Origin of the sequence: Nocardiopsis alborubida (genome assembly GCF_012396365.1) — a bacterium.
Taxonomy (GTDB): Bacteria; Actinomycetota; Actinomycetes; order Streptosporangiales; family Streptosporangiaceae; genus Nocardiopsis; species Nocardiopsis alborubida.
Genome location: NZ_JAAXPG010000013.1, coordinates 1 through 113,861, shown reverse-complemented (window position 1 = coordinate 113,861; position 113,861 = coordinate 1). Strand labels below are relative to the sequence as shown.

Annotated in this window: 102 protein-coding genes (1 of these 102 running past the window's edge); 49 read left to right on the top strand and 53 right to left on the bottom strand. The window is 73.4% G+C overall.

Annotation, left to right across the window (positions count from 1 at the left end; genetic code table 11):
• From HGB44_RS15330 to HGB44_RS15310, 5 genes are all read right to left on the bottom strand, one after another.
• Nucleotides 1-344: the beginning of a glycoside hydrolase family 2 TIM barrel-domain containing protein gene (locus HGB44_RS15330; RefSeq protein WP_061079337.1), read on the bottom strand. 2,647 nt of this gene lie to the left of the window's left edge; 344 of the gene's 2,991 nt are visible here — the first part of the coding sequence; the start codon lies at nt 342-344; its stop codon lies beyond the left edge, outside the window.
• 1 nt (nt 345) lies between these two features.
• The gene (locus HGB44_RS15325; protein WP_061079336.1) at nt 346-2,493 is read right to left on the bottom strand and encodes an alpha-galactosidase; all 2,148 of its coding nucleotides are present in this window, start codon (nt 2,491-2,493) and stop codon (nt 346-348) included.
• A complete protein-coding gene (locus HGB44_RS15320) occupies nt 2,490-3,389 on the bottom strand; it encodes a carbohydrate ABC transporter permease (protein ID WP_061079335.1) in 900 nt (299 codons plus the stop codon). Before HGB44_RS15320 ends, HGB44_RS15325 begins: the two co-directional genes overlap by 4 nt.
• Nucleotides 3,386-4,270, bottom strand: a complete 885-nt coding sequence (locus tag HGB44_RS15315) for a carbohydrate ABC transporter permease (protein ID WP_061079334.1) — start codon at nt 4,268-4,270, stop codon at nt 3,386-3,388. The genes HGB44_RS15320 and HGB44_RS15315 overlap by 4 nt, the downstream gene beginning before the upstream one ends.
• Nucleotides 4,271-4,379: 109 nt before the next feature.
• The gene (locus HGB44_RS15310) at nt 4,380-5,693 is read right to left on the bottom strand and encodes an ABC transporter substrate-binding protein (protein ID WP_061079333.1); all 1,314 of its coding nucleotides are present in this window, start codon (nt 5,691-5,693) and stop codon (nt 4,380-4,382) included.
• 214 nt (nt 5,694-5,907) lie between these two features.
• On the opposite strand from HGB44_RS15310, the gene HGB44_RS15305 reads away from it, so the two are divergent.
• The 5 genes from HGB44_RS15305 (at nt 5,908) to HGB44_RS15285 (ending at nt 10,942) form a co-directional block, all read left to right on the top strand.
• A complete protein-coding gene (locus HGB44_RS15305; RefSeq protein WP_017563230.1) occupies nt 5,908-6,705 on the top strand; it encodes a DeoR/GlpR family DNA-binding transcription regulator in 798 nt (265 codons plus the stop codon).
• Entirely contained in the window at nt 6,702-7,784 is a 1,083-nt protein-coding gene (gene galT / locus HGB44_RS15300) for a galactose-1-phosphate uridylyltransferase (protein ID WP_061079332.1), read from the top strand. Before HGB44_RS15305 ends, galT begins: the two co-directional genes overlap by 4 nt.
• On the top strand, nt 7,781-8,743 hold the full coding sequence (gene galE, locus HGB44_RS15295; RefSeq protein ID WP_061079331.1) for a UDP-glucose 4-epimerase GalE: 963 nt from the start codon (nt 7,781-7,783) through the stop codon (nt 8,741-8,743). Before galT ends, galE begins: the two co-directional genes overlap by 4 nt.
• Before the next feature lie 31 nt (nt 8,744-8,774).
• Nucleotides 8,775-9,914: a galactokinase gene (gene galK / locus HGB44_RS15290; RefSeq protein ID WP_061079330.1), complete on the top strand. Its 1,140-nt coding sequence runs from the start codon at nt 8,775-8,777 to the stop codon at nt 9,912-9,914.
• A 113-nt stretch (nt 9,915-10,027) separates the two neighbouring features.
• Nucleotides 10,028-10,942, top strand: a complete 915-nt coding sequence (locus tag HGB44_RS15285) for a Gfo/Idh/MocA family protein (RefSeq protein WP_061079329.1) — start codon at nt 10,028-10,030, stop codon at nt 10,940-10,942.
• 271 nt (nt 10,943-11,213) lie between these two features.
• Here the strand turns inward: HGB44_RS15285 and HGB44_RS15280 are convergent, their stop codons facing one another.
• Both HGB44_RS15280 and HGB44_RS15275 read right to left on the bottom strand, forming a co-directional pair.
• Nucleotides 11,214-11,483: a GlsB/YeaQ/YmgE family stress response membrane protein gene (locus tag HGB44_RS15280; RefSeq protein ID WP_061079328.1), complete on the bottom strand. Its 270-nt coding sequence runs from the start codon at nt 11,481-11,483 to the stop codon at nt 11,214-11,216.
• Nucleotides 11,484-11,617: 134 nt separating this feature from the next.
• The gene (locus tag HGB44_RS15275) at nt 11,618-12,190 is read right to left on the bottom strand and encodes a hypothetical protein (RefSeq protein WP_061079327.1); all 573 of its coding nucleotides are present in this window, start codon (nt 12,188-12,190) and stop codon (nt 11,618-11,620) included.
• A gap of 232 nt (nt 12,191-12,422) precedes the next feature.
• Between HGB44_RS15275 and HGB44_RS15270 the strand changes: the two genes are divergently transcribed.
• Entirely contained in the window at nt 12,423-12,806 is a 384-nt protein-coding gene (locus HGB44_RS15270; RefSeq protein ID WP_061079326.1) for a helix-turn-helix domain-containing protein, read from the top strand.
• Between the two features lie 183 nt (nt 12,807-12,989).
• On the opposite strand, the gene HGB44_RS15265 is transcribed toward HGB44_RS15270, so the two are convergent.
• From HGB44_RS15265 to HGB44_RS15255, 3 genes are all read right to left on the bottom strand, one after another.
• Entirely contained in the window at nt 12,990-13,613 is a 624-nt protein-coding gene (locus HGB44_RS15265) for an ATP-dependent Clp protease proteolytic subunit (RefSeq protein ID WP_061079325.1), read from the bottom strand.
• Entirely contained in the window at nt 13,610-14,269 is a 660-nt protein-coding gene (locus HGB44_RS15260) for a ClpP family protease (RefSeq protein WP_061079324.1), read from the bottom strand. The genes HGB44_RS15265 and HGB44_RS15260 overlap by 4 nt, the downstream gene beginning before the upstream one ends.
• A 161-nt stretch (nt 14,270-14,430) precedes the next feature.
• A complete protein-coding gene (locus tag HGB44_RS15255) occupies nt 14,431-14,907 on the bottom strand; it encodes a MarR family winged helix-turn-helix transcriptional regulator (protein ID WP_061079323.1) in 477 nt (158 codons plus the stop codon).
• Between the two features lie 254 nt (nt 14,908-15,161).
• Here HGB44_RS15255 and HGB44_RS15250 point away from each other — a divergent pair, with 254 nt between their 5' ends.
• The 6 genes from HGB44_RS15250 to mnhG are packed head-to-tail and all read left to right on the top strand — an operon-like array spanning nt 15,162 to nt 21,975.
• Nucleotides 15,162-18,113: a Na+/H+ antiporter subunit A gene (locus HGB44_RS15250; protein ID WP_061079322.1), complete on the top strand. Its 2,952-nt coding sequence runs from the start codon at nt 15,162-15,164 to the stop codon at nt 18,111-18,113.
• Nucleotides 18,110-18,940, top strand: a complete 831-nt coding sequence (locus HGB44_RS15245) for a Na(+)/H(+) antiporter subunit C (protein WP_061079321.1) — start codon at nt 18,110-18,112, stop codon at nt 18,938-18,940. The genes HGB44_RS15250 and HGB44_RS15245 overlap by 4 nt, the downstream gene beginning before the upstream one ends.
• 2 nt (nt 18,941-18,942) lie before the next feature.
• Nucleotides 18,943-20,601, top strand: coding sequence for a Na+/H+ antiporter subunit D (locus HGB44_RS15240; protein ID WP_210751709.1), 1,659 nt, complete (start codon nt 18,943-18,945; stop codon nt 20,599-20,601).
• A complete protein-coding gene (locus HGB44_RS15235) occupies nt 20,598-21,215 on the top strand; it encodes a Na+/H+ antiporter subunit E (RefSeq protein WP_061079319.1) in 618 nt (205 codons plus the stop codon). The genes HGB44_RS15240 and HGB44_RS15235 overlap by 4 nt, the downstream gene beginning before the upstream one ends.
• Nucleotides 21,212-21,583, top strand: a complete 372-nt coding sequence (locus tag HGB44_RS15230; RefSeq protein WP_061079318.1) for a monovalent cation/H+ antiporter complex subunit F — start codon at nt 21,212-21,214, stop codon at nt 21,581-21,583. Before HGB44_RS15235 ends, HGB44_RS15230 begins: the two co-directional genes overlap by 4 nt.
• Complete coding sequence (gene mnhG, locus HGB44_RS15225; protein WP_061079317.1) at nt 21,580-21,975, top strand: monovalent cation/H(+) antiporter subunit G; 396 nt, start codon at nt 21,580-21,582, stop codon at nt 21,973-21,975. The genes HGB44_RS15230 and mnhG overlap by 4 nt, the downstream gene beginning before the upstream one ends.
• 113 nt (nt 21,976-22,088) lie before the next feature.
• On the opposite strand, the gene HGB44_RS15220 is transcribed toward mnhG, so the two are convergent.
• Nucleotides 22,089-22,376 (bottom strand): MerR family transcriptional regulator, encoded by a 288-nt coding sequence (locus HGB44_RS15220; RefSeq protein WP_061079316.1) that lies wholly within the window; start codon nt 22,374-22,376, stop codon nt 22,089-22,091.
• Between the two features lie 158 nt (nt 22,377-22,534).
• Here HGB44_RS15220 and HGB44_RS15215 point away from each other — a divergent pair, with 158 nt between their 5' ends.
• The 3 genes from HGB44_RS15215 to HGB44_RS15205 all read left to right on the top strand — a co-directional run bounded on the left by HGB44_RS15215 (nt 22,535) and on the right by HGB44_RS15205 (nt 24,452).
• Nucleotides 22,535-22,963, top strand: a complete 429-nt coding sequence (locus HGB44_RS15215; RefSeq protein ID WP_061079315.1) for an Hsp20/alpha crystallin family protein — start codon at nt 22,535-22,537, stop codon at nt 22,961-22,963.
• Nucleotides 22,964-23,042: 79 nt separating this feature from the next.
• Nucleotides 23,043-23,366, top strand: a complete 324-nt coding sequence (locus HGB44_RS15210; protein WP_061079314.1) for a hypothetical protein — start codon at nt 23,043-23,045, stop codon at nt 23,364-23,366.
• A 705-nt stretch (nt 23,367-24,071) separates the two neighbouring features.
• Entirely contained in the window at nt 24,072-24,452 is a 381-nt protein-coding gene (locus HGB44_RS15205) for a MerR family transcriptional regulator (protein WP_061079313.1), read from the top strand.
• A 76-nt stretch (nt 24,453-24,528) separates the two neighbouring features.
• Here HGB44_RS15205 and HGB44_RS15200 read toward each other — a convergent pair whose 3' ends face one another.
• Nucleotides 24,529-24,858, bottom strand: a complete 330-nt coding sequence (locus tag HGB44_RS15200) for a hypothetical protein (protein ID WP_061079312.1) — start codon at nt 24,856-24,858, stop codon at nt 24,529-24,531.
• A gap of 85 nt (nt 24,859-24,943) precedes the next feature.
• Nucleotides 24,944-26,512: a PucR family transcriptional regulator gene (locus HGB44_RS15195; RefSeq protein WP_061079311.1), complete on the bottom strand. Its 1,569-nt coding sequence runs from the start codon at nt 26,510-26,512 to the stop codon at nt 24,944-24,946.
• Nucleotides 26,513-26,710: 198 nt separating this feature from the next.
• Between HGB44_RS15195 and HGB44_RS15190 the strand changes: the two genes are divergently transcribed.
• Both HGB44_RS15190 and HGB44_RS15185 read left to right on the top strand, forming a co-directional pair.
• A complete protein-coding gene (locus HGB44_RS15190) occupies nt 26,711-27,199 on the top strand; it encodes a GreA/GreB family elongation factor (RefSeq protein ID WP_017563257.1) in 489 nt (162 codons plus the stop codon).
• 318 nt (nt 27,200-27,517) lie between these two features.
• Nucleotides 27,518-27,910: a nuclear transport factor 2 family protein gene (locus tag HGB44_RS15185; RefSeq protein WP_061079310.1), complete on the top strand. Its 393-nt coding sequence runs from the start codon at nt 27,518-27,520 to the stop codon at nt 27,908-27,910.
• A 110-nt stretch (nt 27,911-28,020) separates the two neighbouring features.
• Here the strand turns inward: HGB44_RS15185 and HGB44_RS15180 are convergent, their stop codons facing one another.
• Nucleotides 28,021-28,626, bottom strand: a complete 606-nt coding sequence (locus HGB44_RS15180; RefSeq protein WP_061079309.1) for a TetR/AcrR family transcriptional regulator — start codon at nt 28,624-28,626, stop codon at nt 28,021-28,023.
• 446 nt (nt 28,627-29,072) lie between these two features.
• Here HGB44_RS15180 and HGB44_RS15175 point away from each other — a divergent pair, with 446 nt between their 5' ends.
• The 3 genes from HGB44_RS15175 to HGB44_RS15165 all read left to right on the top strand — a co-directional run bounded on the left by HGB44_RS15175 (nt 29,073) and on the right by HGB44_RS15165 (nt 31,415).
• Nucleotides 29,073-30,176 (top strand): WD40/YVTN/BNR-like repeat-containing protein, encoded by a 1,104-nt coding sequence (locus HGB44_RS15175; RefSeq protein ID WP_061079308.1) that lies wholly within the window; start codon nt 29,073-29,075, stop codon nt 30,174-30,176.
• A gap of 1 nt (nt 30,177) precedes the next feature.
• The gene (locus HGB44_RS15170; RefSeq protein ID WP_017563261.1) at nt 30,178-30,462 is read left to right on the top strand and encodes a MoaD/ThiS family protein; all 285 of its coding nucleotides are present in this window, start codon (nt 30,178-30,180) and stop codon (nt 30,460-30,462) included.
• 293 nt (nt 30,463-30,755) lie between these two features.
• On the top strand, nt 30,756-31,415 hold the full coding sequence (locus HGB44_RS15165) for an alpha/beta fold hydrolase (protein ID WP_231972334.1): 660 nt from the start codon (nt 30,756-30,758) through the stop codon (nt 31,413-31,415).
• 18 nt (nt 31,416-31,433) lie between these two features.
• Here the strand turns inward: HGB44_RS15165 and HGB44_RS15160 are convergent, their stop codons facing one another.
• Complete coding sequence (locus HGB44_RS15160; RefSeq protein WP_231972333.1) at nt 31,434-32,645, bottom strand: DUF418 domain-containing protein; 1,212 nt, start codon at nt 32,643-32,645, stop codon at nt 31,434-31,436.
• Nucleotides 32,646-32,796: 151 nt separating this feature from the next.
• On the opposite strand from HGB44_RS15160, the gene HGB44_RS15155 reads away from it, so the two are divergent.
• Nucleotides 32,797-34,071, top strand: a complete 1,275-nt coding sequence (locus HGB44_RS15155; RefSeq protein ID WP_061079306.1) for a sensor histidine kinase — start codon at nt 32,797-32,799, stop codon at nt 34,069-34,071.
• A 98-nt stretch (nt 34,072-34,169) separates the two neighbouring features.
• Complete coding sequence (locus HGB44_RS15150) at nt 34,170-34,832, top strand: response regulator (protein ID WP_082768244.1); 663 nt, start codon at nt 34,170-34,172, stop codon at nt 34,830-34,832.
• 127 nt (nt 34,833-34,959) lie between these two features.
• Here HGB44_RS15150 and HGB44_RS15145 read toward each other — a convergent pair whose 3' ends face one another.
• Nucleotides 34,960-36,447 carry an SDR family oxidoreductase gene (locus tag HGB44_RS15145; RefSeq protein ID WP_061079305.1) on the bottom strand — a complete coding sequence of 496 codons (1,488 nt, stop codon included), beginning with the start codon at nt 36,445-36,447 and terminating at the stop codon, nt 34,960-34,962.
• A 279-nt stretch (nt 36,448-36,726) separates the two neighbouring features.
• Here HGB44_RS15145 and idi point away from each other — a divergent pair, with 279 nt between their 5' ends.
• Together idi and HGB44_RS15135 are read left to right on the top strand one after the other, a co-directional pair.
• Nucleotides 36,727-37,284, top strand: coding sequence for an isopentenyl-diphosphate Delta-isomerase (idi, locus tag HGB44_RS15140; protein WP_061079304.1), 558 nt, complete (start codon nt 36,727-36,729; stop codon nt 37,282-37,284).
• Nucleotides 37,285-37,399: 115 nt separating this feature from the next.
• Nucleotides 37,400-38,119, top strand: coding sequence for an HAD family hydrolase (locus HGB44_RS15135; protein WP_061079303.1), 720 nt, complete (start codon nt 37,400-37,402; stop codon nt 38,117-38,119).
• Here the strand turns inward: HGB44_RS15135 and HGB44_RS15130 are convergent.
• A complete protein-coding gene (locus tag HGB44_RS15130) occupies nt 38,112-38,582 on the bottom strand; it encodes an NUDIX hydrolase (RefSeq protein ID WP_061079302.1) in 471 nt (156 codons plus the stop codon). The two genes, HGB44_RS15135 and HGB44_RS15130, sit on opposite strands and share 8 nt — an antisense overlap.
• A gap of 78 nt (nt 38,583-38,660) precedes the next feature.
• Nucleotides 38,661-39,248, bottom strand: coding sequence for a GNAT family N-acetyltransferase (locus tag HGB44_RS15125; RefSeq protein WP_061079301.1), 588 nt, complete (start codon nt 39,246-39,248; stop codon nt 38,661-38,663).
• 183 nt (nt 39,249-39,431) lie between these two features.
• On the opposite strand from HGB44_RS15125, the gene HGB44_RS15120 reads away from it, so the two are divergent.
• The 3 genes from HGB44_RS15120 to HGB44_RS15110 all read left to right on the top strand — a co-directional run bounded on the left by HGB44_RS15120 (nt 39,432) and on the right by HGB44_RS15110 (nt 42,644).
• Entirely contained in the window at nt 39,432-40,868 is a 1,437-nt protein-coding gene (locus tag HGB44_RS15120; RefSeq protein WP_061079378.1) for an ROK family protein, read from the top strand.
• Nucleotides 40,869-41,061: 193 nt separating this feature from the next.
• Entirely contained in the window at nt 41,062-41,592 is a 531-nt protein-coding gene (locus tag HGB44_RS15115) for a PadR family transcriptional regulator (protein WP_061079300.1), read from the top strand.
• On the top strand, nt 41,589-42,644 hold the full coding sequence (locus tag HGB44_RS15110) for a serine hydrolase domain-containing protein (protein WP_061079299.1): 1,056 nt from the start codon (nt 41,589-41,591) through the stop codon (nt 42,642-42,644). The genes HGB44_RS15115 and HGB44_RS15110 overlap by 4 nt, the downstream gene beginning before the upstream one ends.
• A gap of 247 nt (nt 42,645-42,891) precedes the next feature.
• On the opposite strand, the gene HGB44_RS15105 is transcribed toward HGB44_RS15110, so the two are convergent.
• Nucleotides 42,892-45,840, bottom strand: coding sequence for a glycoside hydrolase family 3 protein (locus HGB44_RS15105; protein WP_061079298.1), 2,949 nt, complete (start codon nt 45,838-45,840; stop codon nt 42,892-42,894).
• A 199-nt stretch (nt 45,841-46,039) separates the two neighbouring features.
• Between HGB44_RS15105 and HGB44_RS15100 the strand changes: the two genes are divergently transcribed.
• From HGB44_RS15100 to HGB44_RS15090, 3 genes are read left to right on the top strand one after another with little or no spacing between them, the layout of a single operon-like run.
• The gene (locus HGB44_RS15100) at nt 46,040-47,698 is read left to right on the top strand and encodes an extracellular solute-binding protein (RefSeq protein WP_061079297.1); all 1,659 of its coding nucleotides are present in this window, start codon (nt 46,040-46,042) and stop codon (nt 47,696-47,698) included.
• A complete protein-coding gene (locus tag HGB44_RS15095) occupies nt 47,691-48,731 on the top strand; it encodes an ABC transporter permease (protein WP_061079296.1) in 1,041 nt (346 codons plus the stop codon). The genes HGB44_RS15100 and HGB44_RS15095 overlap by 8 nt, the downstream gene beginning before the upstream one ends.
• Complete coding sequence (locus HGB44_RS15090) at nt 48,728-49,642, top strand: carbohydrate ABC transporter permease (RefSeq protein ID WP_061079295.1); 915 nt, start codon at nt 48,728-48,730, stop codon at nt 49,640-49,642. The genes HGB44_RS15095 and HGB44_RS15090 overlap by 4 nt, the downstream gene beginning before the upstream one ends.
• Before the next feature lie 188 nt (nt 49,643-49,830).
• On the opposite strand, the gene HGB44_RS15085 is transcribed toward HGB44_RS15090, so the two are convergent.
• Both HGB44_RS15085 and HGB44_RS15080 read right to left on the bottom strand, forming a co-directional pair.
• The gene (locus HGB44_RS15085; RefSeq protein ID WP_061079294.1) at nt 49,831-52,557 is read right to left on the bottom strand and encodes a cellulose binding domain-containing protein; all 2,727 of its coding nucleotides are present in this window, start codon (nt 52,555-52,557) and stop codon (nt 49,831-49,833) included.
• 92 nt (nt 52,558-52,649) lie between these two features.
• Nucleotides 52,650-54,926, bottom strand: a complete 2,277-nt coding sequence (locus HGB44_RS15080) for a glycosyl hydrolase family 95 catalytic domain-containing protein (protein ID WP_061079293.1) — start codon at nt 54,924-54,926, stop codon at nt 52,650-52,652.
• 84 nt (nt 54,927-55,010) lie between these two features.
• On the opposite strand from HGB44_RS15080, the gene HGB44_RS15075 reads away from it, so the two are divergent.
• From HGB44_RS15075 to HGB44_RS15065, 3 genes are all read left to right on the top strand, one after another.
• Nucleotides 55,011-57,014 carry a beta-galactosidase gene (locus HGB44_RS15075; protein ID WP_061079292.1) on the top strand — a complete coding sequence of 668 codons (2,004 nt, stop codon included), beginning with the start codon at nt 55,011-55,013 and terminating at the stop codon, nt 57,012-57,014.
• A 55-nt stretch (nt 57,015-57,069) separates the two neighbouring features.
• A complete protein-coding gene (gene xylA / locus HGB44_RS15070) occupies nt 57,070-58,227 on the top strand; it encodes a xylose isomerase (protein WP_061079291.1) in 1,158 nt (385 codons plus the stop codon).
• 165 nt (nt 58,228-58,392) lie between these two features.
• Nucleotides 58,393-58,959, top strand: coding sequence for a hemerythrin domain-containing protein (locus tag HGB44_RS15065; protein WP_210751685.1), 567 nt, complete (start codon nt 58,393-58,395; stop codon nt 58,957-58,959).
• A 326-nt stretch (nt 58,960-59,285) separates the two neighbouring features.
• Here the strand turns inward: HGB44_RS15065 and HGB44_RS15060 are convergent, their stop codons facing one another.
• Complete coding sequence (locus tag HGB44_RS15060; RefSeq protein WP_026338347.1) at nt 59,286-60,269, bottom strand: LacI family DNA-binding transcriptional regulator; 984 nt, start codon at nt 60,267-60,269, stop codon at nt 59,286-59,288.
• Between the two features lie 135 nt (nt 60,270-60,404).
• A complete protein-coding gene (locus HGB44_RS15055) occupies nt 60,405-61,076 on the bottom strand; it encodes a hypothetical protein (RefSeq protein ID WP_061079289.1) in 672 nt (223 codons plus the stop codon).
• A 336-nt stretch (nt 61,077-61,412) separates the two neighbouring features.
• Here HGB44_RS15055 and HGB44_RS32715 point away from each other — a divergent pair, with 336 nt between their 5' ends.
• Nucleotides 61,413-61,787, top strand: coding sequence for a pentapeptide repeat-containing protein (locus HGB44_RS32715; RefSeq protein WP_325096965.1), 375 nt, complete (start codon nt 61,413-61,415; stop codon nt 61,785-61,787).
• On the opposite strand, the gene HGB44_RS15050 is transcribed toward HGB44_RS32715, so the two are convergent.
• Genes HGB44_RS15050 through HGB44_RS15035 form a run of 4 tightly spaced genes read right to left on the bottom strand, consistent with a single transcriptional unit; the run spans nt 61,696 to nt 65,419 of the window.
• Entirely contained in the window at nt 61,696-62,454 is a 759-nt protein-coding gene (locus HGB44_RS15050; protein ID WP_061079288.1) for an iron ABC transporter ATP-binding protein, read from the bottom strand. The genes HGB44_RS32715 and HGB44_RS15050 overlap by 92 nt on opposite strands.
• Nucleotides 62,451-63,455, bottom strand: coding sequence for an iron chelate uptake ABC transporter family permease subunit (locus tag HGB44_RS15045; protein WP_061079287.1), 1,005 nt, complete (start codon nt 63,453-63,455; stop codon nt 62,451-62,453). The genes HGB44_RS15050 and HGB44_RS15045 overlap by 4 nt, the downstream gene beginning before the upstream one ends.
• On the bottom strand, nt 63,442-64,467 hold the full coding sequence (locus HGB44_RS15040) for an ABC transporter permease (protein WP_082768239.1): 1,026 nt from the start codon (nt 64,465-64,467) through the stop codon (nt 63,442-63,444). The genes HGB44_RS15045 and HGB44_RS15040 overlap by 14 nt, the downstream gene beginning before the upstream one ends.
• A gap of 4 nt (nt 64,468-64,471) precedes the next feature.
• Entirely contained in the window at nt 64,472-65,419 is a 948-nt protein-coding gene (locus tag HGB44_RS15035; RefSeq protein WP_061079286.1) for a siderophore ABC transporter substrate-binding protein, read from the bottom strand.
• A 378-nt stretch (nt 65,420-65,797) separates the two neighbouring features.
• On the opposite strand from HGB44_RS15035, the gene HGB44_RS15030 reads away from it, so the two are divergent.
• Both HGB44_RS15030 and HGB44_RS31590 read left to right on the top strand, forming a co-directional pair.
• Complete coding sequence (locus tag HGB44_RS15030; protein ID WP_061079285.1) at nt 65,798-66,166, top strand: hypothetical protein; 369 nt, start codon at nt 65,798-65,800, stop codon at nt 66,164-66,166.
• Complete coding sequence (locus tag HGB44_RS31590; RefSeq protein WP_061079284.1) at nt 66,163-66,738, top strand: hypothetical protein; 576 nt, start codon at nt 66,163-66,165, stop codon at nt 66,736-66,738. Before HGB44_RS15030 ends, HGB44_RS31590 begins: the two co-directional genes overlap by 4 nt.
• An 11-nt stretch (nt 66,739-66,749) precedes the next feature.
• Here the strand turns inward: HGB44_RS31590 and HGB44_RS15020 are convergent, their stop codons facing one another.
• Nucleotides 66,750-69,215, bottom strand: a complete 2,466-nt coding sequence (locus HGB44_RS15020) for a PEP/pyruvate-binding domain-containing protein (protein ID WP_061079283.1) — start codon at nt 69,213-69,215, stop codon at nt 66,750-66,752.
• 219 nt (nt 69,216-69,434) lie between these two features.
• Nucleotides 69,435-70,433 carry a hypothetical protein gene (locus HGB44_RS15015; protein ID WP_061079282.1) on the bottom strand — a complete coding sequence of 333 codons (999 nt, stop codon included), beginning with the start codon at nt 70,431-70,433 and terminating at the stop codon, nt 69,435-69,437.
• A 385-nt stretch (nt 70,434-70,818) separates the two neighbouring features.
• Here HGB44_RS15015 and HGB44_RS15010 point away from each other — a divergent pair, with 385 nt between their 5' ends.
• Nucleotides 70,819-71,202, top strand: a complete 384-nt coding sequence (locus HGB44_RS15010; protein ID WP_061079281.1) for a hypothetical protein — start codon at nt 70,819-70,821, stop codon at nt 71,200-71,202.
• A gap of 16 nt (nt 71,203-71,218) precedes the next feature.
• Nucleotides 71,219-71,875: a hypothetical protein gene (locus HGB44_RS15005; protein WP_061079280.1), complete on the top strand. Its 657-nt coding sequence runs from the start codon at nt 71,219-71,221 to the stop codon at nt 71,873-71,875.
• A 154-nt stretch (nt 71,876-72,029) separates the two neighbouring features.
• On the opposite strand, the gene HGB44_RS15000 is transcribed toward HGB44_RS15005, so the two are convergent.
• From HGB44_RS15000 to HGB44_RS14980, 5 genes are all read right to left on the bottom strand, one after another.
• Nucleotides 72,030-72,665, bottom strand: a complete 636-nt coding sequence (locus tag HGB44_RS15000) for a class I SAM-dependent methyltransferase (RefSeq protein ID WP_061079279.1) — start codon at nt 72,663-72,665, stop codon at nt 72,030-72,032.
• Nucleotides 72,666-72,703: 38 nt separating this feature from the next.
• On the bottom strand, nt 72,704-73,075 hold the full coding sequence (locus tag HGB44_RS14995; RefSeq protein WP_061079278.1) for an STAS domain-containing protein: 372 nt from the start codon (nt 73,073-73,075) through the stop codon (nt 72,704-72,706).
• Between the two features lie 420 nt (nt 73,076-73,495).
• Nucleotides 73,496-74,584, bottom strand: coding sequence for a methylmalonyl Co-A mutase-associated GTPase MeaB (meaB, locus tag HGB44_RS14990; RefSeq protein WP_061079277.1), 1,089 nt, complete (start codon nt 74,582-74,584; stop codon nt 73,496-73,498).
• A 127-nt stretch (nt 74,585-74,711) separates the two neighbouring features.
• Nucleotides 74,712-76,928 carry a methylmalonyl-CoA mutase gene (gene scpA / locus HGB44_RS14985; RefSeq protein WP_168444025.1) on the bottom strand — a complete coding sequence of 739 codons (2,217 nt, stop codon included), beginning with the start codon at nt 76,926-76,928 and terminating at the stop codon, nt 74,712-74,714.
• Complete coding sequence (locus tag HGB44_RS14980; protein ID WP_061082706.1) at nt 76,925-78,859, bottom strand: methylmalonyl-CoA mutase family protein; 1,935 nt, start codon at nt 78,857-78,859, stop codon at nt 76,925-76,927. Before HGB44_RS14980 ends, scpA begins: the two co-directional genes overlap by 4 nt.
• Before the next feature lie 288 nt (nt 78,860-79,147).
• Between HGB44_RS14980 and HGB44_RS14975 the strand changes: the two genes are divergently transcribed.
• The 3 genes from HGB44_RS14975 to HGB44_RS14965 all read left to right on the top strand — a co-directional run bounded on the left by HGB44_RS14975 (nt 79,148) and on the right by HGB44_RS14965 (nt 81,785).
• Nucleotides 79,148-79,801, top strand: coding sequence for a hypothetical protein (locus tag HGB44_RS14975; RefSeq protein ID WP_061082705.1), 654 nt, complete (start codon nt 79,148-79,150; stop codon nt 79,799-79,801).
• A gap of 353 nt (nt 79,802-80,154) precedes the next feature.
• Entirely contained in the window at nt 80,155-80,889 is a 735-nt protein-coding gene (locus HGB44_RS14970; RefSeq protein ID WP_061082704.1) for a hypothetical protein, read from the top strand.
• A gap of 41 nt (nt 80,890-80,930) precedes the next feature.
• Nucleotides 80,931-81,785 (top strand): DUF4184 family protein, encoded by an 855-nt coding sequence (locus HGB44_RS14965; protein ID WP_061082703.1) that lies wholly within the window; start codon nt 80,931-80,933, stop codon nt 81,783-81,785.
• A 76-nt stretch (nt 81,786-81,861) separates the two neighbouring features.
• On the opposite strand, the gene HGB44_RS14960 is transcribed toward HGB44_RS14965, so the two are convergent.
• The 8 genes from HGB44_RS14960 to HGB44_RS14925 all read right to left on the bottom strand — a co-directional run bounded on the left by HGB44_RS14960 (nt 81,862) and on the right by HGB44_RS14925 (nt 96,186).
• Entirely contained in the window at nt 81,862-83,100 is a 1,239-nt protein-coding gene (locus tag HGB44_RS14960; RefSeq protein WP_061082702.1) for a sulfotransferase family protein, read from the bottom strand.
• A 20-nt stretch (nt 83,101-83,120) separates the two neighbouring features.
• Nucleotides 83,121-83,522, bottom strand: a complete 402-nt coding sequence (locus HGB44_RS14955) for a hypothetical protein (RefSeq protein ID WP_061082701.1) — start codon at nt 83,520-83,522, stop codon at nt 83,121-83,123.
• Between the two features lie 28 nt (nt 83,523-83,550).
• Nucleotides 83,551-85,185: a serine/threonine-protein kinase gene (locus HGB44_RS14950; RefSeq protein WP_061082700.1), complete on the bottom strand. Its 1,635-nt coding sequence runs from the start codon at nt 85,183-85,185 to the stop codon at nt 83,551-83,553.
• 145 nt (nt 85,186-85,330) lie between these two features.
• Entirely contained in the window at nt 85,331-89,731 is a 4,401-nt protein-coding gene (locus HGB44_RS14945) for an FtsK/SpoIIIE domain-containing protein (protein WP_061082699.1), read from the bottom strand.
• Between the two features lie 98 nt (nt 89,732-89,829).
• The gene (locus HGB44_RS14940) at nt 89,830-90,126 is read right to left on the bottom strand and encodes a WXG100 family type VII secretion target (protein WP_017563317.1); all 297 of its coding nucleotides are present in this window, start codon (nt 90,124-90,126) and stop codon (nt 89,830-89,832) included.
• A gap of 160 nt (nt 90,127-90,286) precedes the next feature.
• Entirely contained in the window at nt 90,287-90,934 is a 648-nt protein-coding gene (locus tag HGB44_RS14935) for a hypothetical protein (RefSeq protein ID WP_017563318.1), read from the bottom strand.
• Between the two features lie 37 nt (nt 90,935-90,971).
• Nucleotides 90,972-91,298: a hypothetical protein gene (locus HGB44_RS14930; RefSeq protein WP_061082698.1), complete on the bottom strand. Its 327-nt coding sequence runs from the start codon at nt 91,296-91,298 to the stop codon at nt 90,972-90,974.
• Between the two features lie 34 nt (nt 91,299-91,332).
• On the bottom strand, nt 91,333-96,186 hold the full coding sequence (locus HGB44_RS14925) for a hypothetical protein (RefSeq protein WP_061082697.1): 4,854 nt from the start codon (nt 96,184-96,186) through the stop codon (nt 91,333-91,335).
• Between the two features lie 386 nt (nt 96,187-96,572).
• Here HGB44_RS14925 and HGB44_RS14920 point away from each other — a divergent pair, with 386 nt between their 5' ends.
• Nucleotides 96,573-97,964 (top strand): hypothetical protein, encoded by a 1,392-nt coding sequence (locus HGB44_RS14920; protein WP_231972597.1) that lies wholly within the window; start codon nt 96,573-96,575, stop codon nt 97,962-97,964.
• Nucleotides 97,965-98,224: 260 nt separating this feature from the next.
• On the opposite strand, the gene HGB44_RS14915 is transcribed toward HGB44_RS14920, so the two are convergent.
• On the bottom strand, nt 98,225-99,796 hold the full coding sequence (locus tag HGB44_RS14915; protein ID WP_061082695.1) for a hypothetical protein: 1,572 nt from the start codon (nt 99,794-99,796) through the stop codon (nt 98,225-98,227).
• A gap of 109 nt (nt 99,797-99,905) precedes the next feature.
• Complete coding sequence (locus HGB44_RS14910) at nt 99,906-100,526, bottom strand: YigZ family protein (protein ID WP_061082709.1); 621 nt, start codon at nt 100,524-100,526, stop codon at nt 99,906-99,908.
• 79 nt (nt 100,527-100,605) lie between these two features.
• On the opposite strand from HGB44_RS14910, the gene HGB44_RS14905 reads away from it, so the two are divergent.
• The 3 genes from HGB44_RS14905 (at nt 100,606) to HGB44_RS14895 (ending at nt 102,500) form a co-directional block, all read left to right on the top strand.
• A complete protein-coding gene (locus tag HGB44_RS14905) occupies nt 100,606-101,304 on the top strand; it encodes a helix-turn-helix transcriptional regulator (protein ID WP_061082694.1) in 699 nt (232 codons plus the stop codon).
• Nucleotides 101,305-101,324: 20 nt separating this feature from the next.
• Nucleotides 101,325-101,819, top strand: a complete 495-nt coding sequence (locus tag HGB44_RS14900) for a DUF3291 domain-containing protein (protein WP_061082693.1) — start codon at nt 101,325-101,327, stop codon at nt 101,817-101,819.
• A gap of 63 nt (nt 101,820-101,882) precedes the next feature.
• The gene (locus HGB44_RS14895; RefSeq protein WP_061082692.1) at nt 101,883-102,500 is read left to right on the top strand and encodes a superoxide dismutase family protein; all 618 of its coding nucleotides are present in this window, start codon (nt 101,883-101,885) and stop codon (nt 102,498-102,500) included.
• A gap of 51 nt (nt 102,501-102,551) precedes the next feature.
• On the opposite strand, the gene HGB44_RS14890 is transcribed toward HGB44_RS14895, so the two are convergent.
• Together HGB44_RS14890 and HGB44_RS14885 are read right to left on the bottom strand one after the other, a co-directional pair.
• Nucleotides 102,552-103,271 (bottom strand): YidC/Oxa1 family membrane protein insertase, encoded by a 720-nt coding sequence (locus tag HGB44_RS14890; RefSeq protein ID WP_061082691.1) that lies wholly within the window; start codon nt 103,269-103,271, stop codon nt 102,552-102,554.
• A gap of 136 nt (nt 103,272-103,407) precedes the next feature.
• Nucleotides 103,408-103,698 (bottom strand): DUF6412 domain-containing protein, encoded by a 291-nt coding sequence (locus tag HGB44_RS14885; protein ID WP_061082690.1) that lies wholly within the window; start codon nt 103,696-103,698, stop codon nt 103,408-103,410.
• Between the two features lie 258 nt (nt 103,699-103,956).
• On the opposite strand from HGB44_RS14885, the gene HGB44_RS14880 reads away from it, so the two are divergent.
• A complete protein-coding gene (locus HGB44_RS14880; RefSeq protein WP_013156478.1) occupies nt 103,957-104,274 on the top strand; it encodes a hypothetical protein in 318 nt (105 codons plus the stop codon).
• Between the two features lie 10 nt (nt 104,275-104,284).
• Here HGB44_RS14880 and HGB44_RS14875 read toward each other — a convergent pair whose 3' ends face one another.
• Nucleotides 104,285-105,247 carry a sugar kinase gene (locus HGB44_RS14875; RefSeq protein WP_061082689.1) on the bottom strand — a complete coding sequence of 321 codons (963 nt, stop codon included), beginning with the start codon at nt 105,245-105,247 and terminating at the stop codon, nt 104,285-104,287.
• Nucleotides 105,244-106,842, bottom strand: a complete 1,599-nt coding sequence (locus HGB44_RS14870; RefSeq protein WP_061082688.1) for an N-acyl-D-amino-acid deacylase family protein — start codon at nt 106,840-106,842, stop codon at nt 105,244-105,246. The genes HGB44_RS14875 and HGB44_RS14870 overlap by 4 nt, the downstream gene beginning before the upstream one ends.
• Nucleotides 106,843-107,025: 183 nt before the next feature.
• Between HGB44_RS14870 and HGB44_RS14865 the strand changes: the two genes are divergently transcribed.
• On the top strand, nt 107,026-107,406 hold the full coding sequence (locus tag HGB44_RS14865) for a RidA family protein (protein WP_061082687.1): 381 nt from the start codon (nt 107,026-107,028) through the stop codon (nt 107,404-107,406).
• Nucleotides 107,407-107,447: 41 nt separating this feature from the next.
• Here the strand turns inward: HGB44_RS14865 and HGB44_RS14860 are convergent, their stop codons facing one another.
• Nucleotides 107,448-108,104, bottom strand: coding sequence for an SAM-dependent methyltransferase (locus HGB44_RS14860; protein WP_061082708.1), 657 nt, complete (start codon nt 108,102-108,104; stop codon nt 107,448-107,450).
• A 201-nt stretch (nt 108,105-108,305) separates the two neighbouring features.
• Entirely contained in the window at nt 108,306-108,923 is a 618-nt protein-coding gene (locus HGB44_RS14855) for a TetR/AcrR family transcriptional regulator (RefSeq protein ID WP_061082686.1), read from the bottom strand.
• Nucleotides 108,924-109,130: 207 nt separating this feature from the next.
• Here HGB44_RS14855 and HGB44_RS14850 point away from each other — a divergent pair, with 207 nt between their 5' ends.
• The gene (locus HGB44_RS14850; RefSeq protein WP_061082685.1) at nt 109,131-110,858 is read left to right on the top strand and encodes an MDR family MFS transporter; all 1,728 of its coding nucleotides are present in this window, start codon (nt 109,131-109,133) and stop codon (nt 110,856-110,858) included.
• A gap of 10 nt (nt 110,859-110,868) precedes the next feature.
• Here HGB44_RS14850 and HGB44_RS14845 read toward each other — a convergent pair whose 3' ends face one another.
• Nucleotides 110,869-111,318 (bottom strand): GNAT family N-acetyltransferase, encoded by a 450-nt coding sequence (locus HGB44_RS14845; RefSeq protein ID WP_061082684.1) that lies wholly within the window; start codon nt 111,316-111,318, stop codon nt 110,869-110,871.
• 200 nt (nt 111,319-111,518) lie between these two features.
• Complete coding sequence (locus HGB44_RS14840) at nt 111,519-112,730, bottom strand: ATP synthase F0 subunit B (protein WP_061082683.1); 1,212 nt, start codon at nt 112,728-112,730, stop codon at nt 111,519-111,521.
• A 398-nt stretch (nt 112,731-113,128) separates the two neighbouring features.
• Between HGB44_RS14840 and HGB44_RS14835 the strand changes: the two genes are divergently transcribed.
• The gene (locus HGB44_RS14835) at nt 113,129-113,683 is read left to right on the top strand and encodes a gamma carbonic anhydrase family protein (RefSeq protein ID WP_150248818.1); all 555 of its coding nucleotides are present in this window, start codon (nt 113,129-113,131) and stop codon (nt 113,681-113,683) included.
• Here HGB44_RS14835 and HGB44_RS14830 read toward each other — a convergent pair.
• Nucleotides 113,680-113,861 (bottom strand): integrase core domain-containing protein (locus HGB44_RS14830; RefSeq protein ID WP_168444024.1); only part of this gene is annotated, 182 nt, incomplete at its 5' end. The genes HGB44_RS14835 and HGB44_RS14830 overlap by 4 nt on opposite strands.

Below are 113,861 nucleotides of genomic sequence, written 5' to 3'. Positions count from 1 at the left end.
TCCTCCGGCAGGTCGAAGACGCGCCGGTGGTCGCCGGTCGGGTTGTCGTCGGGCACGTACGGGGGGTCGATCGGGAAGGGGTAGGAGATGTTGGTGTAGGCGGGGGCGCCGTGGCCGTGCATCTGCCAGTGGGCGGGCACCGGCAGTTCGGCCCAGCCGGAGTCGTCGTGTCCGGGCTCCTCGAACCCGTCGGTGTCGGCCCGCGCGCGGTCGAGCAGCCGGAACCGCCACACGCCGTTGAGGTCCAGGGACGGGGCGTCGGAGGAGAAGCGGGCGCGGGGCGCGAGGGTCCCCTTGGAGGGCGCGAAGTCCTCCAGGTAGGCGGGCTTGCGGATGGCGGGCACGTCAGGCCTCCCTCAGGTGCAGGATCAGGGCTTGGGACGGGTTGAGGTTGGGCAGCTGCACGCCCGAGCGGGTGAGCACCGCCCCCGACACGGTGGCCCCGCCGTTGGCGAACCACTCCGGGAGCACGCGCTGCATGGTCGAGGGCGGGCCCGCCTCCGGCCGCCACGTCAGGCGGTAGACGCGGTCCTCGCGCAGGCCGGGCAGCCGGACCCGTCCCGGCAGGGCGCGGACGGAGGTGGTCAGCCGGGCGTAGCGGAACACCGCCTCGCTCCCGTCCGGAGCGACCACGCCGTCGAGCTGTTCGGCGGGGTCGGGCGCGTCGGCGTGCACGGCCTTGCCCGAGTGCAGCAGCGGGCGCAGCTCCTTGTACAGCGAGATCCACGAGCTCAGCGCGGTCAGCTCGGCGTCGGTGCAGCGGGTGACGTCCCACTCGATCCCGGCGTGGGCCAGCAGGCTGGTCAGGCAGCGGAAGGACAGGTCGGCGTCGCGGCCGGTGGTGTGCGCGGTGCGCCCGCCGACGTGGCTTCCGACCAGCTCGGGCGGCAGCAGCAGTGAGGTCCAGCGCTGGATGGCCAGCCGCTCCAGGGGGTCGTTGGTGTCGGAGGCCCACACGCGGTCGGTGCGCTCCAGGATCCCCAGGTCCACGCGGCCCCCGCCGGAGGAGCACGACTCGATCTCCAGGCCGGGGTGCCTGGCGCGCAGCCGGTCGAGCAGCGCGTAGACGGCCAGGGTCTGGCGATGGGTTCCGGCGGCGCCGGTGGGGGCGTGCACGGGTTCGAGGAGGTCGCGGTTGTGGTCCCACTTGAGGTAGTCGGGCCGGTACTCGGCGACCAGCGCGTCCAGGTGCTCGAACACGTGCTGGAAGGCCTCGGGACGGGACAGGTCCAGGAGCTGCTGGTGGCGGCTGGGCGGGGCCGGGCGCCCCTCGGCGGTCAGGACCCACTCGGGGCGGGCGCGGGCCAGGTCGGAGTCGGGGTTGACCATCTCCGGCTCCACCCACAGCCCGACCTGCATGCCCAGGGAGCGCACGTGGTCGAAGAGCGGGTGCAGGCCCTCGGGCCACACTCCGGTGTCCACGGTCCAGTCACCGAGTCCCGCGGTGTCGTCGCGGCGGCCCCGGAACCATCCGTCGTCCAGCACGAACCGCTCCACGCCGATCCGCGCGGCGGTGTCGGCGAGCCGTGTGAGGGTGGCGAGGTCGTGGTCGAAGTAGACGGCCTCCCAGGTGTTGAGCACCACCGGGCGCGGGGTGCGGGGGTGGCCGGGCCGGGCGCGCAGCCAGCGGTGGATCCGCGCGGACATCCCGTCCAGCCCCCGGTCGGACCAGGAGAGGAACACCCACGGGGTGGAGTAGGAGTCGCCCCGGTCCAGGCGCACCTCGCCGGGGTGGAGCAGCTCCCCGCCCGCGAGCACGGCGTCGGCCTGCCCGGCGCCCTCGGGGAGGCGTTCGGCCAGGTGGACGTGGTCACCGCTCCAGGCGGTGTGCACGCCCCACACCTCGCCGTGGCGGAACCCGAACCCGGGGGTCCCGGCGGCGAGGACCAGCGCGGAGTCGTGGCCGGTCCGGCCGCGGCGCGAGGCGCGCAACCGCGTGCCAGTCGCCAGTTCCTGGCGCTGGGGGGAGCGCTCACGGCACCAGCGACCGGTCAGGTCCAGGACCTCGCCCGCCTCGCGGGGCAGGGGCAGGGTGACCCGCAGGGCGTCCAGGGTCCACGGCGCGGCGTCGGTGTTGGTGACCGTGTTGCGGGCGCGGACCAGCCCGGAGGGCTCCATGCGCAGCTCGCAGCGCAGTGCGATCCCGTCGGCCTCGGCCAGGACCGTGAGGACCCCGCCCACGCCGGGGGCGGCCTCCTCCAGCGGTTCCGCGGAGACCTCGCGCACGGTCCAGTCCGGGAAGGTGGCCCGGCCCTCGTGGTGCCCGGAGATCCCGGGGTGGCCGCGCCAGCCCTCCCCCTGGACGGGGACCAGCGACAGCCGTTGGGGCGTGTCCACGTCGTTGTGCGCGGCGGAGGGCGCCGCGACGGCGGCCAGCCCCTCGCCGTCGGGCAGGTCGGCGCCCCAGTGCAGGACGTGCGGGAGTCCGGCCTCGGGCACGGCGAGGATCAGGGCGGTCCCCGCCGCGCGCAGGCTGATGGTGCGGTACGTCATCCTTTGCTGGCTCCCAGGGTGAGTCCGGCGACGAAGTGGCGTTGCAGCGCGAAGAACACGACGAGCGTGGGCAGGGCGACGATGATCGACCCGGCCGAGAGCAGGTTGTAGTCGACGAAGAAGGCGCTCTGGAGGTTCTGCAGGGCGGTCGTGATGGGCAGCTTGTCCCCGCTGGACAGCAGCGCCAGCGCCCAGAAGAAGTCGTTGTAGATCCAGGTGACCAGGAGGGTGGCCAGCGCCGCCAGGCTCGGGCGGCACAGCGGGAGCACCACCCTCCAGTACTGCTCGAAGACCGACGCCCCGTCCACCCGGGCCGCCTCCAGCAGGGAGGCGGGCATGGCCTTCATGAAGTTGCTCAGCACGAACGTGCAGAACCCGATCTGGAAGGCCGTGTGGATGAGGACGACGCCGATGTGGCTGTCGTAGAGGGAGCCGGACTCGCTGATCCAGTACGGCAGGGGGATGGAGGTGTAGAGCCGGAACAGCGGGACGAGCAGCGCCTGGGCCGGGAGCAGGTTCGCGGCCAGGAACACCGCGAGCATCGTCAGGTTGAACCTGCGCGAGTAGTTGGAGAGCACGAAGGCCGCGCAGGAGGACAGGAACAGCGTCAGCAGCACGGCCGGGACCGTGATGACCAGCGAGTTCCAGAAGTAGCCGGGCAGCTGGCCCTCGTTCCAGGCCCGCGCGTAGTTGTCCAGGGTGAACCCGCCCAGGGACAGGTAGCCGTGCAGGGCGGTGTACTCGTAGTCGCGGAACGAGTTGACCAGCGCCCACAGGATGGGGAAGAACCAGGCCAGCGCCGTGACGCCGAGGAAGGCGTGCAGCACCGCCCGGGCCGGGCGGATCCTGGGGCGGCGGTACCGCCGGGGGGCGTCGGGGAGGGTCGTGGCGGTCACCGGTAGGCCCCTCTCAGCATGGTGGAGACGTAGACGACGATGAACACCAGCGAGATCACCAGCATGACCACGGCCAGCGCCGAGCCGAAGCCCACCCGGCTGGCCTCGCCGATGACGTTGGAGGTCACCAGCGCCGAGATAAGCTCCAGGCCGTTGCGCCCGCGGTTGATGATCCACACGATGTCGAAGGCGCGCAGCGCGTCGATGACGGTCACGACGAGCACGACCAGGTTGATGGGCAGCAGGGCCGGGAAGACGACCTTGGTGAACGTGCGCACCGGCCCGGCGCCGTCGATGGCCGCGGCCTCGCGCAGGGACGGGTCGACCGCCTTCAGCCCGGCCAGGTAGAGCAGCATGATGTAGCCGGTGTGCCGCCACCCGGCCGCGACCAGGACCGCGTACAGGTTGATGTCGGAGTCGCCGAACCAGTCCACGGGCGGGACGTCGGCGACCACCGCGAGGAGGGCGTTGAGCAGACCCTGGTCGCGGGAGTAGACGAGCTGCCAGATGAACCCGACCAGGGCCAGCGACAGCACGACCGGCATGTAGAAGACGCCCTGGTAGAACGACCCGCCGCGCAGCTCGCGGTCGAGCAGCACCGCCAGGAGCATCCCGAGGACGGTGGGGACCGCGAACAGCGCCACCAGCCAGACCAGGTTGTTGCGCAGAGCCGGGGCGAAGGGCGGGTAGATCGTGAACGCGTCCGTGTAGTTCTGCGTGCCGATCCACTCGATGGTGTCCAGGCCGCCGATGCCGTCCCAGCGGGTGAAGGACAGGATGATCGTGGCCATCGCGGGCAGCCACACCAGGCCCACCACGAGCAGGGCGGGCACGCCCAGCATCAGGCCGAGGGCGATCCGGTCCCCTCGGCTGTGGCGCATGCTCCCGCGTGCGCGCGGGGGGCGGCCGGGCGGGGCCTGTGCGGACCCCTGGGTCGGGTTTCGAGGCGGTGAGGGGGCGTTCGACACCACACCTGCTCTCCCTTCTGGTTCAGCCGCCGAAGATGGAGACCTTCTGGCGCTGGATGCTGGCGGTCAGGTCGGCGATGTCGTCCGGCTGTCGGAGGAAGCGCTGGAGCGCGGGGATCATGACGACGGACGCGAAGTCGGGACGGGTGTCCCGGTCCATGTACTGGGTGAGCGCTCCCGCGTTGGCGACCATGTCGTTGACCTTGGCGTCGAGGGAGCTGAACCCGCTGGTGCCGGCGTCCAGGTGGGTGGGGAGCGCCTGCGGGTCGATCGCGGTGTAGATCTCCTGGGCCCGGAGGGTGCCCATGTGCCCCGCGAGCTCGCGGGCCCCGTCGGGGTTGCGCGGGTCCCCGGAGAGCATGAACCCGTCGATGGGCGCCTCGACGGCGTCGGCGCCGATCGCGGGGTCGAACTCGGGGAAGGGGAAGCAGTCCAGGTCGTCCAGGTCCTCCTCGGGGAAGGAGTGGGTGATGAACATGCCGCAGAGCATCATCCCGGCCTCGCGCCGGACCAGGGCGGTCTGCGCCTCGTTGATGCCCCGGCCCAGGGGGTCGGGCTGGTGGTGTGGGAGCAGCTCGGCCCAGGCGCCGAAGACGCTCCTGACCTCGGCGGAGTCCCAGGAGTGGTCGCCGTTGAGCAGCTCCAGGTGGAAGTCGGGGCCGTTCAGCCGCAGGTTGAGGTGGTCGAACATGCCCATCGCGGGCCAGCCCTCGCGGATGCCGGAGGCGAGCGGTTCGAGCCCGTCCGCGCGCATGCGCCCGCACAGCTCCTCGAACTCCGCGCGGGTGGCGGGGACCTCGTAGCCGTGCTCCTCGAACACGCTCCTGCGGTGGAAGACCGCCCAGGGCGCGGTGGAGTCGGGGACCATGTACTGCCTGCCGTCGTCGGCCGTGCACAGCCTGCGCACCTGGTCGGTGAACGCGTCCCCGAAGTGGCGGTCCCAGACCCCGGAGACGTCGCTGATCAGGCCGCGTTCGGCGAAGAAGCGCATCCGGTAGCCCGCGAACCAGCCGATGACGTCGTCCGGGGTGCCCTGGAGGTAGTTGTTGATGCTCTCCTGGAAGGCGGTGGACTGGAAGGTGTTGACCTCCACGGTCAGCCCGGAGTCCGCCTCGAAGAGCCCGACGCTCTCGGCGACGGCCTCCTGCTGGGCCGGGTTGGCCCGGTTGGAGGCCAGGGTGACCAGGTTCGGGTCCCCGCGTCGGCCCGCGCCGCACCCCGCCAGGGCGGGCAGGGCCAGCAGTGTTCCGGCCCCGGCCAGGCCGCGCAGCAGGGTGCGGCGCCTCAGGCCCGGTGGTCCCGGCGGGCCTGGTGCTCCCGGTGGTCCGTGGTACATGGGGGCCTCCTTCGGACGGGGGGTTGCCACACAGGTGTGAAGGCGGTCACACGAACGTTTTAATATGTTCGACACTCATCCCCGGTCCTGTCAACAGGTACCAACGTTTTCCAACAGTTTTCCGGCGAGAGGGTGGGTACCATTGACACGAGAGGGGAACCTGGGACACTAGAACCAACAGATTTCCACATTTTCGATCATCCCTGGGGGGCGGATGCTGGCTGCGCAACGGCAGGAGCTGATCCTCGAACAGGTGCGGCGCGTCGGAGCGGTGCGGGTGTCCGACCTCGTCGAGAGCCTCTCGGTGTCGGACATGACCGTGCGCCGCGACCTCGACGCCCTGGAGGGCCGGGGGGAGCTGCGCAAGGTGCACGGCGGGGCCGTCGCCCCGGACGGCGCGCGCACCGAGGAGCCCGGCTTCGAGGCCAAGTCCACCCGCCAGGAGGACGAGAAGCACGCCATCGCCCGGGCCGTGGCCGACCTGGTCGAGCCGCACAGCGCCGTCGGCCTGTCCGCGGGCACCACGACCGCCACCGTCGCCGAGTACCTCGCCGACACACCGGGGCTGACGGTCGTCACCAACTCGCTGCGCGTGGCCGAGGTGTTCCACCGGGCCGCGCGGCCCGACCAGACCGTGGCGCTCACCGGCGGCTTCCGCACGCCCTCCGACGCGCTCGTGGGTCCGCTCGCGCTCGCCTCCGTGCGCGGCCTCAACCTGGACGTCCTCGTTCTGGGCGTGCACGGCATGCAGGAGCGCGCCGGGTTCACCACGCCCAACCTCATGGAGTCCGAGACCAACCGCGCCCTGGTGGAGGCCGCCGCCTCCCTCGTGGTCGCCGCCGACCACAGCAAGTGGGGCACGGTCGGGATCAGCACCATCGCGCCGCTGGACCGCTGCGACGTGCTGGTCACCGACTCCGGAACCGACCCGGCCGTCCGGGCGGCCCTGACCGAGCACGTGGGCCGCCTGGTGGTCGCCGACGTGCGACCGAGGAAGAAGGAGGACGGATGAGGAGGACCTCGGCCCGGCTGGCCGACGGCCGCGAGATCGTCTACTTCGACGAGGGCGACACCGCCCGCGACCCAGCACCCGACCTGCGCGAGCTGCCCCCGTCCGCGACGGGCGCGGAGATGCGCTTCGACCCCCTGCTGCGCGAGTGGGTGGTGGTGGCCTCCCACCGGCAGGGCCGCACCCACCTGCCCTCCAGCCACGACTGCCCGCTGTGCCCCTCCGGCGGGGGGCGCCTGACCGAGGTCCCGGCCGCCTCCTACGACGTGGTCGCCTTCGAGAACCGCTTCCCCTCGCTGGTGCGCGACGACGGCCGCGCGCTGGAGGGGGTCGGGGAGCTGGAGCCGTCCCGGCGCGTGGCCGCGGGCCGCTGCGAGGTCCTCGTCTTCGGCTCCGACCACGACGCGTCCTTCGCCGACCTGGGCCCCGAGCGGGCGCGCACGGTCATGGCCGCCTGGATCGACCGGACCGAGGCGCTGTCGGCGCTGCCGGGCGTGGAGCAGGTGTACTGCTTCGAGAACCGGGGGCCCGAGATCGGGGTGACCCTGCACCACCCGCACGGGCAGATCTACGCGTTCCCCTTCGTCACCCCGCGCACCCGGCGGATGCTCGACTCCGCCGAGGAGTACCGCGAGCGCACCGGCGGCTCGTTGTTCGCCGACGTGCTGCGCGCCGAACAGGAGGCCGGGGTCCGCGTGGTGGCCAGGACCGAGCACTGGACGGCCTTCGTCCCGGCCGCGGCCCGCTGGCCCGTGGAGGTGCACCTGTACCCGCACCGGCCGGTGCCCGACCTGCCCGCGCTGTCGGAGGAGGAGCGCGAGGACTTCGGCCGCCTCTACCTGGACGTGCTGCGCCGCTTCGACGCGCTCTACGACGCGCCCCTGCCCTACATCTCCGCCTGGCACCAGGCGCCCGTGCGCGACCGGCGCGACCTGGCCCACCTGCACCTGGAGCTGTTCTCGGTGCGGCGCGCGCCGGGCAAGCTCAAGTACCTGGCCGGGACCGAGTCCGGCATGGGCGCGTTCATCAGCGACGTCGCGCCCGAGACCGTCGCCGAGCGGCTGCGGGAGGTCGCACCGTGAGACTGCTCGTCACCGGAGGCGCCGGGTACATCGGGAGCGTGGTGACCGCCCTGCTGCTGCGGGCGGGCCACGAGGTGACCGTCCTGGACGACCTGTCCACCGGGCACGCGGACGCCGTCCCCGAGGGGGCCCGGCTGGTGGTCGCCGACGTGCGCGAGGCCGCCGACGTGCTGGACCCGTCCGTGGACGCCGTGCTGCACTTCGCCGCCAGGTCCCTGGTGGGCGAGTCGGTGGCGGATCCGGGCGGGTACTGGCATACCAACGTGTCGGGGACGCTGGCGCTGCTGGAGGCCGTGCGGCACCACGGCGTGGAGCGTGTGGTGTTCTCCTCCAGCGCCGCCACCTACGGCGACCCCGCCGGCGACGCGCCGATCCGCGAGACCGACCCGGCGGCGCCCACCAGCCCCTACGGCGCGAGCAAGCTCGCCGTCGACCACATGCTGGAGTCGTGGGCGGTGGCGCACGGGACCGGCGCGGTGAGCCTGCGCTACTTCAACGTGGCCGGGGCGCACCTGGGCTTCGGCGAGCGGCACGAGACCGAGACGCACCTGGTGCCGAACCTGCTGCGGGTGGCCGCCGAGGGGAACGGGCACGCCAGCGTGTTCGGCACCGACTACCCGACCCGGGACGGGACGGCGGTGCGCGACTACCTGCACGTCGCCGACCTGGCCGACGCGCACCTGCGCGCCCTGGAGAGCGTGCGCCCGGGCGTCTTCCGCGTCCACAACCTGGGCACCGGCGGCGGGCACAGCGTGCGCGAGGTGATCGAGGCGGTCCGACGGGTGACCGGCCGCCCGGTGCCCGTGGTGGACGGCCCGCGCCGCGCGGGCGACCCGGCCGTCCTGGTCGCGGCCAACGACCGGGCCCGCGAGGAACTGGGGTGGACGCCGGTGCGCACGCTGGACGAGACCGTCGCCGACGCCTGGGAGTTCGTCCTGGCGCGGCGCGGCACGGCCTGACCCCCATCGCACAGCAGGAAGGCAGGACCTCGTGGACGACGTGACGACCGCGTTCCACTCGGCGTTCGGGTACGGGCCCGAGGGCGTGTGGACCGCGCCGGGGCGGATCAACCTCATCGGCGAGCACACCGACTACAACGACGGGTTCGTGCTCCCCTTCGCCCTGCCCCACGCGCTGACGGCCTCCGCCGCCCGTCGGACGGACGGGCGGGTGCGGCTGCTCTCCCGGCAGTCGCCGGAGGAGTACGCGGCCCCGCTGGGCGACCCGGTCCCCGGCGCGGTGCGGGGGTGGGCCGCCTACCCCGCCGGGGCGCTGTGGGTCCTGCGCGACGAGGGCCACGAGGTGGACGGGCTGGACCTGCTGGTGGACAGCACGATCCCGAGCGGCGCGGGCCTGTCCTCGTCGGCCGCGCTGTCGTGCGCGACCGTCATGGCCGCGGCCTCCCTGTACGGCGCCGACCTCGCACCGGGCGAGGTGGCCCGGCTGGCCCAGCGGGTGGAGAACGACTTCGTGGGCATGCCCTGCGGGATCCTGGACCAGTCCGCGTCCATGCTCTCCACCGAGGGGCACGCCCTGTTCATGGACACGCGCACCCTGGAGACCGAGCAGGTGCCCTTCGACCCCTCCGCGCAGGGGCTGACCGTGCTGGTGGTCGACACCCGCGCCCCGCACCGGCACGTGGACGGCGCCTACGCCGAGCGCCGCCGCTCGTGCGAGGAGGCCGCGCGCGTCCTGGGGGTGGCGGCCCTGCGCGACGTCACCGACCTGCCGAGCGCCCTGGCCGCGCTGCCCGACGACGTGTCCCGCCGCCGGGTGCGCCACGTGGTGACCGAGAACGAGCGGGTGCTGCGGTCCGTGGACCTGCTCCGGTCCGGGCGCACGCGGGAGGTGGGGCCGCTGCTCACCGCCTCCCACGCCTCGCTGCGCGACGACTACGAGGTGAGCGTCCCCGAGGTGGACACCGCGGTGGACTCCCTCCTGGCCGCTGGCGCGCTGGGGGCCAGGATCACCGGCGGCGGCTTCGGCGGGTGCGTGGTCGCCCTGGTGGAGAGCGGGCGCGTGGAGGACTGCGGCAAGGCGGTCCTGGAGGCCTACCGGGAACGGGGCTTCGAGGAACCGGCCGTGTTCGGGGCCCTGCCGTCCGAGGGAGCGCGCCGCCTGCACCCCTGAGGCGCCGGGCGGGAACGGCCGGGAAACCGCACGCGGGCGGCCCCGCCCGAGGTTGTGGGAGCGCTTCCATGGACAATGGTGAGACGGTGGACACAAGGGACGAGGGAGTACGCATGGGACTCAGGTTCGGTCTGCTGGGCACGGGTTACTGGGCCGCGGAGACGCACGCCGCGGCGCTGGACGCCCATCCCGGCGCCACCCTGGCGGGAGTGTGGGGACGCGACGCGGCCAAGGCGGCGACGCTCGCCGAGCGCTACGGCACCCGGGCCTACGAGGACTTCGAGGCACTGCTGACCGACGTGGACGCCGTGGCGATCGCGCTGCCGCCCCACGTCCAGGGCGACCTGGCCCTGCGCGCCGCGCAGGCCGGAAAGCACCTGCTGCTGGACAAGCCGCTGGCGCTGTCGACCCTGGCCGCCGACGCGGTGGTCGCCGAGACCGAGGCGCGCGGGTTGGCGTCGGTGGTCTTCTTCACCAGCCGCTTCTCCGACAACGTGGTGGAGTTCGTGGACTCGGCCGCTGCGGAGGGCGGCTGGAACGGTGTTCGGGCGACGCTGTTCGCCTCGATCTTCGAGCCCGGCAACCCCTACGGCGGCTCGCGCTGGCGCCGGCAGAAGGGCGGCCTGTGGGACGTGGGCCCGCACGTGCTGTCGCTGGTGCTGCCGGTCCTCGGCCCGGTCACGCAGGTGACGGCGCTGGCGGGACCGCGGGACACCGTCCACATGCTCACCCGGCACGAGAGCGGCGCGGTCGGCTCGTTCGCGGTGACCGTGGACGCCGCCCCCGAGGCGAAGACCTTCGAGGTCGTGCTGCACGGCGAGCGGGGCTGGGTGCCGGTGCCCGGCGGTGACCGGAGCCCGGTGGAGGCGTTCGGCGCGGCGGTCGACCGGCTGCTGGCGCAGGTGGAGGGGACGGTGGGCGACCCCTGCGACGTGCGCTTCGGCCGGGACGTGGTGGCCGTGCTGGAGGCCGCCGAGTCCTCGGTGCGCCTGGGCCGGGCCGTGGGCGTGGACGAGGCCGCCGGATAGCGGTCCGGCGGCCTGGGACGGCGCCGCACCGGAGGCCGGCCTCGGAGGCCGGCCTCCGGTGCGGCGGCAGCGTCCTCGGGGACCCCCGCTTCGCACTGGTCCGTGTTCGGGCGGCCGAGGCGCGGGAACCCCCGGTGTCTTCGCCGGGGCCGCCCCCTCCGCCGTGATCTTGTACTTATAGCTCGTATCGACCGTCCAGCCTCGCTATAAGTACAAGATCATCGCAGTTCAGAACCCTCGTGGCACACCAGCGACGGTTCCGGCCAGACCACTAGGCGGTGCGGCCCTTGGCTCCCCTGGAGTAGAAGCCGTCGGCCAGGTAGACGATCGCTGCGGCCACCAGCACCTGGATGATCAGCGTGATGATCCATCCCGCGCCGAAGAGCCCCGCGGCGATCCAGCCGCCGATGAAGGCGGCCACGATGCCCAGGATCAGGGTGAGCCAGATCGGCAGGTGCTGTTTGCCGGGGACGATGAGGCGTCCCAGTGCGCCGACGATCAGGCCGACGACGATCGCACTGATGATTCCGGTGATCTCCATCTGTTCCTCCCGGATGTTGACGCCCTCACCCCCTGCCCGCTCGGTGACGGCGAAAACACGCGGGACACGCGCCCGGAACCAAGGCTTTGCACGTTCCGTGCCCGGCCATGGCCTGGTCGGCGGCGGCCGACCGCCTACCAGTTCCCGACCGCCTGGAGGGCCAGGAGGACGAGGCCGCGCGTGATGGACCCGGGCATCGGCCGGTCCACGCGCAGGGCGGCGTAGAGGACGGTCATCGGCAGTGCCACCAGGGCCGCGACGGCGAGGAGGCCCACGCCCTCGGTCAGCGGCGTGACGAGGGCTCCCACGGCGATCACGCCGAGCGCGGGGTCGGCCGTGAGCGCGGTCAGGACGGCGACCGCCAGGGCGAGGGCCGCCACGACCAGCAGTGTCGTCCAGAGCACCCGGTGACCGCCGAGCCAGCGGGTCAGCGCGCGGCCGAGCACGTGCAGCGGCTTGACCACGAGCCACAGCAGCACCGGTGCGAGCAGGAGGCTCGCGAGCAGCACGGAGGCCATGCCGTCCCGGGAGGTCGCGAGCGCACCCATGGAGTGCGCGGTCGACAGCACCACGAACACCAGGGCCCAGGCCAGCGCGTAGGCGCCGAGCGCGATGAGGCTGCGCGTCCGCAGCACGCGCCTGCGTCCGGTCGAGAACTCCTCCCGGGGCGGGCCCCCGGTTCCGGCGGTCCTGGCGGTCGCGTCCATGGCTGGCCTTTCCCTCCTCAGGGGCACCGGCTCTCCGCGGGGGCACCGGTTCTTCCCGACCGCACCGGTGGCCCCGCTGCGCGGGGACGGGGTGCCGACAGCGGATGCGACGCACGCGCCGCCCGGTCGGTTCTGCCCTTCGCAGAACGCCTGTGGACGGACTCCCCCGCAAGACGGCGTCGGCGTAGGCTCGTCGGGTGAGAACGTCGCGCACGACAACCGTGGAGGCCTGATGACCGACGTCCTGGGTTCGCTGGACGAGGCCCGCGCGGGCAGGCGCGCCGAGGAGCCGCAGGATCCCCTCATGCGCGACCTCATCGGCGACCTGCTGCGGCGCACCCGGACCGGACAGGGCCGCACGCTGCGCGACGTGGCCGAGGACGCCCAGGTCTCGCTGCCCTACCTGTCCGAGATCGAGCGCGGGCGCAAGGAGGCCTCCTCCGAGGTGCTCGCCGCCGTCTACCGCTCCCTGGGGCTGAGCCTGTCCGACGTGCTGGGCGAGCTGTACGAGCGGACCGTGACGGCCGGGCTGACCCGGACCGGCACCGGTCTGGGCGACTACCGGCCCGCCGCCGCGCCCGCCCACCAGGCCCGGGTCCTGTCGCTGGCCGCCTGAGGGCGGCGGGCCGCGGCGAAGCGCAGGCCCCAAGGAGGTACCGTTCGGGCGCCCGCGGGGTTCTGGAGGTACCGGACGTGCGATCGCGAGGAACGAGCCATCGCACGGGAGGTACCGAAGGTTCCCGCTCCTCGGGCGCCCGAACACGGGCCGAAGCGAAGCGCAGGCCCCGAGGAACACCGCCTACCCGGCGGCCCTCCCGGCCGCCGGGTGCGCCTGGCGGGTGGTGATGATCCCGTCCACCAGCCCGTAGTCCTTGGCCTGCTGGGCGGTGAAGATCTTGTCCCGGTCGGTGTCGGCGCGCAGCCGCTCCTGCGTCTGCCCGGTGTGCCGGGCCAGGATCTCCTCCACCTGCGAGCGGACCCGCAGGATCTCCTCGGCCTGGATCTCCAGGTCGGCGGCCACGCCCTGGCCCTCCCCGGAGGGCTGGTGCAGCAGCACCCGCGCGTGCTCCAGGGCCGTGCGCTTGCCCGCCGTGCCCGCCGCCAGCAGCACCGCCGCGGCGGAGGCCGCCTGGCCCATGCACACCGTGGCCACGTCCGCGCGCACGAACCGCATGGTGTCGTAGATGGCGGTCAGCGCGGTGTTCGAGCCGCCCGGAGAGTTGATGTAGAGCTGGATGTCGGTCTCGCTCGACTCGTAGTCGAGGTGGAGCATCTGCGCCATCACCACGTTGGCGACGTCGTCGTCGATCGGCGTGCCCAGGAAGACGATCCGCTCCGACAGCAGCCGGCTGAACACGTCGAAGGACCTCTCGCCGTGGGGCGTGCGCTCCACCACCATCGGCACCGTGTAGCGACCGCTCACCGGTTCTCCCCCTTCACGTACGTGGCGAACCCGGGCGCCCCGGTGCCCAGGCGGATACCGCCGCCGTTCATCTCCGACACCGACGCGACCACGTGGTCGACGAACCCGTACTCCCTGGCCTCCTGCGCGGTGAACCAGGCGTCGCGGTGCTGGTCCCGGGAGATGGTCTCCTCGGTCTGGCCGGTGTGCCTGGCGATCAGCCGCACCATGGTCTGTTTGGTGTGCGCGAGGTTCTCGGCCTGGATGGCGATGTCGGCGGCCGTCCCGCCGAGGCCGCCGGAGGGCTGGTGCATCATGATCCGCGCGTGCGGCAGGCTGTAGCGCTTGCCCGGAGCGCCGACGCAGGCCAGGAACTGGCCCATGCTGGCCGCGAACCCCATGACCAGGGTGGACACGTCGTTGGGCACGAAGTTCATCACGTCGTAGATGGCCAGCCCGGCCGACACCGAGCCGCCGGGGCTGTTGACGGCGAGCGTGATGTCCTTGCGCGGGTCCTCGTCGGCGAGCAGCAGGATCTGTGCGCACACCCGGTTGGCGCTGGTCTCGTCGACCTGCGTGCCCAGCAGCACGATGCGGCTGCGCAGCAGGCGCGCGGCCAGCTGGTCGTCGAAGGCACCGCCGGAGGCCTCCTCCGAGGCGGCGGTATGGGTCGGCATGGCGTTCTCCCTTCACCGGCCCCTCGCGGGCCGGTGGTTCCAGCCTGCGGCGGCGGGGAGGGAGACTTCCAGCGTTTCGGCCCGGGGCAGATCTGCCCATGGCAGAGGCCCTGTGGACACGGGCTCCGCACCCGCCCCGGAGGGCTGGCCGGACCCGGGGCTCAGGTCTCGTCGAGGGCCTCGCGCAGGTCGCGCAGCAGGGTGAGCACCATCGGGCGCAGTGACGGCCTTATGGCGTCGAACACCTGGCGCTGCTTGCGCTCCATGTCCCTGCGGCGGATCGCGAGCACCCGCTCGCCCTCCTCGGTGATGGTCACCACGGTGCTGCGCTCGTCGCGCTCGGAGCGGCGGCGCGCCATCATGCCCTTGCGCTCCAGCTGTTGGATCATGCGGGTGGCGGAGGGGGACGAGACGCCGACGATGTGCGCGACGGCGCCGACACTGGGGCTGTCCATACCGCGGACCGCCTCCATCAGGAGCGCCTGCGTGAGAGTGAGATCTTCGGCACCCCGGTGGCCGTGACCGCTGCGCGAGCGGGCGTGGAGCGCCGCGTTGATGAGTTCGGTCCAGGCGCGCTGGAACTCCTCAAGCTCGGAACCGTGCTGCTCGGCACGGGGTTCGTGGGTCTCGTCGGGCACGAAACGGTCCTCGCATGCTGGGCGGGCACCGCGGGTCCACGACCCGCGCGGTGGTTTGACGTTTGTGTAGTGTAGCTATTAAATAGCTAAGGCACGCAAGTTCACATACATCCTTGCCCCCACAAACCGTAGCGACACCTCTCATCCACTGACCGGTCGTCCACTGACCGGTTGTGGACGCGGCACGGGGCAATGGACGTCCGTCCGACACCAGGGCGGGCCCGGACAGGTCCGGGAGGGGCGCATTGACAACAGTGCTGATCGCGCATTTCATCGCAGCTGCGATCGCGCCGTTACTGGTGCGCCAGTGGGGCCGTAACGCCTTCCTCGCGCTCGCCGTCGTCCCGGGTGTGTCCACCCTCTGGGCCCTCTTCCAGATCCCCGCGATCATGCGCGGCGAGACCCTCGCCGTCTCCATCCCCTGGGCACCGGAGTTCTCCCTCCGGCTCGGCCTGTACATGGACGCCCTGGGCCTGGTGATGACGCTCATCGCCGCGGGCGTGGGCGCGCTGATCCTGATCTACTGCGCCCGCTACTTCGACGACTCCGAACCCGGTCTGGCCCGCTTCGCCGGGGTGTTCGTCGCCTTCGCCGGGGCCATGCTGGGCCTGGTGCTGGCCGACGACCTCATCCAGCTCTTCGTCTACTGGGAGCTGACCACGGTCTTCTCCTACCTGCTCATCGGGCACAGCACGGAGCTGAAGGAGAGCCGCCGGGCGGCGATGACGGCCCTGACCGTCACCACCTTCGGCGGACTGGCGATGCTCGTGGGCATGATCATGCTCGGCGAGACCGCCGGGACCTACGTGATCTCCGAGATCGTCGCCTCGCCGCCGGCCGGCGCCCTGGTCAACGTCGCGCTCGTGCTCATCATGGTCGGCGCGATGTCCAAGTCGGCCCTGCTGCCGTTCAGCCTGTGGCTCCCCGCCGCCATGCGCGCCCCCACGCCGGTCTCCGGCTACCTGCACGCCGCGGCGATGGTCAAGGCGGGCGTCTACCTGGTGGCCCGGCTCACCCCCGCCTTCCACGACGTCGCCGTGTGGAAGTACACGGCCCTGTTCTTCGGCACGCTCACCATGGTCCTCGCGGGCTGGAAGGCGCTGCGCCAGTACGACCTCAAGCTGGTCCTGGCCTACGGCACCATCAGCCAGCTGGGCTTCCTCATCACCCTGCTGGGCGCCGGAACCCAGGCCGGCGCCCTGGCCGGGATCTCGATGCTCATCGCGCACTCGCTGTTCAAGGCGCCGCTGTTCCTCGTGGTCGGCGTCATCGACCACAGCACCGGGACCCGCGACCTGCGCGAGCTGTCCGGCCTGCGCTCCTCCATGCCCGTGACCTTCTGGACCTCGGTCGTGGCTCTGGCCTCCATGGCGGGTCTGCCGCCCACCCTCGGGTTCGCCGCCAAGGAGCTGGCCTTCGGCGCCTTCGAGCACGGCGGAGGCGCCGACATCGCCGTCCTGGCGGGCATCGTGATCGGCTCCACCTTCACCGTCGCCTACAGCCTGCGCTTCCTGTGGGGCGCCTTCTGGGACAAGGAGAACGTCCCGGCCACCCCGCTGCACGCCCCCGGCCCGCTCCTCCAGGCGCCCGCCGCGGTCCTGGCCGGGCTCGGCCTGCTCGGCGGCCTGCTCTCCACCCTCGTGGACCCCTTCCTGGCCGTGTACGCCGACACCGTCCCCGTCGCCGAGGGCGACTACGCCAAGCACCTGGCCCTGTGGCACGGCCTGGGACTGCCCCTGCTGCTGTCGGCGGTGTGCGTCGCGGGCGGCCTGGCGCTGTTCCGGTTCCGCCACGAGATCGTGTGGGCGGGAACGCGGACCGCGCTGCCCGACGCCGACCGGGTCTACCGCCGGATGCTGGCCGCGCTGGAGAACCTGGCCCTCCAGGTCACCGGCGGCACCCAGCGCGGTTCGCTGCCGGTCTACCTCGGCACCATCCTGGTCACGCTGGTCGTCGCCGCCGGGTGGTGGATGGTCAGCGGCCGGATCTGGGAGGGGGACCACCCCGCGGTGCGCCTGTGGGACAGCCCGGTCCAGATCATCCCGGTCCTGATCATCGGCGCGTCCGCCCTGCTGACGCTGTTCGTGCGCCGCCGCCTGTTCGCGGTGATCCTCGTGGGCACCGGCGGCTACGGCGTCGCCGCCCTGTTCTACCTGATGGGCGCCCCCGACATCGCGCTCACCCAGTTCCTCGTGGAGACCGTCAGCCTGGTGGTCTTCGTGCTGGTGCTGCGCCGCTTCCCGGCCCGCTTCTCGGCGCCCGCGCTGCGCGGGCGCCGGGTGTGGAACCTGGCCCTGGGCGCGGCCACCGGAGTCCTGGTGGCCGCGATGACCTGGTTCGCCCTCGCGGGCCGCCAGGAGCCCTCCATCTCGGCGGGCTACCCGGCCGCGGCCGAGGAGGCGGGCGGCTACAACATCATCTCGGTCCTGCTGGTCGACGTCCGGGCCTGGGACACCATGGGCGAGATCTCGGTGCTCGCCGCCGCGGCCGCCGGCGTGGCCAGCCTGATGTTCGTGCGCCGCCGCGCCCAGCCGCGCAAGACGCCGGGCGGGGTGATGGCCCTGTCGGTCACCGAACCGCCGCCGCCCGCCGACGGCCAGCGCGGACTCGACCTCGGCGGCCTGCGGTTCGCCCCCCGCAGGATGCACGTCGAGCCCCGGTGGGCGCGCACCTGGCTGCCGGGCGCCGACGCCCTGCCCACCGAGCGCCGGTCGGTCATCTTCGAGGTCGTCTCGCGCTTCCTGTTCCCCGTGATCATGGTGATCTCGGTGTACCTGCTGCTCACCGGCCACACCGCCATCGGCGGGGGCTTCGCGGGCGGCATCGTCGCGGGCCTGGCGTTCATCGTCCGCTACCTGGCCGGAGGCCGGTTCGAGCTGTACGCCACCGCGTGGGTGCAGCCGGGCGCGCTGATCGGCGCGGGCCTGGCCGTGGCCACCGGCACCGCGCTGGGCGGGGCCGTCTTCGGCACCGACGTCCTGGCGGGGGGCGACGCCTACATCGACTTCTGGATCCTGGGCGAGGCCCACGTCACGGTGTCCCTGCTCTTCGACATCGGCGTGTACCTGCTGGTGATCGGGCTCATCCTGGACATCCTGCGCAGCCTCGGCGCCCGCATCGACGAGCAGATCGAGCGGGACGCCGCGCACTCGGAGGCCCAGGCCAGGACCGGGGGACCCGAACGCCCCGAGGAGGTCATCTCGTGAACGAGTCCCCCAGCCTGCTCCTCGTCGCCATCGTCGGCGTCCTGGTCGCGGTGGGCGTCGTGCTCCTGCTGGAGCGCAGCCTCACCCGCGTGCTGCTCGGCTTCATCGTCATGAGCAACGGGGTCAACCTGATGATCCTGTCCATGGCGGGCGAGCCCGGCGGGCCGCCGGTCCTGTGGTTCACCGAACCGGAGGAGATGACCGACCCGCTGCCGCAGGCGATGATCCTGACGGCGATCGTCATCACCCTCGGCATCACCGCCTTCCTGCTGGCCATGGCCTACCGGAACTGGCAGCTGGAGGGCAACGACGAGGTCCAGGACGACGCGGAGGACCTGCGCATCGTCCAGGGCGAGGGCCGCCGCGCGGTGCGCCAGCGCTTCCTCAAGGAGCGCCGCAGGCTCCAGGCCGACATCCGCCGCCAGCGGGCCGAACTCCAGGCGACCATCGCCACCGCCGACGCCCGCGAGCTGGCCGAGCAGGCCCGCATCAAGGCCGAGATCGCGCGGGCGCAGGCCGAACTGGCCCGCTACGAGCTGGAGGCGGAGGAGAACGATCCGGACGAGCAGTCCCGCGAGACCATGCGCCGCCTGAGCGACCGCGCGGAGTCGATGACCGCCCAGGTCCAGGAGCTGCGCGGGCGCATCCGCCAGGGGCGCAGGCGCCTGCGCGAGCACAGGCGGGCGGACCGCGCCGCCGAGCGCGAGCTGTGGCGCGAGCTGCGCCGCCGCATCCGCTCGCAGCGCAGGCAGGCGCGCCAGACCATGCGGGCCGAACGCGAGCGCTTGGCCCGCGCCGAGGACAGCGACCTGCAAGGGAGCGAGTGACCATGGGGACGGACTACTTCGTCGGTCTGCTGCACTACTTCATCCCGCTGCCGGTGGTGCTCCCGCTGTTCGCGGCCGGGGTGAAGCTGGCGCTCGGCATCCGCTGGCCCCGGCTCCAGCAGGCGCTCAGCGTCATCTCGCTGGCCCTGGTGCTGGTCATCGGCCTCGTGCTGATGCTCGGCTCCCACGCCTACGGCCCGCAGGTCGTGCAGGTGGGCGGCTGGGAGGCGCCGATCGGCATCACCCTGGTCGCCGACCGGCTCTCCTCGCTGATGGTCACGGTGTCGGCGGCGATCACGCTGGCCGTGCTGGTGTACTCCATCGGCCAGGGCATGGCGGGCAAGGCCGAGGTGGCGCCGCTGTCGGTGTACCAGCCGACCTACCTGATCCTGGTGGCGGGCGTCTCCAACGCCTTCCTGGCCGGGGACCTGTTCAACCTGTACGTCGGGTTCGAGATCCTGCTGACCGCCAGCTACGTGCTGCTGACCCTGGGCGGCACGCAGTCCCGGATGCGGGCGGGCGCCATCTACGTCGTGGTGTCCCTGGTGTCGTCGGTGCTGTTCCTCATCGCCATCGCGCTGGTCTTCGGCGCGACCGGCACGGTGAACATGGCCCAGCTCGGCGAGCGGCTGCCCGAGCTGTCCTCGGACCTGAGGGCGGTCCTCCAGGTCGTGCTGCTGTTCGCCTTCGGCATCAAGGCGGCGGTCTTCCCGCTGGCCGCGTGGCTGCCCGACTCCTATCCGACCGCGCCCGCGCCGGTCACGGCGGTGTTCGCGGGCCTGCTCACCAAGGTGGGCGTGTACGCGATCATCCGCACCCAGACCCTGCTGTTCCCGGGCGACCAGCTCAACGACCTGCTGATGGTCGTGGCCCTGGCGACGATGATCATGGGCATCCTGGGCGCGGTCGCGCAGACCGACATCAAACGTCTGCTGTCGTTCACGCTGATCAGCCACATCGGGTACATGGTGTTCGGCGTGGCCCTGGGCAGCGAACAGGGCATGGCGGGCGCGGTGTTCTACGTCGCGCACCACATCACGGTGCAGACCACGCTGTTCCTCATCACGGGTCTGATCGAACGCCGGGGCGGCTCCACCTCGCTGGACCACCTGGGCGGGCTGGTGCGGATCGCGCCGATACTCGCCGTCCTGTTCTTCGTCCCGGCGATGAACCTGGGCGGCATCCCGCCGCTGTCGGGCTTCCTCGGCAAGCTCGGCCTGATCCAGGCCGGGGTGGAGGCGGGCACGCCGCTGGCCTACACCCTGGTGGGCGCGTCGGTGCTGACGAGCCTGCTGACCCTGTACGTCATCTCCCGGGTGTGGAACTACGCGTTCTGGCGGACGCCCTCCGAGGGCATGGTGGCCGAGCCCGGCACCGTCCTGGAGGACACCGAGACCGACGACCCCTCCACCGCGGCCCTGGGCCCCGGCGAGGCGGTCGGCCCGTCCTCCCGCCTGGGCGACACCTCGACCGCGGCCACCCCCGTGGTCACGTCCGTCGTCCTGCCCAGGAGTATGGTCGGCGCCACGGTGGCGCTGGTGGCGTTCAGCATCGCCCTGACCGTGCTGGCCGGACCGCTGATCGAGTACTCCTCGGACGCGGCGGTCGAGCTCCAGGCGCGCGGCCCCTACATCGAGGCGGTTCTGGGAGGCGACCGGTGAACGGCCTGCAGGAGAAGAAGAGGATCGGCCTGACCGCGCTGCGCAGGCGCCTGGGCAAGGTGCAGCTCCCGGTGGCGCTCGGCATGACCCTGGTGTGGATGCTGCTCTTCGACGCCTTCCAGCTGCGCCGGGAGTCGCTGGGCCTGCTGGTCCTGGGCTTCCTGGTGTCGGTGATGATCATGCTGCTGTTCCCGCTGCCGCCGATCACCCCGGGGTTCCGGTTCCGGCCGCTGTACCTGCTCCGGCTCCTGGTGTACATCCTCGCCCGGATGGTCTCCGCCAGTTTCCGGGTGACGGTGCAGACCTTCACGCCCGGACGGGTGCACAGCTCGGTGGTCGAGGTGCGGCTGCGCACCGACTCCGACCTGATGCAGGTGTGCGTGGCGATCGCCAGCTCGATCATCCCGGGCTCGGTGGTCGTCGAGGTCGGCCAGCCCGACCGGGCCCTGTACGTGCACGTGCTGGGGGCGGACGACGACAGCTCGATCGAGCAGGGGCGCGAGGACGTCCTGCACCTGGAGGAGCGGATCGTGATGGCCCTGGGCACCCGTGAGGACGTCGCCGCGCTGCGGACCGGGGAGTCCGTACTGGGTGAGGGAAGGGGGAGACCGTGACCGTCCTGTGGATCGTCATCGGCGTCATGCTCGGCCTGGCCGCCCTGCTGAGCGTGACCCGGATGCTCATCGGCCCGGGCATCCTGGACCGGGCCATCTCCGTGGACGTGCTGCTCGCCTCGGCGCTGGTCGGCGTGGGCGCCTACGCGGCCTTCACGCGCGACCCCACGGTGCTGCCGACGCTGCTGGTCCTGTCCCTGCTCGGCTTCGTCGGCTCGGTCAGCATCGCCAAGTTCGTCGCACGGCGGGCGCACGAGGACCAGGAGCACATCGCCACGCCGACCGGGGCCCACCCGACCTCCGCGACGCCCACCGACGCGGTTCCCGAATCGGAACGGCGGGAGCAGGAGAAGGGGGAGACCTCGTGAGCGACCAGCTCATCACCGTCCTGGACTGGGTGGCGGTCCTGTGCATCCTGGCCGGGGCCATGCTCTCGCTCGTCGCGAGCGTGGGCCTGCTCCGCTTCCCCGACCTGCTCTCGCGCATGCACACCACCGCCAAGCCGCAGATCCTGGGGCTGCTGCTGGTGCTGGTGGGGATCGGCATCCGGCTGATCCCCGTGGAGACCAACGTCTTCAGCGCCGGAACGCTGTTGCTGGTGGCGCTGTTCCAGATCGTGACCGTCCCGGTGGCGGGCCACATCGCCGCCCGCGTGGGCTACCGGACCGGACGCATCGACAAGGAGCTCATCACCCGTGACGAGCTGGACGAGCGTCTGGAGGCCAAGCGCAGGAACGGCGCGGACGACGCGCCCCTGTAGGCGGCGGACGGAAGACCCTGCGAGGGCCCCGGGGGGCGGTTGAGCCCCCCGGGGCCCTCGCCGCGTTCGCGGCTGCGGACGGTCCCCCGGCCCACACCCCCGCCCCGCCTGCCTCACCCGTTCCCGGAAGGACCGTCGCGCAGCCTGGTGTTCTCCTCCTCCAGTTCCAGGATCCGTCCGATCCCCGCGAGGTTCACCCCCTGGGCCGCCAGCTCGGCCACCCGCCGCGAGCGGGTGATGTCGTCGTCGCTGTACAACCGCGTGCCGCCCTCGGTGCGCGCCGGGGCGACCAGGCCCCGCTCCTCGTAGGCGCGCAGGCTTCTCGGCGCGACACCCGCCATCTCCGCGGCCACGGAGATGGTGTACAGGCCCCGGTCAGGGCCCGGCCGCGGTTCCGTCATCAGCACGTCCTCCCCGACGGGACCGCCCGTGGGCCCCGTGCGCTTACCCCTGGCTTGAGAAAACCTTTGTCGGACACTGTTGTTTACCTCATCAGCATGAGGTATAAAACTTGCGTCACCTCGCATCAGGTTTTCTAGTAGAGCCAAGGGAGGTTTCCATGATGCTGATGCGTACCGACCCCTTCCGGGACATCGACCGCCTGACACAGCGGATTCTGGGCGAGGCGTCCCGACCGGCCGCGATGCCGATCGACGCCTACCGCGACGGTGACGTCTTCGTCGTCTGCTTCGACCTGCCGGGCGTGCGCGCCGACTCCATCGACCTGGAGGTCGAGCGCAACGTGCTCACGGTGACCGCTGAGCGCCCCGACACCGTGCGCGACCGCGAGTCGGTGGTGGTCGCCGAACGTCCCACCGGCACCTTCTCCCGGCAGCTGTTCCTCGGCGAGACGCTGGAGACCGACGCCATCCAGGCCGACTACACCGATGGCGTCCTGACCCTGCGCATCCCGGTCGCCGAACAGGCCAAGCCGCGCAAGATCAGCGTCAGCCAGGGCGAGGGCCAGCCCCGCGGCATCCAGGCCTGAACCCCCGGCGGCCCGGCTCCGGCCGGGCCGCCGCCCCTGAGCAGTGTCCGTGTCCCTCTCCTCAGGAAGCAGTGATCCGATGCCTTCCACACTCCGCAGGACCCGCGCGGTGGCCGAGCGCATCCAGCGCCACGACCACCGGGAGAGCACCCATCTGGCGTGCGTCCGTTTCTTCCGCGCCCTCCGGGCCTACGAGGCCGCGTGGGGGAGCACGCCCGGGCGCCTCCGCCAGGCGCTGGAGGACCTCAGAAGCGCCACCGCGGACCTGACCGGCGACCCCGACGCCTTCCGGCGGGCGTGCCGGGACCCCCGCCACGGGGGCCTGCCGCACAGCCTCGACGAGCCGCTGGCCGAACAGCTGCGGGCATCCCTGGAGGCCCCGTCGTACGCCGAGGCGGGCTGAGGCGGCGCCCTCAGAAAACCTGCTCGCGACACCCACCGAAATCTGTAGTGGCCGGAGTAGACATTCGTCCTGAGCACTGATACTTTTCCTGTCGTAGCCACAGAGATCCACAAGGTGGACCACCGGATACGCCGGTGGAGAGCAGGACCGGCGTCCCGCCCGCACGGGGGACACCGCAGCGACAAGGGAAACGCGGTAGGGCTCGACCGGCACAGAGGTGTTGAACGGTGTCGGGAGCCGGTAGGACCGCAGTGACGCAGGACCGGCCCTTCGCCAGCACGGGAAGGACCGCGCGGCAACAGAGCAGGACGGCTCGACCGGCGTGCACGTGCTCCAAGACGCCGGGAGCCGGTAGGACAGCGACACCGCAGTACAGAGGTGGAGCAGTACGCAGTACCGCAGGACCGGCGTCCCGCCCGCACGGGGGACACCGCAGCAGGAGTGAAGTGCACGCAGTGAGATCGAGAGGAGTAGATGCCATCGAGGATCGCCCGGGTGTGGAGATGTTCCACTCGGGTACCGCAGGCCCCGGTTCGGAAGAAGGTGGTCCACGGTCACACAACCGCGATCCCCGCGCTCCCGTCCCAGTTTCACCTCGGGAAGCGGAAGACCGGCAGTAGCCGGTAGGTGGTATTGAACTCTCGGGCCCCAGCGCCACAAGGCGCTGGGGCCCTCGGCGTGCGATGAGGAGAGAAAGAGAAACGCTTGTCCCGTCCCGAAGCCGAAGACCGGTTCGACGATGACGACTACCCCGCCTACACCATGGGCCGCGCGGCGGAGATGATCGGTGCCACACCGGCCTTCCTGCGCGCTCTGGGTGATGCCCGGCTGATCGAGCCCCTGCGCTCGGCGGGCGGGCACCGCCGCTACTCCCGTTACCAGCTCAGGATCGCCTCCCGCGCCCGCGAACTCGTGGACGAGGGCACCCCGGTCGAAGCCGCGTGCAGGATCATCATCCTGGAGGACCAGCTGGAGGAGGCGCAGCGGATCAACGAGGAGCTCCGCGCCTCCGAGGCCGGCACCCGGACCGACGGGCGCCCGGAACCCCCGGAGGCGTCCGGCCGGGGACGGGGCGGCGCGGACTGAGGGGCCGGTTCCCGGGAGGCCGCCCCGTCAGGGCGGCCTCTCCGTGTTCTCGGCCCCCTCCCCCGCGGATCCCGCCTCAGCGCTCCTCGCGGACGCGCTCCCTGCCGGGGCCGCACAGCCAGTAGGCGGGGTAGGCCCGCACGTCCTCCACGGTCGGCGCGGCCGGGGGGACGGCCGGATAGGGGTCGCTGCCCCAGTCGAAGCGCGGGCGCAGCTCGCGCGCGGTGGCGCCGTCGGGGAGGGCGTCGCGCCCGGCGGGGGTCAGGTAGGTCCCGGCCGGGGTCCTTCGGGCCAGTCCCGCCGCCACCAGGGGCGGGGCCAGCTCCTCCTCCACGCGCCCGTCCCACCGGGTGGTCGCCGCCGCGGTCCCCAACAACGCTGTCAGGTCCTTGATCAGTGTGCTCATGCGCAAACGGTAGCGATCCGCGGCCCCGCGTACCCGGGCATTGCCGAACTCGGGAGAGTGCGCCGGAACACACGCGGGCGCCCGCTCAGAGCGGGTACGGCTCCTCCCCGCCGGGCGGGTCCGCCACGAGCGCGGCGAGCGCGACCGTCATCGCCACCCGCGCCCGCGGGTCGTGCAGCGGCAGGTCCGCGACCCCGCCCATCCTGCGCAGCCGGTACCGCACCGTGTTGGGGTGCAGGCCCAGCAGTTCCGCCGCCCGCCCCAGGTCGCCGTGCACGTACAGCCAGGCGCGGAGCGTGCGCGCGTGGTCGGTGCCGTGCTCGGCGTCGTACCGGACCAGGTCGGCCACCGGGTTGCGGACGGGCATGCGCCCGGCCTCGGCCACCAGGCGCAGGCGGCGCAGCAGCACGGAGTGCCAGGCGTCGTCGTAGACCACCGCGTCGGCGCCCTCCGGCGCCTGCCCGTGCAGTGTCAGGCACTCGTCCGCCTCCTGCCTGCTGGCGGGCAGGTCCGCGGCGTCGGCGGTGCCGCCCACCCCGGCCACCACTCCCAGCCGGTCGGGCAGGCCGCGCAGCGTCGAACGCACCCACTCCACCGCCGGGGCGGGGTCGTCCCCGCACGGCAGCACGGTGTACACGGTGGTTCCGAGCAGGGTGCTGCGCCCCGGACGGGACCAGCCGAAACCGGTGGTGACCTGCTCGAACAGGTGCAGGATCGCGGCCTCGGGCTCGGTGCGGGCACGCGCCTGGAAGGCGATCACCCGCAGCCCCGACCCGAGCAGGCCGATCCGCCCGGCCGTCTGCGCCGGGTCGGCGGAGCCCTCCAGCAGGTCGATCACCGACTCCGACTCCACCTGCCGTTCCAGGTCGCTGCTGACCCTGGCGCGCAGCATGTGCAGCCCGACCGTGTGCGCCCCCTCGCTCAGCACCCGGGACCGCTCCGCGTCCAGCGGGGCCCCGCACACCACCCACAGCGTCCCCAGGAGTTCGCGGCCCACCCGGATCGGCGCGGCGGTGCGTCCGCCCATCCCGAGTTCGGGTATCCCCGGCACGAACCGGGGTCCGGTCGCGGCCGCCAGCCGGGTGAGCACCCCGTCGGCGTCGAGGCGTTCGCGGACCGGCTCGGGGACCCGCCGGTCGACGAGGGTGTCGCGCCGCACCCGGTCGGTGCCGCCCTGGGAGGCCGAGTAGGCCACCACGCGCGAGGCCCGGTCCTCGATGGTGACGGGTCCGCCGACCTCGGCGGCGACGGTGTCGGCGAGGGTGAACAGGTCGCTGGGGCCGCGCCCGGCCTCGGTCTCGCGCCCCTCCAGGACCAGCCCGTAGACGACACCGGAGACCTGGCTCCACGACACGGCGGGTTCGACGACCAGGAGGGCGGGGCCGCCCTCGCCCAGGCGTGCGCGCACGTCGTCGCCGGGCCCGGTCGCGGACCGGATGATGACGACGGTCGCGCGGGCCTGCTCGGCGAGGCGCACGGCCTCGGCGGCCGAGTCCACGCCGACGGCGAGGAAGGCGTCGCCCAGCTGCGGCACGTCGTCGGTGGGGTCGTGCATGGCGACGCTGCGCAGCTCCTTGCGGCGCAGCGGCTCGGGGCCGACCAGCCGGGCGCCGTAGCCGCCCAGGACGTTGACGAGACGGTCGAGGTGGATCACGCCCTCTCCTTTCCCCGGCGGCGGAGTTGTTCCGCGGCCACAAAGAAGCCTCATCTGATTGTCGCCCGAGGATAACGCCCGGTACCGGCCCCGTGGACACACTCGTGATAGGCGGCGACCACCCGTGTCGGTCACCGCTGTGCTCGCCCCGTCCGCGGACCCGGTCCGCGGCGCGGGCCCTGAAGACAAGGAACGTTCATGGCCAGGACCACCGACCGTTGGATGACCCGGGAGGCCTACGAGCGGCTCCGGGAGGAGCTCCGGACGCTGCGCGCGCTCCCCGACGACGACCCCGGCACCGGGGCGGACGGGGGCGCGGGGGACGTACTCCCCGCGCCCCGCTACATTCACGACCCCGCCGTGCGGCAGGCGCGCGTGCACACCATCGAGCGCCTGCTCAGCGAGGCCGTCGTGGACGAGGCCGCGCCCGACGACGGGATCGCCGCGCCCGGCAAGGTGCTCACCATCCGCTACGACGGCGAGGAGGAGGACGAGGTGTTCCTCCTCGGCGTCCGGGACGCGTCCGTGGCGGACCGGATGACGGTGTACTCCCCGGAGTCCCCGCTGGGCGCGGCGCTGGTGGGCGCCCGCCAGGGCGAGCGGCGCACGTTCACCGCGCCCCGGGGCACGGTCATCGGGGTCACCCTGCTCAGGGCCGAGCCGTACCGGGCCGCCGTGGTGCACTAGGGCGCGCGTGCCCCGGTCGGCACCCACCGTGAACGGCCCTCGGACGGCGTTCCCGGCTCACCCGGACACCGGTGGGACCCCTCGGACACGGGGAGGCGGAACGCCTCCGCCGCCTCCTCACGCGGGGAACGCCCGTCCTCCGGAGAGGGGGAGGTGCACCGTCCCGAAGGTCGGAGGGGTTTCCTCCGCGGCCCGCGCACACCCTTTCCCGGGCGGCGGGACGATCACGACCGCCCGGTTCCGGGTAGCGGGGTGGGGACCCCGTGGGAACACGCGGGCCGGAGGAGACGGACACCCGACGCAGAGAGGGCGACGCACATGAGCTCGGACACCGACGACGCGCGCTGGGCGCCGGTCAGGGACTGGCACGCGGCGGTGAGCGGACGGGACCTGACGGCGGCGAAGGCGGTCGTCGACCCCGACGTCAGGATCGGCGGCCCCAAGGGCTCCGCACAGGGCGTGGAGGTCTTCCTGGACTGGGTCCGCGACTCGGGCGTGCGCCTCGAACCGGTCGGCTGGCACACCGTGGACGAGCACCGCGTCGTGGTCGAGCAGAACGCCTCCTGGCCCGGCCGCGCCGACTCGGGGCCCGAGGCCGCCCCGGTGCGCACCGCGACCCTGTTCGAGGTGCGCCACGGCCTGATCACCGCCGCGCTCCGCTACGACGAGGGCGTGGAGGCGGCCCTCGACGCGGCCCGGCGCACGCCCTGACACCGCGTGCGCCGGGGGTCCGAAGACGCACCGGTCGCGCGCCGCGCGCGGCCCGGGGCGGCCGGTACCCGTCTCGGTGCGCCCCGGGTCGGTGTGGAGTGGGGCCCGGGTCAGGGGGCCGCCGGTCTGCCGATGGTGTGGAGGAGGACGTGGGCCTCGTCGAGGCGGTCGGGGAAGGCCTCCGGGCTCTCCGCCAACCGCATGGCGGTCAGCTCGCAGGCCATGGCGGTGTGGGCGGCGAGCACGGCGACGTTCTCGGCCGCACCCGCCTCCACCAGGGCACCTGCGAAGCGGTGGGCGCGCTGCTGACGGGTGAGCAGGTAGCGCGAGCGCAGCTCGCCGCTCTCCCGGAGCAGACGCGCCAGGACCGCGGAGTGGGCCGGGGAGAGCGCGGTGTGCGGCCTGACGGCGGCGTCGGCCTCCCGGAGCAGCCCGACGGCGGCGCCGAGGTCATCGCCCAGCGGCCGGGAGGCCTTTTCCCGAACATAGGCGCACACGCGGTCGGCTTCGGCCGCGTCGTCGGCGAACAACACCTGCTGTTTGTCGCCGAAGTACCTGAAGAAGGTGGTCCGGCCGACTTCCGCGCGTTCGGCGATCGCGGCGACCGTGACGTTGTCGAATCCGTGCTCCGCGAAGAGCTGGAATGCTGCTGACACGATCATGGCCCGGGCCTTACGCCGTTTGCGGGCGTGGAGCGTGTCGGGGGGGTGGTGCATGAGGCGACCCTATCGAGTGGGAACCCGGTTCTCTTTGGTACGCAGGACCATTGGGACGGTAGTCCTGAAACGCACCGCGGGACCGGGGAGCGGGAAGTCGTCTGTCCTGTTGTAGCGGGAACGCAGCCGGTGGGCACAGTCCGAAACCCACGCGGACGCACCGGTTGGCCCGGAATTTTATTGCAGAGCGGGCTTCGTCTGACAACCGCCTTCCGGACCGTGCGGAACATCTACCCGGAAAGTGGTTCCCCTCTCACCGGATTTCGCCTTCCACCCGGCTGGAGCGGGAGCCATTCCGGATCGGTCCCCATTGAACATCTTCCGGGAAAACGTTCGGTTCCCTTACTGTTTCCCGGCCGGGGAGCGCGGCCCACCGGACCGCGCGGCCGCCGATTGTCAGTGGCCTGTGTCACAGTGGAGACCTCGATCCCATACTGGAGCTGGTCATGGCATATCTCCTGGTCATCGGCACACGCAAGGGGCTCTTCACCGCCCGCAGCGAGGATCGGCGCGCGTGGGAGGTGAGCGGCCCCCACCGGCTCGACGCAGCGGACTACGCCAGCATGAGCTCGGTGTACGCGGTCGGCATCAACCCGCACAGCGGCCGCGTCCTCGCCGGAGCGGAGAGCTCGCACTTCGGACCGAGCGTCTGGTACAGCGACGACGGGGGCGCCACCTGGCACGAGCCCGGGTCCGCGCCCATCGCCTTCCCCGAGGACACCGACGCCTCCCTGGTCCGGGCCTGGCAGTTCGCCTTCGGCGACGACGCCGACACCGTGTACGCGGGGGTGGAGCCGCACGCGCTGTTCCGGTCCTCCGACGGCGGGCTGCGCTTCGAGCTCGTCCGCGCCCTGTGGGACCACCCCCACCGCGCCGACTGGTTCCCCGGGGCGGGCGGCGGCGCGGTCCACACGATCCTGCCCGGGATCCTCGGCGCGGGCGAGCGCGTGCCCGGGGCCGTGACGGTGGCCATGTCCACCGGTGGTGTCTACCAGACCCGCGACGACGGTGCCAGTTGGGCTCCGGCCAACCGGGGGATCTCGGCGGTGTTCCTGCCCGACGAGGAGCCCGAGTACGGCCAGTGCGTGCACAAGGTGGCCGCCGGGCCGGGCGGTGTGCTCTACGCGCAGAACCACCACGGGGTGTACCGCAGCACGGACCCCGCCGGGAGGGGGTGGACGGCCGTGGAGACCGGCCTGCCCACCGACTTCGGGTTCGCGGTGGTCGCCCACCCGCACCGGCCGGAGACCGCTCTCAACTTCCCGGTGGTCAGCCAGGAGGTGCACCTGCCGCCCGACCACCGGCTGGGCGTGTACCGGACCGACGACGGGGGCGGCGGCTGGCGGCCGTTCACGGAGGGGCTGCCGCAGGACCCCTACTTCGGGATCGTGCTGCGCGACGGCGCCTGCACCGACGGGGCGGACGTGCCCGGGTTCTACTTCGGCACCCGGTCGGGCGACGTCTACGCCGCCACCGACGACGGTGACGGCTGGCACCCGGTGGTCCAGCACCTGCCCGACGTCCTGTGCGTACGCGCCGCGGAGGTGTGAGATGCGGGTGACGGTGCACCTGCCGGGGCTGCTGCGGGCCGACGCCGACGGCGCGGCCCACGTCCCGGTGGAGGTCGAGGACGGGACCGCGCTGGGCGGGGTGCTGGACGCGCTCACCGCCCGGTATCCGGGGCTGGACCGGCGGATCCGCGACGAGCAGGGGCGGCTGCGCCGCTACGTCAACGTGTTCGTGGACGAGGACGAGTGCCGCGGGGTCGGCGGGCTGGCGGCGCCGGTCCGCGACGGCGCGGACGTGCGCGTGCTGCCCTCGGTCGCGGGGGGCTGAGGAGCCCGCACGGAGGGGGCGCGCCGACCGCCCGGACCGGCTCGGGCAGTGCTGCCGGCGCCGCCCCCGGCAGCGGGGGCGGGGACCCCACCCGCCACGGCGGGCCCGCGGTCCGCCACGAGGCGACCGCCCTTGTCGCGGCCGTCAACGCAGGGCTGTGAACGGCCTTGCCGCAACACGGACTCGTTCGGGACCGGGCGTTCTGCTGTCAGCCGACACAGTCGCGGATCCGACGGCACGGGCGGCAGGATCGTCACATGCAGCCGGTCTTCGTTCTCGTGCACAGTCCGTCCGTGGGTCCCTCTACCTGGCGACCCGTGGCCCAACACCTGGGGGCGGCGGGGCACCGGGTGCGGGTGCCGTCCCTGCTGCACATCGGCGCCGGCGCTCCGCCCTTCTGGCCCCGCGTCGCGGACGCCGTCCGCGACGAACTGCGGCAGATCCCGGCCAGCAGTCCCGTCACTCTGGTGGCACACAGCAACGCGGGCCTGCTCCTCCCGGTGATTCGCTCAGGCCTCGACCATCCGGTGGCCAGCTCGGTCTTCGTCGACGCCGCGCTGCCGGCACGGACCGGGCCGACACCTGTCGCCCCGCCCGAGGTGCTGGAGTTCCTCCGCCCGATGGCTGTGAACGGCACGCTGCCACGCTGGACCGACTGGTGGGACGAGGCGGACGTCGCACCCATGTTCCCCGATCCGCTGGTGCGGCGGACCGTCATCGAGGAGCAGCCCGCCCTGCCGCTGTCCTACTACGAGCGGCACATCCCGGTTCCCGACTCCTGGGACGACCACCCCTGTTCCTACCTGCTGTTCAGCCCTCCGTATGACGGCCTCGCCGCCGAGGCGCGTGAACGCGGCTGGCGCGTGGCGCACCTGCCCGGCGTGCACCTCCACCAGCTCGTCGATCCCGCCGGCACAGCCCGGCACCTCGTCGAACTCGCCGCCACGACCTGACCCCCTTCGACACACGTCCTAACCGGAGCGCTCGGCGCGCAGGGGCGCCGGGCGCAGGTAGGTCAGGCTCCGCCACACCCACTCCAGCGGGCCGAGCCGGAACCGGCGCGCCCACAGATGGGCGAGGAGCGCGGTCGCGACGAAGTAGGCGGCGGCCAGGGCGTACTGGGCCAGGAGGGGGACCGTCCCCTCGAACGGGCCCATGACCGCCAGGAACACCGCCGTGCTGCCCAGGTACACCGTGAGGGTCATCCGCCCGAGCGGGGCCAGCGTGCCCAGCACGCGCGACGCTCTACGGCCCCTGAGCACCAGCCACCACACCAATCCCAGATAGAGCAGGGCTCCGCCCAGGTTCAGGAACGTGTTCCCCAGGAGGATGACCACGGTCTCGCCCACGGACCGCACCGGCGCGCCGTCGGCGCCGAACTCGGTCGGGAACAACACGCTGCCGACGAGCATGAGGACCATGCTGAGACCCTGGACCACCACGCCGAACACGAGCATGCGCAGCGGCAGGCGGGAGTCTCCCCGGCCACCGGTTCCGGCTTCGGGTCCGGCGGTGAGCTCCGGGCGGCGGGCCAGCCACACGCCCACGCAGAAGAACCCGAGGGTCTGCGGGACGAGCATCGCCGAGGCCCCCCAGACGTGGTCCCCGAAGAACGGGGAGAGCAGGAGGTCCGACACCGGCACGGCGGCGAACAGCACGGCCGCCGCGATCAGGGGTCGGCGGCGGGACCCGCCGAGCAGCAGCGGCACCAGAGGGGTCAGCAGCAGCGCCGCGACCGAGTACTGGGTGAGGATGTCCCCGTCGAAGACCGCCAGGTGCGGAAGTCCGAACAGCAGCCCCAGGAAGGCGTAGCGGCGCAGCATCACCGCCGCCGGCCGCCCGCCGCGCCGGGCGGCGGCCCGCCACGCCAGGACCACGCCCGCGCCCAGCAGCACCATGAGCATCGTCCTGGCCCTGCCCGACATGAGGAGGTTGAGGCCGCCGTCCACGAGGTCGGTCAGCAGACTCGGAACCCGGTTCCCCGACATCTCGACGGGATAGACGACCGAGGACGCGTTCATCATGACCACGCCGATCATCGCGAGCGCCCGGGCGACGTCCAGGAAGACCACGCGCCGCGCGGGCGGCGGAAGGCCGGGGACGGCGCCGCCGGACGCGGCCCCGGTCGTGACCTGCGCCTCGGCCTCGTGCCTCGCCTCGATCGTGTGCCGCGTCTCGCTCATGCGGTGCCCTCTCCTCCTCGGACGGTGAACGGCTCCCAGCCTCGCCTCCCGGCCCGTGCGCGCACATCGACCGAACGGTCGACGCCCGGACCCGCCCGCCTCGTACCTTCGGCCGAGGTCCGCCGCGTCCGCGCGGCCTACGCTGGTCGCCATGGCCATGAACAGGATGTTCGCGACGCTCGGCGGCGACCGGATCGGCGGCGCGCTGTCCCGGCTCGCGCCGTGGGCCGTGGCGTGCGTGCTCGCGGCGGTGTGGGTCCTGGACCTGCTGCGCGTTCACGGCAACTTCTCCAGCCCCGGCTGGATGGGTCCCCCGCACTCCGCCATGGACTACGCGCCGGTGGTCTCCGGCGGGGTGGTCTGCGTGTTCGCCCTGTTCGCCCTGCGCCCGTCGTCGGGACCGGTGCCGACCGCGGCGGCCGGTGCGGCGGCCGCGGCCGTGATGCTGGCGACCTCGGCGGTTCTGTGGCCGCTGCCCATGGGGGAGGCGTTCGGGTACGCCTTCGCGAGCGCGGAGGTCGGCGGGCTGCTGGTGCTGCTCGTACTGGCCGGGCTGCGGTGCCGCCCCTGGCAGATCGGCGCGGTGTCCCTGTGCGCCTTCGCGGCCACCCTCTCGGACTACGTGCGAGAGCCCGTCCCCTACTACGGGAGCCTGTTCAACCAGGCGCTGACGTTCGTGGCCGTGGGGCTGGCCCCGGGGCTGTACCTGCGGTGGCGGGAGGCGCAGCGGCGCTCCCACGTGGAACAGGCCCGGTCCCAGGAGCGGCTGGCGATCGCCCGCGACCTGCACGACGTCGTGGCGCACGAGGTGACCGGCATCGTCGTCCAGGCGCAGGCGCTGCGCCACATCGCCGACCGCGACCCCGGCGCGGTGCGGACCGCGCTGCCCGAGATCGAGGCGGCGGGTGCGCGCGCCCTGGAGTCCATGCGCGGGATGGTCTCGCGTCTGCGGGAACCGGGTGACGTGCCGCTGGCCCCGGACACCGCCGCTGGACTGGCCCGGCTGGCGACACCGGCGGCCGACGGCCGCCCGGAGGTGGCGGTGCGGTGCGGCGGCCCCGTGGACGCCCTGCCGCCGACCGCCGGAACGGCGGTGCTGCGGATCGCCCAGGAGTCGGTCACCAACGCGCTGCGGCACGCCCGCGGTGCCACCCTGGTGGAGGTGTCGGTGGAGGCCGGGCCGGAGGAGGTCGCGGTGCGGGTGAGCGACGACGGCCAGGGGACCGCGGGGGCGACCGGAGGCGGGTTCGGCCTGGTCGGCATGGCGGAGCGGGCGCGTCTGCTCGGCGGCGCGTTCTCCGCGGGCCCCCGTGACCGGGACCGGGACCGGGACCGGGACCGGGGCTGGGAGGTGGCGGCGCGGCTGCCGCTGGACCGGACGGGCGAGGGCCCTGAGCGGCGTTCGGCGGCCGGGGATCAGGGGTGACGGTGACGCGGGGAGTCTCGGGGGACCGGGAAGGAGCAGGGGTGACGGTAGACCGGGAGGAAACAGGGGTGACGGTGGGGACCGGAGGGGAGCAGGCGGTGTCCGGCGACGGCACGGCGCCGATCCGGGTGCTGCTTGCGGACGACCAGGCCATGGTGCGGACCGGGTTCCGGTACATGCTGGCGGCCGAGGACGGCGTCGAGGTGGTGGGAGAGGCCGGTGACGGCCTGGAGGCGGTCCGCCTGGCGCGGGAGCTGCGCCCGGACGTGGTGCTCATGGACATCCGGATGCCGGGGGTGGACGGTCTGGAGGCCACGCGGCGGCTGGCCGGTCCGGGGGTGGCCGACCCGCTCCGGGTGGTCGTGGTGACCACGTTCGACCTGGACGAGTACGTGCACGCGGCGCTCACCGGAGGGGCGGTCGGGTTCCTGCTCAAGGACGCCGGACCGGCCCTGCTGGTGGAGGCGGTGCGGGCCGCCGCCAGGGGCGACGCCCTGGTCTCCCCGAGGGTCACCGTGCGGCTGCTGCGGCACTTCGCGGCGGCGCCCCGGTCCGCGCCGCGGGACTGCGGGCTGACCGTGCGGGAGCTGGACATCGTGCGCGCGGTGGCGCGGGGGCTGACCAACACCGAGGTGGCCGGGGAGCTGTTCGTCACCGTGAGCACGGTCAAGACGCACCTGGCGAGCGTGCAGGCCAAGCTGGGGGCGCGCAACCGCGTGGAGGTGGCGGCCTGGGCCTACCGCAACGGGCACGCGGAGTAGGCGGCCGTCTCGTCGCCGGTGCCGCGGCCCCCTGCGAGCGGCGGCTGTCCGCGGTCCCCACCGCCGCTCGTCCCGACGGGGTTCCCTGGGGCACGGGCCCCGGGTGCGCCCGGTTTCCGGCCGCCCCCTACCAGTTGGCGGGGGCGTAGTCCTTCAGGAAGCACCCGTGCAGGTCCTCGCCCAGCTCGCCCCGCACGATGGGGTCGTACACGCGCGCGGCCCCGTCCTCCAGGTCCAGGGGCGCGTGGAACCCGGCCTCGGCCAGCCGTTCCTTGTCCGGATGCGGCCGCTCGTCCGTGATCCACCCGGTGTCCACGCTGGTCATCAGGATGCCGTCGGACTCCAGCATCTCCTGGGCGCTGGTGCGGGTGAGCATGTTGAGCGCGGCCTTGGCCATGTTGGTGTGGGGGTGGCCCGGCCCCTTGTAGCCGCGGCCGAACACCCCCTCCATCGCCGACACGTTGACGATGTAGGTGCGGCGTGCCGGGGAGGCGGCCAGGGCCGGACGCAACCGGTCCACCAGCAGGAACGGCGCGCTCACGTTGCACAGCTGCACCTCCAGCATCTCGACGGGGTCGACCTCGCCGACCCGCCGCGTCCAGCTGTTCACCGGGGCCAGGTCGGGCACCAGCCCCCCGGCGTCGATCGCCGTTCCGGTGCGCACCCTCTCCATCGACGCGGACCCCGTGGTCAGCGCCAGGGACGTGAGCATGGCCGGGGTGAGCGCGTGGGTCGCCGGAGCGCCCTGCTCCGGGCCGGTGCGCCCTTCCAGGGGGCGCGGGCGCACGCCGCCCAGCACCAGCGGCTCGGGCAGGCCCTCGCCGGTGAGCGGCTCGGCCTCGGCGTCGACCAGCGGCCCGTAGGAGCCGGGCGAGCGGCGCACCGTCTGGGCCGCGTTGTTGATGAGGATGTCCAGCGGACCCTGTTCGGCCACCGAGTCGGCGAGCCGCAGCACCTGGGCGGGGTCGCGCAGGTCGATGCCCACCACCCGCAGCCGGTGCAGCCACTCGCCGCTGTCGGGCATCGCGGCGAACCGGCGCACCGCGTCGTTGGGGAACCGCGTGGTGACGGTGGTGTGCGCGCCGTCCCTCAGCAGCCGGAGGGCGATGTACATGCCGATCTTGGCGCGTCCGCCGGTGAGCAGGGCCCGGCGCCCGGTCAGGTCGGTGCGGGCGGCCCGGCGCTCCCTGTTGAACGCGGCGCACGCGGGGCACAGCTGGTGGTAGAAGGAGTCGACCTCCCGGTACCTCTCCTTGCAGATGTAGCAGGGCCGGGGCCTGCTCAGCACGCCCGCGAGGGCGCCGCCGCTGCCGCTGGTGAGGGCGCGGCCGTTGGTCTCGTCGTCGATCCGGTCCGGCGCGGCGGTGGCGGTGGCCGCGAACACGGCGCTGTCGTGGGCCCGTTGGGCGGCCTGGCGCTCCTTGCGGCGCCGCTCCTTCACGTTCTTGAACAGGCGGGCGGTCGCGCGCTGGAGGGCGACCGAGTCCGGGTGGTCGCTGGGCAGCTCACCGGCGCGGGCGATCACGTCCAGGCACGCGGCAAGCCGGTCGGGGTCGATCCGCTCCGCCGGGTGCTCCAGTTCCTCCGGCCGTGCCCGTGTACCCGTGTCCGTCATCGTCTCCGTCACCGCTCCACCGCCGTGCCGCGGTCGTCGCGGCCGGCCTCCCGTTCCCTGTGTCCGGTGGCTCCCGACTCGGGGCCATCAGGAACTGTATGCGCACCCCCGGACCGCGCGGAGCACGGTCCGGGGGAGCCGGTGCGCGTCAGGCGGGAGTGACGGGTGAGTATGAGAGGGAAGACCGACACCGTGTGAGAAGTATGGATACGCGTGTGACGTAAGAACGAGGGACGGCCGCGCGCGGAGCGCGGGTCCTGGAAGCGGGGGGTAGGAGCCGTGACCCAGCACAAGGCCGCCGCGAGCGCGGAAGGCGGTTCCGGGCGCGAACTCGTGGTGCTGCTCGACGAGCGGCACCAACGCGTGGGCGTCGCCGACAAGGCCACCGTGCACACCCGGGACACCCCGCTGCACCTGGCGTTCTCCTGCTACGTCCTGGACGCGGACGGGCGGGTGCTCCTCACCCGCCGGGCCCTGGGCAAGACCACCTGGCCGGGTGTGTGGACGAACAGCTGCTGCGGCCACCCCGGCCCGGACGAGGACCTCGACGCGGCCGTGCGCCGCCGGGTCGGCCAGGAGCTGGGGATGCGCGTCAGCGGGGTACGGCCCGCGCTGCCCGACTTCCGGTACCGGGCGGTGTCTGCCGAGGGGATCGTGGAGAACGAGTTCTGCCCGGTCTTCTGGGCTCGCGCGGAGGAGGGCCCGGACCCGGACCCGGCGGAGGTGGCCGAGCACGCGTGGGCGGAGTGGGCGGACCTGGTGGCGGTCGCCGAGCGGACACCGTGGCTGCTGAGCCCGTGGGCGGTGGAGCAGATCCCCCGCCTGGACGCGCTCTGAGCGGTCGCGCCCCGCGGCCCGAAGGCCAGGAGGCGGGGGCCCGGGAGGCGCGAAAGGCACCGTGCCCGGGTAGGAACGGGGTGGCCGTTCCCGACCCCTCCCTGGAGCCGCACCCATGTCCGAACGCCCCGCCGGGCGACCGCCCCGCCCGGCCGCCCTCGTCCTCGACGTCCTCGACACCCTCTTCCCCCTCGCCCCCCTGGAGTGGCGGTTCCGGGAGGCCGGAATCCCCCGGGTGCTCATGACCCGCTGGTCGGACCACCTGCTGCGCGACTCGTTCGCCCTGGCCCTGGTGGGCGGCGACGGCGCCGACCGCTCCTTCGAGGACGTGGTCCGGGGCGCGCTGCGCGACATCACCGGTCACCAGATCGCCCCCTCCGCCGAGGACGTCATCGTCGAGGGGCTGGCCGAACTCGACCCCCGGCCCGAGGCGGAGGCCGCGCTGAGCGCCGCGCGCGGGGCCGGGATGCCCGTCGCGGTCCTGGGCGACCACGACGACGCGCTGCCCCGGAGGCTGTTGGAGCGCGCCGGCCTGCTCCACCTGGTGGAGGACGTGCTGGCAGCCCGCCCCGCCGGGGAGTGGAAGCCCGCGCCGGGCGCCTACCGGACCGCCGCGCGGTCCCTGGGGGTCGCCCCGGAGCGGCTGGCCCTGGTCACCGCGCACGGATGGGACGTCGCCGGAGCACGGAACGCGGGGCTGGTGACCGGCTGGTCCTCCCACCTGGAGGGGCGCTTCCCGTCGGTCTTCGCCCCGCCGGACGTCTCGGGCCGCGACCTCACCGAGACGGTGGAGGGCCTGCTCGCCCTGCCCTCCGGGGCGCCGGGGCTCAGGTGAGGTAGAACGGCCCCGGGCGGTCCTCGTGGGCGTGGCCGATCCGGTCCAGGATGCGCTGGGGCATGTCCGGCAGGGCCTTGGGCGGGAACCAGCGCACGTCCAGGCTCTCGTCTCCGCTGGCGTCGGGCGCACCGCCCACGGGGCGGCAGCGGAAGGCCAGGTCGAGGAACTGCACGCGGTCGCCGTTGGGGTAGGTGAAGGGCTCCTGGGCGAGCACGCTGGTGAGCCGCTCCACCTCGACCTCCACCCCGGTCTCCTCGCGCACCTCGCGGACCACGGCCCGGGCGGGCTCCTCCTCCGGTTCCAGGATGCCGCCGGGCGTGGCCCAGCGGCCGTCGTCCGCGCGCCGGTGCAGGAGGACCTCGCCCTCCTCGTTGACCACCACCGCCGTCACCCCGACGAGGGGCAGGAGGCCGTGGCCGACGTGGCTGCGGAGGGCGAGGAGGAAGTCAGGAACGGGCATGGGCCCGAGGGTAGCCCCGGGACGTGTTCGGCGGGTACGCACCCCGCTGCGCGACGGGCGGCGCCCGCGGAACCCGCCCTAGCCCCGCTCCCGGGCCGCGCGGAGTTCGGCGTACTCCTCGTCCAGGACCGACATCAGCACCGCGTCGTGCCACTCTCCGTCCCAGCGCAGGTACTTGCGCCAGACGCCCTCCCGGACGAACCCCGACCGGGCGTAGGACCTCTGCGCGCGGGTGTTGAACGCGAACACCTCCAGGGCGACCCGGTGCAGCCCGGCCACGGTGAAGGCGTACTCCAGCACGAGGTCCGTGGCCTCGGTGCCGTAGCCCCTCCCGGTGACGGACATGCCGTTGAGCGCGATCCGGTAGCCGACGCTGGCGTTGTCCGGATCGAGGTCGATCAGCGCGCACTCGCCCACGGGCGCGCCGCCCTCCCTCTCGAAGACGACCCAGTCGGCGCGGTCGTGGTGGTCGGGCCGCGTCGCGGCCCAGCGCACCAGCTCGTCCCTGGTGAACTCCCGGTGGGTTCCGGTGAGGCGGCGCACCTCGGGGTCCATGCGCAGTACCGGTTCGACGAAGTGCTCGCCGGTCCTGGCGTCGAGCGGTTCGAGGCGGACCCTCTCACCGGTGAGGACGGGCTGGTCGCGGAAGACGTCGGGAGGCACCATGCCCGGGATTCCACCAGGGGGGCCCGCCGGGCGCAACGGCTTTTGCGGGTCCGTCCGCTCAACCGCCTCCCCGGCCGCACCCCCTCCGCCGCGCCCCGCCGGGGCAGCGCCCCCGCCCACGCCGCTGGCTCCCTGTACGATCCGGGCACGGTGTGCCGTGTCGGGCAGGACGAGGGGGACCAGGTGTCGGTCGGTTCGGGAACGGTGAGCTTCCAGACGGTCCGGGAGACCAACCTGGGCGTCGTGCTGCGCACGGTCCGCGAGCTGGCCCCCTGCTCGCGCGCGGCGGTCGCCGCGGCCACCGGGCTGAACAAGACCACGGTGTCCAGCCTCGTCGCCGACCTCATGGCGCGCAGGCTGGTCCGCGAGACCGGGCGCTCCTCCCGGCAGCGGGTGGGGCGCCCCGGGGTACTGCTGGACCTGGACGACTCCTCGATCGCGGCGATCGGCCTGGAGGTCAACGTGGACTACCTGTCGGTGGTCGCCGTGGACCTGCTCCAGCGCGAACTGGTCAGCCGCCACGTCCCCTTCGACGCCCGGTCGGCCGGCGCGGAGGCGTGCGCGCGGCACATCGCGCGCACCCTCGGCGCGACGGTGGCCGACCCGGCGCTGCGCGGGCGCACCGTGGTGGGCGTGAGCGTGGCGGTCCCGGCGCTGATCGACGCCCCCTCCGGAACGGTCAGGCATGCGCCCAACCTGGGCTGGCGTGACGTGCCGCTGCGCGACCGGCTGTCGGAGCTGCTGTGCGAGGCCGGGGTGGAGGGCGTCCCGGTGCGGGTGGACAACGACGCGAACCTGGGCGCGGTGGCCGAGTACCGGGTCGGGTCGTTCGCGGGGACCGCCGACCTCGCGTACCTGACCGGGGAGGTCGGGATCGGCGCGGGCATCCTGACCGGTGGCGGGCTGCTGCGCGGGGTCAGCGGGTTCGCGGGCGAGGTGGGCCACCTGTCACTGGCCCCGGACGGGCCGGAGTGCGCGTGCGGGCGCCGCGGCTGCCTGGAGGCGCTGGCGGGGATCGGGGCCATCCTGCGCGGGGCCGTCCCCGACCGGTTCCCGGACCACCCGCTGTCGGGCAGCGACGTCGCCGAACTGGTGGGGGCGGCCGTGGAACGCGCCGAGGCGGGCGACGACGCCGCCGTCGGCGCGCTGGAGCGGGCGGGCACGTGGCTGGGCCGGGGCCTGGCCGTGCTGATCAACGTCACCAACCCGAGCCTGGTGGTGCTGGGCGGCTACTTCGTGCCCCTGGGCCCGTGGCTGCTGCCGAACTGCCGGGCGGAGGCGGCCGCGAGCGCGTTCGCGCCGGAGGCGGGAGGCTGCCGGGTGGAGCTGTCGTCGCTCGGGCTGAGCGCGGCGGCCCGGGGCGGGGCCACCGCGATGATCCACTCGCTCGACGCGGGACTGCTGCCCCTGCCCGGTCCCGTCGCCCCGGCTTCCGAGCCCGCCGCCCCGGTTACCGGTCCCGAGCCCGCCGCCCCGGCCCCCGACCCCGCGTCCGCGTCCTCCGAGGAGCCCACAGCGGAGCCCACAGCGGAGCCCACAGCGGAGCCCGCTGCCGGGCACGCCGAGAGCCCGGCGACGGACGCGGCGCACCCGGGCGGCGACACCGCGGACACCGCCTAACACTCGACCGGAAGCGTTACCGGCGTGACTCCTGAGGCTCGCTGATTCGGTGATCTTGCTACTGGTGCCACTGTCGGCGTCGAGAGTGGCACCAGTAGCAAGATCACGCCTGAGGGGGTGTGGATTCACCACTGAGCCCATAGAAGCGTGGGCATATAGTGGACAACACATATATCTGCACTATCCTCTAGTCATGTCCCTACGACACGCCATCCTCGGGCTCCTGTCCGTCAAGCCGATGAGCGGCTACGACCTGAAGAAGGTGATCGACGAGAGCGTCGGGCACTTCTGGACGGCGGACCAGTCGCAGATCTACCGGACGCTCACCGGCCTGGTGGAAGACGGCCTGGCCTCCCGCCGCACCGTGGTGCAGGAGGAGCGCCCCAACCTGCACCTGCACAGCGCGACCGGCGCCGGGCTGGCCGAACTGGACCGCTGGCTCGCCTCTCCCCTGCGCACCCCGCCGACCCGGGACCCCTTCCTGGCCCGGCTGTTCTTCGCGGACAGGATGCGGACGCAGGACATCCGTGCGCTGCTGGACGCCCGCAGGCGCGAGGTGGGCGGGGAGCTGGCGGCGCTGGAGGCGATCGCCGTCCCGGCGCAGGCCGCCGGGGTCGGGCAGGCGCTCCGCCTGGCCACGCTCTCCTACGGCATCACCCTGGCCAGGGCGGAGCTGGACTGGCTCGACGCCACCGAACGACAGCTGGAGGAGCACACACCGTGAGTACGCGGATCTCGACCCGGCTCGACAGGATCGCGGCACGCTACGCCGCCAAGCCGGGGGTGTCGCTGATGAGCCTCTCCGTGGAGCAGCCCTCCACCGGGTTCACCTGGAGCCACGGGGACACCGGTCAGCCGTACTTCATCGCCAGCATCACCAAGCTGTACACCGTCGCGATGGTCATGCAGCTGCGCGACGAGGGGGCCCTGACCCTCGACACACGCGTCGCGGACCTGCTCGGCGCGGACACGATGCGCGGGCTGAACACGTACGGGGGCCGCGACCACGGTCCGGCGATCACGGTGCGCGAACTGCTGACGCAGACGTCCGGGATCCCCGACTACTTCGAGCAGAAGCGCCCCGACGGCACCACGTTCCTGGGCGACATGCTCCGCGGGGACGCCGCCTGGACCTTCGAGGACCTCCTCGACATGGCCAGGGCCATGCCGAGCCGGTTCGCCCCCTCCACCCCGGGCAGGGCGCACTACTGCGACACCAACTACCAGCTGCTCGGACGCGTCATCGAGGTGGCCACGTCCGGCGGCTACGACCGGGCCCTGCGCCGCCGGGTCCTCGAACCGCTCGGACTGCACGACACCTGGCTGTTCACCCCGCACACGCTGGACCGCTACGACGAGGTCGCCACGCTCCTGCACGGCCGCACCCCGCTGCGCGTGCCGAGGACGATCGCCTCCTTCCCGCCCGACGGCGCGGTGGTCTCGACCTCGGCCGACCAGCTGCGGCTCCTGCGCGCCTTCGTCGGGGGCGAACTGTTCCCCGCACGGTACCTGGCCGAGATGACCGCGCACTGGAACCCGGTGTTCTCACGCCTGGTCCCCATCGACTACGGGATCGGGGTCATGCGGTTCAGGCTCCCGCGCTGGATGACGCCGTTCAACCCGTGCCCGGAGATGATCGGCCACTCCGGGGCCTTCGGGAACGTGCTCTACCACGTCCCGGAACACGGCCTCCACGTCTCCGGCACCGTCAACCAGATGCTCCCCCGCGGCCTGCCGCACAACATCCTGGCCCAGCTGGTGGCCCAGTTCCGGTGATCCTCCTCCCCCCGGGTCCCGCGGCGCCTGGTCCTCACGGGCCCGGAAGCGCACGCCCCCTGGCCCCGGGTGACGCGACCGCCGCTGGAACCCCGGCGGCCGGTGCGGCCCGCCCGAGTGTTCGGGCGGGCCGCCTCCGGGCCGGTGCCGGTCAGCCCGCGCCCGGGTATCCCCCAGGCCGCCTCCGGGCCGGTGCCGGTCAGCCCGCGCCCGGGTATCCCCCAGGCCTGCTCCGGGCCGGTGCCGGTCAGCCCGCGTCCGAAGACGGAGCGCCTCCGGTCAGGACCAGGTCGGCCACCGCCGTGCCCGGCCGGTCGAAGACCAGGTACAGGTCGCGGATCCCCCCGGCCCCCCTCGCGTCCTCGAAGGCCGCGCTGACCCCGGTGAAGTCGTAGCCGTCCTTGCCCGCCGGGACGTCGGCCACCGCGGCGGTCGGCCCGTCCTCGGGGTCGTCCAGGCGGATCCGGACCGTGCAGGCGTGCTCGGCGTTCACCGTGAGGCGGCACCCGGTGACCCCGTCGCCGAGGTCCACGTCGTGGAAGGCCGCCCACGCGCCGCCCTCCCGGGAGCGCACCGCGTCGCCCCGCTCGGGGGTGAGCGGGCACAGGGACGTGCCCCGGGCGTCGTCGTAGCCCGCGGCCGACCACGGCGTGCGCGCGTCGCGGGGCGGGATGGCCTCCCCCGGCACGTCCAGGGCCGCGGTGGCGCGGATGTCGGTCGCCGAGCGCCCGACCAGCACCTGGCGCGGCGCGTCCTCCACCACGAAGCGGTCGCGGGTGGTGTCCCACAGCGCGAGCCGGTCCACGTCGAAGGAGACCGTGGCGAGCGCGCTGCGGCCCGGCTCCACGCGCACCCGGGCGAACCCGCGCAGCGCGCGCAGCGGGGTCCGCACCCGCGAGGCCAGCTGGCGGGTGTAGACCTGCACCACCTCGTCGGCGGGCCGCGTGCCCGTGTTGGCGACCATGACGGTGACGGTGACCCGGCCGCCGTCCACGCGGACCACCGGGGCCGCGTACTCCACCGACGTGTAGCCGAGGCCGTGCCCGAAGGGGTAGAGCGGCTCTCCCTCGAAGTACAGGTAGGTGCCGCGCGCGCCGACGATGTCGTAGTCGAGCATCCCGGGCAGGTCGTCGGCGGAGCGGTACCAGGTCTGCGGAAGCCGCCCCGAGGGCTCGGCGTCGCCGAAGAGCACGTCGGCGAGCGCGTGGCCGTACTCCTGTCCGCCGTGCGCCGACCACAGGACGGCCGGGACGTGCTCGTCGGCCCAGGTGATCCCGAACGGGCAGCCGCTGCTGAGCACCAGGACCGTGGCGGGGTTGGCCGCGCGCACGGCGCGCAGCACCCGCTCCTGGGCGGCGGGCAGGTCCAGGTCGGTGCGGTCCTCGGTCTCGCGCCCGTTGACCATGGGGTGGTCGCCCAGGACGACGACCGCGACGTCGGCGGCGGAGGCCGCCCGCGCGGCCTCCTCGGCCCCCGTGCCGAGCCCGTCCACGATGAACAGGCCCTCCGCCTCCCCGGCTCCGGCCAGGCGCAGGTTCCCGTCGCGCGGATCCGAGGTGACGCCGCAGCCGCTGCGCACGTGGACAAGGGTGTGCAGGCCCTTGTACTCCTCCAGGCGGAAGGTCTGGGTGACCTCCCAGGTACCGGGCCCCGGGGCGGTGAAGGCCAGGACGCCCTCGGGTCCCGCGTCGAGGTACCTCCCCGTCCGCACCGAGCGCAGGGCGCAGGCGCCGCCGCCCCAGTCCAGGAGGTCGAAGTCCGCGCCCTCGACCGCGCCCTCGACCGCGTCCTCCCCGGTCGGCGCTTCCGTGTCCGCGCCGCGGTGCCCGCCGCAGACGCCGTGGAACTCCAGGCGGGCGGGGCTCCCGTCACCGGGGTCCACGACGAGCCCGTGTCCGAACGTGCTCAGCCGGATCCGGTCCGCGCCCTCGCGGAACACCGTCTCCACCCGCTCGGCGATCCCGGCGCGCGCGGTGACGGCGTAGGGCAGCGTCCCGCTGTACCAGTCCTCCAGCACGGTGTCGCCGAGCTGGCCGACGACGGCGACCCGGCGCACGTCGCGCAGCGGGAGCAGCGCGCCCTCGTTGCGGAGCAGGACGATCGAGCGGGTGGCCGCCTCCCGGGCCAGCGCGCGGTGCTCGGGGGTGTCGAAGGCTCCCGCGTCCCCGGCCTCACCGTTCGGCCCGTCCCCGGCCAGCAGGTCTCCGCCCGCCCCGGCGATCCCGTCGACCCCGCCCATCACGGGGTCGAACTCACCCAGCCGGATCCGGACCGACAGCACGTTGCGCGCGGCGCGGTCGACGTCGGCCTCGGTGAGCAGTCCCCGGCGCAGCGCCTCACGCACGTGTCCGAGGGTGGCCTCGGTGCGGTCGTCGTCCTGGGTGAAGCTGTCGAGCCCGGCCCGGATCGCGTGCGCGTAGGCGGTGGGCAGGTCGGGGTGGAAGTGCTGCGTCTCCACGAGGTTGGCGGGCGCGTAGGCGTCGCTGACCACCAGCAGGCGGTCGGGCGCGGCCGGGCGCAGCACGTCGCCGATCAGCGGGCTCAGGTGCGCGGGCCGCCCGTTGACCAGGTTGTAGGAGGGCATGACGGCCACGGCCGCCCCCTCGGCCAGGGCTGGCAGGAACGCCTGGAGCTCGTACTCGTGCAGGACCCTCGGCGGCAGGTCGCTGGAGGTCTCGCAGCGGCCCTCCTCGTTGTTGTAGGCGAGGAAGTGCTTGAGCGTGGGCGCGAGCCGCAGCGTGTCGCCGTCACCGGCCAGCCCCCGGGCGTAGGCGGCGGCCAGGACCCCGGTCAGCCACGCGTCCTCGGAGTAGCCCTCCTCGTTGCGGCCCCAGCGGGGGTCGCGCAGCGGGTTGACCACGGGAGCCCAGACGTTGGGTGACGCGCCCGCGCCCCTGCGGGCGAGCACCTCGTCGCCGGCGGCCCGGCCGACCAGGCGGAGCAGGCCGGGGTCCCAGGTGCTGGCCAGGCCGACGGCCTGCGGGTAGACGGTGGCCGGTCCGAGCCAGGCCAGTCCGTGCAGGGCCTCGGTCCCGGTCCGGAAGGGGCCCACGCCGAGGCGCTCGACGGGCGCCTGGTGCTGGTGGAGCAGGCCGATCCGCTCCTCCAGCGTGAGGCGGGCGAGCAGGTCGTCCACGCGCCGTTCGGACGGCAGGGCGGGGTCCCTGTACGGCGGCAGGTGCGGCTGGAGGGTCATGGGGGGTGTTCGCCTCTCGTGCGCGAGGGTATTGTCCTTCGAAATCGAACCGCTTCGACTTCGATACCTGAGGACCTTGTGTGCCACATCACAGTGGAGTAATTTGTTTGTCTAAACGGCCAACTAATTCATAGCAAAATGGCCCTTCGTTTCCTACCCCCCTGGGCTCCCCGGCCTGCTCAACCGAAGGAACGACGCTATGCGCACCACCCCCCTGCGCCCGATCCCCAGCCGACGCCGCTTCCTCGGCCTGGTGGGCGCCTCCACCGCCGCGGCGCTCACCGCCGGAACGCTCTCCGGCTGCGGCTCGGAGTCGTCCAGCGGCGGAGGGTCCGCCTCCTCCGCCAGCTCGCTGGACGACCTGATCCCCACGCACATCCCGTTCCAGGGGGTCACCCCCGACATCCCGGGACAGCACGGCGCCCCGGACGGGTTCACCGCCTACCCGACGGAGTTCATCCAGGCCGTGCCCGAGGCCCCGGGCAGGGGCGGGCGGTACACCGCGATGACCCCGCTGTGGGGACCGATCCCGCCCGGCCTCGGCGACAACTCCTTCTTCGAGCACGTCAACGGGCGCCTGGGCGCCACGGTGGAGTTCAACTTCCAGGACGGCAACTCGGTCATCGACAAGATGAACGCGGTGATCGCCGGGCGCGACGTCGCCGACATCACGATGATCCCCGACTGGGTCATCAACCTGATCCCGCAGTTCAACCGGGCCGTCGGCGAGCTCTTCGAGGACCTGACGCCGCACCTGGCCGGTGACGCGGCGCAGGCCTACCCCCTGCTGGCCAACCTGGACAGCGACGCCTGGCGCTGGAACGTCTTCAACCAGCAGCTGCACGGGGTGCCCTGGCCCGCCGAGCCCTTCGGCAACTGGGTCCTGTACCGGCGCGACCTCCTGGAGGAGTACGGCCTGGAGGCCCCGACCAGCCCCGACGACCTGTTCGCGATCGGCGAGGAGGTCAACGACCCGGACAACAACCGCTGGGCCTTCGGCGACTTCAACCTCAGCATGCGCCAGATCTTCGGCGCGCCCAAGCAGTGGCGCTACTCGGGCGGCGAGCTCACCCACATGTTCGAGACCGAGGAGTGGAGGGCCAGCGTCGAGTACATGCGCAGGCTGTTCGACGCGGGGCTCGTCCACCCCGACATCGTCGCCCAGGGGGACAACTCCAAGGAGCTGCTCAACTCCGGGCAGATCCTCTTCAACCAGGACGGCATCGGCGCCTGGCACGAGGCGTACATGCAGATGCTCGGCGACAACCCCGACTTCCGCCTGGACCTGATGCCGGTCTTCGGCAACGGCGGCACCGACCCGGTGATGCACCGCAGCGACCCCTCGGCCCAGTCCGTGTTCGTGCGCAAGGGCATGGAACCGGAGCAGGTCGAGGAGATCCTGGGCATCATCAACTACTGCGCCGCGCCGTTCGGGACGCGGGAGTACATGGACTACCGCTACGGCGAGGCGGGCGTGCACCACGAGCTCAACGACGACGGCGCCCCGCAGCTCACCGACACCGGCAACGCCGAGGTCAACGACGGCTACTACTTCATCAGCGGGCGCCCCCAGGCGATCACCGAGAGCCAGTACCCGGACTTCGTGCCGTGGAAGTGCGACTGGTACAACCACGCCGCCCAGTTCACCGAGGACGACCCGTTCGCGGGCATCCGCATCCAGCGCCCCGAGCGCTTCTCCGGGGCCGAGACCCCGCTGACCGACAGGGTCAACGACATCATCCGGGGCCGCGAGGACCTCGGCGCGCTGGACCAGGTCGTCGCGGACTGGCGCCGCGACGGCGGTGACGAGGGGCGCGAGTTCTACATGGGGGTCCTCCAGGAGCACGGCCGTGACTGAGCGGACCATGACCAAGGGCGGACCGCCCTCCCCGGCCGCCGCGTCCCGCGGGCGCGGGGGCCGGGGGCGGCCCCCGGCCGTCCCGGACCACCGGGGCGGGTCCGCGGCCCCGAGGCGCAGGCGGGTCCCGTTCGGGGCGAGGCTGCGCCGCGACTGGCAGCTGCTGCTGATGACGGTCCCGGCGATCGGCCTGCTGGCGGTGTTCCACTACACGCCGACCCTGGGCAACATCATCGCCTTCCAGGACTACAACCCCTGGGACGGGGTGTGGGGCAGCCCGTGGGTGGGGCTGGCGCACTTCGAGCGGCTGTTCACCGACCCCCGCTTCTGGACCGCGGCGGGCAACACGCTGGTCATCGCCGCCGTCCAGCTGGTGTTCTTCTTCCCCATCCCGATCGCCCTGGCCATCCTGCTGGACAGCGTCCTCAGCCCCAGGCTGCGGATGGTGCTCCAGAGCATCGTGTACATGCCGCACTTCTTCTCGTGGGTCCTGGTCGTCACCCTGTTCCAGCAGATCCTGGGCGGCGCCGGGCTGTTCTCGCAGTTCCTGCGGCAGAACGGGTACGCGCCGCTGGAGGTCATGACCGACCCGGACGCGTTCCTGTTCGTGGTCACCTCCCAGATGATCTGGAAGGACGCCGGGTGGGGCACGATCATCTTCCTGGCGGCGCTGGCGGCCGTGAACCAGAACCTCTACGAGTCCGCGGCCGTGGACGGCGCCGGGCGCTGGCGGCGGATGTGGCACATCACCCTGCCGGGCCTGCGGCCGGTGATCATCCTGCTGCTCATCCTCAAGATCGGCGACATCCTCAACGTCGGGTTCGAGCAGTTCTACCTCCAGCGCGACGCGTTCGGATCGGGCGTGTCCGAAGTGCTGGACACCTTCATCTACCACCAGACCCTGGTGACGGGGAACTTCAGCGCGGGGGCGGTCGCGGGCCTGGTCAAGGGCATCGTCGGACTGGTCCTCATCGTTCTGGCCAACAAGCTGGCCCACAAGATGGGCGAACAGGGAATCTACCGACGAGCATGAGCACACTGTTCAAGGACCGCCCCGTGTGGGCGGAGCGCCCGAGCCTTCCCGCACGCGCCGCGAAGAACTCCACCCTGGCCGTCATCGCGGTCATCATCCTCTTCCCGCTCTACGTCGTGATCCTGACCAGCCTGTCCCCCGCCTCGGCGGTGAACAGCGCGGGCGGCCTGGTGCTGGTCCCGCAGGGGATCTCCTTCCAGGCCTACGCCGACCTGTTCAGCGGCGGCGTGGTGACCCGGGCCGTCCTGGTCAGCCTGGGCGTCACGGCCGCGGGGACACTGGTCAGCCTGGTGGCGACCGTCCTGGCCGCCTACGGGCTGTCCCAGCCCGGGTCGCTGTGGCACCGGCCGCTGCTGTTCGCGGTGCTGCTGACCTTCCTGTTCGCGCCCGGCATGATCCCGCTGTACCTGCTGGTCAGCAACGTCGGCCTCATCGACAGCTACTGGTCGCTGATCCTGCCGACGGCGGTGAACGCGTTCAACCTGGTGGTGATGCGGGCGTTCTTCATGAACCTGCCCCAGGAGATCGGCGACAGCGCCCGGGTGGACGGGGCGAGCGAGTGGACCATCATGACCCGGCTGGTCCTGCCCATGTCCAAGGGGGTCACCGCGGTCGTGGGGCTGTTCTACGCGGTGGGCTACTGGAACGCCTTCTTCAACGCCATCCTCTACATCAACGACAACGCCAAGTGGCCGCTCCAGCTGGTGCTGCGCCAGTACGTGCAACAGGGCCAGCAGCTCAGTTCGAGTTCGGTGATCGGCGACGCGATGCAGGGCGGCACCGCCTCGGCTCCCAACCTGGCCATCCAGATGGCCATCGTGGTGGTGGCCCTGGTGCCGGTCACGTTCGTCTACCCGCTGGTCCAGAAGCACTTCACCAAGGGCGTCATCATCGGCGCCGTGAAGGGGTAGCGCCGCCTCAGGACCGCCCGCGCCCCCGGGGTTCCCCTCCTCCTGGAACCCCGGGGGCGCGGGTGTGCCCGGGGTTCCGTGACGGCTCCGGCTGCGGCCCCGGGGGGACCCGTCCGCCGGTCCACGTCCGGGCACGGCGAAGGGCCGGGAACCGCTCCCGCGGCTCCCGGCCCCGCCCTGTCAGGGCGTCAGCCGCAGGCCTCCCCGTTGAGGGTGAGCCCGGTCGGCCGCGCGGGCTCGCCGTCCACGATCCCGTTGAAGCCGACCGTCACCGAGCTCCCCGGAGCGATCCGGGCGTTCCACCCGGCGTCGGTGACCCGCACGGACGCGCCGTCCTGCGTGTGCGCGCCGTTCCACAGACTCGTGACCTCCTCACCGGCCGTGAACTCCCAGCCGACCTCCCAGCCCTTCAGGGCCTCGTCACCGTTGTTGGTGACCGTCACCCCGGCCTGGAACCCGCCGCTCCAGGTGTTGGTGATCTCGTACCCGACCCCGCACTCCCCGGGTTCGGGCTCGGGGTCCGGGGACGGCTCCGGGGTGGGCTCGGGGTCCGGCGAGGGCTCCGGTGTCGGTTCGGGGTCGCCGCCACCGCCCGCCAGGTCGCCGTAGACGATCCCCCGGCCGTTGGTACCGATGTAGACCCGGCCGTAGACGTTGGGGTCGCCGGTGACGGTCGCCCCCGTCCAGGCCCACTGGTGCTGGTCGTCGTTGATCCGCACCCAGCTCTCGCCCGCGTCGTCGGAGCGGAAGATCCCGCGCACGCCGTCGATCCTGGAACTGGTGTACACCGCCGGGTAGTCCGAGCCCGGCGCGGGCGCGCCGAAACCGACCGCGTCGCCCTCGTCCACGGCCTCGACCTGCTCGAAGGTGGCCCCGGCGTCCGTGCTCCGCCACATGCCGTAGTGGTCCCCGGTGCCTCCGGCCACCCACACGTCACCGGTGTGACCGGGCACCGCGCCGAAGCGGATGTTGCCCTCGGCCGGGAGCCCGTCGAAGCCCGCCGTGAAGGTGGCCCCGCCGTCGGTGCTGGTGTAGAAGGTGCCGCCGGATACGGCGTAGAACACGTCCGGGTCCACCCGGTCGGCCTCCACCCGGGCGCCCGCCGGAACGCCGGTGGAGGCGGTCCACGACGAGCCCAGGGTGGTGGAGGCGTGCACGCCGGTGCCGTCGGGGCTCCACACGACGGACGAGCCGTCCGCGCTCACCGCGACCGTGCCGCCGCCGGTCACCCCGCCGGGCTCCTGTCCGGCCCACCAGCTGTCGCCGCCGTCGGTGGACAGTCCGATGGCGGCCTCGGCGTCGCTGCCGCCGACCCGTGCGATGGTCGCGGGCTGGAGTTCGGCGAAGTCCAGGCTGGTCCCGTGGCCCCAGTAGGGCTGCTGGTACATCTGCTCGGGGACGGTCTCCAGGTCCTGGTGGGTGAAGCCGCCGACGTCGAGCAGGGCCGAGTGCAGCGGCGCGCCCTCGGGCGGGCTGATCAGGTCGTTGACGGCCGTCTCCTCGATGCCGTGCGCCCGGACCCCGATGTCGAAGGTGGTGCCCGCGTCCCAGTTGGTGAGGTTGTCGCTGCCGTAGATGGTGGCGCCCGTGCCGTACATGAAGCGGTCGGAGTCGAACGGGTCGATCGCCATCGCCTGCGTCATCCAGCCGAGTTTGGGCTGGGTCTCCGGGGGCGTCCCGGTGCCGCCGAAGTCCAGCCAGGGCGCTCCGGAGATGTCCATCTCGTAGCGCGCGGTGCGCTCGGGGTAGGCGCCCCAGTCCCACGCCTGGGTCCAGGTCTGGCCGCGGTCGGTGCTGCGGTAGATCTGGATGTCCGGCCACCAGGAGATCTGGGTGGCGACCATCAGCGTGTCCGGGTCCTGCCGGTCGATGGTCAGGCCGCCGTAGCCGAAGTGGTTGTCCTCGGAGCCGGAGGGGACGGGGCTGATGTTGGTCCACTCCCCCGTCGCCAGGTCCATGCGCCACACGTCGCCGGAGTCGCCGTCGTAGGGGCCGGGGGTGCTGGTGGTGGCCATGTAGAGCTGGCCGCCCTCGTGGTCCACGACCGAGTGCGCGGGCAGGTGCCCCGTGGGCGCGCCGGGAACGGGCTCCCAGGTCTGGCCGCCGTCCTGGCTGCGGTAGACCGGATCGTCCAGGTCGGCGACGCCGACGTAGACGTCCTGCGTGACCGAGCCCTCGGACCCGGTTCGGGGGTCGAAGTCCACCCAGGTCACGCCGGTGATGTCGGACATCATGCCGGTCTCGTCACCCGGGTCCTGGACGTAGTCGCCGGGGTTGGGGAACTCCTCCACCTCGGCCCAGGTGGCGCCGTGGTCGGTGCTGCGCCACAGGCCGTTGCCGCCGCTCGCGCCGAAGTAGACGACGCTGTTGTCGCCCGGGTCCACGGCCAGGCGCTCGCCGAGGCCGCGGCCGGGCATGTTGCCGCCGAGTTTGAAGGGCAGTTCGGCGACGTCCCAGGTCTCGCCGCGGTCGTCGGAGCTGAGGATGGCGCCGTTGTTGGGGTCCCAGTCGTTGGTGTAGGTGCCGACGGCCGCGTACACGCGGTCGGGGTCGACGGGGTCGGTGGCGATGCTGACGACGCCCGTGTAGCCCCAATCGTCCCAGCCGACCCAGTCGAGCAGGGGGATCCAGCGTTCGGTGTCCGGGTTCCAGCGGTAGGCTCCGCCGATGTCGGTGCGGGCGTAGGCCAGGCCCGGCTCGGTCTCGCTGAAGACGATGCCGGGGACGAAACCGCCCCCGACGATCTCGACGTTGTCCCACTCGTAGGCGGCCTGCGCCGCGGCCGGCTCCGCGGGAGCCGCTCCGGCCGCGGTGGCGGCGACGACGGTGGAGGCGGCCAGCGCGGTGGCCGCCGCGACGGCGAGCGCCGGTAGGCCCCGCCCGCGTCTGGGGGGCCGGTGCTGTTCGGGAGGCATGTGCGGGCTCCTTGGGGGAATCGGGGGGTGAGCCCTCCCCGGAAATCCGGTCCCGGGGCAGGCGCGAATTCCCCATTAGTCTGGATAGCCGACTAACCTCCGGCAAGGGGTGTTGCGCGGGAAATTTCGAAGCGATTCGACTCCTCTCCGGCAACCACGGTGAATTGCAGGGACAGCGTCCGTTCCGGTACCAGGGCCGCCTTGCGCCGTTCCCCGCCGGGCAGGACGACCACCGTCTCGCGCGGCTCGACGGCCCGCAGCCGCGCGTGGGCCCGGCCGCCGGACCACTCCAGGAGGTCCACGACGACCCCGCCTCGGGCCCGAAGCCCCTCCACCCGGCCCGAGGCCCACTCCCGGGGCAGGGCGGGCAGCAGGTCCAGGCGCCCCTCGGCGGACCGGGCCAGCATCGCCGCCGCCACGGCCGGGAACCCGCCGCCGATGTCCACGTTGAACAGGCTGCCGCGGTTGTGCGTGGGCACCAGGGTGGGGCGCCAGTAGCGGGTGGCCAGCAGCGACAGGGTCTCGTGCGCCTCGGCGGCCAGGCCCAGGTTCGCCGCGGCCAGCCCCAGCTGGACCAGGCCGAAGGCCATCTCGTCGGACTCCTGGCCGCGCCACCACGCCAGGCGGGCGCGCACGGCGGCGACCGCCGCCGCGCGCAGCCGGGGCGAGGCCAGGGCGGGGTCGGTCTCGTACCAGAGCGGGTACAGGTGGGAGGCGTGCCGGTGCGCGTGCCGCTCGCTCTGCCCGGTCGGCCCGGCCGGCCCCGCCCACTCGGCGAGCTCACCGCCCGGGGCGACGCGGTAGCCGGGCAGCCGCGCCCCCAGCCGGGCCCAGCGGCGGGAGCCGGGAACGCCCAGGGCGCGGTGCGCCCGCAGCAGGTTGCGCACCAGGTCGCGCACGGCGGCGACGTCCATGGTGGCGTTGACGGCGGCCTGGCCGTCGCCGTCCCCCGGGGTGTTCTCCGGCGAGTAGGAGGGGGAGAAGCCCTCGTCGGTGAGGAAGTCCTCGTGGAACTCCGCGGCGGCCGTGAGGAAGGGCAGGGCGCGCTCGCGCAGGAACGCGCGGTCGCGGGTGTGGGAGTAGTGGTCCCAGTACAGGCGCGACATCCACGCCGCTCCCGCGGTCCAGCAGGTCAGGCACCACTCGGGGCCGAAGTGGTTGTGCCTGCCGGAGGTCGAGGCGTGCGCGGGCAGCAGGATCCCCCGGCAGCCGTAGAGCCGCCGCGCGTTGTCGGCCAGGTCGTCGGCCATGCCGTCGAGGAGGTCGAACAGGCCGGTCATCAGCTCGGGCGTGCCCGTGGCGTGCAGGGCCGCGACGGCGGAGGGCAGGTTGCCGTCGAAGGTGTACCCCGACCGCCACGGGGGGTCGTAGGTGCCGCTCCACACCCCCTGGAGGGTGGGCGGCAGGTCGCCGCAGCTGGAGATGATCGCGTACCGCCCGGCGTCGACCAGGCGGGCGATCAGGTCGGGGGCGGGCCCCGCCGCCAGGAGGTCCTCGCCGAGCGCGTCGGGCCGGGCCGAACCGCCCTCCAGCTCCAGCCGGAAGCGGGACATGAGGTCGCCGTGCACCGCCCGGTGGCGTTCGAGCGCCCCGGTGAAGTCCTCGGGGCTCCCCGTTTCCGGCGCGGGGAACCCGTCCACCCGCACGCGCGCCACCAGCCGGAGCCGCCGGACGCCCCGCAGGTCCAGCCCCTCACCGCCAGCGCCGACCCGGCCGCCCTCCGCGCGGACGACACAGGTCACCGTGTACCCGGACAGGCCGCCGGGCGGGCGCTCGGGGAAGTCCGCCCGCAGGGTCAGCAGGCCGGGTCCCGCCTCGCGGACCACCTCCATCGGGACCGGCGGCGCCTCCTCCAACGCGGTGAGACGCAGCGTTCCGTCCAGGCCGAGGGGCGAGGCGAGTTCGACGACCACGGCGTCGTCGGACCGGGAGGCGAAGGCCCGGTGCACGGTTCCGTCCGGCAGCTCCTCGGTGACCAGCCCCGAGTCCAGGTCGCACGCGCGCGTGACCGAACCCGGCCGGTGCCCGCGCGGGACGAACGAGAGCACGGCGGCCCCCACCAGCGGGTCGATCCACCGGGTGTCGGCGTAGCCCGGGTGCTCCCGCGCCGCGAACGCCGTGATCCGCTCGGCCGCCTCGCGGGAGCGGCCCCGGCGCAGCAGTTCCCTCAGTTCGGGCAGCAGGGACGCGGTCGCGGGTGCGGGCAGCGGCTCCGTGACGGGCAGGAAGAGCCTCTCGTGGCACAGGGTGAGGCGGACGCGCTCCGCCGTCGAGTGCACGAGCGCCCCCTGGCGCCCGTTGCCGGTGACCAGTGCGTCCTCCCAGTCCCCGACCGGCTGTCGGGTACGGACCCGTCGTGCTGCGGACATGCTCGCTCCTCGTGTGGGGGTGTCGCCCGGAAGGGTTTTCGCCCTACTTTGTTGGCGCACACACCAAACCAGAAGGAGTTCCCCATGTCCTCTCCACTGTGGTTCGGCGGCGACTACAACCCCGAGCAGTGGCCGGAGGAGGTCCAGGCGGAGGACGTGGAGCTGATGCGCCGCGCCGGGGTCAACCTCGTGACGGTCGGCGTCTTCTCCTGGGCGCTCCTGGAGCCGAAGGAGGGCGAGTACCGGTTCGAGTGGCTGGACCGGGTGCTGGACCGGCTCGCCGACGCCGGGATCGGGGTCGCGCTGGCCACCCCGACCGCCTCTCCCCCGCCGTGGTTCGGGCTCGCCCACCCCGACGCGATGCCGGTGACCGCGGACGGGACCCGGCTCACCCACGGCAGCCGCGACACCTACGACGTGTGCTCCCCGGCCTACCGGGAGGCCTCGGTCCGCATCGCCCGCGCGCTGGCCGAGCGCTACTCCGGGCATCCGGCGCTGCGCGTGTGGCACGTGCACAACGAGTACGGGACGTGGTCGCACTCCGAGCACACCGCCGGGGCCTTCCGCGACTGGCTGCGGGGTCGCCACGTGGACCTGGACCGGCTCAACACGGCGTGGACCACGGCGTTCTGGAGCCAGCACTACTCGGAGTGGGAGCAGATCCAGCCGCCGCGCGCGACCCAGTACCTGCCCAACCCCGCGCACGTGCTGGACTTCCGGCGGTTCCTGTCGGACGCGATGCTCGACCACTTCCTGTCCCAGCGCGACGTGCTGCGCGCCGTCCGGCCGGACGTGCCGGTCACGACCAACCTGGCCTTCGGCGACTGGGTGCCGGTGGACCCGTGGCGGTGGGCCGAGCACCTGGACCTGGTCGCCGTGGACGACTACCCGGACCGGACCGGGCAGGGCGGGGCGGAGCAGACCGCCTTCGCCGCCGACCTGGCCCGCTCGTGGGCGGACCGCGTGCCCGGCCCGGGTCGGCCGTGGCTGCTGATGGAGCAGGCGGCCGGGGTGACCTACACGGGCGAGGTCACCCGCCCCAAGGCCCCCGGCGAGACGGCGCGGCACAGCCTGGCGCACGTGGCGCGCGGGTCGCGGGGCGCGATGTTCTTCCAGTGGCGGGCGTCCCGGGGCGGCGCCGAGCAGTGGCACTCGGGGATGGTGCCGCACGCCGGGCCGGACTCCCGGATCTTCCGCGAGGTGTGCGAACTGGGGAGCGTCCTGCCCCGCGTGGCGGAGGCGCGCGACGCCGACGTGGTCGCCGACGCGGCGCTCACCTGGGACCCCGAGTGCTGGTGGGCGCTGGGCAGCCCGTCGCTGCCCGCGCGGGGCGTGGACTACCTGGAGGCGGTGCGCCAGGTGCACCGGGTGCTGTGGCGGTCGGGGCGCACGGTGGACATGGTGCGCCCCGACCGCGACCTGCCGCGGGTGCCGCTGCTGGTGGTGCCCGCCCTGTACCTGCTGTCGGACGAGGCGGCCGAACGGCTGGCCCGCTACACCGAGGACGGCGGGACGTTGGTGGTGACCTTCCTGAGCGGGGCCGCCGACCCGGACGGGACCGTGCGCACCGGCGGGTACCCGGGCGCTCTGCGGGACCTGTTGGGGGTGCGGGTGGAGGAGCTGCACCCGATGCTGCCCGGCGAGACGGTGGGCCTGGACCTGGGCTCGGTGCGCGAGGAGGTCACCCTGTGGAGCGAGCACGTCCACCTGACGGGGGCCGAGGCCGTGGCCCACTACGCGGGCGGGCCGCTGGACGGGCTGCCCGCGGTGACGCGGCGGCGCCACGGGGCGGGCGAGGCCTGGTACCTGTCGGCCCGGCTGTCGGACCGGGGCCTGGCGCGGCTGCTGGCCGAGGCGGCGGGGACGGGACCGTTCCCCGAGCCCGGGCTGGAGGTGGTGCGCCGGGTGGACCGGGACGGCGCGTGGGTGTTCGTCACCAACCACGACAACCGGCCGCGACGGATCGATCCGGCCCGGTTCGGGCTGGACGCGAGCGCCCGCGACCTGGTGTCGGGCGTTTCGGCGCAGGGGATGACCCTGCCGGGCGGCGGGGTGGCGGTGCTGCGCGGCCACCCCGTTGACAATTAGTTGTGACTCTAGACAAACTATTCCGGAGTCCTGCGCCTACCTCAGGAGACACGACATGAGCAGCTACCAGCCCGTGCCCGCGGACAGGTTCACCTTCGGCCTGTGGACCGTGGGGTGGCGCGGGGTGAACACCTTCGGCGACCCCGTCCGCCCCGAGCTCGACCCGGTGGACGCCGTGCGCCGCCTCGCCGACCTCGGCGCGCACGGGATCACCTTCCACGACGACGACCTCATTCCGCCCGGCAGCTCCGACACCGAGCGCGAGGACATCCTCAAGCGGTTCCGCGCGGCTCTGGACGAGACCGGCCTCAAGGTGCCGATGGCGACCACCAACCTGTTCTCGGACCCGGTGTTCCGCGACGGCGGGTTCACCTCCAACAGCCGCGACGTGCGCCGCCACGCCATCCGCAAGGTCGTCCGCAACATCGAGCTGGCCGTGTCGCTGGGCGCGAAGACGTACGTGTGCTGGGGCGGCATGGACGGGGCCGAGACGGAGGCGGGCAAGAACGACCACGCCGCCCTGGACCGGCTGCGCGAGGCCTTCGACATCCTGTGCGGCTACGTGCGCGAGCAGGGGCACGACCTGCGGTTCGCCCTGGAGCCCAAGCCCAACGAGCCGCGCGGCGACATCCTGCTGCCCACGGTGGGCCACGCCCTGGCCTTCATCAACGAGCTGGAGCACCCCGAGATGGTGGGGGTCAACCCGGAGGTCGGCCACGAGCAGATGGCCGGGCTGAACTTCGCGCACGGCGTCGCGCAGGCCCTGTGGGCGGGCAAGCTCTTCCACATCGACCTCAACGGCCAGCGCGGGATCAAGTACGACCAGGACCTGCGCTTCGGCGCGGGCGACGTCAAGGAGGCGTTCTTCCTGGTCGACCTGCTGGAGAGCGCGGGCTACGACGGCCCGCTGCACTTCGACTTCAAGACGCCGCGCACCGAGGACATGAGCGGCGTGTGGGAGTCGGCCGCGGCCTGCATGCGCAACTACCTCATCCTCAAGGAGAAGGCCAGGGCGTTCCGCGCCGACCCCGAGGTGGTGGAGGCGCTCGCGGCCTCGCGCGTGCCCGAGCTGTCCCAGTCCACGCTGGGCGAGGGCGAGTCCCTGTCCGACCTGCTGGCCGAGGAGATCGACCTGGCCGAGGTCGGTAGGCGCGGCTACCACTTCGAGCGCCTGGACCAGCTCGCCATGGAGCACCTGTTCGGCCTGCGCTGACCCCCGTCCCCGGATCCGGGCCGTGTTCCGCGCGGGGCGCGGCCCGGTCCGCTTCCGGGCCGGGGCCGGGGCCGGGCCGTGGCGGCCGGTCGGCGCCGTGTCTGGACAGCGGGTCCGTGGGTAGTGGCGGTGGTCGGAAGCACCACCACCGAAGCGGAGGCGAACATGGCCGAGGACGCCGTCACCCTGATCATGAAGGACCACCGGACGATGGAGGAGCTGTTCGACCGGCTCCAGTCCGAGCCCGACCAGCGGCCGCGCCTGCTGGAGGAGATCGAGGCCATCCTCACCGCGCACAGCCGTGCCGAGGAGGACGAGGTGTACCCGGCCGCCGCCAAGGCCGCTGGCGAGGGGCCGGAGGTCCGCCACGGCGCGGAGGAGCACCAGGAGGCCGAGGAACTGCTCCAGAAGCTCAAGGACTGCGACCCGAACAGCAAGGAGTTCGAGAAGCGGTGCGAGAAGTTCGTCGACGCGGTCAAGCACCACGTCGAGGAGGAGGAGAGCGACGTCCTGCCCGGTCTCAAGGAGGCCGTGAGCCGGAAGCGCGCCCTGGAGCTGGGCAAGGCGTTCTCCGAGCGGCGCGAGCAGGAGCTCAAGCGCTTCAACCTCGGGGGCAGGGTCCCCAGGCAGCGCGACCTCTACGAGGAGGCCCAGGAGCTGGACGTCAAGAACCGCTCCAAGATGAACAAGGCGGAGCTGGCCGAGGCCGTGCAGAAGGCCCGGCGCGGCTGAGTTCCCCACGGGGCGCGCCCCCGGTGCGCGGGACGTGGAACGGCCCCGCCGGGCAGTCGCCCGGCGGGGCCGTCACGTACACCGGAACGGTGCGGCGGTCGCCTCACGGCGCGGTGCACAACACGGCTCCTGCCACCCTTGCGGGCGCGGTATTCCGTGAAGGCTTTGAGTGGAGCCCGGGGGACACTTTCTACCGCACCTTCCGGCACCCCGTACAACGGGAGGGCGGGGTGGGGTATTCCGCGACCCGGGGACACTTTTTCCGGTGTCCCCCGCCACACCCCCCGGTCAGGCGCGGAGCACGGCCAGGCGCGCGAGGGCTGCGGTCAGGCGCGCGGGGCGGTGCTCTCCCGGGAGGTGAGCCGGGGTTCGAGCAGGGTCACCCCGGGGTTGCCGGGGCCGTCGATCTTGTCCATGAGCAGGCCGACCGCGCGGGCTCCGACCTCCTCGGCGGGCAGGTCCACCGAGGTCAGCGGCGGAGCGCCGGGCGGAACCGGGCCGATGGCGACCACCGACAGCTCGGGCGGGGTGCGGCCGTGCTCGGCGAAGGATTCGAGCAGCGGGCCGACGGAGGGCTCGTTGTGCACGATGAGGCCGGTGAGGCCGGGCCGCTCGCGGAGCAGATCCTCCGCGAGGCCGTGCGCGGTGTCGGGAGAGCAGGGGTGCAGGGTGGCGCGGACGCCGCGTTCGGCGGCGGCGCGCTCGAAGCCGGTGGTGGTGCGCTCGGCGAACCCGGTGCGCCGCTCGTACACCGAAGGAGGTTGCCCCACGAAGGCGAGGTCGGTGTGGCCGAGGTCGGCGAGGTGGTGCACGCAGGCCGCACCGGCGGCGGCGAAGTCGAGGTCCACGCAGGTCAGGCCCTCGGTGTCCTCGGGGACGCCGATGAGGACCGAGGGCAGGTCCAGCTCGCGCAGGACGGGGACGCGGGCGTCGTCGGCCTCCACGTCCATGACGATGACGCCGTCGACCATGGCGCTGCCCGAGACCCGGCGCAGGCCGTCGGGGCCCTCGCCCTGGGTGAGCAGGAGGACGTCGTGGTCGTGCGCGCGGGCGGCGGTGACCACGGAGACGGCGAAGCGCATCGCGACGGGGACGTGCACGTCGCCGCGGAGCGGGATGACCAGGGCGATCACGTTGCTGCGGCGGCTGGCCAGGGAGCGGGCGCCCGCGTGCGGCTGGTAGCCGAGGGCGTCGATGCTCTCCTTCACGCGCCGCCGGGTGGTCTCGGAGATCGACCGTTTGCCGCTGAGGACGTAGGAGACCGTGCTCGGCGACACGCCAGCGTGCCGGGCCACATCGGAGATCCGCACCGTGCCGTCCCGTCCGTTATCGAACCGATTCGATGCGATGTTACGCACCGTGTCGCCCCGGCGCAACGCCGATGGGCACCGCCGGGCGAGGAGTGGTCACGGAGCGTGGGGGATGAGGGGAGGGAAGCGCCGTGGTCAGTCCTCGCCCCCGAGGGTACCGGAGGAGCCCGTGGAGGCGAGGTCGTAGGTCTCCCGGAACTGGCGGACCCTGCGCTGGCGGCGCAACGTGAGCGGGACGAAGATCGCGATCATGACCACCAGCGCTCCCGCCAGGAACAGGTTGACCGAGGCGAACGGGGTTCCGTCGGCGTACTGGAGCAGGGCGTTGGCGACGTTGGGTACGACGAGGACGCAGCCGAACACGAGCATGAACCTCGGCGACCTGGAGGTGTCGTTCTGGTCGGCGAGCATGCGCCCGAGCCGGTTGGTCTCGGGGTCCGGGTGGAGGGTTCCCCGCATGATCTGCCAGTGCGCGGCCCAGGTCTTGGCCGGGTCGGCGTCCAGGGGCAGTGGTCTGCCCCTGACCATGCGGCGCGTCATCCACGCGCTGACGAAACCGACGGCCACGGAGACGACCACCACCATGGCCAGGGTTCCTCCGGTGATGGCGACGATGGTGGGAGCGAAACCGGTCTCGACCATCAAGGGAACGAACAGCAGAGTCAGGAAGGGGATGGTGGGAGCGGCGATCAGCAGGGCCGTGCGGAGGCCGTACTGACGCGGGTTGTTCTGGGCGTAGATGGTCAACCGGCCCATGAGGGTACCGAACCGCCCTGGGGTACGGGGGATGCCGCGGTTCCTGTTCATACCGGCGAACTACCCCGGGGCGCGCCGCGCACCTGGGACCAACGACCCGAAGGGCACGCGGCGGGCCGAGGCGCCCCGGAGATCCACCGGGACGAGGGCTCCCCGAGCCGTCGCGGGAGAGATCTGCCCCTGTCCCAGACCCCGGGGGAAACCGCTCCCTCCTCAGCTCTCCAGCGGCCTGACCGCATATGTTTCCGGTGCGACGGAAGTGGCCCTGACCTGCGGTGATCTTGTACTTATAGCGAGGTTCGGCGCCCGAGACGCGCTATAAGTACAAGATCACGGCGAATGAGGTGGGACAGCGAACCTTTCCGGTCACCGCGCTAAAGCGGGAACCTGGCGGTAGTCGTCGAATTCCTCGGTGGAGTCGCGATCAACGGCAGCGACCTGCGGAAGGCCGTCTTCGACGAGTGTGTGTTCGCGGCCGAGGCCACCTCCACCTCGATGGCCGGAACCGACCTGTGCGGCAGCGACCTGTCGGGGCTGCGGAGGCTGGTTTCCCTGACCGGGGCACGGGTGAGCCAAGAGCAGATCCACCAGCTCAGCGGGGTCATGGTCCGTGATCTCAACCTGGCCGTGGCCGATACGGACTGGTGGAGCCGTGACCGGGGCGACGTGCCTAGCGGTAGTACACCCCGATCCGGGAGCCCGCGACCTCCTCCACCCGCACGTCCAGATCGAACACGTCCCGCAGCACCTCGGGCGTCATGATCTCCTCGGGCGTTCCGGTGTGGACGACGCGGCCGTCGCGCATCGCCACGATCCGGTCGGAGTAGGCGGAGGCGAAGTTGATGTCGTGGATGACGATCACGACGGTCCGGCCGAGCGTGTCGGCGGCCCGCCGGATCTGGCGCATCATCGACACGGCGTGCTTCATGTCGAGGTTGTTCAGCGGTTCGTCCAGCAGCACGTAGTCGGTGTCCTGGCACAGCACCATCGCCACGTAGGCGCGCTGGCGCTGGCCGCCGGACAGCTCGTCCAGGAACCGGTCGGCGAGCGGCACCAGGTCGAGGAAGCCCAGGGCCGCCTCGATCCGCTCGCGGCACTCGGCGGTCAGCCGCCCCCGCGAGTGCGGGTAGCGGCCGAAGCCGACCAGGTCGCGCACGGTCAGCCGGGCGGTGAAGCGGTTCTCCTGGCGCAGGATGGACAGCCTCCTGGCCAGGTCGCGGCCGGGGGTGGTGGCCACGTCCATCCCGTCGACGGTCACCCGGCCCCCGTCCGCGCCGAGCAGGCGGCCGATGATGGTGAGCATCGTGGACTTGCCCGCGCCGTTGGGTCCGATGATCGAGGTGACGCCGCCCCGCTCGATCCGCAGCGACACGTCGTCGAGGACGGTCTGGGACCCGTAGGACTTGGTGAGGTCGGTCAGTTCGATCAACGCGCGGCCTTTCGCATCAGCAGGTACAGGAACAGGGCGCCGCCGGTGAACTCGATGACGACGCTGAGCGTGCCCGCGTGCCCGAGGAGGTGTTCGAGGACGAACTGTCCGCCCGCCAGGGCGCACAGCCCCACGAGGAAGGCCACCGGGACGACGTACCGGTGCTCGTGGCGCCCGGCGACCTGGTAGGCGAGGGTGGCGGCCATGAACCCGAAGAAGGTCATCGGCCCGACCAGCGCGGTGGAGACCGCGGTGAGCAGGGCGACGGTCATGAGGATCCGGACGGCCTCGCGGGTGTGGTCCACGCCCAGGTTCACGGCGGTGTCCCGGCCGAGCGCGAGCACGTCCAGCGTCCGGTGCCGACGCCACACGTACAGGCCCGCGAGCACGGCGACGGCCGCCGCCCACGGCAGCAGGCCGGGGTCGGCGCGGGTCAGCCGGGCGAACAGGCGGGTCTGGAGGGCGGTGAACTCGTTGGGGTCGAGCAGCCGCTGCATGAGCTGGGAGAGGCTGGTGAACAGCACGCCCAGGACGATGCCGACCAGCAGCGTCAGGTGCAGGCTGCCGATCCCGCCGGTGAACAGGCGCTTGAACAGCAGCAGCGCGAAGAGCACCATCAGGGCGCTCTGCGCCAGGAACGCCGCCACCGGCGGCAGCGCGCTCAGGCCCGCGGCGCCGAGCGCGAAGACCAGACAGGTCTGCACCAGGACGAACAGCGACTCCATCCCCATGATGGAGGGGGTGAGGATGCGGTTGTCCGTGACGGTGTGGAACAGGACCGTGGAGACCGCGCCCGCGAAGGCCACCACGAACATGGTGAGGACGACGGTCGAGCGGCGTTCGACCACGTAGGCGACGTTGCCGGTCACCCCGTAGGTCAGGTACGCGGCGGTGAGGGCGGCGGCGGCCGCGGCCAGCAGCGCGATCCGCACCCGGGGCGGGACGCGGCGGACGGGGGCGGCGTCGCGGGCGGGGACCGCACCGCGCTCAGCGACCGGCATGGGGACTCCTCCGCAGCAGCATGGACAGGAACACGACCGCGCCCACGACGCCCAGGACGCTGCCCACGGGGATCTCGAAGGGCGTGCGGATGACCCGGGAGAGGATGTCGCAGAGCACGAGGACGCCGCCGCCGAGCAGGCAGACCCAGGGGATCCCCCGGCGCACGTGGTCGCCGACCGCCATGCTGACCAGGTTGGGCACGATGAGGCCGAGGAAGGGCAGGCTGCCGACGACGGACACCACCACGCCGCTGACGACGGCGACGATCCCGACGCCCAGGGCCATGACGGTGCGGTGGTTGAGTCCGACGCTGACAGCGATGTCGCGGCCGAGCCCGGCGACGGTCAGGCGGTCGGCGATGAGGTAGGCGGCCAGGGCGAGGAGGCCGACCAGCCACAGCTGCTCGTAGCGGCCCCGCATGACCCCGGAGAAGTCGCCGGACTGCCAGACGGAGAGGGTCTGGAGGAGGTCGTGGCGCAGGGCGACGAAGGTGGTGACCGAGCTGATCACCGCGCCGAGCATGATGCCGACCAGCGGCACGACCAGCGAGGACTTCAGGGCGACGCGCTGGAGCACGCCGAGGAACAGTGCGGTGCCCAGGAGCGCGGTGACGCAGGCCGCGGTCATCTTCACCGGCAGCGGCGCGCCGGGGAGGAGGAGGGTGACCAGCAGGATGCCGAGGGCGGCCGACTGCACCGTTCCCGCCGTGGAGGGCTCCACGAAGCGGTTCTGGGTGAGCAGCTGCATGATCAGGCCCGCGACGCTCACCGCGGCACCGGCCAGCAGCAGCGCCAGGGTGCGCGGGACCCGGCTGACCAGGAACAGCTCCCAGGACTCCGGGTCGCTCAGCAGCCGGGCCGGGGTGATGTCGCTGGCCCCGACGAACAGGCTGGCCGCGGACAGTGCCAGGACCGCGAGCGCGGCCAGGACGAGGACGAGGCGCGGGGCGCGCCCGCCCGGGGAGGGGCTGCCGCTCCGCTCCCCGGGCGTGGCGGTGGTCGTGGACGTCACCGGATCAGGAGAGGGCGGCGTCGATGTCGTCGATCGCGTTGAGGTGCGCCTGGATGCCTCCGACCAGGTACATCTCCGCGGAGTCCAGGTAGAGGACCTGGTCCTCCCGCGCGGCGGTGGTGCGGTCGACGAGGTCGTTGTCGAGCACCTGCTCGGCGGGGGAGGCGCCCTCCTCGCCGATGGCGTTGTCGCGGTCGATCACGTAGAGCCAGTCGGGGTCGGCCTCGGCCAGGGCCTCGAAGGACAGGACCTCTCCGTGGCGGGACTCCCCGTTGTCGATCTCGATGGAGGGCTCCAGGCCCAGCGCGTCGTAGAAGAAGCCGAAGCGGGAGCCGGGGCCGTAGGCGCTGACCTCACCGGCGTTGGCCATGAGGACGAGGCCGTCGCCCGCCTCGGCGACCTTGGCGCCGACCTCCTCGACGCGGTCCTCCAGCTCGGCGACGAGGGCCTCGGCCTCCTCCACCCTGTCGAAGATCTCGCCGTAGGCGGTGGTGCGCTCGGAGACGCTGCCGAGGGCGTCGGCGGAGTCGAGGGACATGTCGATGGTGGGGGCGATCTCGGCCAGTTCGCCGGTCACGGCGGAGCTGCGGCCGCCGCTGATGATCACGTCCGGGTCGAGCGCGGCGACGGCCTCGAAGTCCGGCTCGAACAGGGAGCCGACGTCGGCCACGTCCTCGTTCTCGGCGTAGTCGGCGAAGAGGTCCGGGACGACCTCGGAGGAGGGGATGCCCGCCACGTCCACGCCGAGGGCGTCGAGGATGTCGAGCTGGGCGTTGTCGAAGACGACGACGGTCGCGGGGTCGCGGGGGATCTCGACCTCGCCGTTCTCGGCCGCGACGACGACCGTCTCGGCCGCGTCCGCGGTGTCCGCCTCCGTCTCGGTCGAGCACCCGGCCAGGAGCAGGGCCGAGGCGGGGACGAGGGAGAACAGGGCTGTGGCACGTGGGGTCACGACGGCTCCAGACAGGGGAGGCCCCGCCGGAAGTTCGGCAAGGCTTGGCTTAGTAAGGCAAGGCTAAGGTTACATCCCACTGAAGCGGACAAATGACCGACCTCTACACATAACCCCCATGCCTTGCCACACAGGGGTTCCCCGCTCCCACCCTCCGTGACCACGATCGACCGCGTGCCCCCGCGGGAGGCGATCGCGGGTGCTCTGGGAGAGACGGGGCGGGGACCGCGCCGCTCCCGGCCGTTCACGAGGGACCCACGGAACTGGCCACAAGCGGCCGCGGCCGCCTCGGACGCCCCTCGGGCGGGTAGGTTCTCCCGCGGCGCGGACGCGCACCGCGCTGTGGCCCCCGCCCACTCCCCCACCCAGAGGACCGCAGTGAACCTCCACCTGCCCTACCTGATCGGACCGCTCCTCCTTCTGCTGGTGGGCGTCCTCGCGCTGGTCTGCTGCTTGGCCGCCGCGCCGGAGCGCCGTGCGCTCACCGGACTGGGCGCGGCGGCGCTGCTGGCCTCCTCCGTCCTGTCCCTGCTCGACCAGCTCTTCTCCCCCTGGGTGCGCGAACAGGTGGCGGACTCCGGGACCACCGCGCTGATCACGGGCGCGTCGTACCACCTGTCCGCGGCCCTCCTCGGCGCGGGCATGCTCCTGCTGGTCCTGGCCGCCAGCCGGAGGACGTCGCGGGCCGGGCCGCCCCCTCCGTCGTTCTCCCCCTTCGACGGACCGCACGAGGAGGCCCGGCGATGACCCAGCAGGGCCCCGACCTGGTGCAGTTCCTCCTGACACTGCTCACCGTCGTGCTCCCCCCGCTGCTGGCGGGGGTCCTCGCGCTCACCCTCGCCGGGAGGGCTCCCGGCGGGCGCGGCTTCGTACGCACCGGAGGCGGCCTGCTCGTGCTCCTCAGCGTCGTCCAGGGGGCCCGGGAGCTCTGGTTCCGGTTCCTCTTCCTCCCGTCCTTGGTGGAGAACGATGAGGTGCCGGTCCCGTTCCCGGTGCTGTTCGCCCTCGACATCGGGGTCCACGCGCTGCTCGCGGTGGCGCTCGTCCTGCTGCTGTGCGCGGTGATCAGCTCCCGGGGACGGCGGCACGCGCCCCGGGGAACCGCTGCTCGACGGCCGGAGCGGCGGGGCGGACGACCGGGCGGCGCCCCGTACGACCGTGGCCGGTCCTCCGCGTACACCCCGAACGCCCACGCGGCAGCGGGTGGTCCCGGCCGTCGTGGCGACGCCGTCGACGGCGGAGGCGCCCCCAACGACGGGGGCGGGGGCGGCCACAACGGCGGCGGGGCCGACAGTGGAGGCGGCGGAGGCGGTTTCTAGCCCCCCGCTGGTCACGGTTCCTCCGGTCTCTCCCCGTCCTCCATGCGGACCATCCCCGTACCACCGTCGACGGTGATCCGCTGCCCGTCCCGGATCACCTCGGTCGCCCCGGGAACACAGATCACGGCGGGAATGCCGTACTCCCGGGCGACCGTCGGCCCGTGCGCGATGGTGGACCCCGTCTCCACCACCAGTCCTCCGGCGGTCATGAACAGGGGCGTCCAACCGGGGTCCGTGCTCTGGGCCACCAGGATCTCCCCCGGTTCGAGCGCGGCCCCCGCCGGATCGTGGACCACCCTGGCCACCCCGGTCACGGTCCCCGAGGATGCGGGCACGCCGAGGAGTTCCCCGTCCCGCCCGGAGGGCAGGGCGGGCAGTGCGGCCTCCACGTCGGTGCCGTCGGAAAGCAGGACCGGAGGCACCCGGCGGCGCCTGCGCTCACGCAGGTACTCGGCGCGGCGCTCGGCGACGAGCGCGCGCTGGTCCGCGCCCTCCACCAGGGCGTGTGCCTCCGGAACGCGAAGGAACATGATGTCGTCGGGCGCGTCCAGCCGCCCCGCCCCGGCCATCTCGGCGCCGACCAGGAGGAGTTGCCGACGCGTCTCGGCGATGGCGAAAAGCCAGGAGAACTTGGGGTACTCCCGCATCCCGGCCAGGGCGCGCGCACGGTCGAAGGAGAACGACGCCAGACGCGCGCGGACGGGCCGGGAGGCGAGCGCCCTGCGGACCAGCGCGTCCCGTGCGCGTTCGGCCTCGGCCGCGGCCCGGGCGAACCTCCGTCCTGGCTCCTGCTCCGGATCGCTCACCCGCAGGTAGTTGGCGATCGCCGCGAACAGGGGTGCGGGGTCCTCCGACCACCGGGGCACGCCCGCGTCGACCTCGGCGGCGCCGCGGTGCCCGTACCTCTCCAGGAAACAGTCGAGGCCGATGTCGGGGAGCGTCCCCGCCCGGTACCTGTCCGCCAGTTCCTCGGGCGGGGTGCCCCGGAGCAGCTCGCCGTACCCGCGCGCCCCGTCCGCCAGCCGCCACAGCGCGAGGTCCATCTCCGTGGTGACGTTGTGCGGCATCCCGCCGAGGACGGCGGCGACCTCGCCCGGTTCGGCGATCCCCCTGAGCAGGAGTTCGGGCGCCCTGGCGGAGAGGATGGCGACGCACAGGGGCCCCATCATCGGGACCATCCCCTCCGTCAGGGCCTCGTTCTGGAGTTCCGTCGCGTGCCGCAGCCGTTGCGCGGGGGTGAGCGCGCGCTCCGGGGCGCGGGCGGCCCGCCGCCGGAGCAGCTCACCGGCCCGCAGGAAGCGCCGCCTGGCGTCGTCGGGGTCGACGAGCGCGGCCACGGCGTCCGCGATGACCCTGCCGGTGAGCGGCAGCGCCCGCGCGACGGCCCCGACCGCCCTGACCGGGTTGATCCGTCCGCCCGGGCGCGCGGCGAACCGGGGGTCGTCCAGGAGGGAGCGGACGGCCGCCGCGGCCCGGGGGCCGTAGACGACCATGCTGCCCGGCAACGCGCCGCGGATCCAACGGTTGCGCAGGTAGGGGGTGAGGTCCAGGTAGAACCTGCCCGCCACGTCGACCACCGCCGCGGCCCCGCCGTCGGGGCCGGTGCTCCGGGAGCCGAGCCACGCGGAGGCGACGATTCCCAGCGCGGACAGGCCCATCGGGGTGAACGGGCGGAGCATGCCCTGCATGTTGCCGACCTCGAAGTAGGCGCGGGGCCCGTCGTCGTGGTGGTCGGGCAGCGGGAAGAGGGTGGTGACCGCGCGGGACTGGAGGATCCAGGGGGTTCCGTCGCGGTCCAGGGCCCACTCGACGTCCTGCGGCGAGCCGAAGTGACGCTGGAGCCGCTCCCCGGCGGCGTGCAGCGCCGCCACCTCCGCCGATGACAGGCATCCGTCGTCCGGCCCCTCGGTCCTGCCGTCCACGGCCACGACGTAGTGGTCGGGCCGGACCGTGCCGTCGACCACCGCGGTCCCGAGGCCGGGAACGGCGTCCAGGACGGTCTCGCCCCGCGTGCCGGTGACCGGGTTGGCGGTGAACAGCACCCCCGCCGCCCGGGGCTCGAGCATGCGCTGCACGACGACGGCCATGTGCACGCCGTCGTCGTCGATGCCCCGGTCGCGCCGGTAGGCGACGGCGCGGTCGGTCCACAGGGAGTCCCAGCACCTGCGGACGGCCGCGAGGAGGTCGTCGGCCCCCTCGACGTCGAGGTAGGTGTCCTGCTGTCCCGCGAAGGAGGCGTCCGGCAGGTCCTCCGCGGTCGCGCTGGACCGCACCGCCACCCGGCCGCCGCCGAGGGCCTCGTAGGCGGCGGTCACCTCCTCCTCCGGCAGCCTCCCGGAGCGGTGGGCCTCGGTGGTGACGCAGAAACCCGGCGGCACGCGTTCTCCGGCCGCGATCGCCCCGGCCAGCCCGGCGGCCTTGCCGCCGACCAGGTCGGTCCCCACCCCGTCGATCCGATCCAGTTCCACCACGAGCACGACGTCACCTCCGGCTGTTCTGCCACCGCTCCCCATGTTCCTCGCCGGGGGCGGGGGCCGCCACAGCCGGAAAGGATCTGTGGAAAACTCCCGCGGCGGGTGCGCCCGACGCCACGGCCCGGACGCCCGTGTCCGGTCCGACGGCTCTTCGGGTAGCGGTCGGCACCGGACGGCGCGTGTCCGACCGGTGCCGGGTCCGACCGGTGCCGGGTGGGCCCGTCAGAACGTCTGCGTGCCTCCGGCCCTGCCTCGGGCCGCCCACAGCGCGGCGAGACCGCCGGTGACGGCCACGGCCGCCACCAGCACCAGGGCGGTGAGGGAGGCTCCGGTCACCGGGAGCCTCTTCGAGGAGTCCTCAGCGGGCGGTGCGGCCTGCGCGGGGGAGGGGCCGGGGGGCCGTGTCGGCGAGGGCGGGTCGGTGGGGGCGGCCGTGGGGTCGCCGGAGGGCGAGGCGATGAGTTCCTCCGGAGAGCCCACCTCGACCCACCGCCAGCCGTTGTCGTCCTGGCACTGCAACGCCGAAGTGTCGGTGTAGGCGTACAAGGTGACCAGCCGGTCCTCGGTGTCGCACCACTGGCCGGGCTTCATACCCTCGGGGGCGCTCGGAAGGCCGGAGAGCCAGCCGGCCGGCTCTCCGGTCGGGTCCGGAGCCGGAGCGGGCTCCGGCTCCGCGGAGGGGTCCGTGCCCGGATGGGAGGGAGTCGGGTCCGGAGAGGGCCCCCGGTCCGGAAGGGAGGGGCTCGGTTCCGGAGTGGGCGGATCCTCGTACTCGGAGCAGGGCCCGGCGGACGCCACGCGCCACGGCACCCCGGGGACGTCCACGGCGAGCGGCGACCCTCCCTCGTCCAGGTAAGCGAGGAGTGCCTCCTCGTCGTACGGCGCCGGATTGCCGTAGTAGTGCTCGTGCCCCACCCAGACGCGGTAGTAGACCTCACCGCTGCGCGTGCTCGTGGGGGGGACGGACATGTCCTCCGGCTCGACGCTCAGGCTCTCCCCCACCGGGGCGGTCTCGACACCGTCCTGGGTAAGAACGACCAGACGGGCCTCCTCCTCGTACGGGCTGTCCTCTCCCAACCACCTGGTCGCGATGGTCACGGGGGCGCACGGGGAGCTCATCGCCTCGATGGAGACGCCGAAGTGGTCAGCGAGAGCGGTGGAAGGGAGCAGGGCCGCGGTGGACATGACCGTACCCGCGACGACGGTGCTCAGGAGGCGCATTGTTTTCCTTGGGGGATGAGTGATGGAGGTGGAGGACCCGTAGAGCAGCATGCCAGAAAGCCGGGATTTCTTAGGCAAAAAGGCCGGTTACGGACAGCCCGCTGTCCTTTCCGGCCGGGTCGCGATCACCGCGTCTCCTCTGACCGCTCTGCCGTACCTCTCAGCGGAAGCAGGGATCGCCGCAGGCGGAAAAGGATCTGTGGAAAACTCCCGCGGCGGGTCCGCCGTCCCACCTCACGCACCCGGACAGCGGCGGGGCCGCCCGCGGCGACGGGCACGCGCACCGTGCGCGCGGGCACGTGAAAGCGTTCGGTACACGCCTCGACCCGGAGAGCGACCCGGCGCTAGAGTCTGGCCCTGCGCGCCATCCCAGGAAAGGCTCCGGATGTCCGATATCTCTCCCATGTACACCGTCTTCTCCTTCTCCTCCTTCGTCTCCCTGTTCTTCGAGGGCCTCTACCTGCTCTTCGGCATCACCGTGCTCGCCCTCACCGGCGTGGTGGCCGCCGACCGCAGGAAGCTCGTGGCCACAGGCGGCGCCCTGCTCGTCCTCGGCGCCCTCGGCGACCTGGCGGTCCAGATCTGGAGCTTCTACGCCCTGTACATGGGCATGGCTCCCGCGGCCAACCTGCTGCACCTGGTGTTCACACTGGTCTTCCTCGGAGGCCTGCTCACCCTGGTGCTGGCCGCGGTCAGGCGCGTCCCGGGTCCGGCCGCCCCTCCGCCGCCAGGGCCCCGACCCGGCCCCCACCCCTCCCCGACCCGCTGACACGAGGAGTCCTCCGATGTCCTTCCTCTACCTCCTCGGCACGGTTGTCCTGCTCGCGGTGGCGGTGCTCGCCTTCGTCCGGGCGAAGGGCTCACCCTCTCCGGGTGCCGTCCGGACCGCCGGTGCCCTCATGGTCGTCGCCGCGCTCGCCCAGGTGGCCAACGTCGTGGCCGTCACCGCCGTCGGGGCCATGGGGCTGGAGCCCGACGCGTTCCTGCTGGCCAACTCGGTGACGGGCCTCCTCGTGGAGATCGTGTACGGCCTCATGGTCACCGGGGCGCTGGTCGCGCTCGCCGTCGCGCTGGTGCGGTCGAGGTCCGCTGCCGCACGCGCCGCGGGTCCGGCCGTCGCGGGCCCTCCGGCCGGTCACACGTTCGCACCGCCCGCACCCGGCCGGCCGTACGGGTTCGGGCAGACCCACCCGGCACCGCCCGCGCCCGGCCGCCCCGGGTACGGGCACGGCCACCCCGGTACACCCGTCGGTCCCGCCGAGCACCCGGGACACCCGGGACACCCGGGGCCGGAGGGCCACGCGCCCCCGTCCGCCGAACCCGGCGGCGGCACCGGCTGGAGCCCGGGCAACAGCGGGGGTCTCGGCGGTGGCGGAAGCTCCTCCGCCGACGGGGGAGGCTCCTCCTCCGGTGACGGCGGTGGCGGTGGCGGTGGCGACTGACCCCCGCGCGCCTTGATCCCCGACGGAGCAGCCCTCCTGGGAACTGGCTCCCGGCAGGCTGGCCCGGCGGACCGACCGCCGGACAGGCCGACCCCGGCGGACCGGTTTCCGGAGGACCGACCGACACGAAACGACGGCCTGACCTCGAACGGGGTCAGGCCGGTCGCGTGTAGACCAGCGAGTAGCGCCAGAACAGCAGCCGCCGCAGGCGTGCGCCGGGCAGCACCTCCCCGGCCTCCTCCGCGATCTCGCGCAGGCCCATCCGCGGGTCGCGCACCGGCATCTCGGCGGTGGGGCCCACGCTGTGCGGATTCGGCGTGCCGGTGAGCGCGCGCCCCAGCCGCAGGCCGGCCCCGACCACCCACTGCGGGCCCAGGGCGGCCAGGCTGGTCGCGACGTCGGCGGCGTCCCTCTCTGCGTACAGACCGAGGACGGCCAGCGTGCCGCCGGGGGCGAGGGCGGCGGCCATCCGTTCGAGCGAGGGACCGAACGGCATGTGGTGGATGCTGGCGATCGAGCTGACGAACCCGTACCCCCCGGGGCGCGGGTCCGCCTCCTCCAGCGCGGCCACACGGTAGTCGACCGGCAGCCGCGCGGGAGTGCGTTCGCGGGCCATGGAGATCATCCGCGGTTCGGGGTCGATCGCGTCGACGGCGATCCCTCGGGAGGCCAGGGTCCTCGCGAACCTGCCGCCGCCGCACCCGACGTCGAGTGCCCGGGCGCAGTGCGGGGGCACGTGGCGGAGGAGGTGTTCGTGGTAGTGGCTGTTGTGGTCCCAGGAGATGTCCACGGGACTCGGGGGGAGGATTCGGCTCATGCGCCCGGAGGCTATCCGGCCTGGCGCTTGGCCTCCAGGGCCTCCATGGCGGCGACGGCGGTGGCCACGGTCTGGTGGACCGGGACCTGACGGTGCAGGCCGACCAGGCGGACGACCTTGGTGACGCGTTCGTTCAGAGCGGCCAGCGCCAGCGATCCGCCCAGCTCACGGACGGTTCTGTAGGCGTTGATGATGACGTTCAGACCGCTGGAGTCCATGAAGTCCAGACCGGACAGGTCCAGGATCAGCCAAGGACCGTGGTCCTCGACAGCGGACTGGATGTGTTCCTGGAGGTCGGCGGCGGTCGCGATGTCGAGTTCTCCCTCGATCGCGACGATGACGCTGCGGCTCTCCACCCGCGTGCTCAGCCCAAGCCTGTGCACGTTCACTCCTCCCGGCCCCACGTTGAGATGGTGAGGGGTCCCTTCGCTTAACCATACGCAGACCGGCGGACCACGCCCACCCGGACCGGCACCACTCCCACAGAGCCGGTCCGACGTCAGGGGGGAGCGTCTGATACGCCCGCGAGCCTGGTAAGTCGTTGGACACACACGGTATAAGCGAACCGCCCGTTCGGGAATGGCATACCGGAAGAAATTTTCGCCTCCTGGGCACGAACTCGGCGGTGAGCGCCCGTTATCCACCGTTGTCACCGGGACATTTCATGACATGGGATGCGCCGGGGACACCCGGACACCGCTGGACGGCGGAGCCGCCGTCACCGCCCGTTCACCCGGCGGACAAAACTCCCGGCCACGGGTGAGGGGTCCGGTCCGCGCACCGGCAACGCGCCGTCTCCGGGTTCACCCGTCGGATCCGCGCCCCGGCGCCGCGCCGCCTCCGGGACCCTCCGGCGGACGAGACCCGCGGTCCCGGGTGAAGGAGTCCAGCAGCGTGCGCGCGGCGAGGGTCGCCGTGGTCTCCCCCGACCGCACCTCCTCCTCCGTCCGCGGCAGGAGCGAGGCCACCCGGGGGTCGTGCAGGAACGCGTCCATGAGCTGGTCGCGGACCTGGTCCCACATCCAGCTGACCCCCTGGCGGCTGCGGCGTTCGGCCAGCGCCCCGTCGCCCAGCACCGCGCGGTGCCGGGTCACGGCGTCCCACACCTCGTCGAGCCCGTCGCCGGTCAGGCCGCTGCACGTGAGCACCGGCGGACGCCAGTCCGGGTGCACCGGCTGGAGCAGCCTCAGCGCCCGTGACAGCTCGCGGGCCGCCTTGCGCGCGTCCTCGGCGTGCGGCCCGTCGGCCTTGTTGACCGCGACCACGTCCACCAGCTCCAGCACGCCCTTCTTGATGCCCTGGAGCTGGTCCCCCGTGCGGGCCAGCGTGAGGAAGCAGAAGCAGTCCACCATGGCGGCGACCGCGACCTCGGACTGTCCGACGCCCACCGTCTCCACCAGGACCACGTCGAACCCCGCCGCCTCCATGAGCAGCATGGTCTCCCGCGTGGCCCGGGCGACACCGCCCAGGGTCCCCGCCGTGGGCGAGGGCCGGATGAAGGCGTTGGGGTCCACCGCCAGGTGCTCCATCCGGGTCTTGTCGCCCAGGATGCTGCCGCCGGTGCGCGTGGAGGAGGGGTCCACGGCCAGCACCGCCACCCGGTGCCCGGCCTTGGTCAACCGGGTGCCCAGCGCGTCGACGAACGTGGACTTGCCGACGCCGGGGACCCCGGTGATCCCCACCCGGCGGGCCCCGCCGGTGTGCGGCAGCAGCCGCACGAGCAGCTCCTGCGCGGCGCGCGCGTGGTCCGGGCGGCGGGACTCCACGAGCGTGATCGCCCGGGCGAGGGTGGGCCGGTGCCCGGCCAGGACCCCCTCGGCGAGGGCGTCCACGTCCACCGGGCGGCGCCGCCCCGAACGCCGCGCGCCCGGCACGGAACCCTGCTCCGTCACGCCTGCCTCCCTCTTCCCCGTCCCGGACCGCGCCCGGTCCACGTCTTCCCTCCGCCGCTTCCCCGCCCGCCGCGTGCCCGTGCCGCCCGGACGGCCGACCCTGCGGCCTGCGCCCCCGCGCTCCTCCCTACCCCAGCCGTTCCTCCAGCTGGTCGAGCAGGTCGACGGCGGCCTCGGCGATGACCGTCCCCGGCGGGAAGATCGCCGACGCGCCCGCCTCCCGCAGCGGCGCGAAGTCCGCCGGGGGGATGACCCCGCCCACCACGATCATGATGTCCCCGCGGTCCAGCCGGGTCAGCTCCTCGCGCAGCGCGGGCACCAGGGTCAGGTGTCCCGCGGCCAGGGAGGACACCCCGACCACGTGCACGTCGGCCTCCACCGCCTGCGCGGCGACCTCGGCCGGGGTCTGGAACAGCGGGCCGACGTCCACGTCGAATCCCAGGTCGGCGAAGGCGGTCGCGATCACCTTCTGACCGCGGTCGTGGCCGTCCTGGCCCATCTTGGCGACCAGGATGCGCGGACGGCGGCCCTCGTCCTCGGTGAACTCCTCCACCCGGCGGGCCACGCGCTCCATGAGGTCGGCCGCGTCGGCGCTGCCCGCCGCCTCGTCCCTGTACACACCCTGAATCGTACGGATCTGCCCGGAGTGGCGGCCGAAGACCCTCTCCATGGCGTCGGAGATCTCGCCCACGGTGGCCTTGGCGCGGGCCGCGTCGACCGCCGCCGCCAGGAGGTTGCCGGTCAGGGCCTCGTCCGCCCGGGACTCGCCCCCGGCGGCCGCGGTGAGCGCGTCGAGCGCGGCGCGCACCCGGTCCTCGTCGCGCTCCTCGCGCAGGCGGCGCAGCTTCTCCAGCTGCTGGGCGCGCACCCGGGAGTTGTCGACCTTGAGGACCTCGATCTCGTCCGCGGTGTCGGGACGGTACTTGTTGACGCCGATCACCGGCTGGCGGCCGGAGTCGATGCGCGCCTGGGTGCGGGCGGCGGCCTCCTCGATGCGCATCTTGGGCAGCCCGGCGTCGATCGCGGCGGCCATGCCGCCCGCCTTCTCGACCTCCCGGATGTGCTCCCAGGCCCTGGCCGCCAGCTCCTGGGTGAGGCGCTCCACGTAGTAGCTGCCGCCCCAGGGGTCCACGACGCGGGTGGTGCCCGACTCCTGCTGGAGCAGCAGCTGGGTGTTGCGGGCGATGCGCGCGGAGAAGTCGGTGGGCAGGGCCAGCGCCTCGTCCAGGGCGTTGGTGTGCAGCGACTGGGTGTGGCCCTGGGTGGCGGCCATCGCCTCCACGCAGGTGCGGGCCACGTTGTTGAACACGTCCTGGGCGGTGAGCGACCACCCCGAGGTCTGGGAGTGGGTGCGCAGGCTCAGCGACTTGTCCCTGGCCGCGCCCAGGTCCCTGACCAGGCGGGCCCAGAGCAGGCGGGCGGCGCGGAGCTTGGCGACCTCCATGAAGAAGTTCATGCCGATCGCCCAGAAGAACGACAGCCGGGGCGCGAACACGTCCACGTCCAGCCCGGAGCGCTGACCGGCGCGGATGTACTCCACGCCGTCGGCGAGGGTGTAGGCCAGCTCCAGGTCGGCCGTGGCCCCGGCCTCCTGCATGTGGTAGCCGGAGATGGAGATGGAGTTGAAGCGCGGCATCCGCTGCGAGGTGTAGGCGAAGATGTCGGAGATGATCCGCATCGACGGCTTCGGCGGGTAGATGTAGGTGTTGCGGACCATGAACTCCTTGAGGATGTCGTTCTGGATGGTCCCCGACAGCTTCTCCGGCGGTACCCCCTGTTCCTCGGCTGCCACGATGTAGAGCGCCAGGACCGGCAGCACCGCGCCGTTCATGGTCATGGACACGCTCATCCTGTCCAGCGGGATCCCGTCGAACAGCTGGCGCATGTCGTAGACGGAGTCGATGGCCACGCCCGCCATGCCGACGTCGCCCGCCACCCGGGGGTGGTCGGAGTCGTAGCCGCGGTGGGTGGCCAGGTCGAAGGCGACCGACAGGCCCTTCTGCCCGGCGGCCAGGTTGCGCCGGTAGAAGGCGTTGGACTCCTCCGCGGTGGAGAACCCGGCGTACTGGCGGATGGTCCACGGCTGGTTGACGTACATGGTCGGGTAGGGCCCGCGCAGGTAGGGCGGGATGCCGGGCAGCCCGTCCACGAAGTCCAGGCCCGCGCGGTCGGCGGGGGTGTACAGCGGCTTGACGCCGATGCCCTCGGGTGTCTCCCACTCCAGGGCGTCGGCGGCCTTGCCGGTACCCGCCTCCAGCGCTTTCTGCCAGGCGGCGTAACCGGAGGCGGCGTCGCCGGAGAAGGCCGGGAGCCGCGGCGGGACGTCGGAGAAGTCGGGGATCATGCGTGCGCCCCCTCGGCAGTGGCGGACGGTGCCGGCGGATCGGTGAGCAGGACGTCGACCAGGTCGGTGAGGAGGGCGACGGCGTCGCACCCCCGGTGGACGAAGGCGTCGACCCCGGCCTCGCGGTAGGCGTCGCGGGGCGCGCCCGCGAGCAGGACCATGCGGGCCCCCGCCCGCCTGAGCGCCCGCGCGGCGTCCTCGGCCTGCTCGGCGTAGACCGCGTCGGAGGAGCAGAGCACGGCGACGCGGCTGCCCGAGGCGGCGAACGCCTCCGCGACGGCGGCGGCGCCGTCGAGCGGGCCGGGATCGTGGGACGCGACGCCTCCCGCGGCGAGCAGGTTGGCCGCGAAGGAGGCGCGGGCCGTGTGCGCGGCGACCGGGCCCAGCGTGGCCAGGAAGGCGGTGGGCCGCCGTCCGGTGTCGCCCGCACGGGCGTCGCTGCGGTCGCGCAGCGCCTCGTAGTCGTCGGCGTAGCGGCGCACCGGGAAGCCCCCGGGGACCGGGGCCGGGGGCCGGGCGGGGTCGGCGGGCCGGACCAGCGGGGTCTCGTCCGCGTTGGGGAACTCGCTGACGCCGGTGAGCGGGGAGCGCCGGTGGGCGAGGTCGAGGCGGCGTCGCGTCCACACCGCGTCCACGCGCTCGCGCAGCAGGCCGTGCCCGACCGCCTCGGCGGCCCCTCCCGCGGCCTCCAGTTCCCGGAAGAACGCCCAGCCCGCCCGGTACAGGTCGCGGGTGAGCGCCTCGACGTAGAAGGAGCCCCCGGCGGGGTCGATGACCCGCGCCAGGTGGGACTCCTCGATGAGCAGGGACTGGGTGTTGCGGGCGACGCGGCGGGCGAAGTCGTCGGGCAGTCCCACCGCCGAGTCGAAGGGGGCGACGGTGACCGCGTCCGCTCCCCCGACCCCGGCGGCGAAGCAGGCCACGGTCGTGCGCAGCATGTTCACGTGGGGATCGCGCCGGGTCATCATCGCCTCGGAGGTGGCGGCGTGCAGGCGCATGGCGCGCTGGTCGGCCGGTACCCCGCTGGCGTCGAGGACCTGGTCCCACATGGCGCGGACGGCGCGCAGCTTGGCGATGACGCCGAACTGGTCGGCGTTCGCGGCCAGGCGGAACCCGATGCGCCGCGCGGCGTCGGGCAGGTCCATGCCGGCGGCGTGCAGGGCGCGCAGGTAGGCGGTCCCGGCGGCGACGGTGAAGCCGAGTTCCTGGGCGTCGGAGCCGCCCGCGTTGTGCACGAGGCGGCCGTCGGCCACGAGCAGCCCCAGCCCGGGGCGTCCCCGGGCCAGCTCCGCGGCCAGGCGCGCGGGGTCGATGACGTCGGGGCGCTCGCCCGCCAGGGCCGCGGTGCCGAGGGGGTCGATGCCCAGGTGGGAGATGATCCGGCCGTCGGGGACGCCCGCGTCGGCGTGGGCGTCGAGCAGCGCGGTGGCGGCGTCGGCGTGGTCGGCCCCGGCGTCCAGGACCACGGGCGCGAGGTCGAGGTGCACGTCGCTGAGGGCCTGGCCGAGCGCGGAGACGGGCAGGCCGGTGCCGCCGACGGCGATCCACAGCGAGCTGACGCCGTTCATGAGGTCGGCGTGCAGGCGTCGCCGCAGGACGGCCGGGTCGGCGTCGGTGTGGCGCGCGCGGATGTCCCAGCCCTCGGGGACCGCCCCGCCGGGCCGGTGGCCCCGGACGAAGGGGGCCAGCCCCGGGAAGCCGGGGTCGGCGGCCGGGGGGTCGGATGTGTAGAGGGGCTCGATGTCGAACCCGTCGTAGGTGTGCGTGGCCAGTGCCGACTCGGGTGTGTCGGCGAGCCGGTCCTCGGGGACACCGCTCTTGCGCAGCACCCCCGCCACGAGTTCGCGCCACCGCTCGTGTGTGGCGGCGGGGAACCCGTCGGCCGGGTTGGGGGCGCCGGATCCGGCGGCCCCGCTCTCAGGGACGTCCATATAGTGGATGGTAGGGAATCGCGTTCGGTCGCGCCGCCCCGGGGTGTGGGGCGCGGCACACCGGGGTGTCGGGGCGGGCCCGCCGGAGGACACGTCGGTCCGTCCTTCCGCACCGCCGCCCCCGGCCCCGCGACGTGCGGCGCACCGTCCTCCCGACGGTGCGCGGCGCCCCCCGGCCCGCCCCCCGGGGAGCGGACCGAACGCGCGTGGCCGCGCCTTCGCCCCGCTGGTGACGGTGCGCGCACGAACCGCTCCCCCACGTCGTTAGACGACCCCAGGAGGTCCCCCATGCAGGTCCCCGTCCGCGAACGCCGTACGGCGCTCGGCCTCGTCCTCGCCGGATCCGTCCTGGCCCTGACCGCGTGCGGTGGAGGCGCCGACCCCGGGGCGGAGGCCTCGCCGGAGGTCGACACGACGGGGTTCACCTACGGCGAGGTGCCCACGGAGAACGAGAGGGGCCCGAGCATCGACGAGTCCCTGATGCCGCCCGAGCCCGCTCCGGGCGCGCCCCGGCACGAGCTGCTCGCCCACCGGGCCCTGGTGGAGGTCACCGAGAGGACGTGGACGGCGGACCCCGACGCCGCCTCCGAGTGCCCGGACGTCGACCTGCACGAGGTGGAGAGCTACGTCTGCACGGTGACCTACATGGGCGAGGAGTTCGAGTACCAGGTCTCGCTCGACGAGGAGAGGAGCACGGAGGACTACGCGGCCGAGTCCACCGAGCTGCTCACCGGACCGGTGATCCTCGCGGACCTGGAGCACGACATCCGCGTGTGGAGCCTCTTCCCCTACGTCGACTGCGGTCTCGACGGCGAGGTGGTGGTCGCCGCCGTCGGCGAGGAGCTCACCACGTGCGTGGCCCTGGACGACACGACCGGGGAGACGGCGGAGTTCACCGTCGACTACGGCGAGCACGGCGGGTACGCGATCGAGAGGGTGTAGGCGGTCCGCCGGGCGCCGCCTCCCGCTCGCGGGCGGAACGGACCGCCCGGGCCCGGGTTGGACGGAACCGACCGCCCGGGCCCGGGGACACGGCGCACGCGCACGGCCGGAACCGGGCGTGCGAGCTCCCCTGCCTGCTCACTGCGGAGGCGGACGCCTCAGGAGGTCTTCGGCGCCCCATGGGTCCCGCATCTCACCGAAGTGTCACAGCACGCGTTCTTTGAGTGAAGTGGAACACACTCCTGGTATCCGGTGAACCGACGGAGGGTGACGGGAGTCGGATTGGCGGGCCTCCCCATGCGTTTCACGGTCCACGGCATCCCCCTCCCCCACCAAGGACGAAAAGGACAGAGATGCCCTTCTTCCCCCCTCACGGCCGCTTCGCCCTCACCCCGGTAGTCTCCCTCTCGCTCGTGTTCGCCCTGTCCGCCTGTGGCGGCGGGGAGGACACCGCGGAGGCCTCGGTGCCCTCGGAAGGGGCCGCCGAGGAGACGACCGCCGCAGAGGGCACTCCGCCGGAGGCGCTGTCCCAGGAGGAGCTCGCCGGGCTCCTCGTCGAAGCACCCGTCCCCGGCTCCAGACCCCAGGTGGACGAGTCCGCCCTGCCCCCCGAGCCCGAACCCTCCGCGTCCGTGTCCGAACGGGCGGCCTGGGCCCTGCTGACGGAGGTGTCCCGCAAGGCCTCCCACGTCGATCCGAGCGCCGCCGCCGCGTGCCCCGATCAGATGACGGAGCCCGTCGAACCGGGCCTGAGCTGCACCCTCACCTACGGCGGCCTGGACATGCAGTTCCCGGTCCTGGCCGGGGACGGCGGCGCCGACTTCCGGTTCGAGTACCCGGAACTGCCCACCGTGCGCGAGGTCGTCGAGGACACCATCCGCTTCGACCACGGCGTCGAGGCGGTGTACTGCGACATGGACGACGTCATGGCCGTCGAGCCGGGCTCGGAGCGGGCCCCCTACCTCTGCTACGCCCGGGACGGCGGGCTCGCGGGGTCGGACTCCCCGGAGGAAACGGTCTCCCCCTACGAGGTCTACGTGCTCATCGGGGGGACCCTGGCCACCTACCAGTACCTGGACGCGGAGTAGCGGGGCCCCGCCGGGGCCGGTCCCCACCAAGGGAGGACGGCGTGCCCTTCACCCCCAGCCATGTCGCGGCGGTCCTGCCCCTGGTGCGTACCGGGCTGCCTCCGGCGGTCCTGGTCGTCGGGTCGGTGGCACCGGACCTGCCGTACTACCTGCCGCTGCCCGTGGCCGCGGCGTCCACGCACGGCCCCGCCGGGCTGTGGCTGGACGTACTGCTCGGCAGCGCCGTGCTGGCGGTGTACGCGTACGCGCTCCGGCCCCCGCTGCACGCGCTGGCCGGACGGTCCCCGGTCCCGCGCGTCCGGGCTCCCCGGTCGGCGCGGGAGGCGGCGCGGTCCGCCGCGCTGACCGCCGCGGCCCTGGCGGTGGGGTCGGCCACGCACATGGCCTGGGACTCCTTCACCCAGACGGGCGGGGCCCTGGTGCGGGCCTGGCCGCTGCTGAGCACTCCGGTGGCGGGTCCGCACCTGCTCTACAACGTGCTGATGTACGCGAGTTCGGCGGGCGGCCTGGCCGCCCTGGCCTGGTGGGCCCACCGCGAGCGCGTCCGGCGCACGGGCGCCGGACGCGCTGGCCCCGGGGCGGGCGGCCGCACCCCCCGCCCCCGCCGCGGCGGGGAACTCCCGGAGCACCCCGGAGCGGACTCCCCGGGCGGTCCCGGCGGGGACTCCCCGGGCGGTCCGACCGGTGGGCGCGTGCGCGTCCTTGTCCTGTCCGCCCTCGCCGTGTGCGCGGTGGCGGGCGCGGTGGCGGGCGGGCTGTCCGACCGCGCCCAGGCGAGCGGCTACGACCTCGTGCGCTGCCTGCTCGTCGGGGCGGTCACCGGCACCGGGCTGGGCCTGGCCGCGTGGACCGCCGTCTGGTGGTCGTCGGGACCGCTGCGCCGGACGGCGCGCTGACACCGTGCGGTCCCGGCCGACCCTCCCCCCACACCACGGTGCGGGGAAGGACCGGCCGGGCACGCGCCACGGGCCCTCAGACCCCGTTCCCTCCGGCCCGGGCCGCCTCGGCGCCGGTCAGGTCCGGACCGAACGCCGCGTGCACCTCCTCGGCGGTGAGCCCGTAGTGCTCCAGGCTGTACCGGTGGCCGCCCGGGTTCTTGCGCCGGTCCGCGCGGGTGTAGGCGAGCGTGCGGGCCCGGGTGTCGGGACCGAACTCCTCACCGAGGCCGCGCCAGACGCGTTCGGCCGCCCCGAGCGGGTCGGACGTCAGTTCGCCGTAGGGCAGGTCCAGGAAGCGCTCCGGGCCGTGCTCGCGGCGCACGCGGCGGGCGCGCTCGGCGCCTCCCGCCCAGATCTCCAACCACTCGCGGCCGATCCAGCGCGGGTCCACGTCGCTGCTGTGGATGTGCATCGACGCCTCGACCAGGCTCGCCCACGACGCCATGGCCCGCGCCGGGTCGCGGTCGGTCAGGACGATCACCGCGTCGGGGAAGACGTTCAGCAGGGCGTCCAGGTTGAACAGGTGCAGGGGCGACTTGAGCACCCAGCGGCGCGCGGGCCGCTTCCACTGCAACGCCTGGAACTGCTGTTTGAGGTAGGCGTAGTCCGGGGTGGCGTCGCGCCCCTCGACCCAGGCGCGGTAGTCGGGGGAGGCCGCGCGGACGTGGAAGAACATCCCGTGCGGCAGGAGGAAGACGCACTCCTCGGGTTCGAGCGGGTGCATGGGGTGGATGGTCTGGAACCCCGGTCCCATGGCGTCCATGCCCCGGACCAGCGTCCGCGCCAGGGCGAGGCGCTCGCGCCTGCTCACGGTGCGCTCCCCGGGCCTGCCCGTGTCGGGGACCGGGCTCAGCATCTCCCACAGCCGCGGGGCGCGGGCCCGGACGTGCTGGGCCAGGAGCCCGTGGCCGAACGTCGTGCCCGTCCTGGGCAGACCGGTGATGAACACCGGCCGCTCGACGGGCAGGGCGGCGATCTCCGGGTTGGCGTCGAGCAGGTGGAGCATGCGCAGGCGCGTCTCCAGCCGCCGCCGGACCTCGCTCCGCAGGCCGATCCGGCCGATCGGGGTGACGTCGGGCACCGCCTGCCAGGCGTCGTGGAGCACCCGCATGTCCGAGAGGAAGGGTTCGTCGGAGGGCCAGGGGAGCCCGCTGCGGGCGGAGGCCTCCCCCAGCATGGCGTCGAAGGTCCCCTCGGAGGCGCCGAGGCGTTTCTCGAAGGGTCTGAGCAGGGTGTTGACCGGGTTCATCCACCGGGGGTGGTGCACGTTCACAAGCGCCCTCTCCTGTTGTGTCAACCGCAGTTGGTGCCGTTGCGCAGGACCCACTCGTCGCCGACCACGCCGCCCCAGTCCACGCAGTGGCCCGCCGCGTCGGCGTAGACCGGGCCCGCGTACTCCGTCCAGTCGCCCGGGTCGGTGTCCCACGAGGTGGAGTCGCTGCGTTTGAGGGCCGCGTCCATGTTGACGGCGCTGCCCGGGTCGGACCGCACCACGACGACGCAGTTGCGGCCGTTGGAGTTGTTGTAGGTGAGGAAGACGGTGCCCCCGCTGACGGAGGCCTCGTTGACCACCCCGTACCCGCTCCCGCACTGGCCCCCGTAGGAGGCGGCGGTGGCGGGCACGGGGGTGGTCACCGCCACGGCCAGGGCCAGGCTCGCCACGGCGGCGGCCCTGCGCACGAGGGTCTTCGGCATGTCTCTCCCGTGTCTCATGTTCCGGCTCCTACCAGGGCGGGGTGCCCGTGCCGCTGGTGCTGTGCTGCTCCACCAGGCGGGTGATGGTGACGGTGCCGTCGTCGTCGGTGGTGTAGGTGACCTCGGCGGTGATGGTGCGGCTGCCCTGGTTGACGTAGCCGGTCAGGGCCGAGGGGCTGGAGGGCACCGAGCCGGCGCCGCCGTCGCCGACCGATCCGCCCTGGCTCTGGCAGAAGCTCCACGCGCACACCACGGTGGCGCCGTCGAGCACGGCGTACTGCCCCGAGCCGCCGGAGGGCTGGAAGGCCACGACGTGCTCGCCCGAGGGGCGCGGTCCGCCCGCGCCCACCCCGGCGCCCACCGTGGCCGTCGTGGTGGTGGACCCGCCGCCGGAGCTCTCCTCGTCCTCCTCGCTCGCGGACGCCTCCTCGGAGGGTTCCTCGGACGGCTCGTCGGAGGGCGAGGCGCTCTCCTGCGGTTCCCGACCCACCGGCCCCGGACGCCGCCCCTCCTCCGCGGTCTGCCGCGCGTCGGCCGCGTCGGCGGGCTCGTCCCCGAACCAGGCGGCCATGGGCAGGGAGTCCCAGTTGCTGGCCAGGGCCACTCCGCCGAAACCCAGCCCCGCGAGCAGGACCAGGGCGCCCAGGACGGCGCCGACCACGGCCAGCGCCCTGCCCGGACCGCCGGAGCTCCGGTCGGGCGCCACCGCGAACTCGCGTTCGGGGGCGGCCTGCACACCCTGCCAGGTGTGGTCGACCACGGCGGCCATGACGCCGCCCGCCGCCGCGGCGGAGTCCACGGGGGCGTAGGAGCGCCCCGGGTTGCCCGCGGCGACCACGCCGCTGACCAGTTCCAGCGCGGTCGGCCGCTCGGACGCCTCCTTGCTGAGGGCGCGGGCGGCCAGGTCGGCCAGGGGGCCGTTGAAGCCCTCGGTGTCCGGTTCGCCGCTGATCACGCGGTGCGCGACGGCGGCCGGGTCGCCGGTGCCGAACGGCGGGCGCCCGGTGGCCGCGTAGGCGACCAGCGCGCCCCAGGCGAAGATGTCGTCGGCGGTGCTGGGGGGCGCGCCCCGGTAGTGGTCCGGGCTGATCCAGCCGGGCGAGCCCAGCACGGACCCGGTACGGGTCAGCGCGGTCTGGTCGATCGCGCGGGCCACGCCGAAGTCCAGGACGCGGGGGCCCTCCGGCGACAGCACGATGTTGGCGGGCTTGAGGTCGCGGTGGGCGATGCCGACCTCGTGGATCTGGGCGAGCGCCTCGGCCACCCCGGCGGCCAGGCCGAGCAGCAGCTGCTCGCCCAGCGGGCCGTTCTTGCGCATGTAGGCGCTGAGCGTCATGCCCCGCACCAGCGGGGTGACCAGCCAGGGCCGCTCGGCCTCGGTGTCGGCGGCCAGCAGCGGCACGGCGCAGGCGCCGCCCACCCTGCGCAGGAGTTCCACCTCGCGGGCGAAGCGGGCCCGGAACTCCGGGTCGGCGGAGTACTCGGGGTGGATGAGCTTGACCGCGACCAGAGCTCCGCCCTGGTCGTGGGCCGCGTACACGACGCCCATGCCTCCGGAGCCCAGGCGCCTGAGCGGCCGGTAGGGGCCGATGCGCGCGGGGTCGGTGGAGGTCAGTTCGGTCGCGGTCGCGGGGAGAGTGACGGCTGAGGGGTGCGTACTCACTGCTGTCTGCTCACAGGTCTCGTTCGGGGCGGAGTGGGGGAGTACGGGGCCCTCCCCCGGAGAGGGGGAGGAGGGGGAGGAGGGGCACACTCATGGATATCACCGGTTCTGTTCCGGCCGCCCCGGGCGGGGCGGCCGGTGGCGGTCACGGCAGCGGCACCCTCACCTGCTGGATGCGGCCGTCGCCCAGGTGCAGGTAGGCGGTGCCGGGGGTGAGGCGGGGGCTGGACACGCCCTTGGGCAGGCGCATGCCCAGTACCTCGCCGTCGCTCTGGGACTGCGGGGAGAGCAGGGCGCCCACGCGGTTGCGCTTGAGGTGGACGTGCCACCCGTTGAAGCCGCCCTGGAGGGCCTCGTTGGTGCCCGCCGCGACGATGCCCCATCCCGGACCGACCATGCCGCGGGCGATACGGGTGAACTCCTTGCCGAGGTCGCTCTGGAGGAGGAGTTCGGCGTCGTCGATCATGACCACGGCGGTCTCGCCCTGGAAACGGCCGAGCGCCTCGTGCAGTTGGGAGAGCTTGGGCTCGGCCGCGTCCAGGACCCCCTGGACGCCCGGCTGGTGGCGCAGGTCGGCCAGGCGCGAGGAGCGCGGGGTGACCAGCAGGAGCTCGGTGCCGCCCTCCAGCAGCGACCTGGCCATCGTGGTGAGCATGCTGGAACGCCCGGACTGGGGAGGCCCGCTCACCAGGAACGTCGGGACGCGGGACAGGTCGGCGCTGACCGCGGTCAGCTCGTTGCCGCCCACGCCCAGCAGCGCGTGCAGCGGGCGCGGGGCCCCGGGACGGTAGCGGGCCGTGTCGGCGTAGGCGAGCTGGTCGGGCAGGACGTCCACCCGGAACGGGCGCGGCCCGGTGCCCTCCTGCGGGCGCCGGGACACGAAGTCGGCGATGCGGCCCAGTTCGGCGCCCTGCGCCGCGCCCTGCGGGTTGCGGTTGAGCAGGGCGAGCTGCACCTCCATGGCGTCCCCGGCGCGGAAGGCCCGGCCGTCGGGGATCTCCTCGGGCAGCGAGCGGGCGTTGAGCCCGGCGGCGCTGTAGTCGCCGTTGTCGTTGCAGCGCAGCACCAGCAGCTCCTCGGTGGTGGAGGAGTACTTGGTGCGGGTCAGGAGGCGGTCGCCGGTCGCCACGACGTGCACGCCCACGCCCGCCCCGTCGCGCATGAGGGTGGTGACGTCCTCCACCAGGGCTCCGTAGTTGTACTCGCCGAAGGCCTGCTCGAAGGCGTCCACGCGGTCGATGAACAGCACCACGTGGGCGGGGCGCTCGTCCGGTGGCAGCTTGGCGCGCAGTTCCTCCAGGTCGGCGCAGCCGTGCGAGGCGAGCAGCTTCTGGCGCCGGTCCAGCTCCTCGCCGAGCATGCCCAGCAGGCGCACGACCCGCTCTCCCTGCGTGCGCTGGGCCACCGCGCCGCAGTGGGGGAGCCGCTCCATCGGCAGCAGGGCGCCGTTGCCGCAGTCCAGGCCGTACATGTGCACGTCGCCGGGGTGGTGGGCCAGGGCCAGGGATGCGGCGATGGTGCGCAGCGCCTGGGACCGGCCGGTGCGGCCCGAGCCCATGATGTGCAGGTGTCCCGTCCTGGCCAGGTCGAACACGTACGGGAACTGGCGCTGCTGCGCGGGCACGTCGACCAGCCCCACCGGGGCGGGCTGGACCCGGCCGTGCACGGCCTGCGGAGAACGACCCCGCAGCAGTTCGGACAGGGTGAGCGCGGTGGGCAGCGCGGGCAGCCACGGGCTGGGCTGGCGGCGGGCGCCCGACCGCTCGGTGGCCTCCTTGACCGCGGCGACCAGGACGGTCAGGTCGGTGACCTCCACGTCGCCGGTGTCGGCGGGGCCCTGGACGGCCGCGGGGGCGGGCAGCGCCAGGTCCGACCACTTCACGGCGTGCGCGACCGGGTCGGAGGCGTTGGCGGCGGCCACGACCCGGCGTCCGCCCACCCGGCCGGACTGGAACGGCAGCAGGGAGGCGTGCCCCAGGCGGACGTAGGCCCGGCCGGGGGTGTCGATGCCGATGTGCGCGGACTCGGCGGCGTCGATGACGTCGCGGCTCTCGGCCTCGTCGGTCATCCGCAGGGCGATGCGCAGGTTGGTGTTGGCGCGGATGTCGTTGGTGACCACGCCGCCGGGGCGCTGGGTGGCCAGGACCAGGTGGATGCCCAGGGAACGTCCCCGCTGGGCGATGTTGACCAGGCCCTTGACGAAGTCGGGCAGCTCGCGGGCCATGGACGCGAACTCGTCGATGACCAGCATCAGGCGGGGCATCTGCGGCATGCGCGGGTCGCGGTCCAGCAGCTCCAGGTAGTCCTCGATGTCCTTGGCCCCGGCCTTGGCGAGGATGTGCTCGCGGCGGTGCAGCTCGGCTCCCAGCGACACCAGGGCCCGGCCCACCAGGTGGGTGTCCAGGTCGGTGACCATGCCGACGGTGTGCGGCAGTTCCACGCAGTCCTTGAACGCGCTGCCGCCCTTGTAGTCGATCAGCACGAACGACATGGACTCGGGTCGGTTGACCGCCGCCAGGGAGGCCACGAGGGTCTGGAGCAGCTCGGACTTGCCCGAACCGGTGGTACCGGCGATGAGGGCGTGCGGGCCGTCCCTGCGCACGTCCACCGAGAACGGGCCGTCCAGGCCCAGGCCGAGCGTGGCGACGGTGCTGCGCCCCCCTGAGGCCCAGTGGGCGGCGATGGCGTCGCCGTCGGGCGGCTCCAGGCCGATGACGTCGAGCAGGCGGGCGCTGCGCGGGAGCGAGCCGCCGCCCTCGCCGACGCTGCTGTCGCGCATGGGCGCCAGGGCGCGGCCCAGCCGGTCGGCCCAGGCCGCGGAGGGCACGTCGGGGCGCACGTCCTCGACGTTGTCGAAGGAGGTGCGGCGCAGGCGCATGCCGTGCGGGGTGGAGCTGACCACGGCCTGGCACTCCTCGGGGAGCAGGCGCTCCTCGGCGTCCAGGCACAGGACGTAGATCCCGGCCTCGGGGCCCTCGCGCAGCAGCTGGACCACACCGGGCAGCGAGCGGATGCGCCGGGCGCCGTCGAGCACCACCACGACCGCGGGCTGGTCGGCGAGGTCGCGGCGGGCCTGCTGCCGGGCCTCCAGGAGCATGAGCAGCTCCGACACCCGGCGGGCGCAGGTGGTGGCGTCGATGCCGATCCGGCCGAGCGAGAGCTGGGGGCGGTCACCGCGCAGGTGGGGCAGGTAGCGGGTCCAGCGCCAGCGGTTGTGGTCGCCCTCCATGGACAGCAGGTACAGGTGCAGTTCGGCGGGGCTGTGCAGGGCGGCGAGCTGGGCGACCAGCCAGCGCTCCAGGGCCTCGGCCCCCTCTCCGCGCCCGGCCACGCCCACGACCCCGTTGTCCTTGACCGACACGCTCACCGGGACGTCGCGCATGTCCCAGGTGACGTCGCGGCGGTGCTCGTCCTTGGTGGGGTCGCTCAGGACCACCTGGGAGGGGATGCTGCCGGTGCCCACCCGCAGCTGGGTGAAGTCCTCGTCGGTCTGTCGGCGCTCCCACAGCCTCGCGCGCGGGCCGGTGGCCAGCAGCAGCACGGCGGCGGGGTCGGGGCAGGTGTCGCGGAGCTTGCGCTGTTCGGCGACGAGGGCGTCGCGCGCGTCGCGGGTGACTCGCTCCTTCTTCTCCTCGTACTCGGTGAGCTGCTTGTCGTAGCGGGCCTTGGTGGTGCGCCGCTGCATGATCTGCATGAACAGCACCGAGACGGGGGCGAGCAGGCCGATCAGCAGGTACTGGGGACGGCCCATGATGAGCGCGCTGCCGACCGCCATGGTGATCGGGATGAGGATCATCATGATCAGCTGGGTGATCGGGCGGTCCGGCGGTTCGGGCGGGGTGGGCAGCTTGAACTTGGTCTTGGTGGGTGCCGGGTGCAGGCGGGGCGGGCGGTTGTAGTCCAGTCCGGTGCCGTCGTCGGAGGCCACCACGGAGGCGTCGGGGCGGTGGTTGGGCCACACCTCGAAGAGGGTGCCGCCCAGGGTGAGCTGCTCACCCTGCGGCCAGACGGTGTCGGGGCCGACCTCGTCGCCCTCCAGGGAGCAGCCCCGTCCCCCGCTCGTGCCCAGGATGGTGACGGTCCCGTCCGGGGCGACCCGGATCCGCGCCCAGTAGCCGTCGGAGTCCACGACGAGCACGGCGACCTCGTCGTCGCCGACGACGTAGTCGCCGGGGTCGAGGCGGGCCACGCGCCCGGCGTCGGGGCCCGAGACCACGCGGACCTCGACCACGCCGGGCGGCTCGCCCTTGACCGGGGCGGGGCCGCCCACGCCGACGAGGGATCCGTCGAGGAAGCCCGCGTCGGCCAGGGAGGCGGACGGGTCCACGAGCCGGTCTCCCAGGTACAGCGGCACGTCCTGGCCCGGCGCGCGGGGCAGGGTGCGCACCATCGGGTCGACGGCCTCGGAGAGCTGTCGCACCGTGGAGCTGGGGTCGGCGTCGACGAGGACGTCCAGGCGCAGGGCGGAGGACGCCACGGGGCCGCTGCCGCCGGGGCCGTCCACGGCCGGACCGGTGGCTGGGGTCGCTGTGAAGAGGAGGCGCACGGTGGGACTGCTTCCGGGTTCGTCGTCGGGTCGGGGGCGGGGACGGCGCGAGGACGCCGCCCCGCCTGCCGGGTGGTGCCGGGGCTCCGCCTCCGGGGTCAGCCCCTGAGGCCCTCGCCCAGCTTGTCGTCGGTCTCGCTGAAGGTCTCGCCGACGGTCTTGATGTACTTGCCGATGCCTTCGAGGCCCTTGTTCACACCCTCGAAACCGGTGTTGAACTCCTCGAAGAACGGGCGGAAGTGCTTCTCGGCGGCGGGGGTGCTGTAGCCGTCCGAGATGAGGCCGTCGACCTTGCTCTTGATGCCCTCCAGCCGCTCGGTGAACTCGTTGAACTCCTGGATGAGGGAGGACGAGGTCTCCTCGGTCTTGTCGCTGTCGACGTTGTACACGGGCATGTGTGCCTCCTGCTGGGTGGGTGGGTGGGTGGGTCCGGTTCGCTCGCGCCCGGTCGGCGCGGTCGTGGCGGGAGCCGGGGCCGCTTCCGCGGGCACCATTGTGGTGGATACGTCCTCCGGCGGGGTGGTTCGCCCCGTTCCCCGTCGGCTCCGGTGCCGCTCAGGTGGTCTGCTCGACCTCTCGGAGCCGGAACCGTGCGCTGCCGGTGACGGCGTCGAAGAGGTCCAGGACCTCCTCGACCTGCTGGGAGTTGGGGCTGGTACAGCTGACCATGACGCGTCTGTCGAGTCCGGGGAGCTCGAAGGCGGTGTGCATGACCACCGACCGGACGACGGCGTCCTCCAGGTCGTGGTCGGCGATGCCGAGGACGCGTCCGCACGTCCCCGCGCCGGACTCGGGGAGGTCGACCACGTCCTTGCGCAGCCAGGTGCCCTCGCGCGCGGTGGCGGTGTCCGGGTAGACGTGCTCGATCATCCGGATCGGGTCCATGGCGTGCTGCCCCTTCCCCGCGGGGAAGGCGAACACGCAGACGGTCGCCATGAAGAAGCCGTCGTCGTACTCCTCGAAGACCCCTGCCGCCGCCAGCAGGCCCGCTCCGACCACGTCGCTCGTCACCTGGGCGATGTCGCCGAACATGTCGTTGAGGGCGTCCAGCTCCTCGGGCCGGTTCCCGTGCATCTCGACGGCCTGGGCGCGCAGCCGGGCGAGGGCGTCCCCGCTGAGGTCGTACTGCGTCCACGTCTCGGGGACGGCGATGTCGAACAGGATGTCGACCTTCGGGACGTCCTCTTCGAACTGGTAGGGCATGGAGGTGCCTCTCCTCTACTCCTCTGCGGTCGCGGGGTCAGACGGCGACCTGGTTGGGCGGGGGAGCGGGCTTGCCGCCCTCCGTCAGGCTCCCGCCCAGCTCCTCGTCGGCCTCCCGGAAGCTGTCGATGACCGGCGTGATCGCCTGGAGCAGTGCGCCCAGGTCCTCGGCCTGGCGCTCGTAGTTCTTCTTGCAGTCCTCGCCGTAGTCCTTGGCCTTGTCCACGAGGTCACCGGGACCGATGTCCTCGGCCCTGTCCCCGGGGCTCTCGACGTTCTCACCCGTGAAGGCGTTCTGGATGCGCCCCAGCGAGCGCTCCATCTCCTCCAGGGCGCCGACGTCGATCCTCACGACGCGGGCCATGCCGTACTCCCTTCCTCGGTGTGTGTGCGGGTCGCTAGAGGAGGTTCACCCTCTCGTCGAGTTCGGCGTCCTTCTTCTCCAGGCTCGCCTGCTGGGCCTCCGCGGCCGCCAGGACCGCCTCCAGCCTCCGCAGGTCCTCCGGGCGGTTCCCGTCCGCACGGGCGGCCTTGATCTCCTTCTCCAGTTCCGGGATCAGCTCGCCCTCAAGGAACGCGGTCTGCCCCCCGATGGCCTCCCTCTCCGCGGCGATGGCGACCTCCTCGTCGAGGTACTCGTTCGTGATCAGGTCGCGGAGGTCGTTGCGGATCGCCTGGTGGCCCATCTCCAGGGGGAAGGCCGACAGGTGCGACCGCACGCCGTCCGTCGGCAGCGCGGTGGTCCCGGAGAGCTGGCCCTCGGCCAGGCCCTTGGGGGCGGCGGTGCCCAGCTGCACGACGGCCTGGACGATGTCGGTCCCCGTGAAGTCGCCGTCGGCGAACACCTGCCACCCGATCTCCACTCCCAGGCCGCCGAGGACGTTGACGAAGTTCTTGGTGAGTGTCAGGCGCATCTCCTCCAGCATGGCACCGAAGCTGTTGAGGCTCGGCCGCACCGGGGGGCGGTCCCCACCTGGGGAGTCCCCACCCGAGGACTCCCCGTCCCTCTGCCGCGCCGGAGTCCCCTCACCGTCGGAACCGGTGGTGTCACCGTCCCGGCGGTCGCCGGGAGCACCGGTGCCCCCGTCGGCGTGCGCGGGTGCGCCGTCCCCGTCCGTCCGGGTGCCGGGGGCGGCGTCGTCGCTGCGGGGCGCGCTGGTTCCGTCCCCGTCCGTCCGGGCCCCGGGAACGTCCACCCGGTGCTGCGCGCCCTCGGGCGTGGTGACCCGGACGTGGTCGGGGGTGATGCGCAGGTCGGGTCGGCCCTCGCCGCCGTCCACCCGGACCCCTCCCCGGCCGTCCCGGATCGTGTTGCCGTCTCCGTCGGTGACCGTGGTCCGGCCCGAAGGCGTCTGGGTGCCCCCGACCTCCCCCGCACGGAAGCTGACCTCGTCGGACCCGCGGAAGGGGTTCGGGAGCCGGCCCGGTTCGGGCCGCACGCTGACGCCGTGGTCGGGGCGGGTGTGTCCGGTCATGCTGCCGTCGGAGCCGGCGGACACGTGCCAGCGCGGCGGGACCCTGCCCGCGTCCCCGGCGGTCTCACCCATGCGCAGCGGGGGGTTGCCCGGACTGTCCGGGGAGGGACCGCGCACGTCGGTGCCGCGGGGGCCGACGCCGATGACGCGGTCGCCGTCGCGGACGGTGCGGTCCGCGTCGCGGGGCACGTCCAGCCGGACCTCGTCCGCCCGCGTGCGGACGGTGACCCCGCCGTCGGTGGTGACGCGGCCCTCGGTGCCCGTGTGCTCGGCCACCGGACCGTACGGGGGAACCGTGCGCGTGGTCTCCCCCCTCCCCAGGCCGCTGGAGTCCCCGGGGCGGGCTTCCGTGCGGGTCGTGCCGTCGCCCACGTGGGCTCCGTCGGCGGAGCTGCGGGCGTGAACGCCGTCGGGTCCGCCCGCCACCACGCGCTCGGGGCCGCCGGGCCTCTCCGGTCCGGATACGACCCAGTGGTCGCCGGCCCTCATCGCGGTGGAGCCGTCGGGGTCGCGGACGGTCTGCAGCCGGTCCCCGCGGGCGTCCGGAGGCGTGCTCACCGAGGACTGGCCGTCGCGCGAGGTGGTCACGGTCCAGCCCTGGGGGGTGTCCACCCTCAGAGCCGGATCCGTTCCCGGGACGAGGGTCACCCTGGTGCCGCCCGTGAGCACGCAGGGCTGGCCCGTCGCGGGGTCGGTGCGCAGCGGCGGGTAGGGGCCGTGGGGGCGGCCGTCGGTTCCGTAGGAGCGCGTGGCCCCGTCGGTTCCGCGCACCTCGACGACGGTCCGGCCGTCCCGTTCGGTGATCCCGACGGCGGCGCCGTCCTCGGTGCGGACCCGGCCCGGTGCGGTACGGGTGTCTCCGACGGTGACGTCGCCGTTCGCGTCCTGAACGGCTCGCGGGGTCAGCGAGGGGTTGTTCGTCCTGATCTCCGCGCTGCCGTCCGACCGGACGACCGCGCTGGAGTCGGCCCCGGTGGCGGTGCCCACACCGTCACGGCTCTGCCACAGGTCGACTCCGCGCGCGCCGTCGGTCACCCTGACCCCGTGCTGGTCGGCCCGGACACGGGTGTCACCGGAGTCCACGGTGGCGCTGTCGGTCCCGCGGTCGTAGCTCTGCGAGGTCCCGCCCTCGCTGTCGATCCGGTAGCCGTCGGAGCCGATCTCCGTGCTCCTCCCGGTGGCGGGGTCGGTCACCCGGGTGCGCGGCACGGCGGAGGAGCCGTCGTCCGCGGGCCTGGAGATCTCCGGGCCCCCGCCGCCGAAGCGCAGGTCCACCGGTCCGTCTCCGCTCCGGGTGATCCGGACGTCGCCGTCGCCGCGGGGCTGCTGGACGGTGAGGCCGTCGCCGGTCCGGATGGTGGAGCCGTCCCCGTCGCGGGAGACGGTGACCTCCCCGTCCGCGGTGGGGACGCGTACCTCGCCGTCCCGGTAGGAGGCCCCGGGCGTCCCGTCCGGGCCGGTCAGGTCGACGCCTCCGGACGGGCCGCGCGAGGTGGTGACGGACGAGCCGTCCGCACCGGTCACCTGGAACCCGTCCTCGGCACGCCGGACGGAGGTGCCGCCGACGTCCACGCCGTCGCGGGTGACGTTCATGGTGTAGTCGCCGCCGTCCGCCGGATAGCGGTAGGAGACGCTCTGCTCCCCGTCCGGTCCCCGGCTGGTGCGGTACTCGCCGAAGTCGCCGGACGTGACGGTGCGCTGGTCGGCGGCCCCGGAGCCCTCGCCCGTCCCCGCGTGCGCTCCGTCCCCGCCCGCCCCGTCCGGGGCGGCGGAGGGCCCGGTGTCGGGCCGCCCGGCGGTGTCGGCCCCCTCGCCGCGCGGGGCGGGAGCGTCCGGCACGGGCTCTCCGGGCTGGCCCGGGCGCTGGGAGGGCAGGCGCACACCCTCACCCGCGACGTTGGCCCCGCCCGTGGAGCCCCCGTACTCGCCCTCGAAGCGCTGGCCTTCGGGAACGGGACCGCCGCCCGTCGTGTCCGCGGCGCCGGAGGGGTCGGACGCGCCGTCAGCGGAGTGCGCGGTCGGCTCCGGTGCGCCGTGAGCGGGACCGGAGCCCGTGGTGTCCGGACCGCCGCCGACGTCCACCTGGACGTCGCCCGCGTCGGCGGACGGGCGGCCGGGCAGGGAGACACCCTCGGTGGAGGTGTTCGCGGCACCGCTGGACGGGGTGGCCTCGCCGGAGAACGTCGGGATGTCCGGGGCCCCGGGCCCGTCGCCGGTGCCGGAGGGGGCCGTACCGCCCTGCGGGGAAGCGTCCTGTCCGTCCCCGGAGGGGGAGGGGGAAGAGGAGGGAGCGGTGGCTCCGGGGGTACCGCCCGTGTCGGCGGTCGCGGGAGCACCGCCGGTGTCAGGAGCGGACGGGATTCCGCCCGTGTCCGAGGCGGACGGAGTGGCGGCCGGTTCCGGGGTGGACGGAGCGGCGGCCGGTTCCGGGGTGGACAGGGTCCCGCCCGTGCCCGAGGTAGCCGGATCCCCGCCCGTGTCCGGGGCAGCCGGACCCCCACCCGCGTCGGGGGTGTCCGGGGCGGACGGGGTGGCGGCCGGGTCCGGGGACGCGCCGTCGCCGACCGCGGGCGCGGGGTCGGCGCCCGGGGTGGGCCCGGAGCCGCCGCCCGAACCGTCGGAGCCGCCGAGGAAGGACGGCAGCGATCCGTGATCGCGGGCGGCGCCGACGGCGGCGCCGGGCACGTTGGTCGCGGCGGCGCTGGCGAGCTCGTACCCGAGGTCGATGTCCTCCCAGGAGGTGCCGGCGGCCATCTGGACCGCGATCGAGGAGCCCATGCCGACGGCGGTGTCCCGGGCGCCGGTGGTGATGGTCGTGGAGATGATCGGGTGGTCCCGGCTGACGCGGCTCACCGTCGACGTGACGGTCCGGACGGCGCGGTTGCCGCCCACAGCGCCCCGCACCCCGCTGGTGGCGCCCCGTACCGCGGAGGAGGCGCCGCGCACGCCCGAGGAGATGCTTCCGGTCACGCGCGGGGCCGCGGCGGTCAGCCCCCGCGTCACCGCGCGTCCGCCGCGCAGGAGCACGCCGCCGGGGACGAGGGAGATCAGGTCCAGGCCGAGGGTGGTGACCGTCTCCATGTTGAACCCGAGCTTGCCCTCGCGGTGGAGGGTGGACGCGCTGATCGCGAGCGCCCCGAGGGCCAGGGCGATGCCCAGGCCCGGGATGAAGATGGCGGCGATACCGCCGACCACGAGGATCGCCGCGTAGATGAGGGGGTTCTCCTCGACCCACGTGACGATCGCGTCCAGCCATCCCCACAGCTCGTTCGGGTCGCCCTGCTTGGCCTCCTCCAGGGCGTTCTTACACGTACCGACGGCGTCGTCCATGTCACCGAGCACGGTCTGGAGGCGCGTGACGTAGGCGTCGCGGACGGGGTCGTCGCCGTCCGCCTCCTCCTTCCACGCATCGGGGTCCTCCAGGGCGAGGTAGGCCTGCTCGGCCTCGAAGACGATGATCCCGCTCTGCTCGCGGGCCGTCTCCAGCGCGCCCGTCCAGGTGTCGAGGGCCTTGTAGCCCTTCTCGTAGGCGCTGTGGGCCTTGTCCAGGTACTTGGGCAGTTCCTCGATGAGTTCCTTGAGGGCGTCGACGGTGCTGCCCTCGCCCAGCTGCCCCTTGTCCAGCCTGCGGAGGTCGGCGGCGGCCTGCTCGGCGGAGTCCGCCAGCCCCTCGTAGAACGTCTTGAGCGAGCGGGCGTCATAGGCGGACCACGGAACCGGGTCCTCCTCCTTGCCGAGGAGGTCCCACCTGTAGTGAGTGCGCGGTTGCTTGGCCACGTCCCGTATCGCTCGCTTTCCGGATCGCAGAACGGCGCGGTTCAGGCGATCTCACACCTGCCACGGGGTTGGGGAGGGGACTGTGCGGGCCCGGGGTCCGGGGGCGTTCGGAGAGTCCGACATCATAGACTGCCACGCCCACGACTGAGCAGACGCCCCAGGGGCGCGCAAAGTTCTCACGAACCTCGTAGGGTTTGCCTTCGTCATCCCTGACGGCGCCCGCCGCCCCGCGGAAGCGGCTCCAGGCTCGGCGACGCCGGCCCGCGCGGCCCCGGAAGGCGTTCCCCAGCAGCGAAGACAGCCACAGGAGAGAGCGAGTGACCCTGACAGCGGCGGCACGGTCCGGATCTTCGCACGCGCGATCGGCGCGCGGGGGTCTGGCGTTCATGGCGGCCCTCGCCACCTGGTGCGCCGTGTCCGCGGCACCGGCCGCGGCGGACACCGCCACCGACACCGGGACCTACGACATCTGTCCCACGGTGTACTACTACGTGGTCCCGGAGGGCTCCCCCGGCCTGGAGGGCATCGCCAGCCTCGTCCTGGGCGACCCCGAGCGCGCGGACGAGATCTACGAGTACAACGCGGGCCGCACCCAGGCCGACGGCGGCGCCCTCGGCGAGGACCGCGGGGTGCTGCCCGAGTGGCGCCTGGTGGTGCCCTTCGACGCGGGCGGCGAGGGCGTCTACGAGGGTCTGGACCCCCTGTGCGTGGTCGCGGTCGACCAGGCCAACGCGCTGGGGCAGGAACCGCCCTCGCCTCCCCCCGCCCCGCCCGCGTACACGCCTCCCCCGGAGGAGGAGCCCTCCGCGCAGGCCACCGCCGACGCCGCCGCGGAGGAGGAGCCGAGCATCGACCCGCGCCTGCTCGCGGCGGGCGCGGCGGGCCTGGTCCTGCTGACCCTCATCACCCTGTTCTGGCAGCCGATCGGCCGGGCCCTGACCTGGCCGTTCCGCAGGGTCGCGGCGGCGCGGGCCAACCGGCCGCGGACGCGGCGGCCCTCGCGCCCGGGAGCGGCCGCGCGGCGCCGCCGGGCCGCGACGGACCTGATCGCCGCCGACCCCGACGCCGCGAGGCGGGCCGGGACGGCGCACGCGGAGCTGATCGGCGCGCCCGCCGACGTGCCCGCGCGTCCCGTGGCCCTGCTGACCACGCCCTCGGAGACGACCGCCGTGGTGCCCGCCGGGGCGACCCCTCCGGCCTCCTCCTGGCGGGCCGTGGACACGACCACCTGGCGCTACGGCAGCGGCCGGTCGTCGGCACCGGTGCGCTTCGGCACGTCCGTGCACACGGTGACGGGGACCGCGCTGCGCGGGGTGCTGGTGTGCCTGGGGCAGAAGGAGGGCACCGACGCCCTGGTGCACGTGGACTTCACCCGCATGCGCGGGCTGCTGGCGGTGGACGGGGACCCGAAGGTGGCCGCCGACGCGGTGCGCGTGGTCGCCGACGGGCTGCACGCGGCGGGCCTCCAGGTGCGGGTGCTCAAGCAGGGGCGCCCCCTGCACTCACTGGTCCCCGACACGATCCCGGTGGTGGCGGCCCCGGACCCGATCCACGGGCTGGACCCGGGTACGGAGCCGCCGACGGTGGTGGTGGTCCCGCGTCCGCTGGGCCAGGCCGACGAGCACGTGCTGACGAGCCTGCCGCCGGACACGGTCGTGGTCGCCGCGGGTTCCTCGCACGCCGCGCGCTGGCAGTGGGAGGCCTTCGACGACGGCACGGTGCACACGGGCGCGCTGGGGATCGACGTGGTTCTGCGGACACCCGAGCGCAGGGGCTGATCCCGCCGCCCCGGTGTCCGCAGCGCACCGCCGGTGCGGCGTGCGCGAGCCGCCGGTTCCGGACACGCGGAGGGGCCAAGCCCCGGAGGGACCGGCTCGCTCCCCACGCCGCGATCTTGTACTTATGTCGGGTCTGGGCCGTCGAGCCTCGCCATAAGCACAAGATCACCGCAGGTCAGAACCCTTGCACCACACCAGCAACGGTTCCGGCCCGCCCGCCGCCCGGTTCCGTGCCAGCGAAGCGCTCCCGTGGGGACCGGTCAGCTGGCTTCGTCGCCCGGGGCCCCGGAACCCTCCGCGTCGGAGGGCTCGCCGGACTCCCCCTCGGAGGGCTCGTCCGAGGGCGGACCGTAGACGAACCGCTGCCGGTCGTGCACGAGGATGGCGTGCCCGCTCTCGGTGACCGCCTCCACGTACGCGGGGAGCTCGTCCTCGACCACGTCCATCGTGACGGCGTCGAGCACCAGCTGCCGGTCCTGTCCGCCGCTGGCGCGGGAGTCGCCGTAGACCAGGCCCTCGAAGGCGAAGGCCGGGGAGATCGACCCCGCCTCCTCCTCCAGGCCCCACAGGACCTCTCCCCCGGCCAGGTCGACCGCGACCACCGGCGCCTCACCGCTGGCCTGGGGCAGCAGGAGGGTTCCGGTGGCCTCGTCGTAGAGGCTGCCCGCGACCCCGCCGGAACCGAAGGCCCCGGCGACCGGGTTCGCGCCCGGCTCCTCCAGGGTCCACAGCAGGTCACCGGTGTCGGGGTCGTGCGCGGAGAGGGTCGAGGGCGCCTCGGACCGGGCCCAGCGCAGCAGCAGGACCTCCTCGCCGTCGGCCTCGTCCTCCCCCGTGTCCTCCCCGTCCCCGGCGTCCCCGGCGTCCCCGGAGTCCTCGGACGCGGACTCGCTCGGGGACTCGGTCCCGGCGCCCGCGTCGGGAAGCGTGTAGAAGCCGATCACCTGCGGCGCGGGGGCGGGAGCGGAGGTGGGCAGGCCCAGGTCCCCGTCCTCGCCGTCGACCGTCCACAGCTCCTCGCCCGCGGTGTCGGCGCCGATGGAGCGGGCGTGCAGGACGGGGCCGCCGGTGGCGAGCAGGACCAGGTCGTCCCGAGCGGCGACGGGCACTCCCAGCGCGGGCTCCTCGGGTTCCCCTCCGTCCCCGGGCTCCTCCACCCCCTCGTCGGACTCGGTTTCCCCGGATTCCCCGGGCTCACCGGACCCGCCGTCGGCCCCGGAGGCCCCTTCCTCCGCCTCGGGCTCGGACGGGGCCTCGAACTCGTACTCCCACAGTTCGCCGCCCCCGCCGTCGAGCAGCGAGAACGCCCCGTGGGGCTCCTCGGCGGTCCATCCCCCGGGGCGGCGCACGGCGAGGCCGTCGAGGTAGGCGTCACCCTCCCGCGCCGGTTCCCACAGCCGTTCGCCGCGGGCGTCGAGGACGAACGGCAGCCCGTCGGCGTCCGCCATGAGCAGCACCCGCTCGCCGTCGCGGTCGGTGCCGAAGCCGTCGAAGCGCGCCGCGCCCTCCCACAGCGTCTCGCCGGTGGCGGCGTCGTGCAGCAGGTGGCGGTCCTCGCTGCCGGAGCTGACGAGGAAGGCGTCGCCGACCGGGCTGATGCGCACGCCGAGGGGATCGGCGAAGATCTCGTGGACGTCGGCGGATCCGCCGTGCAGGTAGCGCAGCATCTCCCCCTCGATCCCGGGCGGAGCCTCCCCCTCGAACGCGGTGGGGACGGGGGCGGGCTCCTCCCCGGCAGGGGGCGCGGGGGGTTCCGGATCACCGGTGCACGCGGTGGCCAGCAGCACCGCGAGTCCACAGGTGAGGGCCCGGGGCACCCGTGAGCGGCGCATGGACGGTTTCTCCCCACGAACGATGACGTTTACGGCAAATCCTAAGCCGCGCCGCGGCGGGCGGACACAGGGAGAGCGAGTCGTTACAGCCATGGGACGTGGCGCGGGCTCAGGGCTCCACCTCGACGACCGTGGTCCCCCGGACCTCGAACTCGGCCCTTCCGCCGGTCAGCTCGGCCAGGCGGACCCCGAATCCGGGCAGATCGGCCTCGGGCAGGGCCACCTCGATACGGACCCGGTCGGCGTAGGCGACGTCGCGCACGGTCAGGGAGGAGTCGCGCAGGTCGCTCTCCAGGCGCCCGCCGAGGACGTAGTCGGCGAACACGTCCACGACGAGGAGTTCGCGGCGCTCCAGGACCCCGAGCGCGTCCACTGCGGCGGACACCGCGTTGCCGTAGGCGCGGATCAGCCCGCCCGCGCCGAGCTTGACCCCGCCGAAGTAGCGGGTGACCACGGCGACGGTGTCGGTGAGCTCCCGGCGCCGCAGCACCTCCAGCATGGGCAGTCCCGCGGTCCCGGAGGGCTCGCCGTCGTCGCTGGAGCGCTGGACCTCGCCCTGGTCGCCGAGGACGTAGGCGGTGCAGTTGTGGTTGGCGCCCCAGTGCTCCTTACGGCGCTCCGCGATGAAGGCGCGGGCGGCTTCCTCGGTGTCCGCCCTGGCCAACGCACAGAGGAAGCGGGATCTGCGGATCTCCAGCTCGTGCTCGCCGTCGCGTCTGATCGTTCGCATGTCGCCTGTTCGGCAGGGGTCGTGGTCGTCCACCAGTGTCCCACTGCGCGCGGTGCCGGGCCGCGCCGACAATGGGGGCATGGACGACTCCTCGATCGACGCCGCGCAGACCCTCGCCGACCCCGTGCGCCGCAGGCTGTACGAGTACGTGGCGGCGGCGCACGGCGAGGTCAGCCGGGGCCAGGCGGCGGAGGCCCTCGGCATCCAGCGCACCCTGGCCGCGCACCACCTGGACCGGCTGGCCGACGCGGGCCTGCTGGAGGTGGCCCGCCGCAAGGTGAGCGGCCGCGAGGGGCCGGGGTCGGGCCGTCCGGCCAAGCTGTACCGGCGCGCGGACCGGGAGCTTTCGCTGCACCTGCCGCCGAGGGACTACGAGCTGGCCGCGCACGTGCTGGCGGAGGCGGTGGAGCGGCACGGGGCCGAGGAGGCCCTGCACGCCGCCGCCCGCGAGGAGGGCCGCCGGATCGGGGCGGAGCACCGGGGGGAGACGCTGGCGGAACTGCTGCGCGCCCGGGGCTACGAGCCCGTGGAGGGGGCCGGCCGCGCCTGCGGGGACGGCTCCGGGCCGGACGCGGCCGCGGGGGAGGGCGACGACGTGCGGCTGCTCAACTGTCCCTTCCACACCCTGGCGCACGCCTTCCCCCCGCTCGCCTGCGGACTCAACATGGAGCTGCTGCGCGGCCTGCTGGAGGGGCGCGGCGAGGACGGCGGGAGGGCCCGGATGGACGCCCGTCCGGGTCGGTGCTGCGTGGTGATTTCCAAAAACAATGATCGTTGACATAGAAGTCCGGCCGTGGTGTGCTGTGTCCCGTGAACGAGACCTCCCCCTCCGGGTACCACCTGGCACAGATCAACGTCGGCGTCCTCAGGGCCCCCCTCGACGACCCCTCCATGACGGGCTTCGCCTCCCGCATCGACCCGATCAACGCGCTGGCCGACAGCGCCCCCGGATTCGTGTGGCGGCTGGTCGAGGAGGGCAAGGAGGACGCCACCGGCATGCGGCCCTTCGGCGGCGGGCTCCTGATCAACTACTCCGTCTGGCGGGACGTGGAGTCGCTGTGGAACTTCACCTACCGCAGTGAGCACCTGGAACTGCTGCGCGGCCGCCGGGAGTGGTTCGAGCACCTGCGGGAGGCGTACCTGGTTCTGTGGTGGGTTCCCAGCGGTACGATCCCCACTGTCGAGGAGGCCGGAAGGCGCCTGGACCTGTTGCGCGCCGACGGCCCCACCCCCGAGGCCTTCACCCTCAGGACGCCCTTCCCTCCCCCGACAGATCGCGTTCCGCACGCCTAGTTATCCCCTGGGTACCTTGGGTAGTCTTGCGGGCGACCGTTGAGAGCAACCGGGAGTTCCGTCATGCGCATCACACCGTTCGCCGTCGGCCTGGCCCTGACCGCGACCCTCGCCGCCGGATGCGCGCAGTCCGATCCCGCCGAGAACGGCGGCGCGGCCTCCCCGGAATCCCCTCAGACCGCGCCCACCGCCTCCCCCAGCGTGACCGCGTCGACCTTCCTTCCGCCCGGCGAGGGCGCGGGCGCCATCACCTACGACGAGACCGCCGTGCCCGGGGGCGCCACCTCCGACGTGCAGGTACGCGTCCAGGACGGGCGGACCCACGTGCAGTTCACCGGTACCAGCCTGGAGGGGGACCGCGACTTCGGCGCCCACGTGCACACCCGGCCCTGCGGTGAGGACCCGGCGGACGCGGGCCCCCACTACCAGAACGAGGCCGACCCGGCCGCCACCGAGGACGAGCCCTCCAGCGACCCCGCCTACGCCAACCCCGAGAACGAGGTCTGGCTGGACTTCACCACCGACGAGGACGGCAACGCCCGTGCGACCAGCACGGTGGACTGGGAGTTCCGCGAGGGCGAGGCCCGGTCTCTGGTGCTGCACGAGCACCACACCCACACCGGTGAGGGCGAGGCGGGCACCGCGGGCGACCGCCTGGCCTGCGTCAGCGTGGACTTCTGACGGATCGGTCGTGGCGCGGCCCCCGAACCGCTCCGGGGGCCGTGCCACGGCTCAGTCCGGGACCACCCGGCGCAGGAGGAGCCGCTCCCCCAGCGCCCACGCGCCGGAGGTCAGCAGGTACAGGCCTCCGGCCAGCGGCACGAACGCGGCGACCGCCACGGTCGTGAACTGCATGTAGGTCAGGAGCCCGGGGAGCTGGGGCTGTCCCGGGTTGGCCTCGGCGCCCGCCCGCATTATGGGCAGCATGAGGTAGCGGCGGTTGGCCCAGGCCACGAGGGCGATCAGGGCCAGGAGAGCGGCGAACACGGGCGCCGCGGACGCTCCGCCCGCGCCGCCCAGCAGGGTCTCGCCCAGTTCGACGCCGCCGAAGGTGTGCGCGAGCATCGCCTCCTCACCGCTCCCCGCGCCGATGAACACGCCGTAGAGGGCGATCATGACGGGGATCTGCGCGAGGGAGGGCAGGCAGCCCGCCAGCGGGGAGGTGCCCGCCTCGGCGTAGACCCGGCGCTGTTCGGCGACGAGCCTCTCGGGGTCCTCGCGGTGCCGGGCGGTGATCTCCGCCAGCCGCGGGGCCAGGCGCGCCCGGGCCTTCTCGGCCCGGACCTGCACCACCCCGAGGGGAACGAGCAGGAGGCGCACGGCCACGGTCAGGGCCACGACGGCCAGTCCGGCGGCCAGGCCCCCGGTGAGTGGGGTGAGCAGTGAGGTGAGGGCGGAGAGGACGGTCGAGAGCAGGGTCATGGCGGCCGCGATCGGCCCGAGGCTGTACAAGGCGGGAAGGCCCTTCGTCCGACGGGAGGGGAACAGACGTCGGGCCGCTCGGGACCGCGCCCGCGCGGGGCGGAGCGCGACGCACACCCGGGGCGCGACGCGGACGCGCACGCGCGCGGGGGTGTACGGAGAAGGGTCAGCGAGCGGCCGGAAGGGCCGCGCCGGGTGCTCTGGGACGGGGCCGCCCCGCCGCATCGGGGTCACACAGGGTGAGCACGGGCAGGCGAGCGGACCTGCGGCGCATCGCGTGCACCGCGCCCGAGGCCGCGTCGCGCGCCGGGCAGGCGCCGGTACCGCGCAGGACGTACCAGGCGACGGCCGCGCCGACGGCGGCGACCAGCAGCGACAGGGAGCCGGGGACCGGGAGGAGTTCGGCGGGGACGACGCCCAGCATGAGGAACTCGAAGAACGCGAGAAGGAGGCTCACGACGCCCTCACCTCCCCGTTCCGGTAGAACCGCATTTTAGGGCATGTTCGGCGGTCGCACATCCGGCCGTGCGGCGCCCCGTTGACTCCCGGTCGCGCCCGGGAGCGGTCGGCGGCGGCGGCCGACGGGCGCAGAAATCCGCCGACACTCCGCCGGGGCTCCTCTCGGTTCGCGTGAAGCTGTAGCTAAATGACACAGAGTAACCAACTCCGTGCTCGCCGGGCGCCCCGTGCGGGCCGGCAGAGAAGGGGAGTTACCGTGCCGATCCGCCCTGCGAACCTCGCCACCATGTCCGCCACCATCGCCGGAGCGATCGCCGGACTGTCGAGCAGACAGGACCAGGCTCCCCCGGTCCGGGTCACCTTCGAGTCCGGCTACCAGCAGACCGTGGAGAACGGGGGCTGCCGCACCCTCAAGACGGGACAGGGCGGCGTCACCGGGATCTCCACGGAGAGCAGGGTCAAGTTCGCGCTCTTCGCGGGCACGAGCTGCCAGGGCAGCCGCGCGCTGGCCTCCGGGCACGGCTCGGTGAGCTTCGGCGACCCCGTCCTGGCGGGTGCCATCGTCATCGGCTGAGGGCCGGCGCTCAGGCCCCCGCGGAGCCGCGGATCCCGGCGACCTCCGCGGGCAGGGCCTCCAGGACGTCCCCGGGCGAGCGCAGCACCGCGCCCGCGACCGCGTGGCCCAGGAGCAGCCGCCGCTCCACGGACAGGCCGTCGAGCAGGCCGGACAGGAACCCGGCGGCGAACGCGTCGCCCGCGCCCACCGCCTCGACCACGTCCACCGGAGGGGACGGCACGAACACCGCGCCGTCGGAGTCGAAGCAGGTCGCACCGTGCTCGGCGTCCTTGACCACCAGGACCGGCACCTCGGGCAGCACCGCCCGCACGTCCTCGGCAGCCGGGGTGCCCCACAGGCGCTCGGCCTCGTCCCGGCCCACGAGGACCACGTCGGCGCGGCGGGCCAGGTCGAGCAGCACCGGCGCGGCGGTCCTGGCCCCCCACAGGGCGGGCCGGTGATTGACGTCGAAGGAGCGCAGCGCGCCGTTCCCGGTCCGCCGGTCCAGCAGGTGCTCCACGAGCGCGGCGGCGCGCGCGGACAGGGCCGGGGTGATGCCGGACAGGTGGACCACGCGGGGGTCGCGCGCCCACACCCGCTCGGCGTCGGCGGCCGACAGCGCGGAGGCGGCCGAACCCGCGCGGTAGTACAGCACGCCCGCGCCGCCGGGGCCGGTGTCCTTGACGTACAGGCCGGTGGGGCGCTCGGGGTCCACCTCCACGCCGGTCACGTCGGCGCCGCATCCGGAGACGGCGTCGGTGACGATGCGGCCGAAGGGGTCGTCGCCGACGCGGCTGACCCAGGAGGCGGTGTGCCCCAGGGCCGCCAGGGCGACCGCCGCGTTGGACTCCGCGCCGCCGGTGCCCACCACCAGCTTGGTTCCGGCCGCGAGCGCCTCGGCCGAGGCGAGCACCGCCATGGTCTCGCCGACGCAGACGACGTCGGTACTGTTCGTCGGTTCGCTCCCCGGGGCGGTCGGGTGCTCGCTCATCGGCGGTTCCTCCGGACGGATCGGCCGGGCAGGCGGTCGGTGCGACGGCCGTCCCGGACGGTGAAGTTACCCGACACGAGGACGTGGTGGATGCCCCGGGGGGCCAGGCGCGGTTCCTCGTAGGTGGCGCGGGCGTCCACGGTGGCGGGGTCCAGGACCACCAGGTCGGCGACCGCACCGGCCTGGATGACGCCGCGGTCGGTGAGGCCGAGTCTACGCGCGGGCCGGGAGGTGAGGTGGCGGACGCACTCCTCCAGCGTGAGCACGCCGAGTTCGCGCACGTAGTGGCCCAGGTAGCGGGGGAAGGTGCCCCAGCCGCGCGGGTGCGGCCTGGCGCCGACGAGGATGCCGTCGCTCCCGGCGGTGTGGGAGCTGTGCCGCATGATGGTGCGGATGTTCTCCTCGTTGCCCACCTGGAGCAGGCAGCCGCTGCGCAGCTCGTCGGCCACGAGCAGCTCCATGTAGAGGTCGCCGGGGAGGCGGCCGCGCGTACGCGCGAGGTCGGCGACGGAGGACCCGACGGCCCAGGAAAGCCCGGGGTCGGCGACGCCGGTGACGACGATGGCGGACCAGTCCATGGGGACGCCGTGGTTGCCGTCGGTCCCCTCCTCCTCGATCTCGCGCAGGACGCGCGCGCGGGTGGGGGCGTCGCGCAGGCGTTCCAGGGTGGCGGCGGTGCCGCCGGTCTGCACCCAGCCGGGCAGCGGGGCGCCCAGGTGGGTGGCGCTGGCCCGGTAGGGGTAGCTGTCGAGGGTGACGTCGAGGCCGTAGCGGACGGTGGCCTCGTCGATGGCGTCCAGGACCTCGGGGGCGCGGCCGCGGTTCTGCGGGAAGTTGACGTGGCAGTGCGCCAGGTGCAGGGCGACCTGGGCGCGGCGCGCGGTCTCCAGGCACTCGCGGTAGGACTCCACGACCCGGGAGCCGTAGTTGCGGTGGTGCGGGCAGTAGTAGCCGCCCGCGGCGCGGACGGGTTCGAGGAGGGCGACGATCTCGTCGTCGGTGGCGTACATGCCGGGGGTGTAGGTCAGTCCGGTGGACAGTCCGTGCGCGCCGTCGGCCATGCCCCGGGCGACGATCCTGCGCATGCGGTCGAGTTCGTCGTCGGTGGGCGGGCGGTCCTCTCCGCCCAGGACGGCCATGCGCACGTTGCCCTGGGGGACGAGGACGGCGGCGTTGACGGGGGCGCCCGCGTCGATCCGGTCGAGGTACTCGCCGACGGTGCGCCAGGAGTGGTCGAGGTCGGGCAGGCCGTTCCACGCGGCGAGCTGGGCCCGCAGCTCCCCGGCGGTGTCGTCGGTGACGGGGGCGTAGCCGAGCCCGTCCTGGCCCAGGACCTCCAGGGTGACTCCCTGGAGGGTCTTGGCCTCGTGCGCGGGGTCGGCGAGGACGGCCAGGTCCGAGTGGGAGTGCATGTCGACGAACCCCGGGGTGACCGCGAGTCCGTCCACGTCCACGACGGTGCCCGTGGTGCGCGCGCTGCCGGGTGGGACGATGTGGGCGATGCGGCCGTCGCGGAGGACGAGGTCGGCGCGGCGGGAGGGACCGCCGGTGCCGTCGACCACCCGTCCGCCGGTGAGTACGGTCTCGGGATGCACTGTTCCTCCGTTCGACGTACCGGTCGCTCCGGCGCGGCGCTCGGCCGACCGGTGTCCGGTGTGGCCAAGATACGCTGCCCGGAAGAAAATTGGTAACTTTGTTGCCAGTAAAGCGCCCGTGAAACGGCACGGGCACCGGCGCGCGCACGCGCCGCCGGCGCAGACCAGCGAAGGAGTCCACGGATGTCCAAGAAGGCGGTCCGCACAGACAACGCCCCCGCTCCGGCGGGGGCGTACAGCCAGGGAGTGGTCGCGGGCGGGTTCCTGTACACCGCGGGCTTCGGCCCGCAGGAGCCCGAGACCGGCCGCGTGGCCCCGACCGTGGGCGAGCAGACCGCCCAGGTGCTGGCCAACATCTCCGCCGTGCTGGCCGAGCACGGTCTGACGCTGGACGACGTCGTGAAGGCGACCGTCCACCTGGAGAACCTCAGGGCGGACTTCCCGGAGTTCAACGCCGTGTACGAGGAGCACTTCAGCGCCCCCTACCCCGTGCGTACCACCGTGGGTTCGGACCTGGCGAACATCCTCGTGGAGATCGACGTGGTGGCCAAGCTCCGGGACTGAGTCCCGACCGGTCGGCCGGAGCCCGCGCGGGCTCCGGCCGCTCAGGCCTCGCGGCGGGCGCGGACCACCAGGTCGTGCACGGTGCAGGTCTTCTCGCCCACGGTCGCCGTCCCGGCGCGGGCCTCGTCGGCCAGCACGGTCCACTCCCCCCGGGGCAGGGCCGCCACCACCTCGTCGCCCGTGTGGAACAGGTCCGGGTCAGGCGGGCGCGGTACGCCCTCCTCCAGGTCCCGGGGGTGGTGCGCGACGACCAGGAGCTCTCCCCCGGGCGCGACCGCCGAGGCCAGCGCGGCGAAGAACCGAGCGCGCCAGCGCTTGCGCAGGTGCATGAACTGCGAGGTCACCAGGTCGAACTCGTCCCCGTCCGGGGACCAGCGGGTCACGTCCGCCCGCTTCCAGGTGATGCGGCCGGGAACGTCCCCGCCCCGCTCGCGGGCGTGGGCGGCGCCCTTGTCCAGCGCCACGGTCGAGATGTCGAGCGCGGTCACCCGCCAGCCGCGTTCGGCCAGCCAGATCGCGTCGGCGCCCTCGCCGCTGCCCACGTCCAGCGCCCGTCCGGGCCCGAGGTCGGCCGCCTCGGCCACCAGGTGGCGGTTGGGCCTACCGCTCCAGACCCTCTCCTGCGAGCGGTAGCGCTCGTTCCAGAAGTCCTCGCCCATCTCCTCGGGCGGGGAGTCCGCCGTGTGTTCACCGGTCATGTCGACCACCTCCGCGCCCCACTCTCCACGCGCGGCCCGCGGGGCGCGACGTTCTTTGCCGTCCCGGCAAAACGTGTCGCCCGCCTGGGTGCGGGGGCGCGGGGAGGGTGCGGGGGCAGAAAGGAGGCGCAAGGCGGGAGCGGGGGGAGGAAGCGACGGGAGGGCTCGCCCGGAGGGGCTGTTCGGAGGAACCGCCCGGGGTCACCGGCTCTCCGGCGCGTCCCCGTCCTCCTCGGCGAAGTCGTCCAGGCACAGGTCCAGCAGCGCCTGGATCCGCTCCGTGAGCCGTTCGCGGTCGAGCGCGCGCAGCGCCGTGGCCCCCTCGACCACGCGCACCCGGGTCAGCCCCAGCATCACGGCCGAGAGCAGGGAGGCGTGCGCCCGGGCGTCGTCGCCGCCGAGGTAGACCGTCAGCGGGTCGATCATCGCGCTGGTGATCCGCCCCTGGTAGACCGCCTGGAGGTCGGGGTCGCCCGCGGAGTCGTCCAGGGCGCGCTGGAGCGCGGTGGCCTCACCGTGCAGGCGGCTCACCGCGTGCTCGGCCAGCCGCCGCGTGAGGGTGGCGGGCGCGCCCTCGATCAGCCCCGGAAAGACGCCGTCCTCGCGCAGGAGCTCGGCCAGCAGCCCGCTCTTGGCGCCGAAGTAGCGGTTGATGAGCGCGACGTTGACCCCCGCGTGCGCGGCGATCATCCTCGACGACACCGAGCCGTAGCCCTCGTTGGTGAACAGTTCCTTGGCACTGGCGAGGATGCGGGCCCTGGTGGCCTCCCGTCCCCGCGTCGGCCCGGGGCCGCCTCCGGTTTCGTCCGGACGGTCCATCTGCGTACCCCTTGGCGGCTGCGGTCTGGCGGTCAGTACTCCAGGTTGACACCTCCGGCGAACCGGCGCATACCGAAACGTGCGGAGAGATATCGATTTGACAGGTCAACAGTGTTTACATATACCTGGGGGCAGGACGACGCCCCCGGCAGCACGCCGCGGGGCCTTTTGTGCGTCCGTGATCGGGGGGCTTGCGTGGGACAGTCGTTGCGTGGAGGAACCGGGGCCGGGGACACTCCCCCGGACGTCGAACCCCAGGCGGTCGCGGGAGCGCCGACCTGCGATGATCCCCCTACCGAAACCCCTCTGACGAACACACCGGCCGAGGACGCCTCCGCCGCGGACGCCCCGGCCGACGGGGCCCCCGAGCTGCCCTCGCGCCGCGTGGTGCGCCGCATCATGGTCGGCCTGGTCCTGGCCATGCTCACCTCGATGCTCACCAACTCCATCGTGGGCACCGCCCTGCCGACGATCATGGGGGAGCTGGGCGGCCAGGACCGCCTGGCCTGGGTCGCCACGGCGGCCCTGCTCACGATGACCGCCTCCACCCCCGTGTGGGGCAAGCTCTCCGACGTCTGGGGCCGCAAGCTCCTCTTCCAGCTGGCCCTGGGCATCTTCATCGCGGCCTCGGTCGCCGCGGGCCTGGCGCAGGACATCAACTGGCTGATCGCGGCCCGCGCCCTCCAGGGGCTGGGCGTCGGCGGACTGGCCACGCTGCCCAACATCATCCTGGGAGACGTGGTCCCGCCCCGCGAGCGCGGCCGCTACAGCGGCCTCATCGGCATGGTGTTCGGAGTGTCCACCGTGCTGGGGCCGCTGGTGGGCGGGTTCCTGGTGGACAGCCCGCTCGGCTGGCGGTGGTGCTTCCTCATCACCGTGCCGCTGGCCCTGTTCGCCTTCGTCGTCATCCAGTTCATGTTCACCATGCCCTTCGTCCCCCGCCGGAGCGCGCCCGTGGACTGGTTGGGCGCCGGGCTGATCTTCAGCTCCGCGAGCACCGTGATCGTGCTGCTGAGCCTGGGCGGCACCCAGTTCCCGTGGAACTCGCCGCTGTCCTACACCCTGGGCGCGGCGGCCGTCCTGCTCACCGCCGCGGCCGTGGTGGTCGAGCGGCGGGCGCGGGAGCCGATCATCCCGGCACGCCTCTTCGGCGACCGGACGTTCGTGCTGTCCTCGCTCGGGTCGGCCTGCGTCGGGATGATGATGTTCGGCCTGATCATCTACATGCCGCAGTACCTCCAGATGGTGCACGGCATGACGCCGACCGTGTCGGGCCTGATGACGCTGCCGCTGGTGGCGTCGTTCCTGGTCACCTCGATCGGCTCCGGCTACGCGGTGGGCGGCAGCGGACGCTGGAAGGCCTACCCGGTCGCGGGCATGGCCCTGTGCCTGGTCGGGTTCACCGCCCTCAGCCTGGCCCACCTGGACAGCGGGCTGACCACGGTGGTCGCGGGCCAGGCGATGGTCGGCCTGGGGCTGGGCCTGTGCATGCAGATCCTGCTGTTGGCGACGCAGAGCGCCCTGCCCGTGACGGACATGGCCACGGGCACGGCCTCCGTCGTGTTCTTCCGCAACCTGGGCGGCGCCACCGGCGTGGCCGCGTTCGGCGCGGTGATGGTGGGGCGGCTCAACACCGAACTGGCCCAGGCGTCGGCCGACGCGCGGGCGCGGGTCGCGGCGGACGCCGCCGCCGGGACCGACTCGGGCGCGCAGGAGCTGTCGGTCGGGCTGTCGGAGGCAGCCGAGGCCGCGCAGGGCTCCCCCGAACTGGTGCACTCGCTGCCGGAGCCGGTCCGCGAGGTGGTCGTGGGCGCCTTCGACCACGCCATGCAGGGCGTGTTCCTGGCCGGGATCCCGATCGCCGTGATCGGGCTGGCCACCGTGGTGTTCATGCGGGGCGTGCCGCTGAGCGGGGGTCCGGCCGCCAAGCGCTGACGCCCGCGGGTCACAGGTAGCGGCGGAAGCCCTCGGCGGAGCTGTCGAAGCCCAGCGCGGTGTGGAACCCGTGGACGTCCTGCCCGTTCTCGTGCGACAGCAGTTCCACCTTGTAGCACCCGGCCCGCGTGGCGCGGTCGAGCGCGTCCTCCATGAGCGCCCGGCCGATGCCGCGGCCCCGGGTCAGGGGGTCGACCACGAGGTTGTCCACCACGGCCCAGGGCTGGGCGTCGTGGGTCAGGTTGGCCACGACCAGCAGGTCCAGGGTTCCGATGATCTGGCCGCGCTGCTCGGCGACGAGGATCGTGCGGTCGGGGTCGTTCTCCATCCGCGTCCAGGCGCGTACGGCGGCGGAGGACATGCGAACGTGCGCGCTCTGCGCGTGGGTGGTGTCGCCGAGTTCCCTGAGAAGACGCAGAATCGCACCGAGGTCCGACCGGATGGCCGCGCGGATAATCATGGCTGTCGGCATCGTAGCCGACAGCCTGCGACAAGGCGGACGTCACCCTACATGCGGCCACAAAACGCCGGGGGCGGGGACGTGGTCCCCACCCCCGGATCGCGTTCCGGGGCGGCGCCTCCCGGGGAGCGCGGCGGACCCGGGGAGGGCTGTGCGGGGAGGACTCCCCGGCCGCTCCCGTCCGTGTGGAGCCCGCGGGCTCAGGGCTTGCGGATGACCCGGACGCCGTCCTCGCCCTTGGGCGGCTGGTTGTGGCCGGACTCCGGGTGGCGGTAGACACCGGTGATGCCCGGGTCGCCGCCCTTCTCCTGGTCCTTCTGGCCCTGCTGCGGGCCGGACTGCGGCTGCTGCGGGCCCGCCTGGCCCTGCTGCGGACCGGACTGCGGCTTCTGGTCGCCCTCGGGGGCGGGGCCGGTGAAGCGGGCGCCCTGCGGAGGACGGGGAGCGGACTCGGCCTGGTCCTTCGGGGAGGAGGCCCCCGCCTGGTCCTGGCCGGTCGGCTCCGGCTTGGCCACCGGCCTGATGCGCACGGTCGCCTCGTCCGGCTGCTGCTGGAGGGGAGGCAGCTTGGTGGTGGCCTCGTCCTTGTCCTCGGGCGCGGCCGGGGCGGGCTTGGCCGGGGCGGGCGCGGCCGCCTCGGGCCGGGGCTGCGGCCGGGAGGGCTCCGGGGCGCGCTCGGGGGCCTTGGCCGCCGCGGCGGGCTTGGCCGGGGCCGACTTGACCGGGGTCGGCTTGGCCGGGGCGGGCGCGGGGGTCACCTCTTCGCGGGACAGTCCGGTCTCCAGCGCACCCGCCTTGTCCTCGGCCGCGACCAGGTCGGCCAGGGTCGAGTGCATGTCCTTGAGGCGGCGCAGCGCCTCGGCGTGCGTGGCGGTGAGCGTGGCGAGCCTGCGGTCCGCGGTGTCGTGGATCTTCTTCGCCCGCGCCTCGGCCTCGCCCAGACGGCGCTCGCCCTCCTGCTTGGCCTGCTCCCGGAGCTGGTCGGCCTCCTTCTTGGCGCTGTCGACCATCGAGTGGGCCTCCGAGCGCGCGGAGGACAGGATCCGCTCGGCGTGCTCCTCGGCGTCCCTGCGGTACTTGGCGATCTCCTCCTGGGCCTTCTTCTCGGCCTCCTTCACCTCGGACTCGACCCTGGAGCGGCGCTCCTGGGCCTCCTCCTCGGCGATGCGCAGGATCTCGGCCATGCGCTCGCTGATCTGCTCGTGCTCCGGCTTGACCTGCGCCTTCTCACGGGCGATGGCGAGGTCGCGCTTGTACTGCTCCAGTTCGTCGTCCAGCCGCTGGAGACGCTCGCGCTGGCTCTTGAACTGGTTGTCCATCCGCACGAAGTAGTCGTCGACGTGCGCCTTGTCGTAACCGCCCTTGCGCACCGTCGGAAACCTGTCCTGCTGGAGTCCGCCGCCCGGCAACATATCGCTCATGTGCCCTTCATGTCCTTACACCGTTGTGACTGTACGACGCAGAAGGTGCGAGTTGACCCGTACCCATTGTCACTACGACACCCGTCGGGTCTCGTTAGCGACATACGCCCGATAGTGCCCTTTTCTGCATACCGGCCTAGCCGCCTGGGGGCACCGGTCGGGAGCGGAGCGTAACGCCGTGGACACCGTCCAGGCGACCAAGGTAGACACGCGCGGCGCGGCCGCGTCAAGATCCCCGACCGGCACATCGCCGTGCGGACCCCGGTCACGTTCTTACTAAGGTATGCGCGATCATCCCCGTACGGGGGCAGAGCGGTCAACTTCCCGCTGATCCGCCCCCTCGCGGGGAGACGGGACACAGTGGTACGAGACGCAGGGAGGGCCACGAGATGGACAACGGCCGCACGGAAGGCGGGCCCGCCGGGCCCCGCGTGGGCGGGGCGGACTTCGGACGACCGGAGGTCCACCCGAGCGCGTGGATCGCACCCGGCGCGGTGGTGGTCGGCCGCGTGCGCCTGGGCGCCCAGAGCAGCGTCTGGTACGGGTCGGTGCTGCGCGCCGACACCGAGGACGTCGTCGTCGGTGACAGGGTCAACATCCAGGACCAGTGCGGCCTGCACTCCGACCCCGGGGAGCCCGTGCTCCTGCACGACGACGTGAGCCTGGGCCACAAGGCGATGGTGCACGGCGCGGTCGTGGAGGAGGGCGCGCTCATCGGCATCGGCGCCATCGTCCTGGGCGGCGCCCGCGTCGGCCGGGGCGCCCTGGTCGCGGCGGGCTCCCTCGTGCCGCCGGGCAAGACCGTCCCGCCGGACACGCTGTGGGCGGGCGTACCCGGCAAGGTGGTGCGGGAGCTCAACGACAACGACCGGCTGGTGCTCCAGCACACCCCGGCCCACTACGCGGCGCTCGCCGCCCAGCACCAGGACGTCACCTGGGCCTAGGTGTACTGACCTGAGAGGTTGGTGACGCGGGAGGCGGGAGGGCCACCGATCGCGGTGTGGAACCGGTGATGATTGTAGTGATGCAACCACCCCGCGAACGCCTCCCGCCTTTGTGCTTCGCTGGTGTAGGGGCGGGCGTAGGCCCATTCCTCGGTCAGGGTGCGGTGGAACCGCTCGA

Bases quoted from the DNA above. Each gene is read 5' to 3' on its own strand.
- HGB44_RS15325 (WP_061079336.1), bottom strand. From the start codon at position 2,493: ATGACGTACCGCACCATCAGCCTGCGCGCGGCGGGGACCGCCCTGATC.
- HGB44_RS15315 (WP_061079334.1), bottom strand. From the start codon at position 4,270: ATGCGCCACAGCCGAGGGGACCGGATCGCCCTCGGCCTGATGCTGGGC.
- HGB44_RS15310 (WP_061079333.1), bottom strand. From the start codon at position 5,693: ATGTACCACGGACCACCGGGAGCACCAGGCCCGCCGGGACCACCGGGC.
- HGB44_RS15305 (WP_017563230.1), top strand. From the start codon at position 5,908: ATGCTGGCTGCGCAACGGCAGGAGCTGATCCTCGAACAGGTGCGGCGC.
- galT (WP_061079332.1), top strand. From the start codon at position 6,702: ATGAGGAGGACCTCGGCCCGGCTGGCCGACGGCCGCGAGATCGTCTAC.
- HGB44_RS15285 (WP_061079329.1), top strand. From the start codon at position 10,028: ATGGGACTCAGGTTCGGTCTGCTGGGCACGGGTTACTGGGCCGCGGAG.
- HGB44_RS15280 (WP_061079328.1), bottom strand. From the start codon at position 11,483: ATGGAGATCACCGGAATCATCAGTGCGATCGTCGTCGGCCTGATCGTC.
- HGB44_RS15275 (WP_061079327.1), bottom strand. From the start codon at position 12,190: ATGGACGCGACCGCCAGGACCGCCGGAACCGGGGGCCCGCCCCGGGAG.
- HGB44_RS15270 (WP_061079326.1), top strand. From the start codon at position 12,423: ATGACCGACGTCCTGGGTTCGCTGGACGAGGCCCGCGCGGGCAGGCGC.
- HGB44_RS15260 (WP_061079324.1), bottom strand. From the start codon at position 14,269: ATGCCGACCCATACCGCCGCCTCGGAGGAGGCCTCCGGCGGTGCCTTC.
- HGB44_RS15240 (WP_210751709.1), top strand. From the start codon at position 18,943: ATGGGGACGGACTACTTCGTCGGTCTGCTGCACTACTTCATCCCGCTG.
- HGB44_RS15220 (WP_061079316.1), bottom strand. From the start codon at position 22,376: ATGACGGAACCGCGGCCGGGCCCTGACCGGGGCCTGTACACCATCTCC.
- HGB44_RS15215 (WP_061079315.1), top strand. From the start codon at position 22,535: ATGATGCTGATGCGTACCGACCCCTTCCGGGACATCGACCGCCTGACA.
- HGB44_RS15210 (WP_061079314.1), top strand. From the start codon at position 23,043: ATGCCTTCCACACTCCGCAGGACCCGCGCGGTGGCCGAGCGCATCCAG.
- HGB44_RS15200 (WP_061079312.1), bottom strand. From the start codon at position 24,858: ATGAGCACACTGATCAAGGACCTGACAGCGTTGTTGGGGACCGCGGCG.
- HGB44_RS15190 (WP_017563257.1), top strand. From the start codon at position 26,711: ATGGCCAGGACCACCGACCGTTGGATGACCCGGGAGGCCTACGAGCGG.
- HGB44_RS15185 (WP_061079310.1), top strand. From the start codon at position 27,518: ATGAGCTCGGACACCGACGACGCGCGCTGGGCGCCGGTCAGGGACTGG.
- HGB44_RS15180 (WP_061079309.1), bottom strand. From the start codon at position 28,626: ATGCACCACCCCCCCGACACGCTCCACGCCCGCAAACGGCGTAAGGCC.
- HGB44_RS15175 (WP_061079308.1), top strand. From the start codon at position 29,073: ATGGCATATCTCCTGGTCATCGGCACACGCAAGGGGCTCTTCACCGCC.
- HGB44_RS15170 (WP_017563261.1), top strand. From the start codon at position 30,178: ATGCGGGTGACGGTGCACCTGCCGGGGCTGCTGCGGGCCGACGCCGAC.
- HGB44_RS15160 (WP_231972333.1), bottom strand. From the start codon at position 32,645: ATGAGCGAGACGCGGCACACGATCGAGGCGAGGCACGAGGCCGAGGCG.
- HGB44_RS15155 (WP_061079306.1), top strand. From the start codon at position 32,797: ATGGCCATGAACAGGATGTTCGCGACGCTCGGCGGCGACCGGATCGGC.
- HGB44_RS15145 (WP_061079305.1), bottom strand. From the start codon at position 36,447: ATGACGGACACGGGTACACGGGCACGGCCGGAGGAACTGGAGCACCCG.
- HGB44_RS15135 (WP_061079303.1), top strand. From the start codon at position 37,400: ATGTCCGAACGCCCCGCCGGGCGACCGCCCCGCCCGGCCGCCCTCGTC.
- HGB44_RS15130 (WP_061079302.1), bottom strand. From the start codon at position 38,582: ATGCCCGTTCCTGACTTCCTCCTCGCCCTCCGCAGCCACGTCGGCCAC.
- HGB44_RS15125 (WP_061079301.1), bottom strand. From the start codon at position 39,248: ATGGTGCCTCCCGACGTCTTCCGCGACCAGCCCGTCCTCACCGGTGAG.
- HGB44_RS15115 (WP_061079300.1), top strand. From the start codon at position 41,062: ATGTCCCTACGACACGCCATCCTCGGGCTCCTGTCCGTCAAGCCGATG.
- HGB44_RS15105 (WP_061079298.1), bottom strand. From the start codon at position 45,840: ATGACCCTCCAGCCGCACCTGCCGCCGTACAGGGACCCCGCCCTGCCG.
- HGB44_RS15100 (WP_061079297.1), top strand. From the start codon at position 46,040: ATGCGCACCACCCCCCTGCGCCCGATCCCCAGCCGACGCCGCTTCCTC.
- HGB44_RS15090 (WP_061079295.1), top strand. From the start codon at position 48,728: ATGAGCACACTGTTCAAGGACCGCCCCGTGTGGGCGGAGCGCCCGAGC.
- HGB44_RS15085 (WP_061079294.1), bottom strand. From the start codon at position 52,557: ATGCCTCCCGAACAGCACCGGCCCCCCAGACGCGGGCGGGGCCTACCG.
- HGB44_RS15080 (WP_061079293.1), bottom strand. From the start codon at position 54,926: ATGTCCGCAGCACGACGGGTCCGTACCCGACAGCCGGTCGGGGACTGG.
- HGB44_RS15075 (WP_061079292.1), top strand. From the start codon at position 55,011: ATGTCCTCTCCACTGTGGTTCGGCGGCGACTACAACCCCGAGCAGTGG.
- xylA (WP_061079291.1), top strand. From the start codon at position 57,070: ATGAGCAGCTACCAGCCCGTGCCCGCGGACAGGTTCACCTTCGGCCTG.
- HGB44_RS15065 (WP_210751685.1), top strand. From the start codon at position 58,393: ATGGCCGAGGACGCCGTCACCCTGATCATGAAGGACCACCGGACGATG.
- HGB44_RS15055 (WP_061079289.1), bottom strand. From the start codon at position 61,076: ATGAACAGGAACCGCGGCATCCCCCGTACCCCAGGGCGGTTCGGTACC.
- HGB44_RS15045 (WP_061079287.1), bottom strand. From the start codon at position 63,455: ATGCCGGTCGCTGAGCGCGGTGCGGTCCCCGCCCGCGACGCCGCCCCC.
- HGB44_RS31590 (WP_061079284.1), top strand. From the start codon at position 66,163: ATGACCCAGCAGGGCCCCGACCTGGTGCAGTTCCTCCTGACACTGCTC.
- HGB44_RS15015 (WP_061079282.1), bottom strand. From the start codon at position 70,433: ATGCGCCTCCTGAGCACCGTCGTCGCGGGTACGGTCATGTCCACCGCG.
- HGB44_RS15010 (WP_061079281.1), top strand. From the start codon at position 70,819: ATGTCCGATATCTCTCCCATGTACACCGTCTTCTCCTTCTCCTCCTTC.
- HGB44_RS15005 (WP_061079280.1), top strand. From the start codon at position 71,219: ATGTCCTTCCTCTACCTCCTCGGCACGGTTGTCCTGCTCGCGGTGGCG.
- scpA (WP_168444025.1), bottom strand. From the start codon at position 76,928: ATGATCCCCGACTTCTCCGACGTCCCGCCGCGGCTCCCGGCCTTCTCC.
- HGB44_RS14980 (WP_061082706.1), bottom strand. From the start codon at position 78,859: ATGGACGTCCCTGAGAGCGGGGCCGCCGGATCCGGCGCCCCCAACCCG.
- HGB44_RS14975 (WP_061082705.1), top strand. From the start codon at position 79,148: ATGCAGGTCCCCGTCCGCGAACGCCGTACGGCGCTCGGCCTCGTCCTC.
- HGB44_RS14970 (WP_061082704.1), top strand. From the start codon at position 80,155: ATGCCCTTCTTCCCCCCTCACGGCCGCTTCGCCCTCACCCCGGTAGTC.
- HGB44_RS14955 (WP_061082701.1), bottom strand. From the start codon at position 83,522: ATGCCGAAGACCCTCGTGCGCAGGGCCGCCGCCGTGGCGAGCCTGGCC.
- HGB44_RS14940 (WP_017563317.1), bottom strand. From the start codon at position 90,126: ATGCCCGTGTACAACGTCGACAGCGACAAGACCGAGGAGACCTCGTCC.
- HGB44_RS14935 (WP_017563318.1), bottom strand. From the start codon at position 90,934: ATGCCCTACCAGTTCGAAGAGGACGTCCCGAAGGTCGACATCCTGTTC.
- HGB44_RS14930 (WP_061082698.1), bottom strand. From the start codon at position 91,298: ATGGCCCGCGTCGTGAGGATCGACGTCGGCGCCCTGGAGGAGATGGAG.
- HGB44_RS14920 (WP_231972597.1), top strand. From the start codon at position 96,573: ATGGCGGCCCTCGCCACCTGGTGCGCCGTGTCCGCGGCACCGGCCGCG.
- HGB44_RS14915 (WP_061082695.1), bottom strand. From the start codon at position 99,796: ATGCGCCGCTCACGGGTGCCCCGGGCCCTCACCTGTGGACTCGCGGTG.
- HGB44_RS14910 (WP_061082709.1), bottom strand. From the start codon at position 100,526: ATGCGAACGATCAGACGCGACGGCGAGCACGAGCTGGAGATCCGCAGA.
- HGB44_RS14905 (WP_061082694.1), top strand. From the start codon at position 100,606: ATGGACGACTCCTCGATCGACGCCGCGCAGACCCTCGCCGACCCCGTG.
- HGB44_RS14895 (WP_061082692.1), top strand. From the start codon at position 101,883: ATGCGCATCACACCGTTCGCCGTCGGCCTGGCCCTGACCGCGACCCTC.
- HGB44_RS14875 (WP_061082689.1), bottom strand. From the start codon at position 105,247: ATGAGCGAGCACCCGACCGCCCCGGGGAGCGAACCGACGAACAGTACC.
- HGB44_RS14865 (WP_061082687.1), top strand. From the start codon at position 107,026: ATGTCCAAGAAGGCGGTCCGCACAGACAACGCCCCCGCTCCGGCGGGG.
- HGB44_RS14860 (WP_061082708.1), bottom strand. From the start codon at position 108,104: ATGACCGGTGAACACACGGCGGACTCCCCGCCCGAGGAGATGGGCGAG.
- HGB44_RS14855 (WP_061082686.1), bottom strand. From the start codon at position 108,923: ATGGACCGTCCGGACGAAACCGGAGGCGGCCCCGGGCCGACGCGGGGA.
- HGB44_RS14845 (WP_061082684.1), bottom strand. From the start codon at position 111,318: ATGATTATCCGCGCGGCCATCCGGTCGGACCTCGGTGCGATTCTGCGT.
- HGB44_RS14840 (WP_061082683.1), bottom strand. From the start codon at position 112,730: ATGTTGCCGGGCGGCGGACTCCAGCAGGACAGGTTTCCGACGGTGCGC.
- HGB44_RS14835 (WP_150248818.1), top strand. From the start codon at position 113,129: ATGGACAACGGCCGCACGGAAGGCGGGCCCGCCGGGCCCCGCGTGGGC.